The sequence below is a fragment of the Stutzerimonas kunmingensis genome (assembly GCF_002929225.1).
Taxonomy (GTDB): Bacteria; Pseudomonadota; Gammaproteobacteria; order Pseudomonadales; family Pseudomonadaceae; genus Stutzerimonas.
In genome coordinates this window covers 397038-509585 of the sequence record NZ_PISM01000014.1, presented here as the reverse complement: position 1 = coordinate 509585, position 112548 = coordinate 397038, and the positions used below count along the sequence as shown (strand labels likewise).

The 112548-nt window shown below is 62.0% G+C and carries 109 protein-coding genes and 3 tRNA genes (2 of these 112 running past the window's edge); 63 read left to right on the top strand and 49 right to left on the bottom strand.

What is annotated here, in order from left to right; all coding sequences use genetic code 11:
• From CW305_RS09035 to ligD (CW305_RS09020), 4 genes are all read left to right on the top strand, one after another.
• A protein-coding gene (locus CW305_RS09035; protein ID WP_104097689.1) for a zinc-dependent alcohol dehydrogenase family protein crosses the window boundary here: on the top strand, positions 1–519 show its 3' portion. Its footprint begins 498 nt before the window's first position; only the last 519 of its 1017 coding nucleotides appear in the window; its start codon lies beyond the left edge, outside the window; it ends in the stop codon at positions 517–519.
• 106 nt (positions 520–625) lie between these two features.
• Positions 626–1483 carry an SDR family oxidoreductase gene (locus CW305_RS09030; RefSeq protein ID WP_014820194.1) on the top strand — a complete coding sequence of 286 codons (858 nt, stop codon included), beginning with the start codon at positions 626–628 and terminating at the stop codon, positions 1481–1483.
• A 54-nt stretch (positions 1484–1537) separates the two neighbouring features.
• The gene (ku, locus tag CW305_RS09025) at positions 1538–2485 is read left to right on the top strand and encodes a non-homologous end joining protein Ku (RefSeq protein ID WP_104097688.1); all 948 of its coding nucleotides are present in this window, start codon (positions 1538–1540) and stop codon (positions 2483–2485) included.
• Between the two features lie 12 nt (positions 2486–2497).
• Positions 2498–3418 (top strand): non-homologous end-joining DNA ligase, encoded by a 921-nt coding sequence (gene ligD / locus CW305_RS09020; protein WP_104097687.1) that lies wholly within the window; start codon positions 2498–2500, stop codon positions 3416–3418.
• A gap of 23 nt (positions 3419–3441) precedes the next feature.
• Here ligD (CW305_RS09020) and CW305_RS23400 read toward each other — a convergent pair whose 3' ends face one another.
• Positions 3442–3606 (bottom strand): hypothetical protein, encoded by a 165-nt coding sequence (locus CW305_RS23400; RefSeq protein ID WP_003285031.1) that lies wholly within the window; start codon positions 3604–3606, stop codon positions 3442–3444.
• A 358-nt stretch (positions 3607–3964) separates the two neighbouring features.
• Between CW305_RS23400 and CW305_RS09015 the strand changes: the two genes are divergently transcribed.
• The 3 genes from CW305_RS09015 (at position 3965) to glgB (ending at position 11646) form a co-directional block, all read left to right on the top strand.
• Complete coding sequence (locus CW305_RS09015) at positions 3965–5977, top strand: alpha-1,4-glucan--maltose-1-phosphate maltosyltransferase (protein WP_104097686.1); 2013 nt, start codon at positions 3965–3967, stop codon at positions 5975–5977.
• 136 nt (positions 5978–6113) lie between these two features.
• Positions 6114–9440 carry a maltose alpha-D-glucosyltransferase gene (gene treS, locus CW305_RS09010; RefSeq protein WP_104097685.1) on the top strand — a complete coding sequence of 1109 codons (3327 nt, stop codon included), beginning with the start codon at positions 6114–6116 and terminating at the stop codon, positions 9438–9440.
• Positions 9433–11646, top strand: a complete 2214-nt coding sequence (gene glgB / locus CW305_RS09005; RefSeq protein WP_041013764.1) for a 1,4-alpha-glucan branching protein GlgB — start codon at positions 9433–9435, stop codon at positions 11644–11646. The genes treS and glgB overlap by 8 nt, the downstream gene beginning before the upstream one ends.
• Before the next feature lie 366 nt (positions 11647–12012).
• Here glgB and CW305_RS09000 read toward each other — a convergent pair whose 3' ends face one another.
• The 5 genes from CW305_RS09000 to CW305_RS08975 all read right to left on the bottom strand — a co-directional run bounded on the left by CW305_RS09000 (position 12013) and on the right by CW305_RS08975 (position 17164).
• Positions 12013–13020, bottom strand: coding sequence for a lysylphosphatidylglycerol synthase domain-containing protein (locus CW305_RS09000; RefSeq protein WP_041013765.1), 1008 nt, complete (start codon positions 13018–13020; stop codon positions 12013–12015).
• Positions 13017–14261 (bottom strand): cardiolipin synthase ClsB, encoded by a 1245-nt coding sequence (clsB, locus tag CW305_RS08995; protein WP_014820201.1) that lies wholly within the window; start codon positions 14259–14261, stop codon positions 13017–13019. Before clsB ends, CW305_RS09000 begins: the two co-directional genes overlap by 4 nt.
• Entirely contained in the window at positions 14258–15061 is an 804-nt protein-coding gene (locus CW305_RS08990; protein WP_014820202.1) for an endonuclease/exonuclease/phosphatase family protein, read from the bottom strand. The genes clsB and CW305_RS08990 overlap by 4 nt, the downstream gene beginning before the upstream one ends.
• Complete coding sequence (locus CW305_RS08985; RefSeq protein ID WP_041013769.1) at positions 15058–15975, bottom strand: DUF72 domain-containing protein; 918 nt, start codon at positions 15973–15975, stop codon at positions 15058–15060. Before CW305_RS08985 ends, CW305_RS08990 begins: the two co-directional genes overlap by 4 nt.
• 268 nt (positions 15976–16243) lie before the next feature.
• On the bottom strand, positions 16244–17164 hold the full coding sequence (locus CW305_RS08975) for a LysR family transcriptional regulator (protein ID WP_104097684.1): 921 nt from the start codon (positions 17162–17164) through the stop codon (positions 16244–16246).
• 103 nt (positions 17165–17267) lie between these two features.
• Between CW305_RS08975 and CW305_RS08970 the strand changes: the two genes are divergently transcribed.
• The 3 genes from CW305_RS08970 to CW305_RS08960 are packed head-to-tail and all read left to right on the top strand — an operon-like array spanning position 17268 to position 19756.
• The gene (locus tag CW305_RS08970; protein WP_104097683.1) at positions 17268–18101 is read left to right on the top strand and encodes a DODA-type extradiol aromatic ring-opening family dioxygenase; all 834 of its coding nucleotides are present in this window, start codon (positions 17268–17270) and stop codon (positions 18099–18101) included.
• A 10-nt stretch (positions 18102–18111) separates the two neighbouring features.
• Positions 18112–18906, top strand: coding sequence for an SDR family NAD(P)-dependent oxidoreductase (locus CW305_RS08965; protein ID WP_014820206.1), 795 nt, complete (start codon positions 18112–18114; stop codon positions 18904–18906).
• Positions 18890–19756 carry a DUF2218 domain-containing protein gene (locus CW305_RS08960; protein WP_014820207.1) on the top strand — a complete coding sequence of 289 codons (867 nt, stop codon included), beginning with the start codon at positions 18890–18892 and terminating at the stop codon, positions 19754–19756. Before CW305_RS08965 ends, CW305_RS08960 begins: the two co-directional genes overlap by 17 nt.
• Before the next feature lie 3 nt (positions 19757–19759).
• Here CW305_RS08960 and CW305_RS08955 read toward each other — a convergent pair whose 3' ends face one another.
• The 7 genes from CW305_RS08955 to glgA all read right to left on the bottom strand — a co-directional run bounded on the left by CW305_RS08955 (position 19760) and on the right by glgA (position 31633).
• The gene (locus CW305_RS08955) at positions 19760–20629 is read right to left on the bottom strand and encodes a M23 family metallopeptidase (RefSeq protein WP_014820208.1); all 870 of its coding nucleotides are present in this window, start codon (positions 20627–20629) and stop codon (positions 19760–19762) included.
• Between the two features lie 190 nt (positions 20630–20819).
• On the bottom strand, positions 20820–22970 hold the full coding sequence (glgX, locus tag CW305_RS08950; RefSeq protein WP_104097682.1) for a glycogen debranching protein GlgX: 2151 nt from the start codon (positions 22968–22970) through the stop codon (positions 20820–20822).
• Between the two features lie 98 nt (positions 22971–23068).
• Positions 23069–23422: a DUF2934 domain-containing protein gene (locus CW305_RS08945; protein WP_044313789.1), complete on the bottom strand. Its 354-nt coding sequence runs from the start codon at positions 23420–23422 to the stop codon at positions 23069–23071.
• Positions 23419–26229: a malto-oligosyltrehalose synthase gene (locus tag CW305_RS08940; protein ID WP_104097681.1), complete on the bottom strand. Its 2811-nt coding sequence runs from the start codon at positions 26227–26229 to the stop codon at positions 23419–23421. Before CW305_RS08940 ends, CW305_RS08945 begins: the two co-directional genes overlap by 4 nt.
• Positions 26226–28301 carry a 4-alpha-glucanotransferase gene (gene malQ, locus CW305_RS08935; RefSeq protein WP_104097680.1) on the bottom strand — a complete coding sequence of 692 codons (2076 nt, stop codon included), beginning with the start codon at positions 28299–28301 and terminating at the stop codon, positions 26226–26228. Before malQ ends, CW305_RS08940 begins: the two co-directional genes overlap by 4 nt.
• On the bottom strand, positions 28298–30070 hold the full coding sequence (treZ, locus tag CW305_RS08930) for a malto-oligosyltrehalose trehalohydrolase (protein ID WP_104097679.1): 1773 nt from the start codon (positions 30068–30070) through the stop codon (positions 28298–28300). The genes malQ and treZ overlap by 4 nt, the downstream gene beginning before the upstream one ends.
• Positions 30071–30082: 12 nt before the next feature.
• Complete coding sequence (glgA, locus tag CW305_RS08925; RefSeq protein WP_104097678.1) at positions 30083–31633, bottom strand: glycogen synthase GlgA; 1551 nt, start codon at positions 31631–31633, stop codon at positions 30083–30085.
• A 297-nt stretch (positions 31634–31930) separates the two neighbouring features.
• Between glgA and CW305_RS08920 the strand changes: the two genes are divergently transcribed.
• Complete coding sequence (locus tag CW305_RS08920) at positions 31931–32437, top strand: CinA family protein (RefSeq protein WP_104097677.1); 507 nt, start codon at positions 31931–31933, stop codon at positions 32435–32437.
• Here the strand turns inward: CW305_RS08920 and CW305_RS08915 are convergent, their stop codons facing one another.
• Positions 32438–33550 carry a mechanosensitive ion channel family protein gene (locus CW305_RS08915; protein WP_104097676.1) on the bottom strand — a complete coding sequence of 371 codons (1113 nt, stop codon included), beginning with the start codon at positions 33548–33550 and terminating at the stop codon, positions 32438–32440.
• 204 nt (positions 33551–33754) lie between these two features.
• Here CW305_RS08915 and CW305_RS08910 point away from each other — a divergent pair, with 204 nt between their 5' ends.
• Together CW305_RS08910 and CW305_RS08905 are read left to right on the top strand one after the other, a co-directional pair.
• Positions 33755–34285 (top strand): ferritin-like domain-containing protein, encoded by a 531-nt coding sequence (locus CW305_RS08910; protein ID WP_023445378.1) that lies wholly within the window; start codon positions 33755–33757, stop codon positions 34283–34285.
• A gap of 105 nt (positions 34286–34390) precedes the next feature.
• Positions 34391–34675, top strand: a complete 285-nt coding sequence (locus tag CW305_RS08905) for a DUF2061 domain-containing protein (protein ID WP_104097675.1) — start codon at positions 34391–34393, stop codon at positions 34673–34675.
• 7 nt (positions 34676–34682) lie between these two features.
• On the opposite strand, the gene CW305_RS08900 is transcribed toward CW305_RS08905, so the two are convergent.
• Positions 34683–34958 carry a DUF1652 domain-containing protein gene (locus CW305_RS08900; RefSeq protein WP_014820219.1) on the bottom strand — a complete coding sequence of 92 codons (276 nt, stop codon included), beginning with the start codon at positions 34956–34958 and terminating at the stop codon, positions 34683–34685.
• A 276-nt stretch (positions 34959–35234) separates the two neighbouring features.
• Between CW305_RS08900 and CW305_RS08895 the strand changes: the two genes are divergently transcribed.
• From CW305_RS08895 to CW305_RS08885, 3 genes are all read left to right on the top strand, one after another.
• Positions 35235–35531 (top strand): hypothetical protein, encoded by a 297-nt coding sequence (locus tag CW305_RS08895; protein ID WP_101275748.1) that lies wholly within the window; start codon positions 35235–35237, stop codon positions 35529–35531.
• A 26-nt stretch (positions 35532–35557) separates the two neighbouring features.
• A complete protein-coding gene (ligD, locus tag CW305_RS08890; protein WP_104097674.1) occupies positions 35558–38122 on the top strand; it encodes a DNA ligase D in 2565 nt (854 codons plus the stop codon).
• Positions 38123–38341: 219 nt separating this feature from the next.
• The gene (locus CW305_RS08885; protein WP_245890980.1) at positions 38342–39316 is read left to right on the top strand and encodes a hypothetical protein; all 975 of its coding nucleotides are present in this window, start codon (positions 38342–38344) and stop codon (positions 39314–39316) included.
• A 142-nt stretch (positions 39317–39458) separates the two neighbouring features.
• Here CW305_RS08885 and CW305_RS08880 read toward each other — a convergent pair whose 3' ends face one another.
• From CW305_RS08880 to CW305_RS08850, 7 genes are all read right to left on the bottom strand, one after another.
• Positions 39459–40619 carry a DUF1615 domain-containing protein gene (locus tag CW305_RS08880; protein WP_104097672.1) on the bottom strand — a complete coding sequence of 387 codons (1161 nt, stop codon included), beginning with the start codon at positions 40617–40619 and terminating at the stop codon, positions 39459–39461.
• A 191-nt stretch (positions 40620–40810) separates the two neighbouring features.
• Entirely contained in the window at positions 40811–41047 is a 237-nt protein-coding gene (locus CW305_RS08875) for a DUF2790 domain-containing protein (RefSeq protein WP_014820223.1), read from the bottom strand.
• Positions 41048–41329: 282 nt separating this feature from the next.
• The gene (locus CW305_RS08870) at positions 41330–42265 is read right to left on the bottom strand and encodes a LysR family transcriptional regulator (protein ID WP_104097671.1); all 936 of its coding nucleotides are present in this window, start codon (positions 42263–42265) and stop codon (positions 41330–41332) included.
• 19 nt (positions 42266–42284) lie between these two features.
• A complete protein-coding gene (locus CW305_RS08865) occupies positions 42285–43757 on the bottom strand; it encodes an efflux transporter outer membrane subunit (protein WP_104097670.1) in 1473 nt (490 codons plus the stop codon).
• The gene (locus CW305_RS08860) at positions 43754–44653 is read right to left on the bottom strand and encodes an efflux RND transporter periplasmic adaptor subunit (protein WP_102841094.1); all 900 of its coding nucleotides are present in this window, start codon (positions 44651–44653) and stop codon (positions 43754–43756) included. Before CW305_RS08860 ends, CW305_RS08865 begins: the two co-directional genes overlap by 4 nt.
• 3 nt (positions 44654–44656) lie before the next feature.
• Entirely contained in the window at positions 44657–44860 is a 204-nt protein-coding gene (locus CW305_RS08855; protein ID WP_014820227.1) for a DUF1656 domain-containing protein, read from the bottom strand.
• Entirely contained in the window at positions 44857–46923 is a 2067-nt protein-coding gene (locus CW305_RS08850) for an FUSC family protein (protein WP_104097669.1), read from the bottom strand. Before CW305_RS08850 ends, CW305_RS08855 begins: the two co-directional genes overlap by 4 nt.
• A 165-nt stretch (positions 46924–47088) precedes the next feature.
• On the opposite strand from CW305_RS08850, the gene CW305_RS08845 reads away from it, so the two are divergent.
• From CW305_RS08845 to CW305_RS08810, 4 genes are all read left to right on the top strand, one after another.
• Entirely contained in the window at positions 47089–48024 is a 936-nt protein-coding gene (locus tag CW305_RS08845) for a helix-turn-helix domain-containing protein (RefSeq protein WP_104097668.1), read from the top strand.
• A gap of 1133 nt (positions 48025–49157) precedes the next feature.
• Positions 49158–49502 (top strand): hypothetical protein, encoded by a 345-nt coding sequence (locus CW305_RS08830; protein ID WP_104097863.1) that lies wholly within the window; start codon positions 49158–49160, stop codon positions 49500–49502.
• Between the two features lie 1116 nt (positions 49503–50618).
• Positions 50619–50963, top strand: coding sequence for a hypothetical protein (locus CW305_RS08815; RefSeq protein ID WP_104097863.1), 345 nt, complete (start codon positions 50619–50621; stop codon positions 50961–50963).
• A gap of 141 nt (positions 50964–51104) precedes the next feature.
• Entirely contained in the window at positions 51105–51335 is a 231-nt protein-coding gene (locus CW305_RS08810; protein WP_104097665.1) for a DASH complex subunit Dad3, read from the top strand.
• Between the two features lie 372 nt (positions 51336–51707).
• Here CW305_RS08810 and CW305_RS08805 read toward each other — a convergent pair whose 3' ends face one another.
• Complete coding sequence (locus tag CW305_RS08805) at positions 51708–52073, bottom strand: helix-turn-helix domain-containing protein (RefSeq protein WP_245890979.1); 366 nt, start codon at positions 52071–52073, stop codon at positions 51708–51710.
• Positions 52074–52201: 128 nt separating this feature from the next.
• On the opposite strand from CW305_RS08805, the gene CW305_RS08800 reads away from it, so the two are divergent.
• The 3 genes from CW305_RS08800 to CW305_RS08790 all read left to right on the top strand — a co-directional run bounded on the left by CW305_RS08800 (position 52202) and on the right by CW305_RS08790 (position 54076).
• Positions 52202–53437 carry a phage/plasmid replication domain-containing protein gene (locus CW305_RS08800; RefSeq protein ID WP_245890978.1) on the top strand — a complete coding sequence of 412 codons (1236 nt, stop codon included), beginning with the start codon at positions 52202–52204 and terminating at the stop codon, positions 53435–53437.
• Positions 53438–53516: 79 nt separating this feature from the next.
• Positions 53517–53792: a hypothetical protein gene (locus CW305_RS08795; RefSeq protein WP_245890977.1), complete on the top strand. Its 276-nt coding sequence runs from the start codon at positions 53517–53519 to the stop codon at positions 53790–53792.
• A gap of 14 nt (positions 53793–53806) precedes the next feature.
• Positions 53807–54076, top strand: a complete 270-nt coding sequence (locus tag CW305_RS08790) for a hypothetical protein (RefSeq protein ID WP_181063873.1) — start codon at positions 53807–53809, stop codon at positions 54074–54076.
• On the opposite strand, the gene CW305_RS08785 is transcribed toward CW305_RS08790, so the two are convergent.
• On the bottom strand, positions 54052–54417 hold the full coding sequence (locus CW305_RS08785) for a helix-turn-helix domain-containing protein (protein WP_245890979.1): 366 nt from the start codon (positions 54415–54417) through the stop codon (positions 54052–54054). The genes CW305_RS08790 and CW305_RS08785 overlap by 25 nt on opposite strands.
• Positions 54418–54545: 128 nt before the next feature.
• Here CW305_RS08785 and CW305_RS08780 point away from each other — a divergent pair, with 128 nt between their 5' ends.
• The 10 genes from CW305_RS08780 to CW305_RS08740 all read left to right on the top strand — a co-directional run bounded on the left by CW305_RS08780 (position 54546) and on the right by CW305_RS08740 (position 60801).
• Entirely contained in the window at positions 54546–55781 is a 1236-nt protein-coding gene (locus CW305_RS08780; protein WP_245890978.1) for a phage/plasmid replication domain-containing protein, read from the top strand.
• Between the two features lie 79 nt (positions 55782–55860).
• Complete coding sequence (locus CW305_RS08775) at positions 55861–56136, top strand: hypothetical protein (protein ID WP_245890977.1); 276 nt, start codon at positions 55861–55863, stop codon at positions 56134–56136.
• A gap of 14 nt (positions 56137–56150) precedes the next feature.
• Positions 56151–56495, top strand: a complete 345-nt coding sequence (locus CW305_RS08770; protein ID WP_104097663.1) for a hypothetical protein — start codon at positions 56151–56153, stop codon at positions 56493–56495.
• Positions 56496–56498: 3 nt separating this feature from the next.
• Positions 56499–56714, top strand: coding sequence for a hypothetical protein (locus tag CW305_RS08765; protein WP_104097662.1), 216 nt, complete (start codon positions 56499–56501; stop codon positions 56712–56714).
• A 10-nt stretch (positions 56715–56724) separates the two neighbouring features.
• Positions 56725–56934: a major capsid protein gene (locus tag CW305_RS08760; RefSeq protein ID WP_090519130.1), complete on the top strand. Its 210-nt coding sequence runs from the start codon at positions 56725–56727 to the stop codon at positions 56932–56934.
• Between the two features lie 158 nt (positions 56935–57092).
• Positions 57093–58490, top strand: a complete 1398-nt coding sequence (locus tag CW305_RS23695) for a virulence factor TspB C-terminal domain-related protein (protein WP_245890976.1) — start codon at positions 57093–57095, stop codon at positions 58488–58490.
• Positions 58490–58816 carry a DUF2523 domain-containing protein gene (locus CW305_RS08750; RefSeq protein WP_104097661.1) on the top strand — a complete coding sequence of 109 codons (327 nt, stop codon included), beginning with the start codon at positions 58490–58492 and terminating at the stop codon, positions 58814–58816. Before CW305_RS23695 ends, CW305_RS08750 begins: the two co-directional genes overlap by 1 nt.
• Before the next feature lie 12 nt (positions 58817–58828).
• Positions 58829–60016, top strand: a complete 1188-nt coding sequence (locus CW305_RS08745; RefSeq protein ID WP_104097660.1) for a zonular occludens toxin domain-containing protein — start codon at positions 58829–58831, stop codon at positions 60014–60016.
• A gap of 107 nt (positions 60017–60123) precedes the next feature.
• Complete coding sequence (locus tag CW305_RS23395) at positions 60124–60282, top strand: hypothetical protein (protein WP_181063872.1); 159 nt, start codon at positions 60124–60126, stop codon at positions 60280–60282.
• Positions 60283–60483: 201 nt separating this feature from the next.
• Positions 60484–60801: a diacylglycerol kinase gene (locus tag CW305_RS08740; RefSeq protein WP_104097659.1), complete on the top strand. Its 318-nt coding sequence runs from the start codon at positions 60484–60486 to the stop codon at positions 60799–60801.
• A 98-nt stretch (positions 60802–60899) separates the two neighbouring features.
• Here CW305_RS08740 and CW305_RS08735 read toward each other — a convergent pair whose 3' ends face one another.
• From CW305_RS08735 to CW305_RS08725, 3 genes are all read right to left on the bottom strand, one after another.
• Positions 60900–62936, bottom strand: a complete 2037-nt coding sequence (locus tag CW305_RS08735; protein WP_104097658.1) for an LTA synthase family protein — start codon at positions 62934–62936, stop codon at positions 60900–60902.
• Positions 62937–63010: 74 nt separating this feature from the next.
• Complete coding sequence (locus CW305_RS08730; protein ID WP_104097657.1) at positions 63011–63598, bottom strand: hypothetical protein; 588 nt, start codon at positions 63596–63598, stop codon at positions 63011–63013.
• Positions 63598–64896 carry a sialidase family protein gene (locus tag CW305_RS08725; protein WP_181063880.1) on the bottom strand — a complete coding sequence of 433 codons (1299 nt, stop codon included), beginning with the start codon at positions 64894–64896 and terminating at the stop codon, positions 63598–63600. Before CW305_RS08725 ends, CW305_RS08730 begins: the two co-directional genes overlap by 1 nt.
• 450 nt (positions 64897–65346) lie before the next feature.
• Here CW305_RS08725 and CW305_RS08720 point away from each other — a divergent pair, with 450 nt between their 5' ends.
• Complete coding sequence (locus tag CW305_RS08720) at positions 65347–65853, top strand: copper chaperone PCu(A)C (protein ID WP_023445397.1); 507 nt, start codon at positions 65347–65349, stop codon at positions 65851–65853.
• Between the two features lie 40 nt (positions 65854–65893).
• Here CW305_RS08720 and gorA read toward each other — a convergent pair whose 3' ends face one another.
• Positions 65894–67252 (bottom strand): glutathione-disulfide reductase, encoded by a 1359-nt coding sequence (gorA, locus tag CW305_RS08715; protein ID WP_014820235.1) that lies wholly within the window; start codon positions 67250–67252, stop codon positions 65894–65896.
• A gap of 71 nt (positions 67253–67323) precedes the next feature.
• On the opposite strand from gorA, the gene CW305_RS08710 reads away from it, so the two are divergent.
• Positions 67324–67746, top strand: a complete 423-nt coding sequence (locus CW305_RS08710; protein ID WP_104097655.1) for a VOC family protein — start codon at positions 67324–67326, stop codon at positions 67744–67746.
• Positions 67747–67792: 46 nt separating this feature from the next.
• On the opposite strand, the gene galU is transcribed toward CW305_RS08710, so the two are convergent.
• Positions 67793–68632 carry a UTP--glucose-1-phosphate uridylyltransferase GalU gene (galU, locus tag CW305_RS08705; protein WP_014820237.1) on the bottom strand — a complete coding sequence of 280 codons (840 nt, stop codon included), beginning with the start codon at positions 68630–68632 and terminating at the stop codon, positions 67793–67795.
• 606 nt (positions 68633–69238) lie between these two features.
• On the opposite strand from galU, the gene CW305_RS08700 reads away from it, so the two are divergent.
• From CW305_RS08700 to CW305_RS08615, 18 genes are all read left to right on the top strand, one after another.
• Positions 69239–70861: a methyl-accepting chemotaxis protein gene (locus CW305_RS08700; RefSeq protein WP_014820238.1), complete on the top strand. Its 1623-nt coding sequence runs from the start codon at positions 69239–69241 to the stop codon at positions 70859–70861.
• A 221-nt stretch (positions 70862–71082) separates the two neighbouring features.
• A complete protein-coding gene (gene hemN, locus CW305_RS08695) occupies positions 71083–72471 on the top strand; it encodes an oxygen-independent coproporphyrinogen III oxidase (RefSeq protein WP_104097654.1) in 1389 nt (462 codons plus the stop codon).
• A gap of 155 nt (positions 72472–72626) precedes the next feature.
• Entirely contained in the window at positions 72627–74264 is a 1638-nt protein-coding gene (locus CW305_RS08690; RefSeq protein WP_104097653.1) for a VRR-NUC domain-containing protein, read from the top strand.
• Positions 74261–76540, top strand: coding sequence for an ATP-dependent DNA helicase (locus tag CW305_RS08685; protein ID WP_104097652.1), 2280 nt, complete (start codon positions 74261–74263; stop codon positions 76538–76540). The genes CW305_RS08690 and CW305_RS08685 overlap by 4 nt, the downstream gene beginning before the upstream one ends.
• Positions 76541–76637: 97 nt before the next feature.
• Positions 76638–76724: transfer RNA gene (locus CW305_RS08680), tRNA-Leu, on the top strand.
• 160 nt (positions 76725–76884) lie between these two features.
• Positions 76885–78195 carry a tyrosine-type recombinase/integrase gene (locus tag CW305_RS08675; RefSeq protein ID WP_104097651.1) on the top strand — a complete coding sequence of 437 codons (1311 nt, stop codon included), beginning with the start codon at positions 76885–76887 and terminating at the stop codon, positions 78193–78195.
• Entirely contained in the window at positions 78192–78704 is a 513-nt protein-coding gene (locus CW305_RS08670; RefSeq protein WP_104097650.1) for a hypothetical protein, read from the top strand. The genes CW305_RS08675 and CW305_RS08670 overlap by 4 nt, the downstream gene beginning before the upstream one ends.
• 81 nt (positions 78705–78785) lie before the next feature.
• A complete protein-coding gene (locus tag CW305_RS08665; protein WP_104097649.1) occupies positions 78786–79007 on the top strand; it encodes a helix-turn-helix transcriptional regulator in 222 nt (73 codons plus the stop codon).
• Positions 79004–79288 carry a hypothetical protein gene (locus CW305_RS08660; RefSeq protein ID WP_181063871.1) on the top strand — a complete coding sequence of 95 codons (285 nt, stop codon included), beginning with the start codon at positions 79004–79006 and terminating at the stop codon, positions 79286–79288. The genes CW305_RS08665 and CW305_RS08660 overlap by 4 nt, the downstream gene beginning before the upstream one ends.
• 269 nt (positions 79289–79557) lie before the next feature.
• Complete coding sequence (locus CW305_RS23390; RefSeq protein ID WP_181063870.1) at positions 79558–79725, top strand: hypothetical protein; 168 nt, start codon at positions 79558–79560, stop codon at positions 79723–79725.
• Entirely contained in the window at positions 79722–80039 is a 318-nt protein-coding gene (locus CW305_RS08655) for a hypothetical protein (protein ID WP_104097648.1), read from the top strand. Before CW305_RS23390 ends, CW305_RS08655 begins: the two co-directional genes overlap by 4 nt.
• Positions 80040–80042: 3 nt before the next feature.
• Positions 80043–80969 (top strand): toprim domain-containing protein, encoded by a 927-nt coding sequence (locus CW305_RS08650; RefSeq protein WP_104097647.1) that lies wholly within the window; start codon positions 80043–80045, stop codon positions 80967–80969.
• The gene (locus CW305_RS08645) at positions 80959–82476 is read left to right on the top strand and encodes a DUF3631 domain-containing protein (protein ID WP_104097646.1); all 1518 of its coding nucleotides are present in this window, start codon (positions 80959–80961) and stop codon (positions 82474–82476) included. The genes CW305_RS08650 and CW305_RS08645 overlap by 11 nt, the downstream gene beginning before the upstream one ends.
• On the top strand, positions 82476–82769 hold the full coding sequence (locus CW305_RS08640; protein WP_104097645.1) for a hypothetical protein: 294 nt from the start codon (positions 82476–82478) through the stop codon (positions 82767–82769). Before CW305_RS08645 ends, CW305_RS08640 begins: the two co-directional genes overlap by 1 nt.
• A gap of 133 nt (positions 82770–82902) precedes the next feature.
• Complete coding sequence (locus CW305_RS08635; protein WP_104097644.1) at positions 82903–83577, top strand: HK97 family phage prohead protease; 675 nt, start codon at positions 82903–82905, stop codon at positions 83575–83577.
• Between the two features lie 6 nt (positions 83578–83583).
• A complete protein-coding gene (locus CW305_RS08630; protein WP_104097643.1) occupies positions 83584–84699 on the top strand; it encodes a phage major capsid protein in 1116 nt (371 codons plus the stop codon).
• Between the two features lie 669 nt (positions 84700–85368).
• Complete coding sequence (locus tag CW305_RS08620) at positions 85369–85767, top strand: hypothetical protein (RefSeq protein WP_181063869.1); 399 nt, start codon at positions 85369–85371, stop codon at positions 85765–85767.
• Positions 85768–85798: 31 nt separating this feature from the next.
• A complete protein-coding gene (locus tag CW305_RS08615; RefSeq protein ID WP_104097642.1) occupies positions 85799–85996 on the top strand; it encodes a hypothetical protein in 198 nt (65 codons plus the stop codon).
• Positions 85997–86837: 841 nt separating this feature from the next.
• Here the strand turns inward: CW305_RS08615 and CW305_RS08610 are convergent.
• Positions 86838–87932, bottom strand: a complete 1095-nt coding sequence (locus CW305_RS08610) for a type I restriction endonuclease (RefSeq protein ID WP_014820242.1) — start codon at positions 87930–87932, stop codon at positions 86838–86840.
• Positions 87933–88209: 277 nt separating this feature from the next.
• Here CW305_RS08610 and CW305_RS08605 point away from each other — a divergent pair, with 277 nt between their 5' ends.
• The 4 genes from CW305_RS08605 (at position 88210) to CW305_RS08590 (ending at position 91019) form a co-directional block, all read left to right on the top strand.
• A complete protein-coding gene (locus CW305_RS08605; RefSeq protein WP_014820243.1) occupies positions 88210–88614 on the top strand; it encodes a hypothetical protein in 405 nt (134 codons plus the stop codon).
• Positions 88614–89300 carry an RES family NAD+ phosphorylase gene (locus tag CW305_RS08600; protein ID WP_014820244.1) on the top strand — a complete coding sequence of 229 codons (687 nt, stop codon included), beginning with the start codon at positions 88614–88616 and terminating at the stop codon, positions 89298–89300. The genes CW305_RS08605 and CW305_RS08600 overlap by 1 nt, the downstream gene beginning before the upstream one ends.
• A 152-nt stretch (positions 89301–89452) precedes the next feature.
• Complete coding sequence (locus CW305_RS08595) at positions 89453–89632, top strand: hypothetical protein (RefSeq protein WP_014820245.1); 180 nt, start codon at positions 89453–89455, stop codon at positions 89630–89632.
• Positions 89633–89765: 133 nt separating this feature from the next.
• Positions 89766–91019, top strand: a complete 1254-nt coding sequence (locus CW305_RS08590) for an alginate export family protein (RefSeq protein WP_014820246.1) — start codon at positions 89766–89768, stop codon at positions 91017–91019.
• Between the two features lie 41 nt (positions 91020–91060).
• On the opposite strand, the gene arsJ is transcribed toward CW305_RS08590, so the two are convergent.
• From arsJ to CW305_RS08550, 8 genes are all read right to left on the bottom strand, one after another.
• Positions 91061–92275 (bottom strand): organoarsenical effux MFS transporter ArsJ, encoded by a 1215-nt coding sequence (arsJ, locus tag CW305_RS08585; protein WP_104097641.1) that lies wholly within the window; start codon positions 92273–92275, stop codon positions 91061–91063.
• Positions 92276–92457: 182 nt separating this feature from the next.
• Complete coding sequence (locus CW305_RS08580; protein WP_023446604.1) at positions 92458–93462, bottom strand: ArsJ-associated glyceraldehyde-3-phosphate dehydrogenase; 1005 nt, start codon at positions 93460–93462, stop codon at positions 92458–92460.
• A 25-nt stretch (positions 93463–93487) separates the two neighbouring features.
• Positions 93488–93814 (bottom strand): YnfA family protein, encoded by a 327-nt coding sequence (locus CW305_RS08575; RefSeq protein WP_104097640.1) that lies wholly within the window; start codon positions 93812–93814, stop codon positions 93488–93490.
• A 10-nt stretch (positions 93815–93824) separates the two neighbouring features.
• Complete coding sequence (locus CW305_RS08570; protein WP_104097639.1) at positions 93825–94319, bottom strand: cyclin-dependent kinase inhibitor 3 family protein; 495 nt, start codon at positions 94317–94319, stop codon at positions 93825–93827.
• A gap of 18 nt (positions 94320–94337) precedes the next feature.
• Positions 94338–95051, bottom strand: coding sequence for an arsenical resistance protein ArsH (gene arsH, locus CW305_RS08565; RefSeq protein ID WP_014820250.1), 714 nt, complete (start codon positions 95049–95051; stop codon positions 94338–94340).
• A 19-nt stretch (positions 95052–95070) separates the two neighbouring features.
• Complete coding sequence (locus CW305_RS08560; RefSeq protein WP_014820251.1) at positions 95071–95541, bottom strand: arsenate reductase ArsC; 471 nt, start codon at positions 95539–95541, stop codon at positions 95071–95073.
• 13 nt (positions 95542–95554) lie between these two features.
• Positions 95555–95911 carry a metalloregulator ArsR/SmtB family transcription factor gene (locus tag CW305_RS08555; protein ID WP_014820252.1) on the bottom strand — a complete coding sequence of 119 codons (357 nt, stop codon included), beginning with the start codon at positions 95909–95911 and terminating at the stop codon, positions 95555–95557.
• A 10-nt stretch (positions 95912–95921) separates the two neighbouring features.
• Positions 95922–96335 carry an arsenate reductase ArsC gene (locus CW305_RS08550; protein WP_104097859.1) on the bottom strand — a complete coding sequence of 138 codons (414 nt, stop codon included), beginning with the start codon at positions 96333–96335 and terminating at the stop codon, positions 95922–95924.
• A gap of 194 nt (positions 96336–96529) precedes the next feature.
• Between CW305_RS08550 and CW305_RS08545 the strand changes: the two genes are divergently transcribed.
• The 5 genes from CW305_RS08545 to CW305_RS08525 all read left to right on the top strand — a co-directional run bounded on the left by CW305_RS08545 (position 96530) and on the right by CW305_RS08525 (position 100738).
• Positions 96530–97609 (top strand): ArsO family NAD(P)H-dependent flavin-containing monooxygenase, encoded by a 1080-nt coding sequence (locus CW305_RS08545; protein WP_104097638.1) that lies wholly within the window; start codon positions 96530–96532, stop codon positions 97607–97609.
• Positions 97610–97657: 48 nt separating this feature from the next.
• On the top strand, positions 97658–98737 hold the full coding sequence (gene arsB, locus CW305_RS08540; RefSeq protein ID WP_014820255.1) for an ACR3 family arsenite efflux transporter: 1080 nt from the start codon (positions 97658–97660) through the stop codon (positions 98735–98737).
• A gap of 157 nt (positions 98738–98894) precedes the next feature.
• A complete protein-coding gene (locus tag CW305_RS08535; protein ID WP_023446609.1) occupies positions 98895–100205 on the top strand; it encodes a permease in 1311 nt (436 codons plus the stop codon).
• Between the two features lie 8 nt (positions 100206–100213).
• Positions 100214–100444, top strand: coding sequence for a thioredoxin family protein (locus CW305_RS08530; protein ID WP_023446610.1), 231 nt, complete (start codon positions 100214–100216; stop codon positions 100442–100444).
• A gap of 111 nt (positions 100445–100555) precedes the next feature.
• A complete protein-coding gene (locus CW305_RS08525) occupies positions 100556–100738 on the top strand; it encodes a PLDc N-terminal domain-containing protein (RefSeq protein ID WP_181063879.1) in 183 nt (60 codons plus the stop codon).
• On the opposite strand, the gene CW305_RS08520 is transcribed toward CW305_RS08525, so the two are convergent.
• From CW305_RS08520 to gacA, 6 genes are all read right to left on the bottom strand, one after another.
• Positions 100739–100984 (bottom strand): hypothetical protein, encoded by a 246-nt coding sequence (locus tag CW305_RS08520; protein ID WP_014820259.1) that lies wholly within the window; start codon positions 100982–100984, stop codon positions 100739–100741. It abuts the gene before it with no gap.
• A 152-nt stretch (positions 100985–101136) separates the two neighbouring features.
• Positions 101137–101210 (bottom strand) — tRNA-Cys (locus CW305_RS08515).
• A 46-nt stretch (positions 101211–101256) separates the two neighbouring features.
• A tRNA-Gly gene (locus CW305_RS08510) sits at positions 101257–101332 on the bottom strand.
• Between the two features lie 69 nt (positions 101333–101401).
• A complete protein-coding gene (pgsA, locus tag CW305_RS08505) occupies positions 101402–101959 on the bottom strand; it encodes a CDP-diacylglycerol--glycerol-3-phosphate 3-phosphatidyltransferase (protein ID WP_003300236.1) in 558 nt (185 codons plus the stop codon).
• A 33-nt stretch (positions 101960–101992) separates the two neighbouring features.
• Positions 101993–103816, bottom strand: coding sequence for an excinuclease ABC subunit UvrC (uvrC, locus tag CW305_RS08500; RefSeq protein ID WP_104097636.1), 1824 nt, complete (start codon positions 103814–103816; stop codon positions 101993–101995).
• On the bottom strand, positions 103816–104460 hold the full coding sequence (gacA, locus tag CW305_RS08495; protein ID WP_003284948.1) for a response regulator transcription factor GacA: 645 nt from the start codon (positions 104458–104460) through the stop codon (positions 103816–103818). Before gacA ends, uvrC begins: the two co-directional genes overlap by 1 nt.
• Positions 104461–104667: 207 nt before the next feature.
• Here gacA and CW305_RS08490 point away from each other — a divergent pair, with 207 nt between their 5' ends.
• Positions 104668–105384: a hypothetical protein gene (locus CW305_RS08490; RefSeq protein ID WP_104097635.1), complete on the top strand. Its 717-nt coding sequence runs from the start codon at positions 104668–104670 to the stop codon at positions 105382–105384.
• A 6-nt stretch (positions 105385–105390) separates the two neighbouring features.
• Here the strand turns inward: CW305_RS08490 and CW305_RS08485 are convergent, their stop codons facing one another.
• The 5 genes from CW305_RS08485 to CW305_RS08465 all read right to left on the bottom strand — a co-directional run.
• On the bottom strand, positions 105391–108528 hold the full coding sequence (locus CW305_RS08485; protein ID WP_104097634.1) for an efflux RND transporter permease subunit: 3138 nt from the start codon (positions 108526–108528) through the stop codon (positions 105391–105393).
• Positions 108525–110006, bottom strand: coding sequence for an efflux RND transporter periplasmic adaptor subunit (locus CW305_RS08480; protein WP_104097633.1), 1482 nt, complete (start codon positions 110004–110006; stop codon positions 108525–108527). Before CW305_RS08480 ends, CW305_RS08485 begins: the two co-directional genes overlap by 4 nt.
• A complete protein-coding gene (locus CW305_RS08475; protein ID WP_104097632.1) occupies positions 110003–111256 on the bottom strand; it encodes a TolC family protein in 1254 nt (417 codons plus the stop codon). The genes CW305_RS08480 and CW305_RS08475 overlap by 4 nt, the downstream gene beginning before the upstream one ends.
• Positions 111257–111347: 91 nt before the next feature.
• On the bottom strand, positions 111348–111692 hold the full coding sequence (locus tag CW305_RS08470) for a hypothetical protein (protein WP_104097631.1): 345 nt from the start codon (positions 111690–111692) through the stop codon (positions 111348–111350).
• A gap of 51 nt (positions 111693–111743) precedes the next feature.
• Positions 111744–112548: the end of a PAS domain-containing hybrid sensor histidine kinase/response regulator gene (locus CW305_RS08465; protein ID WP_104097630.1), read on the bottom strand. It continues 914 nt past the right edge of the window; 805 of the gene's 1719 nt are visible here — the last part of the coding sequence; its start codon lies beyond the right edge, outside the window — the gene reads right to left on this strand; the stop codon is at positions 111744–111746.

Genomic DNA, 112548 nt, shown 5'->3' with positions numbered 1-112548 from the left:
AGGGCGCTGGGCGGCCGTGTGGTCGCCACCTGTGACACCAGCGAAGACCGCGACTACCTGCGTGAACTGGGTGCCGAGACGGTGATCGTCACCGAGGAAGAAGACTTGGTCGGCCGCCTGCAGAAGGTGACCGAAGGCCGCGGTGTCGAGGTTGTCCTGGACGCCTGTGGCGGTTCGCAGATGAAGCTGCTGGGCGATGTCATGGCGCCGCTGGGAAAGTTGATCCTGTACGGCATGAACGGCGGCAACGAAACCGCGCTGCCGGTCTGCGCGGCGTTCAAGAAGAACTTCAAGTTCTTTCTCCACTGCCTGTGCGACTTTACCGGCCAGCCGGAGCTGGGTATCGAGCAGAACCGTGAAGCCGTAGAGCGTGCGCTGGAGCATATCAACCAGCTCACCGTGGACCGGCTGATCTGGCCGCAGCTCGACCGCCAGTTCCCGTTCGAGCAGGCAGTCGAAGCCCACCAGTATGACGAAAGCGGCGTACCCCGCGGCCGCGTCGTGCTGACGCTGACCTGACGCTTCGAGGGCCCTGTACAGGGCCCTCTCATCGCCCCGCAGAAACTTTTCTCGCGCCGTTCAAGTCCTCCGAAGACAGGCTCATAACCTTGACGGAGGATTTTCCATGGCTGAAGACAATCAGACCCTACCGCCGCAGGAGCAGCCAGAGCCCGGCAAGGAAGGGCTGATGAACCCACGCCCAGAATACCGCGGCAAAGACTACAAGGCGGCGGGCAAGCTCGAAGGCAAGGTGGCGATCATCACCGGTGGTGACAGCGGCATCGGCCGCTCGGTGGCCGTGCTCTACGCCCGTGAGGGCGCCGACGTGGCAATTCTCTACCTCGACCAGCATCAGGACGCTGAGGAAACCCGCACTGTGGTCGAACAGTACGGCCGTCGCTGCCTGACCTTCGCCGGTGACGTGGCCGATCGCGAGGTCTGCCGCAAGGTCATCGACGAAACCCTCGCCGCGTTCGGCAAGCTCGACATCCTGGTCAACAACGCCGCCGAGCAGCACCCGCAGGAAAAGCTCGAAGACATCAGCGAAGAGCAGTGGGAGAAGACCTTTCGCACCAACATCTTCGGCATGTTTCAGATGACCAAGGCGGCGCTACCGCATCTCGGCAAGGGCGCTTCGATCATCAACACCACATCGGTGACCGCCTACAAGGGCAGCCCGCAACTGCTGGACTATTCGGCCACCAAGGGCGCAATCACGGCCTTCACCCGTTCGCTATCGATGAACCTCGCCGAGCGCGGCATTCGTGTCAACGGCGTCGCGCCCGGGCCGATCTGGACACCATTGATTCCGTCGACCTTCGATGCCGACGAGGTCGCCGAATTCGGCTCCAACACGCCGATGAAGCGCCCCGGCCAGCCCGATGAAGTGGCGCCGGCGTATGTCTACCTGGCCAGCAGCGATGCAGCCTACGTGAGCGGCCAGGTGATCCACGTCAACGGCGGCACCGTGGTCAACGGCTGACCCATTGCCGGGCCAATGAATTGGCTCGGCCACATCAACGCTTGGAGAACGACCATGCCACGCACGATCTGGAAAGGCGCAGTCAGTTTCGGACTGGTACACATCCCGGTGGCGCTGGTACCGGCCACCACCCGCCAGGGCATCGATTTCGACTGGCTGGACAAACGCAGCATGGACCGGGTCGGCTACAAGCGCATCAACAAGACCACCGGCGAAGACATCGACAGCGAGAACATCGTCAAGGGCGTCGAGTACGAGAAGGGGCATTACGTCGTGATCAGCGATGACGAGATCAAAGGCGCGCACCCCAAGGCGACCCAAACCGTGGATATCGTCGCTTTCGTCGATGCCAAGGACATTTCCTTTCTCTACATCGACACGCCGTACTACCTGACGCCGGACCGCCGCGGGGAAAAGGTCTACGCCTTGCTGCGCGAGACGCTGATCCAGACCGGCAAGGTCGGTATCGCCAACGTGGTGCTGCGCAACAAGCAGCACCTGGCAGTGGTAATGCCGCTGGGCAAGGCGCTGGTGATGAACACCCTGCGCTGGGCGGACGAGGTGCGCGGGGTCGAGTACCTGGAGCTGAAGGACGAAGCGCTCGATCCGGACCTGGCCGAGCGTGAGCTGGACATGGCCAAGCGGCTGGTCGAGGACATGACCGAAAAATGGAAGCCGGAGCAGTACAAGGACACCTTCCAGGACCAGATCATGGACCTGGTGGAGAAGAAGGCCCGCGAAGGCAAACTAGAAGCGGTCGGCGGGCCGGAGGAAGCGGTGGACCGTCGTTCGGCGGATGTCATCGATCTCACCGAACTGCTCAAGCGCAGCCTCGCTGCCAAGCCAGGCAAGGCCAGCAAAGAGGACGACCACGAGGAGGAAAAGGCGCCGGCCAAGCCCAAGACTGCGAGCAAGCCCAAAACGAGCAAATCCTCCTCGGCGGCTTCGCGCACGCGCAAGGCGCCAGCGGCGGGCAGCAAATCCAGCAAAAAGGCGAGCTGATCGGGGTAGCCCATGCCAGAGCAGCGCATGAGCGCCGGCCGCCCGCTGGTGGGTGGCGTCGGCATCAGTAATCCACAGCGAGTGATCGACAAGGTCAGCGGCGCGACCAAGCTTGCGCTGGCCGAGTACTACCAGGCGGTCGCCGACCGATTGGTGCCGCAACTGGCTGGCAGGCCACTGTCCATCGTTCGTGCACCTGAAGGCGTCGACGGCGAAAGCTTTTTCCAACGCCATTGCGGTCGGTTGAAGATGCCGCACATGCGCGCACTGCCGAAAAACCTCGATCCCGAGCATGCGCGGCTGATCCAGGCGGACAACATCACCGCGGTCATCGAGGCCGTGCAGATGGGTACCATCGAGTTCCACACCTGGAACGCGCGCAGTGACCGCGTCGAGCGGCCCGATCGAGTCATTTTCGATCTTGACCCCGATCCCGCGTTGCCCTGGTCGAGCATGGTGGAGGCGACCGAGCTGACGCTGCGGCTGCTGGACGACCTGGGATTGCAGGCCTTCCTCAAGACCAGCGGAGGCCGCGGCATGCATGTCGTGATGCCGCTCGATCGTCGGCACGACTGGGACCTGGCCCGGCAGTTCGCTCGCTCGGTCACCGAGCGGCTGGCGCGCGAGGCGCCGGAGCTGATCGTCGACAAGATGGGCCCGCAGAATCGGGTCGGGCGAATTTTCGTGGACTACCTGCGCAACCAGCGCGGGGCGAGCACCGTTGCCGCCTATTCGGTCAGGGCGCGTCCGGGGCTGGCGGTATCCGTGCCTATCGAGCGTGAGGAGCTGGCGCAGCTGGAGAGAGCCGATCGCTGGAACATCGGCAACCTGGATGAGCGTTTGCGGGCATTACGCAGCGACCCGTGGGCCCGCTACGGCGCCGTTCGACAGAGGCTGACGCAGGCACTGCTCAAGCGCCTGGAGAAGGGTTGAGACAACGGTGTGGCGGCGAGCGATCAGGTCGTCTGGGGATCGTCGGTATCCGCCACGGTCTGGTTTCCATATGGCGCGCCGGGCTTGTGTTCGTCCAGCTCCTCGGCACAAGGCACCTGCGGCACATCGCCCGGCTTGTCATGCACGATCGGGTCGGGTTGCGGCACATCGGGTCGCACGTGAGTCATCGTCGTTCTCCTGGTGTTAGCCAGCTCAGCCTTGGCGGCCGTTCTGCATTGATCGGCTTACATGGGCGAGGTTCCGGCCAATCGTCGCTGCTCGCGGCGCTGGCGACCGTCGGCGTGGTCGGGTTCGGCACCCACTCACGGGGGACTTAAAACCGGCAACTGCCGTATTGCGCTCCACCAGGCTCGACCGGTCGCCGGACGGGCTGGCTAACGGCCGCCCGGGGCTGAACTTTCCAGGGTCACTTGGCTCGGAAGAAAGAGCCGACGAAAACCGTACCGGTCGCCTCCCGAACCGCACGATGACGCGTCCAGAGGCGGCTCGGGCAACCCGAACCCATGCGCCCCAGGAGCCCGTTCGATGAGCGATGCACAGCCTACCGCGACGATTCACCCTCGACTCGAAGAAGCCCTGCAGATGCCGCGCATCGCCATCGAATCCACCTTGCCGGTGCTGGATGAGGGGCGCTTTGCCGCCAAGGCGGTCATCGGCCAGCCAGTGGTCGTGACCAGCAAGATTTTCGCCGACGGCCACGACCAGCTCGCCGCCGCCGTGTGCTGGCGTGAGAAAGGCGAAACCAGCTGGCGGCGGGCTCGGCTGAAGTTGCTCGGCAACGACGCCTGGCAAGGCCAGTTCACGCCCACCCAGGTCGCCGAGCATGAGTTCGTCATCGAGGCCTGGTGGGATGTGTTCGAGAGCTATCGCTACGAGCTGTCGAAGAAGCACGCGGCCGGCGTTCCGGTGCATCTGGAGCTGGAAGAAGGGCGTCTGCTGCTGGAGAAGGCCACCGCCCGCGCCCAGGGCGAGAACCGCGCGGTGCTTGACGATCTGATGCACCGCCTCGGCATGGCGCATACCGATGACGAGCGCGTGTCACTGCTGCTCGCACCGGAGACGGCCGTGGCGATGGCTGCCGCAGACCCACGCGAGCACTGCAGCCGCAGCCGTGTGTATCCGCTGGACGTGGAACGCCCGTTGGCGCAGTTCGCCAGCTGGTACGAACTGTTCCCGCGCTCGGAGACCGGCGATCCCAATCGCCACGGCACCTTCCGTGATGTGCATAAGCGTCTGCCGGCGATTCGCGACATGGGCTTCGACGTGCTGTATTTCCCGCCGATCCACCCGATCGGTCGGCAGCACCGCAAGGGTCCGAACAACAGCCTGCACGCCGGGCCGAACGATCCGGGCAGTCCCTATGCCATCGGCAGCGAAGAGGGCGGCCACGACGCCATCCATCCCGAGCTGGGCACGCTGGATGATTTCCGCGCGCTGGTCGCAGCGGCTCGCGAGCATGGCCTTGAGATCGCCCTGGATTTCGCCATCCAGTGCTCGCAGGACCATCCCTGGCTGAAAGAGCACCCGGGCTGGTTCTCCTGGCGCCCGGACGGCACGATCAAATACGCCGAGAACCCGCCGAAGAAGTATCAGGACATCGTCAACGTCGACTTCTATGCCGAAGATGCCATGCCAGACCTCTGGCTGGCACTGCGTGACGTGGTCTGGCACTGGGTGGAGCAGGGCGTGAAGGTGTTCCGGGTCGACAACCCGCACACCAAGCCGCTGCCGTTCTGGGAGTGGCTGATCGCCGATATCCGCGAACGCGACCGCGACGTGATGTTCCTCTCCGAGGCCTTCACTCGCCCCGGCATGATGGCGCGTCTGGGCAAGATCGGTTACAGCCAGAGCTACACCTACTTCACCTGGCGCAACACCAAGGCCGAACTGAGCGAGTACCTCACCGAACTGAACGAGCCGCCGCTGCGCGACTGCTACCGGCCCAACTTCTTCGTCAACACGCCGGACATCAATCCGTTCTTCCTGCAGGACTCCGGCCGCGCCGGGTTCCTGATCCGCGCCGCGCTGGCGACCATGGGCTCGGGGCTGTGGGGCATGTACTCGGGCTTCGAGCTATGCGAGTCGGCGGCGATTCCGGGCAAGGAAGAGTATCTGGACTCGGAGAAGTACCAGATTCGCGTCCGCGACTACCACGCACCGGGCAACATCATCGCCGAGATCGCCCAGCTCAACCGCATCCGACGGCAGAACCCGGCACTGCAGACGCACCTGGGCTTCAAGGCCTACATGGCCTGGAACGACAACATCCTCTACTTCGGCAAGCGCACACCAGACCTGTCGAACTTCATTCTGGTGGCCATCAGTCTCGATCCGCACAACGCCCAGGAAGCGAATTTCGAGTTGCCGCTGTGGGAGCTCGGCCTGCCGGATGACGCCCATACCCAGGGCGAGGACCTGATGAATGGCCATCGCTGGACTTGGTACGGCAAGACCCAGTGGATGCGCATCGAACCCTGGCATTTGCCGTTCGGCATCTGGCGCCTGACCGCACAGGAGCCGGACCCGGACCTCAAGTAATTTCTCGGGCGCAGCTGTTAATTCATTTGAATCATACGTTTATAACGCTTTGTTGATGTGAATTCAGCTGTTGCTCTGCCGTTGCCTAATGCGCCGATCCGGCCTGGGCCTTCACACCGCGACAGGAATGAAGAACATGGCAAAACCGCGCAAACCCGCCGCTTTCATCAAGGACCCGCTCTGGTACAAGGACGCGGTGGTGTATCAGGTGCACCTGAAGTCCTTCTACGACTCGAACAACGACGGCGTCGGTGACTTCACCGGCCTGATCGAGAAGCTGGATTACATCGCCGACCTTGGGGTGAACACCATCTGGCTGCTGCCGTTCTATCCGTCGCCGCGGCGTGACGATGGTTACGACATCGCCGATTACCGCGGCGTGCATCCGGAATACGGCAGCATGGCCGACGCCCGGCGCTTCATCGCCGAGGCGCACAAACGCGGGTTGCGGGTGATCACCGAACTGGTCATCAACCACACGTCCGACCAGCACCCCTGGTTCCAGCGCGCGCGCAAGGCGAAGAAGGGCTCAGCAGCGCGGGATTTCTACGTCTGGTCGGATACCGACAAGAAGTACGACGGCACACGGATCATCTTTCTCGACACCGAGAAATCCAACTGGACGTGGGATCCGGTGGCCAAGCAGTACTTCTGGCACCGCTTCTATTCGCACCAGCCGGACCTCAACTTCGACAACCCGCAGGTGATGAAGGCCGTGCTGGCGGTGATGCGCTACTGGCTGGACATGGGCATCGACGGTCTGCGCCTGGACGCGATTCCCTATCTGGTCGAGCGCGACGGCACCAACAACGAGAACCTGCCGGAAACCCATGCGGTGCTCAAGGCGATCCGCGCCGAGATCGATGCCAACTATCCCGACCGCATGCTGCTGGCCGAAGCCAACCAGTGGCCGGAAGACACCCAGCTGTATTTCGGCGGCGAAGACGGCGGCCCGGGTGACGAATGCCACATGGCCTTCCACTTCCCGCTGATGCCGCGCATGTACATGGCTATCGCCCAGGAAGACCGCTTTCCGATCACCGACATCCTGCGCCAGACCCCGGACATCCCGGAGAACTGCCAGTGGGCGATATTCCTGCGCAACCACGACGAGCTGACACTGGAAATGGTGACCGACAAGGAGCGTGACTACCTGTGGAACTACTACGCCTCGGACAAGCGCGCACGGATCAACCTCGGCATACGCCGTCGCCTGGCGCCACTGCTGGAGCGTGATCGCCGGCGTATCGAGTTGCTCAACAGCCTGCTGCTCTCCATGCCTGGTACGCCGGTGATCTACTACGGCGACGAAATCGGCATGGGCGACAACATCTTCCTTGGCGACCGCGACGGCGTGCGTACGCCGATGCAGTGGTCGGTGGACCGCAACGGCGGGTTTTCCCGTGCCGATCCGCCGAACCTGGTGCTGCCGCCGATCATGGACCCGCTCTACGGCTACTACACCGTCAATGTCGAGGCCCAGCAGCGCGATCCGCATTCGCTGCTCAACTGGACGCGGCGGATGCTGACCATCCGCAAGCAGTTCAAGGCCTTCGGCCGCGGCACCCTGAAGATGCTCGCGCCGAGCAACCGCCGCATCCTCGCCTACATGCGCGAATTCACCGGAGCGAACGGCGAAACCGAGATCATTTTCTGCGTCGCCAACGTCTCGCGCTCGGCCCAGGCCGCAGAACTGGAAATGTCGCAATATGCCGGCATGGTGCCGGTGGAGATGGTCGGCGGCAGTGCCTTCCCGCCCATCGGTCAGCTGCCGTATCTGCTGACCTTGCCGCCATACGGCTTCCACTGGTTCCAGCTCGCGCTGACCAACCAGATGCCGAGCTGGCACCAGGAGCCGGTAGACACCATGCCGGACTTCCAGACGCTGGTACTCAAGCGCCTGGATACCCTGACCGCCGCCAACCGGCGCATTCTGGAAACCGAAGCGCTACCGGCCTATCTGCCGAAACGGCGCTGGTTTGCCGCCAAGGACGTGGCAATCGAGTCGGTCCGCATCAGCTACTGCGTGCCATTCGGCGACCCGAATCGCCCGGTGCTGCTCAGCGAGCTTTGCGTGGAATCCGCCGGGCGCAGCGATCTGTACCAGCTGCCGCTGGGTTTTCTGGCCGAGACCGAATTCGAGGTCGCATTGCCGCAGCAACTGGCCCTGGCGCGGGTACGCCGCGGGCCGCAGGTCGGCCTGATGACCGATGCCTTCGCCCTCGAGCAGTTCAGCGCCGCGGTGATTCAGGGCCTGCGCGACGAGCTGGTGCTGCCTTGCAACGACGGTGAGATTCGCTTCGTGCCGATGCCGCAACTGGCCGACCTGCAATTGCCGGCGCACCCCGAGGTGCGCTTCATCTCTGCGGAGCAGTCGAACAGCTCGGCGATCATCGACAACAAGGTAATGATCAAATTGCTCCGTCGCGTGGCACCGGGCGTCCACCCTGAACTGGAAATGGGCGGTTTCCTCACTGAACGCGGTTTCGCCCATATCTCCGGCATGCTCGGTCAGGTCAGCCGCATCAACAAGCAGGGCGAGCCGGTTGCCCTGATGGTGATCCAGCACTTCCTCGACAGCCAGGGCGATGCCTGGGTGTGGACGCTGAACAACCTCGACCGCGCGGTGCGTGACGAAATCGCGGGTGGCGTGTCGATGCACGAGAACCAGTTCAGCGCCCTCGACGAACTACAGGCCTTCAACCGCCTGCTCGGCCAGCGGCTCGGCGAGATGCACATGGCGCTTGCCACGCAGACCGAAGATCCGGCCTTCGCCTACGAAAGCACCAGCAAGGCCGACGCCAAGCAGTGGGAGCAGAGCGTCAGCGCGCAGCTGGAACAGGCCCTGCAGCGCCTCGAGGAACATCGCTCGAGCTTCGATCGCAAGGAGGCTACCGCGCTCGGCCAACTGCTAGCGCGGCGCGACAAGCTGCTCGAACAAGTGCAACGTCTGGCTGCTAGAACCGTTGGTGGCGTGCGGACCCGTGTCCACGGCGACCTGCACCTCGGCCAGGTGCTGGTGGTGCAGGGTGATGCCTACTTCATCGACTTCGAAGGGGAGCCGGCCCGCTCGCTGGATGAGCGGCGCGCCAAACATAGTCCGTTCAAGGATGTCTCAGGCCTGCTGCGTTCGTTCGAGTACGCCGCGGCCATGACCATCCGCGGGGCGCAGATCAGCGACAGTACGCCCGAGGCCGATCAGGCGCGGCAGCGTATCGCGGCGGGTTACCAGAGCAGTGCGCAGGCGGCCTTCCTCGAAGCCTACCGCGAGGCCACCGCCGAGTTGCCGCACGACTGGCGCGACGCGGATGGCGCGAATGCTGCACTGCTGCTGTTCAGCCTGGAAAAATGCGCTTACGAGATCGTTTACGAAGCGGAGAACCGACCAACCTGGTTGCCCGTCCCGCTACAGGGATTGCTGGCCCTGGCACAACAGCTTTTCGATGGAGGCTCCAATGACTGATCGTCCGGTTCTGACCATGCCAGGGGAAACCCTGATGCCCAGCGACGCCGATGTAGACGCCCTGGTGCGAGCCGAGCATGGCAACCCGTTTTCCATTCTCGGGCCGCATCCTGACGGCGAGGGAATCGTGATTCGCGCCTACCTGCCCAATGCCCTGGGTGCCGAAGTGCTTGATCGCGATGAGCAACTGCTTGCCGTGATGGAGCAGGGGCAGGTGCCCGGATTCTTCTTTATCCGCCTGCCACATCAGCAACCCTACCTGCTGAAGATTCGCTGGGCCGGCGGCGAGCAGATCACTGAAGACCCCTACAGCTTCGGTCCGCAACTGGGCGAGCTGGACATGCACCTGTTTTCCGAAGGCAATCACCGGCAGATCGGCCGGGTATTCGGCTCGCAGGTGCTGGAAGTGGACGGTGTGCAGGGCGTGCGCTTCGCCGTGTGGGCGCCCAACGCGCGCCGAGTGTCGATAGTCGGCAGCTTCAATGGCTGGGACGGTCGCCGTCATCCGATGCGGCTGCGCTTTCCGTCCGGCGTGTGGGAGTTGTTCATCCCGCGACTGCAGCCGGGCGATACCTACAAGTACGAGATTCTCGGGCCGAACGGCATCCTGCCGCTCAAGGCCGACCCGATCGCCCTGGCAACCGAGCACCCGCCGGGCACCGCTTCGGTCATCGCCCGGCCGCTGGACTACCAGTGGAAGGACCATGGCTGGTTGCAGCAGCGCGCCGCGCGCCAGTCGGTCAAGGCGCCGATGAGCATCTACGAGCTGCATGCGGGCTCCTGGCGACGCGACGGTGGTGACGATGGTCGCCTGTACGATTGGCACGAGCTGGCCGAGCGGCTGATTCCCTACGTGGTGGACATGGGCTTCACCCACATTGAGCTGATGCCGATCATGGAGCATCCCTTCGGCGGCTCCTGGGGTTACCAGCTCCTCTCGCAGTTCGCGCCAAGTGCGCGCTACGGCAACGCCCATGATTTCGCCGAGTTCGTCGACGCCTGCCATAACGCCGGCATCGGTGTGATCCTCGACTGGGTGCCGGCGCACTTTCCCACCGATGCACATGGCCTGGGCGAATTCGACGGCACCGCGCTGTACGAATACGCACACCCGTTCGAGGGCTTCCATCAGGACTGGGATACCTACATCTACAACCTCGGCCGCACCGAGGTGCACGGCTTCATGCTCGCGTCGGCGCTGCACTGGCTGCGCGAATTCCACGTCGATGCCCTGCGTGTCGATGCGGTGGCTTCGATGCTCTATCGCGACTATTCGCGCAAGGACGGCGAGTGGATTCCCAACCGCCATGGCGGGCGCGAGAACCTCGAGGCGATCGACTTCCTGCGCCATCTGAACGACGTGGTGGCCACGGAAACCCCTGGCGCGCTGGTGATCGCCGAGGAATCGACAGCCTTTCCGGGCGTCAGCAAGCCTACCAGCGAAGGTGGCCTCGGCTTCTCCTACAAGTGGAACATGGGCTGGATGCACGACTCGCTGAAGTACATCCAGGAAGACCCGATCAATCGGCAGTACCACCACGACAAGATGACCTTCAGCATGGTCTACGCCTATTCCGAGCACTTCGTCCTGCCGATTTCCCACGACGAAGTGGTCCACGGCAAAGGCTCGCTGGTCGACAAGATGCCCGGGGATCGCTGGCAGAAGTTCGCCAACCTGCGCGCCTACTTGTCGTTCATGTGGACGCACCCGGGCAAGAAGCTGCTGTTCATGGGCAGCGAGTTCGGCCAGTGGCGCGAGTGGAACCATGACCGCGAGCTGGACTGGCATCTGCTCGAAGAGGCCGATCACCGTGGCGTGCAGAACCTGGTGCGCGATCTGAACCGGCTGTACAGCCAGGAACCGGCGTTGCACGAATTGGACAGCGACCCGCAGGGCTTTCAGTGGCTGATCGGCGATGATCGCGCCAACAGCGTGTTCGCCTGGCTGCGCAAGAGCTCGACCGGGCATCCGCTGCTGGTGGTTGCCAACTTCACGCCGGTGGTACGTGAGGCGTACCGCATCGGCGTTCCGGTGGAGGCCAAGTGGCTGGAGGTCTTCAACAGCGACGCGGCCTGCTACGGCGGCTCGAACACCGGCAATGGCGGCGGCATGCTCGCCGAGCCGATCGAGAGCCACGGCGAGAAGGTCTCGCTGTCACTGACCTTGCCGCCACTTGGCGTGCTGGTACTGCGGCCGCAGGTGTAAGGCTGCCGCGCTGAAGAGCGCCGCTCGGGGCAACCTGAGCGGCGTTTTTCTTTAGGGATGCGGCGCCGGGCAATCCGCTCTATGAGGGCTTGTGTGCTCTAATGCGGCGGCACCGCGATGGTCACGGTCAAGCACTCACTGCGGGAGCGACCTTGGCGGAAGCGCTGCGGACTCCTACTCGCGGTCAAGACCGCTCCCACGGACGCCGCGGTCGAGCATGTCGTGGATTGAGCTGCTGACAGAACCGACCGGTGAGGCAGTGCCACCGTGGCTCCGTTCAAGTATCCGCCTTTGTAGCAGCGGGCCCTGGCCGCGAACGGAGCACATCTCGAATCGCGGTCTTCCCGGAAATTGCTTCGCTGACCCTCAGCCCGTTTCCTGGGAGACGGTCTGCTGGTCGCCGGCCTGGTTGCTGCTGCGCAATTTCTTCGCCCGGGCTTCGAGCACCACATAGACGAGGGTGGCGAACAGCAGCGGGATCAGGAAGTAGATCACCCGGTAGCCGATCAGGCCGCCGACGATGGCGCCTTTGCTCATCTCGTCGGCGAGCATCGCCACGAATACCGCCTCGATGACACCGAGGCCGGCCGGGATGTGGGTGACCACGCCGGCAATGCTGCTGATCATCAGGATACCCAGCACTTCGGGGTAGGCGGCCTTCTGGGAGAGCATGAAGTACACCACCAGCGCCATGAGTGACCAGTTGGCCGCGCCCAGCACCAGCTGGATCAGCGCCAGGCGCAGCGAAGGCAGTTGAATCTCGTGGCCGCGTATGGTCCACGAGCGGCGCTTGGAGAAGCCGCACAGCCATAGATACACCATGCAGGCGACCAACAGCCCAGCGCCAAGTCCCCGCAGGGCGGTGAAGCCGATTTCCCAGCTGGCCGGCGGTTTGATCCAGCCCATGGCGAAGATCATTCCGGCCAGCCACATATAACCCAGCCAGTTGGTCAGGACGCTCATGGTGAACACCCGCGTGATCTGCGAGGGCTTCAGGCCCAAGCGCGAATACAGTCGGAAACGCAAGGCGATGCCGCCGACCCAGGCGCTCAGGTTGAGATTGAAGGCGTAGCAGACGAAGGTGACCGGCAGGATCTGTCGGATCGGCAGGTCATGCCGTGCATAGCCTTTACCGAGCACGTCGAAGAAGCAGTAGACAAGGTAGCTTCCAAACGCGGCCGCGCCGGCCATCCACAGCGTCTGCGCCTGGTAGTTGCGCAGGGTCTTGTAGACCTCTGCCCAGTCGAGGTTGCGCGCAAGGCCGATCAGCAGGCCGACGATCAGGGCGAAGAAGACGTAGGTGAGGATCTTCTTGATCAGTGGCCAGCGCCGGCGCCAGCCGCTTTTTGCCTCGGCCTGGTTGGTCTGGCTCATTGGTGGTCTCGCTGCAGGGGGGAGGGCACGGGATCGAGTGGGCGGGTGGTGTCCGGATCGATCAGCTCCAGGCGCGGCTTGTGCTCGGGGAACAGGCTGACCAGTCCCGGGAAGTGCCGCAGGAAGTGGAAGATCAGAAAGGCCAGCGGCGCACGCCACCAGAATCCGCGGACGATCCGCTCCAGCGGAATACGCCGGCAGTCGGTCTGCAGCAGGTGATCGAGGCGCTCGTGCAGGTGGCGGTTGAACACATGATCACGAATGATCAGGTTGGCCTCCAGATTGAGCGACAGGCTCAGCGGATCGAGGTTGCTCGAGCCGACTGTGGACCACTCGTAGTCGGCCAGCGCGACCTTGCCATGCAGCGGGCGGCGGCAGTACTCGTGGATCTCCACGCCGTCGCGCATCAGGTAGTTGTAGAGCATGCGCGCGCCGAACTTGGCGATGGGCATGTCCGGCTCGCCCTGGAGGATCAGCCGCACCCGCACCCCGCGCCGCGCGGCGTTGCGGATTTCCCGCAACACACGATAACCGGGGAAGAAATAGGCGTTTGCAATCAACAACCTGGAGCGAGCATCTCGAATCGCTTGCAGGTAGTGCTGCTCGATGTCGTTGCGGTGCTGGTCGTTGTCGCGGATGACGAACAACGCCCGCGCCTCGCCACGGCTGACGCCACCGTAACCCGGCGTCTGATGCCGCATGCGCCGCCGCCACCAGCGATGGGTCGGCTTGTCCGGTGCGATCTGCGCCAGTGCGAAGTGGTGGATATCACGCACCACGGGACCTTCCACCTGCAGGGCATAGTCCTGCTTGGCGGCCGGCCCGAAGTCACCCAGGTGATCGGCGGAGAAGTTGATGCCGCCGATGAAGGCGACCTCGCCATCGACCACGACGATCTTGCGATGCATGCGCCGGAACACGTTGAGCCGGCGGCCGAGTAGGCGCTTGCCGGGATCGAACATGTGAATACGCACGCCGACCCGGGTCATGGCGGTGACGAAATCACCGCACAGGTCCGCCGAGCCGTAGCCGTCCACAGTCACATCGACGCTGGCGCCGTTTTCCGCGGCGGCGATCAGCGCTTTCTGCAGCTCCGCGCCTACCTTGTCCTGGAACAGGATGAAGGTTTCCAGCAGCACTTCTTTCTTGGCCTGGGCGATGACCTCGAACACTCGAGGAAAGAACTCTTCGCCGTTTTCCAGTAACTGAAGGCGATTCCCGTCTCTCCAGTGGTAACTCATAGATGTATCTCCACCGCTAGGGGCAGATGATCTGACAAGTGCGTCCAGGGTTTGTTACCGAGGATTCGCGCATCGTGGCTGCTGGCATTGCGCACATAGATGCGGTCCAGGCGCAGCATCGGCCAGCGTGCCGGGAAGGTTTTCGCCACCTGACCCTGGGAAACGGCGAAGACCTCATGCAGGCCAGCACAGCGGTCCAGGGTCCTGGTGGCCTTGAGTCGCCAGTCGTTGAAGTCTCCCGCGACCACCACCGGCGCACCTTCGGGCAGCGAGTCGAGCAGGTTGCAGAGCAGTTCCAGTTGCTGCTGACGGTGCGACTCGCGCAGCCCAAGGTGTACGCAGATCGCGTGAAACTCGTCGTGCCCCGGCACCTGCAGCACGCTATGCAATAGGCCGCGGCGTTCCGGGCCGGCGATGGAAATGTCGAGGTTCTCGTAGCGGATGATCGGAAACTTCGACAGCACGGCATTGCCATGGTCGCCGTCCGGGTAAACCGCGTTGCGGCCGTAGGCGAAATCGGTCCAGATGCTATCGGCCAGGAACTCGTACTGCGGCGTGGAGGGCCAGTTGTGAAAGCGCATTGCGTGCTTGTCGTGGGTGCCGAGAACTTCTTGCAGGAACACCACATCCGCCGAGACACTGCGCACCGCTTCACGCAGCTCGGGAAGGATGAAGCGACGGTTGAGTGCGGTGAAGCCCTTGTGCGTATTGACCGTGAGAATGCGGATCGAATTGACCGCTGTCGCCATGTGGGCATCGAGGTCGGCGCTTTCGATCGGGTGATTTTTGTCCAGAGTCAAACCATTGCTCCTTCCAGTTGGCCAGGCGTGGCCTGCAGGTGTTCATCCAGGCCGAGCCGGCGCAGCAGTTGCCGCGCGTCATAGGGCGCGCGAACCTTCACGTCGTTGTCGAAATAGCAGTACACCGCGCGGGATTTGCGCGGCCGCGGCTTGCGCGGGCTGGTCAGTCGCGCGTCATCGGGCTGGTCGCCGTCGCTCCAGCGCTGGATGCGTTGGCACCAGTGGTCCAGCGCGGCATCGGTGTAACCGCTGGTATAGAGCTCCTCCGCGCCATGCAGGCGGATGTAGACGAAGTCGCTGGTGAGGTCTTCTAGGTGCGGCCACTTGCCGGCGGTGTCGGCCACCACCAGCGCGACCCGGTACTTGCGCAGCAGGTCGATGAATTCGGGCGCGGCGAAACTGGCGTTGCGGATTTCCACCGCATGCCGCATCGGCCGCTTGCGGTCGATGGACAGGTAGCTGCGCCCCTCCATGCGGGGCTCGCATCCTTTGGCGATGGCCAGCGCGGCTTCGGTGTCGTGGGGCAGCTGGCGAAGAAAAGTCTCGAACAGTTCCGCATCGAATTTGAACGAAGGCGGGAACTGCCAGAGGATCGGCCCGAGTTTTTCCTTGAGCTGGAAGATTCCCGAAGCGAAGAAGTTGGCGATCGGTTTCTCCACATCGTTAAGACGGCGCACGTGGGTTATGTAGCGCGGCCCCTTGATGCTGAAAACGAAGCCCTTTGGCGTATCGGCGTACCAGTCGGCATAGCGTTCCGGGGTCTGCAGCGAATAGAACGAGCCATTGATCTCGATGCTGCTCACCGCGCGCGAGGCGAACTGCAGTTCCTTCTTCTGCGTCAGCCCCTTGGGGTAGAAATCGCCGCGCCAGGGCGCATAACGCCAGCCGGATATACCGATATGAATGTTCGCCATGGACGGGCCCTACCGTGCAATCAGGACAGACGAGGCGCTTGCCGGATTACTGGCGGCGGTAGCTGCTACGCAGGGCGTTTCACCGGTGATGGGGTTGACCGCTTTCATAACCACTCCAATTCGCCCAGACAGGTGCGCAATCGCCGATGCGCACATCTGTTCCGACTTTTGCGCGCAGTAGCGGTTCACCTTTTCTATCGCGGTGGTGGCAGTTTTAGCGTGCGGGTTGCGCTCTGGACCGCGGTCTTGCGGCTGTACTGGACCGGATTCAGTCCGGCGACAGGCTCCACGGCAGGTCAGCGGAAAAGGCGTCGACCAGATAATCGATCATCACCCGGACCTTGGCCGGAGGACGTCTATCGGGCGGGTAGACGACGTGAATTCCACCAAGCTCGACGCACGGCTGATCCAGCTCGAGGGCGACCAGTTCACCGCTGCGCAACGCCTTGGCGACAATGAATTGCGGCTGGTAGATCACGCCCTGTCCACCGACCGCGGCGGCCACCAGGGCTTCCCCATTGTTGGCGACCAGGTCGCCGTTGACTGCGATCCGCACCTCGGCATTGCGACCGAACGGCCAGACCTTGCCCGCGGCGAGGCTCGCCAGGCTGTAGCCGAGACAGTTGTGCTGCCCCAGGTCGGCGACGCTGCGCGGCACGCCTCGCTCATCCAGGTAGCGCGGCGCGGCACAGACCAACAATGGGGAATCGGCAAGCTGGCGGGCCTGCATGGGACTGTCCTGCAGCCTGCCAATGCGAACGGCCATGTCCCAGCCGCCATCGATCAGGTCGATCCGGCTGTCGGTCAGGCCGAGTTCCACTTTCACCGCGGGATGGCGACGGCTGAACTCCGGAATGAGCGGGGCGATGAATTGCGTGCCGAACGTCAGCGGCACATTCATGCGCAACAGCCCGTTGGCCTCGATCCGCTGCGACGCAACGCTGGCCTCGGCTTCCTCTATCTCCGGGAGGATGCGCCGGCAGGCCTCCAGATAGTTGCTGCCGGCCTCGGTCAGGCTCAGGCGACGGGTGCTGCGGTGGAACAACTTGACCCCGAGACGGGCCTCCAGCGCATCGACATGCTTGCTGGCCATCGCTGGCGACATTTCCAGATGGCGCGCCGCCGCCGAGAGGCTGCCTGCCGTGGCAGCGCGGGCGAATATGCGCATGCCAGTGATTCTGTCGAGCATCGCGGCTCCTACTCTTGGTTAAAACTGTGTGTGCCTTTTAGCAGGTTCTCTCACTGCTGAGTGTAGGTCATGCTTTGTCGCACGTCCTTCACGGAGTCCGCTGATGATTGCCAGTGATCCTGCTACCGATCGAACCATGCCGACGCTGTTCGTGCCGCATGGCGCCGGGCCTTGCTTCTTCATGGAGTGGAACCCGCCGACCGCCTGGAACGCCATGGCTGATTTCCTCAGGGGCATCGCCGCGACACTGCCGGCGAAACCGACGGCCATCGTGCTGATTTCCGGGCACTGGCTGCAGCCGACGTTCAGCGTCACCAGCGCTGCGCGGCCGGCATTGGTCTACGACTATCACGGCTTTCCACCGCACACCTATGAGCTGCGCTATCCGGCTGCAGGTGAGCCGCGGCTGGCTGCGCGTATCGCCGGTCTGCTCGAAGACGCTTCGCTCGGTGGCCATGAGGACGTACAGCGCGGCTTCGACCACGGCATGTTCATCCCGCTGAAGCTGATGTTTCCCGACGCGGATATCCCGGTGGTGCAGCTTTCGTTGCGCAGCGACCTCGACCCGCAGGCACATATCGAGGCCGGTCGTGCCTTGCAGGGCTTGCGCAAGGACGGGGTGCTGATCGTCGGCAGTGGCATGAGTTTTCACAACATGCGTGGTTACGGTGATGCGCGCTTCACGCCGATTTCCGCCGAGTTCGATCACTGGCTGAGCGCTGCGGTCGAAGCCGCACCGGCACAGCGCGATCTCGCGTTGCAGCACTGGGAGCAGGCGCCATCGGCGCGGCTCTGCCATCCGGCGCGCGCCGAGGAGCATCTGCTGCCGCTGCTGGTCGCCGCCGGAGCGGCGGGGCAGTCGAGCGGGCGCAAGTTGTTCGGCGACCGGGTCATGGAGACCGAGCTATCCGCATACGGTTTTGGTTACGACGACTGAGGAGCAGGCAATGCATATCGATCTATCGGGCAAGAAGGCCATCGTCACCGGTTCAACCGACGGCATCGGCCTGGCCATCGCCATCGGCCTGGCCAAGGCGGGCGCCAGCGTGGTGCTGGTGGGCCGCGAGCAGGGGCGCCTGGATGCCGCGCTGGCACAGCTGCGTGAAAGCAGCGGTCGCGCCGATGCCGTCGGCGTGGTTGCCGATGCCGGCACCGCGGCGGGCTGCCAGACGCTGATCGCCGCCCAGCCGGAGGCGGACATTCTGGTCAACAACCTCGGCATCTACGGCGCCCGGCCGTTCTTCGAGATCGGCGACGAGGAGTGGCAGCAGATATTCGAGGTGAACGTGCTCAGCGGCGTGCGCCTGTCGCGGCATTACGCCCGCGGCATGCAGGCGCGCGGTTGGGGGCGCATCCAGTTCATCTCCAGCGAATCGGCGCTGAACATCCCGGCGGAAATGGTCCACTACGGCGTCAGCAAGGCCGCGCTGCAGGGCGTCTCGCGCGGGCTGGCCAAGGTACTGGCCGGCAGCGGCGTGACCGTCAACAGCATCCTGCCGGGGCCGACGCGCACCCATGGCGCGCTGGCGATGATGGCGGCGATGGCCGAGGAGCGCGGCGTGTCGGTGAGCGAGATGGAAGCGCTGTTCCTCAAGGAAAACCGCCCCTCGACGCTGCTCAAGCGCTTTGCCACGCCCGAGGAAGTGGCCAACCTGTGCGTCTATGCAGCCTCGCCGCAGGCGAGCGCGACGACCGGCGCGGCACTGCGTGTCGAAGGAGGCATCGTTGAAAGCATCGCCTGAGCTGCACTACCCGTGCAGCAGCGCCGCCACGGTGGCGACCGCCAATCCGTCGCGGCTGATCAACCGGCTGTGCAAGCACTGGGCGCACAAATTCCCGGTGCGCCACGACGAGCAGGGCGGCGAGATCACCCTCGGCATCGGCGAGTGTCGCTTGCGCGCCGCCGAGGCTGGCCTGGAGGTCCGCCTGCACGCCGCTAACCCCGCACAGCTGCGGCAACTGCAACAGGTGGTCGCCGAGCATCTTCTGCGCATGGCGTCCGGCGAGGCCCTGGTGTTCGCCTGGCATGCCGGCGCCGGCGCCGGCGCGGCACCGGCCGAGGAGCGAAACAGGCTGCATGACACGCGCGAACGCTACGGCAGGATCAGCCGTGGCTTCCATTGGCTGATGGCCGGACTGATCGTCTGGCAGTTCCTCAAGCTCGGCGACCGCATCGACGAAGGCGAGCACTGGATCGGTCAGACACTGGTGCCCTGGCACATCTCCATCGGCGCCTTGTTGCTGGTGCTGGTGGTGCTGCGTGTGGTCTGGGCGTCGGCTCAGCGCGGGCGACGTCCGTTGCCGGACCCAGCCACGGCCGTGCTGGTCAAGGGCGGCCATCTGGCGCTGTACGCCTGCATGCTGTTGCTGCCGGTCAGCGGCATCCTGTTCATGCTCGGCAATGGCTACGGGCTGGAGGTGTTCGGCGTGCAGCTGGCAGCGAAAGGGCCGGAAATCGCCTGGGCGGCGTCGCTGGGCAGCATCCATTCGCCGCTCGCCTGGCTGACCGTGCTGCTGGTGGTCGGCCACGCCGGCATCGCGCTGCTGCATCACCTCATTCGGCGTGACGGTGTGCTGCAACGCATGCTGTGAGCGTTACGGCTCGCTCATCGCGAAGTTCGGCAGCGAATCGACCGGCTGGGCGAAACGGAAGGGGATGGACGCCAGTTCGTCCCCGATTTTTTTCTGCACCACGAAGTGCAGGTGCGGCCCGGTGCTGCGCCCGGTGTTGCCGGAGTCGCCCAGGCGAGTGCCGACCTTGACCTGCTGACCGGGGCGCACCTGCAACGAGCCACGGCGCAGGTGCAGGTAGGCGCTGTGGGTGCCGTCGGCATGCTCGATGCGCACGTAGTTGCCGGCCGGATCGGGAAAACGTCCGCGCTGACCATCACGCACCTTCACCACCGTTCCGGCGCGCGCCGCTACGATCGGTGTGCCCACCGGCATGGCGATATCCACCGCGTAGCGGCCCTTGGTGGTGTTGTGGCTGTAGTCGCCGCCGGCGCCCTGGGAGATGCGGAACGGCCCGCCTTTCCAGGGCAGGGCATAGGCGTGCCCGCCGACGTGGCCGCCGGCCATGCGCCGCGCCGGATCGGGCGCATAGATCATTCCGTAGCTGAAACTGTGGCGGTACATCAGCGGATAGCCGACCTGGCGCTTGACCAGCGTCGCCACGCGCAACTGGCTGCGCGGCGGCACCGTCTTGCGGATCACACCGTCGCGCAGCCCGGCCACATTGACCAGCCGGCTCAGACGCAGCGTGGCTTCGACCGGCACGTCCAGCTCGTTGCGCACATCCAGCACCTTGCCGGAGCGTGTGGGGTTGACCAGCAGGCGCACCGTGGCGGCGCGATTGCTCGGAACTTCGATGGGTTTCGCCGCGCTGCTGGCCGTCGCGGCGCTCGGTGCGAGGGTGGTGCCCAGCGCGAGCAGCAGCGCCAGGGCAAAGGGTCGGATTGCGTACATGGGCCTGTGATCCGTCACGAAAAGGACTGTTCGCCTGCCTCTGGCAGGTGAATCGGGTGGTCGCCACGGCGTTCGAGGGTGCGAGGCGGCCACAGGTTCACTGCCATACGTCGTGAAGTCGGTTCAGCCAGTGACGCGCGGAACGTCGAGCGGGCTGACGAACCCGCTCATCCGCGCGCCCGGCGCCGGCTCATTCGTCTTCCTTGATCAGCTCCAGCAACAGCAGCGAACGTCCGGTCACCGCGTATTCGTCGTTGAAGTCGAAACGCTCCGGGCGCACCAGCGGCTGGTTGGTGTCGATCAGGCGATTCCAGAAGATCCCTTGCGGCACCTCCGGCAGGGTGAAGTTCACCAGGTCATGATGCGCGTTTACGATGATCAGCAGCGTTGCGTCGGAGCCTGCACGTCGGATGCCCGTGGGCTGGGCTCGACCGTCAAGCAGCATGCCCATGCAGCGGTTGTGTGCGTCCTCCCACTGCTCGATGGACATTTCCTCCGCATTCGGCGCCAGCCAGGTCACGTCCTTCACACCGAGCTCTTCGTGGTAGGCGCCGACCAGAAAGCGCCCACGGCGAAGCATGGGGAAGCGCTGGCGCAAGCGGATCAGCTTACGAGCGAAACCCAGCAGGCCGTAGCTGTCTTCGCTGATGTCCCAGTTGACCCAGCCGATCTCGCTGTCCTGGCAATAGGCATTGTTGTTGCCGTGCTGTGTTCGGGCGAACTCGTCACCGGCGACGATCATCGGCGTGCCCTGGGAGAACAGCAGCGTGGCGAGGAAATTGCGCATCTGCCGATAGCGCAGCTCGTTGATCTCCGGGTCGTCTGTATGGCCTTCGACGCCATGGTTCCACGACAGGTTGTTGTCGCTGCCGTCGCGGTTGTCTTCGTCGTTGTCCTCGTTGTGCTTGTGGTTGTAGGACACCAGGTCCTTCAACGTGAAGCCGTCATGGGCGGTGACGAAGTTGATCGAGCTGAACGGACGTCGCCCGCGCTGGTTGAACAGGTCGCCGGAGCCGGTGAGACGGCTGGCAAAATCAGCCAGCTGGCCGTCGTCGCCTTTCCAGAACGAGCGCACCGTATCGCGGAACTGGTCGTTCCACTCGGCCCAGCCCGGCGGGAAACCGCCAACTTGATAGCCGCCGGGGCCGCAGTCCCAGGGCTCGGATATCAATTTGGTCTTGGCCAGCACCGGGTCCTGGCGACAGGCGACGAGGAAGCCGTGGCGCTCGTCGAAACCGTCATGCTCGCGGCCGAGAATGGTCGCCAGATCGAAGCGGAAGCCATCCACGTGCATCTCGGTCGCCCAATAGCGCAGCGAGTCGGTGACCATCTGCAGTACGCACGGGTGGCTCATGTCCAGCGTGTTGCCTGTGCCGGAATCATTGATGTAGTAGCGCTTGTCGTCCGGCATCAGGCGGTAGTACGAGGCGTTGTCGATGCCGCGCATGGAGAGGGTCGGGCCGCGCTCGTTACCCTCGGCGGTGTGGTTGTAGACCACGTCGAGAATCACCTCGAGGTCGGCGTTGTGCAGGTGAGCGACCATCTCCTTGAATTCGGTGATCTTGCCGCTGGCCAGATACTTGGGGTGCGGCGCGAAGAAGGCGATGCTGTTGTAGCCCCAGTAGTTGGCCATGCCTTTTTCGAGCAGATGCTGGTCTTGCACGAAGGCATGGATCGGCAGCAGCTCGATCGAGGAGACGCCAAGCTTGCGGATGTAGTCGATCACTTCCGGCGTCTTGAAGCCGGCGAAGGTGCCGCGCACATCGTCCGCTACCGCCGGATGGCGCATGGTGTAACCGCGCACGTGGGTCTCGTAGATGATCGTCTTGTCCCAGGGCACCTGCACAGGGTGATCGCGGCCCCAGGTAAAGGCCGGATCGATGATCTTGCACTTGGGCACGAAGGGGGCGCTGTCGCGCTCGTCAAAGCTGAGATCGCCGTCAGGGTGGCCAATGGTGTAGCCGAACAGCGCTTCGGACCATTTCAGCTCGCCTACCAGTTGCTTGGCATAGGGGTCGATCAGCAGCTTGTTCGGGTTGAAACGATGGCCGTTCTCCGGGTCGTACGGACCGTACACGCGGTAGCCGTATATCTGCCCGGGATGCGCATCCGGCAGGTAGCCGTGCCAGATCTCATCGGTGTACTCGGGTAACTCGATACGCTCGAGTTCGACCTCACCGCTGGAGTCGAACAGACAAAGCTCAACCTTGGTGGCATGGGCGGAGAAAATGGCGAAATTGACCCCCAGGCCGTCCCAGGTTGCCCCGAGCGGGAAGGGCAAGCCCTCGCTGATCCTGGACGGGGTCGTAACCTGCGGCACGTAGGGCTTCTTCTTACTCATGAAATCTCCAAAGGCGGATTCCGGATGGCGTGCCGAGGCGGGTGTCGGCGCGAACGATCATTCGACCGATCCCACGCCGACAAGATGCCTGCCGCCGGTCAGCTTTCCTTCTTTGCCCGCGAGGTGCGTGTTTTCTTGATGGTTTCGGGGGTGCCGGCCTTGGCATCGGTGCCAGCCTTGGGTGCAGCACGGCTCGCGCGGGGCTTGGCCGCCGGTGCGTCCTTCGCATCCTTAACGTCCTTGGTCTTGCTCTTGGCTTTGGGTGTGGCATCGGTGGGTTTGGTGGCGGTCTTGCGTGGGCGGCTGGCAGGCTTGGCATCGGCAGCGCCGTATTCGGCCTCGACCAGCTTGCGCGCCATTGCCCAATGGCGCTCATCTTCCCCTTCCGGGCAACCCTCGGATTGCCAGATCTGATAAGCGAACTCGCGGATACGTTGCTCTTCTGAACTCATTGTTGGGATTCTCCATTTGCGGTCATAGACGTATGCAGGACGGCCGCCGATAGTCCGTCCAGAACGCGCGCAACCTCTAGGCTGGCTTGTTGGGATGAGACTGTCGTTCCGTCGAAAAGTCGCTCGAATTCACTACCGTTTAGCGCCTCGGGCAGTTCGATCCGGGTGTTGCCCCAGCGCTGCGCCGGAATGCTCGGTACTCCACGATCCCCCAGCAGATCCGCTGCCAGCCGCGGCACCACGACTACCACCCACTCGCCTTCCAGCTCGCGGGCGAATGCCAGCAGCTGCTCGGCCTGCTCGCCAGAAACCGCAAGCGGCAGATAGCGGCCTTCGCTGAACAGCCGCGGGTAGCGTCGACGCAGCTGCAGTGTGCGGCGGATCACAGCTTGCTTGATGCGACCGTCGTGCCAGCTTTGCAGCAGCTCATCGAGCGAGGCCGCGCTGGCGAGGCTGTGCTGCCGTGCAGTGAAGTCCACCGGCCGTCGGTTGTCGGGATCGACCAGGCTGAAGTCCCAGTACTCGGCGCCCTGATAGAGGTCGGGCACGCCGGGGGTGGTCATGCGCAGCAGACTTTGCACAAGGCTGTTCAACGCACCGGCAGGGGCCAGTTCGGCAGCGGCCGCAGCGATATCGTCCCGTAATGGTGCACCTTCGTCAGCGAGCAGCAGGTACTCGACGTGCTGGCGGCAGGCGCTTTCGTAATCGCTGTTGGGGTCGCTCCAGGTGGTGCGCAGCTTGGCCTCGCGCAGGGCTTTCTCCTGCCATTGCAGGATGCGTGTGCAGTACTGCTCCACCGCCGCCTGGTCGTCCACCCGAAGCTCCAGCGGCCAGCTGCCGAGCAGAATCTGGAACAGCATCAGCTCATCGCCGGGCGAGGGCGCCGCACCATCGCCAAGCTGCTGGATTCGGCTGGCGGTCATCTCGCGCCAGCGCCGCACCTTGCCGGCAAACCATTCGGCGCGCTCGCTGATTACCGCGATGCGCGCGCGGGTATCTTCGCCACGCTTATGGTCGTGGGTCGCGGTGGTCAGCATGTTGCGCGGGAAGTGCTCGGCGCGTTGTAGGCACTCGTCGTGGAATGCCTGCAATGGCGCGCTGAAGTGCTGTGGGTCGAAACCGACATCATTGCGCGACAGTAGAATGCCGGAGCGGTAGCAGGCGGTATCCTCGACGGCCTTTGCCGCAGCCGGTGAGGTTAGCTGCTGGAAGCGTGTGCAGGCGTAGCGACGAATCTTGCGCAGGCTACGCGGCAGTTGCCGCAGGCTTTCGCCGCCGAGCCAGCGCTGCAGATGCTCGAGCAACGGCCAGTCGGCCTCGCTCAAGGTCGTCTTCGCGCCGTCCAGCGCCTGCTGGAAGAACGGCTCATCGGCCTCGCGGCGGCCCGGTGCGGCAATGTAGGTGCGATACACCGGGAAGTGAATGATCAGCTCCAGCAGGGCGCGGCGAATCGCGCCGAGGGTGATGTCGCGGGTCATCACGTCGCCGCGGGCGACCTGCAAAAGCGACAGGGCGACGGTTTCGAAGTCGCCTGCCAGCGGGCCAGCCAGCACCAGCTGGCGAGCCTGGCGAGCCTCTTCCATGAAATCCGTGGTGCGTCCGCTGGTCTCGCTCCACAAGGAGCACAGAAGTGATTCGCCAGCCGGGTCATGTTGCAGCAGCGACACCTGATTCATGAATTCGTAACCGGTGGTGCCGTCAACACCCCAGTCGTCATGCAGCCGCTCGCCGCCGGCGAGAATTTTCTCGACGTAGATCGGCACGTGATCCTGCACCGCGTCCTGCGGGCGCCCGGCATTCAGCCGATCGACACGCCGGCGCAGGCGCCGGCAATAGCCGCGCGGGTCGGCCAGGCCGTCGATATGGTCGATGCGCAGGCCGTCGACCAGGCCATCGCCGATCAGCTCGAAAATCTTGGCGTGGGTTTCCTCGAACACCACCGGACGTTCGACGCGCAAGCCGCCCAGCTCATTGATGTCGAAGAAGCGCCGCCAGTTAATGTCGTCACCCGCAGTCCGCCAGCTGGCCAGCCGATAGTTCTGACGTTCCAGCAGGCTGTGCAGGCGGCGGAAGCCGTCATCGGTAGTGGAGTCGTAGCAATTGAGCGCCTGCTCCAGCGCCTGGCGGGTGCTGGCGTCCTGCAGCTGCTCGGCGAGCTCGGTGCGTAGCAAGCGAGCTGCCTGGTAAGGCGCGGGCTCGGTCTTCAGGGCATCGAAGTGCTGCGCCAGGGTACGCAGCTGCGGATGATCGGCGGCACGCAACACCTCGCCGTAGCTCGGCGGGGTGATCGGAAAACGGTGCTCGTAATGCTCGGCGTACAGCGAGCCGTTATCAACGTCCAGGCGCAGCTTCACGGTGCCCTGCTGCAGCGCCTCGCCGTAGTCGCTGCCAAGGAAGGGCACCAACAACTGGCCTTCGAGCAGGGGGTCCGGCGAATTCCATTCGATGTCGAAGAACTGCGCGTACGGGCTGCGGCGGCCCCACTCGAGTACGTCCAGCCACCAGGCGTTGCCCGAGCCACCGACCGCCATGTGGTTGGAGACGATGTCGAGGATGAGCCCCATGCCCTTGCCACGCAGGGCCTCCACCAGACGCTGCAACGCCGGCTCGCCACCCAGTTCAGGGTTGATGCGGGTCGGGTCGATCACGTCATAGCCGTGCATGGAGCCGGGGCGGGCGGTCAGCAATGGGGACGCATAGATGTGGCTGATGCCGAGTTCCGCGAAGTAGTCGACCAGCGCAGTAGCGTCGTCGAGAGTGAAGTCGCGGTGAAACTGCAATCTCAGGGTTGCGGTTAGGTCTTTCATCGATGCGCAGCTCCACGATGGTTACGACGGGCCTGCGCAAAGGACGCCAGCCGACGGCTACTGGCCGGGCTGTCGAGCAATGTTGCACTGTCGCCGGGATAACGGCGACGCCAGTTGGGATGGGTTTCGACGATGCCGGGCATGTTGGTCTGTTCTTCCAGACCGAGCGCATCCTCCACCGGAACCAGTACCAGCGGCGCGGGGGTGTGCGCCAGGAAGCAGATGGCGGCATCGACCGCCTCCTCGGCGTTCAGCAGCACGTCCGGGTTCTTGCCGCTGTACTCGCACAATGCGCGATTCAGCCCTGCGCGTTCTTTCTCACGCGCTTGCCACTGGGCATCACGGTCCGATTCGGGCACCTGGCCGACCTTGATGCGCCAGTCGATATCGTGACCGTGCCACCAGCCCGTCAGGGTCGGGATATCGTGGGTGGTACTGGTTGCCAGCGCCTGCGCCGGGTACTGGGCAGGCGTCTGGAAATGGCCGTCGTGCTGTTCGAACAGCAGCACCCGCATACCGAGGATCCCCCGTGCCGCGAGTACGTCACGCAGGCCGTGGGGAATGGTGCCGAGGTCTTCGCCGAGGATCACCGCCTGGTGGCGCCAGGCCTCGAGGCAGAGCAGGCGCAGCATGTCGTCGAAGGGAAAGTTGAGGTACACGCCGCGCTTCGGGTCGGCACCGGCGGGTACAACCCAGAGACGCTTCAGGCCCAGCACGTGGTCGATACGCATGCCGCCGGCATGGGCGAGGTTGGCGCGCAGCATTTCAATATAGGCACGGAAGCCGTTCTGCCGCAGGCCCCAAGGCGAGAAAGCGGAAATGCCCCAGTTCTGGCCATCGCGATTCATGATGTCCGGCGGCGCGCCAACACTCAGCGATGCCAACAGCTCGGCCTGGCGGCTCCAGGCCTGACTGCCGCCGCCATCGGCGCCGACGGCGAGATCGGAAATCAACCCGATGCGCATACCGGCGCTGCGCGCGGCGACCTGGGCACGTTCCAGGCCGCGGGCCATCAACCACTGGCCAAAGGCGTGGTAACTCACCTCATCGGCATGTTCCCGGGCAAAGGCCTCAACGGCCGGGCTGGAGGGATCGCGGTATTCGCTTGGCCAGTCGTTCCAGTGCTGCGTGTGGCCCTGTGCGTCCCGCAAATGAGTGTGCAGGGCTTCGAAGCGGCAGTGGTTTTCCAACGCCTCGCCACCGCTCGCGCGGAAGCTGTCGAAATCCACCTGCAGGGCGTTGCCGCCCTTGCTGAAGTCGTCGAACAGCTGCCGCAACAGGCGATGCCGCGATTGCGCCACGGCCGGCCAGTCGATCAGCTCCAGGCGCTCGAGCCGTTTCAATTCCTCACCTAACCCGCAAGTCTCGATCGCTTGGCGCAACGGCCGCTCACCAAGGATCGAACCCGGCGCGGCGTGCAGCACGTTGAAGAACAGCCGGCTCGACGGTGAGTAAGGGCTGTACTGATCGATATGCGCGCCGAACATGGCGTGCACTGGACTGATTCCAAGCGCATCGGCTCCGTGGGCAGCGGCGTTGCTGACCAGCGCCTCCAGTGCCTGGGTGTCGCCCAGGCCACCATCGTCCGCGCGGCGCAGCCCGTATAACTGCACCGTCAGGCCCCAGGCGTCCGCCCCGGCGATCTCGGCGACTGTGGGGCAGGAGAGCGGGGCGATAGCCACGGTCAGCTGATACTTGTCGATGGTCAGCCGGTAGTAGCCGGGCGTGTCGATGGCTGGCAGGCGCGCCTGGTTGTCGAGCGTGCCCTGCTGAACACCGCCATCTTCTGCCCGCAACTCGAAACGACTGGTTGCCGGAAAATAGGCGGAAAGGTCCAGTGCAGCGTGCTGATCGCAGGTCAGCAGCGGCGGCACGCCGCCGTGGTTGTTCTTGTGCGCGAGAATCTCGAGGCTGGCTTCGATATCTGCATCGGTTTCCGCCGCCAGCCCGAGGCAGGTCAGCACGTCGCGCAGTACGGCCGGCTCGACCCGTTGTTCGCGGTTGTCGGCATCGACCCAGTCGATGGAGAGCCCGGCGGCTTCCGCCAGGCGGATCAGGGATTCGTCGCTCATTTGGCTTTCTCCAGATACAGCTTGGCCATACGAGGCGGCAATTGGCCGGGCGTGGCATCCGACGCACGGCTGGCGAACAGCAGCTGCGCTGCGCTAGACGGGGCGGGCAATGGAGCGGCTTGTTCGCCTAGGTTCAGCTCAAGGCACAGCTGACTGCCATCACCCAGCTGCCAGCGTGCAAGCACAGCGGCATCGCCCAGCACGCTGCAACCGAGGAAGGCGCTACCGGGCAGGCGCGGCACGATCTCGGCATGGCGAATGCTCAGCAGCTGGCGGTACAGCGCATGCCACTCGGCGTGCCCAGGTTGTGTCTGCACAGCAAAGTCCGGCCGCGACTGCTCGAACGTGGATACGGCGTTGGGATCGGGAATGCGCTCGCGGGTGGCTTCGTCGGCGAACTCGGAAAACTCGGCGAATTCGTTGCGGCGGCCTTCACGCACTGCATCGGCCAGCTCGCCGTGATGGCTGGTGAAGAACAGGAAAGGCTGTCGCGAGCCCCATTCCTCGCCCATGAACAGCAGCGGGACCATGGGGGAAAGCAGCAGGACGACGGTGGCAGCCCTGAGCGCGTCGGCATCGGCCAGCGTAACCAGGCGATCGCCAAAGGCGCGGTTGCCGGTCTGGTCGTGGTTCTGCAGGAACAGCACGAACGAGGTTGGTGACAGGTGCGCGCTGGGTTCGCCGCGGGCTTCACCACGGCGGTTGTTCTGCCCCTGATAGACGAAGCCTTCGCCAAGAAAGCGCGCCAGTTTGCTGGTCGCGTCCTGGTGATAGTCGGCGTAATAGCCCTGGCTTTCGTCGGTGAGCAGTGCATGCAGCACATTGTGGCCGTCATCGTTCCACTGCGCGGTGAAGCCCTGGGTCAGCAGGCTGGAGCGATTGTCCTCGTTCTCCAACACCAGATGCACATGGCGACCGGGTTCTACGGTGGCGTGCACGCGCTCGGCCAGTTCGGTGAGGAAGCTGCGGTCGGGAATGGCATGCACGGCATCGAAGCGCAGCCCGTCGAAGCGGTAGTCCATCAGCCACATCAGCGCGTTGTCGATGAAGAAGTCGCGGACTTCGCGGCGGCGGAAATCGATGCCATCGCCCCAGGGCGTCTGCTGGTCGTGGCGGAAGAAGTGTTTGGCGTAGCGGCCGAGGTAATTGCCGTCCGGGCCGAAGTGGTTGTAGACCACATCGAGAAACACCATCAGGCCCAGACCGTGGGCGGTATCGATCAGATGCTTGAGCTCTTCCGGACTGCCATAGGCCGCTTCCGGCGCGTAGGGCAGAACGCCGTCGTAACCCCAGTTGCGGTCACCGGGAAACTCGGCGATCGGCATCAGTTCGATGGCCGTCACGCCGAGTTCGGCAAGCCCGGCGAGGTGCTTTTCCATCTCGACGAAACCGCCATACAGACCGACATGGGTTTCGTACAGCACCGTCTCGTGCCAGGGACGACCGAGCCAGCTGCTGTTGCGCCACAGATAATTGTTGTGGGTGTCGACCACCAGGCTCGGCGCATGCACGTCACCCGCCTGCGCCCGCGAGGCGGGGTCGGGGACATGCAGTTCGTCGTCGATGAGAAACCGGTAGAGCGTACCGGCCCCGTAAGGGGCATCGATGCTGTACCAGCCTTCTTCAGTGGCGGTCATCGGCAGCGTTTGTGCGCCTACAACGATCAGACTGACGTTTTGCGCATCGGGCGCCCAAAGTCGGAAGCGGGTGGTCCCGTCTTCCAGCAACTCCGGCCCGTGATGCCCAATATGGGCACGCTGCTTCTGCATTGAACGACCTCTTCAGATTAAAAGACGAACCTCGCGGCGCTCTCCGAGCAATTGCCGGTACAGCGCGTCATAGGGCTCGATGGCGTGACGCCAGAAAAAGCCGGCCCCCATGGCCCGGCAACGCATGGCGGCCAGCAGCTGAGGATGCTGATGGATCGCCAGCGCCCGCTGGACGGCCTGCCGGTAGCTGCTGACATTGGATTCGTTGAACAGGAACCCGGTAATGCCGTCATCGATGGAGTCGGCCAGCCCGCCGGTGCGACGTGCGACTGGCAACGAGGCATAGCGTTGGGCATACATCTGGCTGAGGCCGCACGGCTCGTAGCGCGACGGCATCAGCAGAAAATCGCTGCCGGCGAACAGGCGGCGCGCATCGGTTTCGTTGAAGCCGATGTGGGCCGCGACACGGCCGGGGTACTGGGCTGCGAGCTGGCGAACCTGATGCTCGATCTGGTGATCGCCCTGGCCAAGGATGGCCAGCTGGCCGCCGCCTTCGACGATGGCATGCGCCACGTCTAGGGTCAGGTCGACACCCTTCTGGTGCACCAGGCGCGAGACCACGGCGAACAGCGGTGCATGGCAATGCTCGAGACCGAACGAATCGCGGATATACGCGGCATTGGCCTTTTTGCCTTCCCAGTTGCGTGCGCTGAAACCCTTCACCAGATAGGGATCGCTTTCCGGCTCCCAGCTTTCGTCGATGCCGTTGAGCAGCCCACTGAGCAGTCCCTGCCGGGCTTTCATGCTGAGGAAGCCTTCCATGCCGCAGCCGAATTCCGGCGTGGTGATTTCCTCGGCGTAGGTAGCGCTCACCGTGGTCACGCGGTTGGCATAGGCGATCCCGGCCTTGAGCAGGGACAGCTTGCCGTAGAACTCCATGCGCTCCGGGTCGCAGGCCTCGGCGGGGATTCCCAGCAGGCGCCGCTGCGCCATATCGATGTTGCCCTGGTAGGCGAGGTTATGAATGGTGAAGACGCTCGGCGTGTTCAACCCGCGCCAGTGCATGTAGGCGGGCGCCAGACCGGCTGGCCAGTCGTGGGCGTGCACCAGCTCGGGCGCCCAGCGGATGCAGGCGGTACCGGCGGCGATTTCCGCAGCGGCCAGTCCGAGGCGAGCGAAACGCACCGGATTGTCCGGCCAGTCGTTGCCATCGGCGTCACCGTATGGCGAGCCTTCGCGCTCATAGAGTTCCGGGCAGATCAGCACATAGATGATCAGGCCGTCGGGCATGTCCATCCGGCCGATGCGGCAGCCGGGAATCTCGGCATAGCCGCCCAGCGAGCCAACCGTGCGGATGGCGTGACCGCTGTTGATTACCTGCGAATAGCCGGGGATCAGCACGCGCACATCGTGGCGTGCGCCCAATGCCCGGGGCAGTGCCGCCGACACGTCGGCGAGCCCGCCGGTCTTGACCAGATCGGTCAGTTCGGAGGTGACGAACAGGATCTTGCGTTTGTCATCGTGGCTACTGCGAATCTGCAGGGCAGGGCGAGTAACCAGGGGTATGGCGGGTTGCGCCTTCGGTAGTCCGACAGGCAGGGCGTTCACAGCGGCAATACTCATCACGATCTCCCCAGAGCCCCGGCGTTCCAGGTGCCGGCGCCAGCTACGAGCATATTTCTCCTATGCAACGATCTGATGACCGTCACATACCATGAACACGACCAGGCTGAAATCTAGTTCGGAGCTGCCGCGCAGGCAGGCGGGGCTTCACTGGCCCTACCAGAAACCAGACCCGGCGTCGCGGTAGAAGTTCTTGAAAACCCGATCAACTACCACTGCCGGAACTCGCAACCAGCCAACTTGCTCCGAATACAGAGTCGTGAAGGCGTTGAACCTGGAATGGTCGGAGCAAAAAACATGCAAGAGATCGAACGAGTCGTTGACTTTCTGCAACGCGAGGAACTGACGCTGACCACCGCGGAGTCCTGTACCTGCGGTTTGATGGCTTCGCTGATGGGCGATATTCCGGGGTGCGGCCAGGTGCTCGACAGCGGCTTCGTGGTCTATTCACCCAAGGCAAAGAACCGCCTGCTCAAGGTGGACTTCGAGACCATCGAGCGATTCGGCCTGACCAGCGAGGAGGTCGCGCGCGAGATGGCTATCGGCGCGCTGAACGCCAGCGTCGCCACCCTTGCCGTGTCGAATACCGGTGTTGCGGACGATGACCAGGAGGATGAAGGCGGCACCCAGTGCTACGCCTATGCACTGATGCGGGGCGAGCGGCAGGTGGTGGTGAGCGAAACGGTGCAGTTCGATGGCGACCGGGTCGCGATCCGCAAGCAGGCCGCGCGACACGGACTCACCCAGCTACCGGTTAAATACGCTGAGTTGCTGAAGAAGCTGGAGGGACTCGAGGGCGACTAGTCACACCGGTGGCTGGCGCTCCGGTTCGACATGCTCGGGCTGCGATGTATCGACGCGCTGCTTGTGGCCGACGCTGAGGTCAGCGCGGAGTTGCGGCAGCGAGTGCGGGTATTGCCGCTGGATGAAGCTCAGCAGGCTTTCGCGAATGTGGCAGCGCAGGTCCCAGTTGCGCGACGAATCCGGCGAACTCACCAGGGCCCGCAGCTGAATGGATTTCTCGCTGGTGTCGGTGACCTGCAGTACGCAGACCCGGCCGTCCCACAGCTCGGGCACTTCCTTGCACAGCCGGCGCAGCTCCTCGCGCAGCGGCTCCAGCGGCAGCGAATAATCGGCCCAGAGGAAAACCGTGCCGATCAGGCTGGAGCTGCGACGGGTCCAGTTCTGAAACGGTTTCTCGATGAAGTGCTGCAACGGCACGATCAGCCGCCGGTCATCCCAGATCCGCACGACGACGTAGGTGCCGGTGATTTCCTCGATGCGACCCCATTCGTTCTCGACGATGACCACGTCGTCCAGGCGGATCGGCTGGGTCATGGCGATCTGCACGCCGGCGATGAGGTTGGCCAGCACGGGCCGCGCGGCAAAGCCCACCGCCAGGCCCGCAAGGCCCGCCGAGGCAAGCAGGCTGGCACCGAACTGGCGGGCACCGGGAAAGGTCATCAGCATGGCCGCCGCGCCAATCAACAGCACAAAGAAGGTCAGGGTGCGTAGCAGCACACGTGATTGCGTCTGTATTTGCCGGGCGCGAAGGTTGTCGACCACATCCACCGGATTGCGCAGCTGAATGAACTGCTGCAGCCCACGCAGCAAGCGCATCACCAGCCACGTGAGGGTGGCGATTATCAGCAGCGTGGTGACATGCCGTGCCGCGTCGATGAAATGCAGATCGTTCGGCGCAGACGTCCATACACCCTGCACCCCTACCAGTGGCAACAGCAACCGGACGGGCTTTTCCAGTTGCTCGGACAGCTCCCGGGTAAACAGGAAGGCTCGCGCCAGGCGCAGCGTCAGGGCGGTCAGCAGCCGGCCGAAGAGACTCAGGACCAACGCCACGAATAGCGCCGCGGCTATGGTGCGCAGTGCCGGCTGGCTGATGTAGTGATCCCACTGCAGGAGAAAGGCTGGAAATTCGATAGCGGGCGTTCCGGTTGGCCAGAGGTCTGGGGCAGAGACAGACAGCCGGCGGCGAAAGTTCAGGGCGCGCAGCCGGGAAGTGCGCCGGACGGGTGGGCGGAACTCCTATGGGCGGGATGTTTCACAAATTCCAAGCGGGTTGCAGAGCACGACCCGATTTTCTGACCCGATTGGAGTTGAACCATGCAGAGTGCACAGACCGGCAATGACGTCCGTACCGAACGCCTGATCGAATGGCTGCGCGATGCGCACGCGATGGAGGCGCAGGCCGAAACCATGCTGAACAAGCAGGCCAGCCGCATCGAGCACTACCCCGAACTCAAGGCGCGGATCGAACAGCACATCACCGAAACCCAGAACCAGGCCAAGCTGATCGAAGGCTGCCTGCAGCGCTACGACAAGTCCTACTCCGGCCTCAAGGACCTGGGCGGCAAGATGATGGCGATGGGGCAGGCCATGGGCGGCATGATGGTCAACGACGAGATCGTCAAGGGCGCGCAGATGGGCTACGTGTTCGAGAACCTCGAGATCGCCTCTTACAAGATCCTCATCGCCGCCGCCGAAGCGGTCGGTGACATGCAGACCAAGGAAGTGTGCGAGCGCATCCTGGTGGAGGAGGTGGCCATGGCCGACTGGCTACGAGACCACCTGGCCGAGCTGACCCAGGCCTATCTCACCCGTGCGGCCGAGCCGCATGTCGAGGCCAAGCGCTGAGCGACTAGCCCGGGCGCCCGGCTGCCGCCGGCCGGGTGCATTACCCCTCCAACTTACTAGCCATGCCGTGACCACTCGCCGTCGCGCGCCTGGTGGAAGCTAGCAATGAGACAACGCCCGCTACTCAAGACCTTGACCTTCGCTGTGCTGCATTTCGCGACAGCGTTCATCGTCGTCTATGCCCTCACCGGGAGCCTGTTGATCGGCGGGGCGGTCGCGCTGATCGAGCCGCTGTGCAACACCCTGGTGTTCTATCTGCATGAACGCGCCTGGCAACGCTTCGGTCGCCAGAAGGCCACCCACAGCCACAGCTATGGCCACGACGTATTCCTGAAATACATGGCACGCGGCCAGACCGCCAGCGGCCGGATCGTCCGCACGCCTCGCTAAGCGAGGCTCATTCGACGTGACTGAGCTGTTTGCCTTCGGCGGGCAGCGAGCTACGCGTGACGCACATTTCAATGCGCAGTTCCTGCGCCAGACGCACCAGATTGGCGGCATCGCGGCACTGATCGTAGGAAATGCCGAGAACGGTCAGTTCTTCGTCTGGCGATTCCTGAAAGAGGCGCACGCGGAGTGAGTTGTCGGAATCGTCGCGGCATTCGCACTGGAATGGGCGAAGGTAGGTGTGCAGGATCGCTTCGATCTTGAACAGCGGAAGACGCGTATTCATAAATCCTCCCTATGTAGGAAGGTGACTTGAGCGCAGTAAAGCGATCGCTGCGCACCCCTGGTTTTCCCGACGTCATTCAACCGTAGCAGTGCTTGTCCGGTTGTAAATGCGGCGATCTGTCCACCCGGCGGATTAAGTCCGGCAACTGCTCTACATGACAGTTTCCGGCCAGTGCCGCTTGTCGGAACCCGTCGGACGGCTCGATCTGTCCCTGCTGAACTTCATACCAGTAGGGGATGACCAAATTAAGTACGTCGTCCTTAGCGGAGAACCGAGATGAAGAAAACGATGCTCACGGCGATCCTGAGCGGCCTGGTTGCGCTACCGGCCATGGCCCAGTTTCCCGCTGGTACTCCGCGGGACGACACCGGTTCGCGCCCCAGCACCATGGGTAATCCGACGCCGCAGGAGGAAGTCGAAACCCGCCAGGACGATCAGGGACGCACCGTGACCGAAGATGGCCGGCTGGTAGCGCCGCAGCCGGGAAGCGAGGAAAAATCCACTGACCCGAACCGGCATTCGACGCCCGGCGGGGCTGACGACAGTTCCACCGACGCTGGCAAGCTCGAGTAATCGCGGGACATTGCCGGAGGTCAGCCATGGCGCTCGACGAATACCAGCGCATGCGTGATTTTGCCGCCACGCCCGAGCCGTCGGGTAAGGCGCGCGGCAAGTCACGCAAGGTCCAGAGCCTGCAGTACTGCATCCAGAAACACGACGCCACGCGGTTGCATTACGACTTTCGCCTGGAGCTGGATGGCACGCTGAAGAGCTGGGCGATCCCCAAGGGCCCCAGCCTTGACCCGAGCGTTCGCCGGCTGGCAGTGCATGTGGAGGATCACCCGCTGGAATATGCCACGTTCGAGGGCTCCATTCCGGCCGGGCATTACGGCGCGGGTGATGTGATCGTCTGGGATCGCGGCGTGTGGATACCGCAAGGTGATCCGCAGGAGGGCTATCGCAAGGGCAAGCTCAAGTTCAGCCTCGAGGGCGAGAAGCTCGCCGGCAGCTGGAATCTGGTGCGCACGCACATGGATGGCAAGAAGGAGCAGTGGTTCCTGATCAAGTCCCGTGACGAGGCCGCGCGCGAGGAGGGTGAGTACGACGTCGTCTCCGCCGAGCCGAACAGCGTGCTCAGCGATCGCACGCTGGTCCCACGCAAACGCGGGCCGGCCAAGGCTCGCGTTGCGGAAGCGCCGGCCAAGCCTGTCAAGGCGCCGGCAAGAAAGCGAGCGTCACGCAAGAAGAGCGACGCGGTAAAGCTGGAAGGAGCCGTCCCGGCCGAATTGCCGGAGACCTTCAAGCCGCAGCTGGCGACGCTGGTGGACGCCGTGCCGAGCGGCGACTGGCGCTACGAGATCAAGTTCGACGGCTACCGCATGCTCGCCCGTATCGACGCCGGCAAGGTCGCGCTGTTCACCCGCAACGGCCATGACTGGACGGCGAAGATGCCGCAGCAGGCGGCCGCGCTTGCCGGACTCGGGCTTGAATCCGGCTGGCTCGACGGCGAAGTGGTGGTGCCGAACGAGGAGGGCGCTCCGGACTTCCAGGCATTGCAGAACGCGTTCGAAGCCGGACGCAGTGGAAGCATTCTTTATTACCTGTTCGACGTGCCCTATCTGAACGGCATGGACCTGCGGGATGTGCCGCTGGAACAGCGTCGCGCGGCGTTGCGTGAAGTGCTGGAAGGCAGCGACAGCGAATTGCTGCGTTTCTCCGAGGATTTCACCGAGCAGCCGGACAGCATTCTGGAAAGCGCCTGCCAGATGAAGCTCGAAGGCCTGATCGGCAAGCGAGCGGGCAGCTCCTATACCGCCAGGCGCAGCAGCAGCTGGGTCAAGATCAAGTGCAGCAACCGGCAGGAATTCATCATCGTCGGCTACACCGAGCCCAAGGGCACGCGCACCGGGTTCGGCGCGCTGTTACTTGGGCTGCATGACGACAGTGGAAAGCTGCTCTATGCAGGCAAGGTCGGCACTGGCTTCAATCAGGCCACGCTGAAAAGCCTGCACAAGCAGTTGAAGAAGCTGGAAGCCGACAAAAGCCCTTTGGCCAAGGCGGCACCTATTGCCGATGTGCGCGGCGCGCAATGGCTCAAACCCGAACTGATGTGCGAGGTTGCCTACGCGGAGATGACCCGCCAAGGCGTGGTCCGCCATTCGGTATTCCATGGCCTGCGCTCGGACAAGCCCGCCGACGCCATTACCCATGAACGAGCCAAGCCCGCCAGTCGTAGCAGCAAAGCCGAGCAGCGGCAGACCGACCCCATCGGCAGCGGCCGGATCAAAATCTCCAGTCCCGAGCGGATCATCGACCCCAGCAGCGGGATCACCAAGATCGAAGTGGCCCGCTTCTACGCGCAGATCGCGCCCTGGGCCCTGCCGCAGCTGCGAGCGCGCCCGCTGGCCCTGGTGCGCGCCCCGGAGGGCATCACCGGCGAGCTGTTCTTCCAGAAGCACGCCGACAAACTGGCCATCCCGCACATCACTCAACTCGACCCGGCGCTAGACCCGAAGCACGGTGCGTTACTGGTGATCGACAGCGCCGAAGCGCTGGTCGGCGCCGCGCAGATGGGCACCATCGAGCTGCACTGCTGGAACGCGGTAGCGCCCGAACTGGAGCATCCGGATCGCTTCGTGCTCGACCTCGACCCGGACCCGGCGCTGCCCTGGAAGAGCATGCTCGAAGCCACTCAGCTGACCCAGACGCTGCTGGACGAGATCGGCCTGACCTCGTTCCTCAAGACCAGCGGGGGCAAAGGCATCCACATCGTCGTACCGCTCGATCCGGTACACGGCTGGAGTGAGGTGAAGGCCTTCAGTCAGGCCATCGCCAAGTACCTGGCAAAGCTGCTGCCGTCGCATTTTTCCGCCGTAAGCGGGCCAAAGAACCGGGTTGGACGCATCTTCATCGACTACCTGCGCAACAGCCGTGGCGCCAGTACCGTCGCCCCTTATTCGGTGCGTGCCCGCGAGGGCCTGCCGGTCTCCGTGCCGATCCACCGCGAAGAACTGGCGGACCTCAAGGGCGCCAATCTCTGGACCGTACGCAATCTGCTGGAGCGCCTGCAGGAACTGGGCGACGACGATCCCTGGGCGGATATGACGCGGGTCAGGCAGACCATCACCGCGCAGATGCGCGAACGTCTGGCCATGCCGGCTTAAGTCGCCGTCCGTCTAAACGTAGTCGGTCTACACCGATAGGGCGATAGGCGGGTGGCACCACCGGGCAAACAATCGGCCCGTTCAGGGGAGCGGTAATGGTGAGGGAGGCGCCAGACAAAGCCAGCATGATGTCGGCCAACAACAATATTCAAAGGAGTGTCCCGCATGTTCGCGCATAAACCGCTTATCGCCTGTTTCCTGCTCGGCTCGTTGCCGGGCTTGGCCCTGGCACAGGTCGTAACCACCCAGGCCGGAAACGATAACGAGGTCATCCTCGAGCAGCGTGGGGGCTCGAATTCGGCCTTATTGCTGCAGCAAGGGGATGCGAACTTCTCGCGAGTAGAGCAGGGCGGCGGCGAAACCTCGCTGCAGCCCACGCAGTTGGAGCTCCACCAGCGGGGGATGGGCAACCAGGCGACGGTGTATCAGGCAAGCGATTATAACTTCGGGCATTCGGCGGCGGTCGTACAGCTTGGAGATGAGAATGTCGCCGAAGTCGAGCAGGCCGACGGTAACGGCTCCCAAGCGACCATCCACCAGCAGGGCGCACGCAACACTCATCGGGTCGAGCAGCTGTTCTATGCCAACGGGCTGGAAAGTCGCACATTCGGTACGAACAATCTCACCGAAGTCACTCAGAACGGTGCTGCGACCGCCACTACCCAGCAGATCGGCAGCGACAACCGGATCACCATCGACCAGAACGTGTTCGCCTACGGCGGGGGAGTCACCGTTGATCAGAACGGCGCCTTCAACGAAGCCGCGGTTACCCAAGTAGGCAGCCGGTACTACACAGGCGAGGTCGACCTGGCGCAGGTCGGCAGCGCTAACAGTGCGCAAGTGGTGCAATGGGCGGGGTTCAGCAACTTCAGCTTTACCCAGAACGGAATCGGCAACGAGCTGACGGCGAGGCAGGGCACGCGCACCGGAACGATTCGAGGGACCTCGGCCGGCAACGACAATCGCGTCAACGTTGACCAGAGTTTCGACGGCCCGGTGCTCGACATCGCGCAGAACGGTTCGGCCAACGAGATCGATGTGGTGCAACATGCCGCCTATGGCACCGCTTCGATCAGCCAGACCGGCGATGCCAACGTCGCCGTGCTCAATCAACTGACGGAATTCGCCGCGCCGCCGAGCGCCGCCATCATCCAGAACGGCACTGGCAACAGCACGTCCATAACCCAGCGCTGAGCCGCGCTGATGCGGCCGTCAGACGGCCGCGCTACGTTCCGCAAGATCGGTTGCCGTAGCGTTCGTTATGCGCGCTACGGCCTGGGCCAGTGACAATTTCAGTGTGGTGCCATGCAGCAGTCGCCGGCCATGCAGGCTTTCGCTAGTTGCGGGCGCGCTTCATGCACGCGAGGTGGCGGTCATTGACCCGGTTGGCGAACCAGGCGGTGGTCAGGTTGCGGGTGATCTTCGGGCTTTCCAGCCGGATTCCCGGCAGCACCGCCCGAGGCAGCGGCTTACCCGCGCGCTTTTCGGCCAGTGCGAAGACCTTTTCATACAGGTCGGTTTCCTCGAAACCGTGGCTGTCGCCGCGCTCCAGCGCGTTGCGAATCGCCGTCTCGCTCATGTCCAGCTTGCCTGCGAGCGCGCGAACCGCACGCTCGGTCTGGCCGGCCTTGCTGCTGCCGTGAATGATCAGGTCGCCGTCGAGGGCCAGCTTGATGCCACTGGCACGGCTGACTGCGGCCTGAAACGCGGCGTTGCGGCTGGCGTACCAGCCGGCATTGAAGTCGGCGAAGCGGTACAGCGGTTCGCGATAGCTGGTGGGGTAGTCGAGCAGGTGGGCGATGCCGAAGTACATGCCACCACGGCGCGTGAAGACTTCGTCGCGGATCGAGCCTTGCCGTTCATAGGGGTATGTCCATCTGCGGTCTTCGGCAAAGGCGATGCTGACCTGCATCGGGCCGCCGGTCTTGACCGGGTTGAGCGTGCCGAACAGTTGCTTGCCGAGCGGCATGATGCTGAGGAAGTCATCGAAGATCGCGCTCAGCTGCTCTTCGGTGCGCACGGCCGCGAGACGCTGGCTATAGGTCTTGCCGTTGGGTGACTTCACGTCCAGCGCCGCATCCACCACGAAACGCGGGACGTGCAGGCGGCCGGCACGATGGTAGATTTCCTCTCGCGCGATCTTCGCCAGGCCGGGCACGGGCGGGGTCGCCTGGAATGTCGACTCCTGCACCGTCACGGCCAGTACCGAGCAGATGTTCTCATCGTTCGGCGGGATATCCAGCGCATCGAAGGCTGTGTAGATGTCCTGAGCCCAACCCCGACGATCGGGGATGTTGGCGGGGATCAGGCGAGCGATCCTGGCCCGGACCTCTTCCGGCTTGGGCGCCGGAGTCGCCGGCTGCTGGATTCCACAACCGGCAAGACCGAGCAACGCCGCTGCGACGATTGCTGCCAGTAAAGGGCGAGTGTTGCCAGGAACTGGTCGGGTAGCGGCAGGGCTGCATGCCGAGCGGAAGGTTGAAATCGAAATAGTCATGCGGTCCTGAATGTAATGAGCGCCTGGGGCTCGGACAGTAAAACGGCCGAAACCGTTCTGCCTCTTTCAGAACTGCGATTCAAAACCGACTGGTTCGCTTGCCGAATCCCGGCGCGCATCTGACCTGCCGCGCACAGCCTGTGCCAATGCCGCAAGCGGCGTACGCTTAGCTGTGGCAGCTCGCGCCGGACTCAGAAATCGTGGCAATCCGGGCCCTGGCGCAGGTACGTGGTTTCGTGGGTTTCGCCCTTGGAATCCACATAGGTCATCCGGGCGGTCACGACCTCGCAGCCGCCAGCAGGCACGTCCATTGATATGACCTTGGCGATGTCCAGCTTGTCGCCATATTGATAGGCCTTGGGTTCATCGGCGGCATACGCCAGCTGGGCACTGAGTGCCAGGCCGGCAATCCAGATCAGTTTGTTCACAGGTAACCTCCAGAGTGCCTGCGGGCCCAGGTCGCTGCGACAGGGGCGAAGGCAGGCGTTTCTTGCGTGCAGCGCCTGCCGGATGGCATACGCCGGGAAATAAACGAGGCTGCCACGAGGGAAAGCAGCCAAAAGGTGGCGGGACGACCGATCGAAGGAGCGCTCGACCGGCGAAGGAGCGGACTGGCTTCTAGTGTCCGTTGCCACCCGGCAATTTTAGTGAGCGACCAGGAGGGGAAAAACCGCGCCAGCGGTGAAGCACCTTTACCCGCCGCGCAACAATCAGGCCCAATGGACCGGGTCCTGCAGGATGCGGTGATAGTTGGTGAATGCGCGCGGCAGCTCCAGCGCGAGAAAGTCGACCCAGGTCTTGATCTTCGCGTCGAGAAAACGCCGGGACGGGTAGAGCGCGTGGATCTGCTTTTCCTGCAGACGATAGCGGGGCAAGAGGCGCAGCAGTGCGCCGCGCTGCAGGGCCGGAGCCGCGACATAGTCGGGCAGCAGGCAGATGCCCATGCCGGCTTCTGCCGCGCTGGCCATGGCTTCAGCCACGTTGACCTTGAACGCTTCGCCAGGGCGAATCACGTCTTCGGCACCGTCTGCGATGAAGCGCCATTCATCCGCGAAGACCGGGTCCGCCAGGCGCAGACAGCGGTGCTGTTGCAGGTCACGCGGTTGCTGCGGTACGCCATGCTGCTCGAGATAGCCGGGCGCCGCGCAGACAACATTGCCAACCTCGCCCAGTCTCTGGGCGATCAACTCCGAATCCGGCAGCTCGCGGGAAAGCGTGATGATGACGTCGAGTCCGGCTTCCAGCAGGTCGGGCTGATGTTGCGAAAGGGTCAGGTCGAGGCTGACGTCGGGATAGCGCTCACCGTATCTACCCGCCAGTCCCGCCAGCAGCTGGATGCCCAGACCGGTCGTAGAGTGCACCCGCAGGCGCCCGCGCGGAGTCAGATGCGCCCCGCAGGCTTCTTCCTGCGCCTGCTCCAGTTGCGCCAGGATCTCGCGCGATCGTTCGAGAAAACGCGCACCGACCTCGGTCAGCGCCAGACGCCGCGTGGTGCGGTTGAGCAGGCGCGCGTGGAGGTGGTTCTCCAGCTCAGCCACCAGACGGGAAACCTGCGCGGTGGAAGTGTCAGTCAGCTTCGCCGCGGCGGTGAAGCTGCCGGCGTCGACTACCCGGACGAATACCCGCATCGCTTGCAGCATGTCCATCGAGTAAGGCCTCTCTGGGTTATTGGCCAGGCACGCCCGGCGATGGATTTCCAGCGTGCGCCGATGCGGTTGGCGTGCCTTGCCAGCCGCCGCCCAGCGCGAGGAACAGGTTCACCTGGTCTTGCGACAGTTGGGCTTGGGACGCCGCCAGGGCGGCTTCGGCCGTTGCGAGGGTGCGCTCGGCGTCGAGGCTGTCGAGATAGGCCAGTCGTCCTTCCTGGTACAACCGGCGCGAGTGGTCCGCGGCGTCTCGCGCGGCATCGCGCGCTTCGCGCAGCGCTTGGTCACGATGCAGGTCGTGAGCGTAGTGCGTGAGCAGGGTCTGGGTTTCCCGCAGTGCGTCGAGCACAACTCCGTCGAAGCGGGCGAGGGCGGCAGCGGCTCCGGCCTCGGTGGCGCGAACGCGCGCGCGATCGACCCGGGTCGGAAAATGCCAGCTGATCGACGGGCCAAATTCCCAGCGGCGGGTTACCGGATTACCGAGGTGTTCGAGCATTCCGGTGTAACCGGCCGCAGCGCCGAGACTGACCTGCGGATACATCATCGCCGTGGCGACGCCGATCTGTGCCGTAGCGGAGGCGAGTGCGCGCTCGGCCGCCCGGATGTCCGGGCGGCGCTTGAGCAGGGCTGTGCCATCACCCAACGGAATCGCCTGGCGCAGCTGAGGTGCGTGACTGCAGGCGGTAACCGTCTCGGGAAGGGCTCCGGGCGTGCGGCCGAGCAGGGCGGCGAGCTGATACAACGCGGCTGCCTTCTTCGCTTCGAATGGCGGCAACTCGGCACGCAGAGCCTCCAGCTGGGCGCGGGCGCGGGCCACATCGACTTCGTTGCCACGACCGCCCACGAACAGGCGCTCTGCGACATCCAGCTGTCGCTGCTGAATCGCCAGTGAATGCTCCGCTATCGTCAGCTCCTCACTGGCATGACAGGCCGTCATGTAGCTGCGTACCACCCCGGCCACGGCAGTTATGCGGGCCGTGTCGAGCAGCGCGGCACTGGCGTCGGCATCGGCTCCCGCTGCTTCCGCGGCGCGATGCAGCTGACCGAACAGATCGAGCTGGTAACCCACGCTGAGGCCGGCGTCGGCGAGGTTCATCACTGGAAGTTTTTCCTCCAGGGCCAGGGCTTCGCTGGACAGCTGGCCGCGTGCAACCGAGCCGTTGCCGCCGACCACGACCTCCTGCGCGTGGTGCGCCATCTGGAAGCCTTCATAGGCGCGACGCAGGTTGTGATACGCCTGGCGCACGTCGGCATTGCCGATCAGGGCTTCACTCACCAGCCGATCGAGCGTCGGGTCGTCATAGAGCTGCCACCAGTCGTCCGGCAGCGGCGCCTGTTCGACCCGCTCGTTGCCGGCCAGATCGAAGGGTTTCTGCGCAGCAGCCTGCAAGGCCAGGGCTTGGTCTGGCACGCGGTAGTCCGGGCCCACCGCGCTGCATGCGGCGAGCAGCGCAGTAAGAGCGAACGGCAGTGCGTATGCCGCGCGGCTCATTGGCTGACCGTCGCCGATGTGTCGCGCGACCACGGCAGCACGGACAGCGTCGCCGTACGGCCAACCACCAAGCGGATGTCGCTCTGCTGGCCGTCGTCCAGCACAACGCGAACCGGAATTCGCTGCGCCAGGCGCACCCAGTTGAAGCTCGGGTCGATATTGGGCAGCAGCGAGTTGCCGCGCACACGGTCGCGATCCTCGATGCCTGCGGCGATGCTCTGCACATGGCCACGCAGATGCTGCGCTTCGCCCATGATGTGGATGTCCACCGGCTGCCCGATCTCGATGGCGTGCAGCTTGGTTTCTTCGAAGTAGCCTTCGACGCGCAGTGAATTCGTATCGACGATCGACAGTACCGGCGTACCGGTTTTCACGTAATCGCCCACGCGCATCGTCTGGTCGCCGAGATAGCCATCCACCGGGCTGAGCACGGTGGTGCGTTCGAGATCCAGACGCGCCACGCCGAGGGCGGCCTCAGCCGTGGCCAGGGCGGCAGCGGCGCGCTTGACCTGGGTGTCGCCGATTTCCACGGTTTCCGCAGCGATCAGGTCTTTCAGCACCCGATTGCGCTTGGCTTCGCGTTGCGCCTGGTCCAGCTGCGCGCGGCGCTCGAGCACTGTGGCGCGGGCTTCGTCGACCGCCAGTTCGAAGCGTGCCCGGTCGATCACGAACAGTACCTGGCCGCGGCTGACCTTCTGGTTGTCGCGCACGTGCAGTTCGGTCACCAGCCCGGAAACATCCGGTGCGACCTGAATGATGTCGGCGTGCACGTGGCCGTCGCGGGTCCAGGGTGCCTCCATGTAGTAGTCCCACAGGTGCAGGCTGACGACGACGGCGATGACGACCGCCAGCAGGGTCAGCAGCACCGAGCCGGCGGCGGGTATCCATTTCTTCACGATTCACATCCGGGGAAGGAGATTGAACAGGGCCCCGAGCACGATGATGTACAGGGCGAGGTTGAACAGCGGCGGATGCCAGACCCAGCGGTAGAAGCCTGTACGCTGCAGCACGGTGGCGAGCAGGCTCTTGATGCCATAGGCGGCCAGCATGGCAACCAGCAGGACCGGCACATAGACGCCGTACACATCGAGGTGACCGGTCATGCGTGCGCTCCAGCGGGGGAGAGGCCGGCTGCGGGTGGCGGGCCTCCCGGTGCGGCACGCACGCTGGCCGATGCGTCGGCGAAAAGCGCCAGCCGCAAGCCGTGCACCACCTGGGCCGCCCGGTGTGCGCTGGGCGAAGCATCGCGCTGCAGATCCTGCAATGCGGCCTCGAGGGCGTCGTGTAAGGGCTCCGGTGTCGGCAGTTGGCTACGCGCGGTGGCGCAGGCAAGGAAATGCGCGCGGATCATGCCCAGCACCGGCTCCAGCTTCTGCTCGATGGCGGGTGCCGGCCGCAGTTCACGCAGTTCCAGCAGGCGAAAACCGACGCGCAGCTCGCGCGTGGCGTCATTCAGCGCCAGACGATCGTCATCCAGCTGAGCCAGGCGTGGTAGCAGCTGGGCGATACGGTCGATGAAACTCGAGGCATCATCGGCTTCGTTGCGCCAACGTCGCAGGTCTGCCAGCGCCGCCAGGCTCAGCCAGCCGTGGCGTACCAATCGCCGCGCAGCCCAGAGCGTACCGAACGGCCGGGTCAGGCGAGCCCAGACGAAGGCGAAGAGCACGCCCAGCGCAGTGGACAGAGCGATGTCGGCAAACAGCTGGAAATCGGCGCGGTAGCTGTCCTGAAGGGTGATGTTGGAGATCGTCTGCACCGCAATCACGATCACTGTCCCGGCGTGTTGCGGTCGACCGGCGAGGGTGCCGAGCAACAGCAGCGGCACGGCGAGCAGGATGGCCAGGCTGCCGAAATCGTGCACATTGGGCAGCAACGCGAAGAGGTAGATGCCGGCGGCCGTGGAGGAGATCAGCGTGGCGACCAGAAACGACTTGATGAACGGCGCCGGATTGTCCTGACTGGCGAAGAAACAGCCTGCCACCGCGGCGATGAAAACGCCGCTATAGCCGTGCTCCCAACCGGAAACGAACCACAGCATGCTCAGGCAGAACACCGACAGCGCTACCGAAGCCGCGGTGAATGCCAGTAGGCCGTAGTCATAGTGGCGTGGCCCGCCGACCAGTTGCTGTACGTGATAGCGCAGCGCCGGTGCCGCCTCGGGATGGCCCTCATGGAACTGCTGGTAGAGGTCGAGGCAGTCCTGCCACAGGTCGATCAACGCGCGTAGCTGGCGCAGGCCGCTGTCGATCGCCAGGGCGTGCGCCGGATGGCTGTCGCCCAGCCAGGCTGCCAGCTGCAGGCTGCGCTCGCGCAGATGCTCGCCGTGCCCAGCCTCGGCATCGGACTGAATCCAGCGATCCACCTCCTGCAGGTAATCCCCCAGTTCCGGCAGCAAGCCCTGTAGCTCAGCCTGAAGCCGGTGCAGCGAGTCCGCGGTGGAGATCAGCTGCGGCATCAACATCGCCATACGCGCGCGAAATTCGCGAGCATGGACGGTGGAGAGATGACTGCTGCTGTCGTGGCTCAGATGGCTGATCATTGCGTCCAACCCCATCACATCCACCAGCAGCGCATTCAGCGCACGTTGGTCGGCTTCGACCAGGTGCTGGGTATTGAGCATCCGGCTGACGGCACCGCGCCCATCGCGCAGCAGCAGGTGCATCTTCGCCGCGAGGGTCGGCGCGATGCGGCTGGGAAACAGCACGGCGTTTACCACGCTGGCGCAGACGATACCGAGCAGGATCTCCTCGGAACGCGCCAGGGCGACATCGAAGATGGTCGATGGGTGATTGACCTCAGCGAGACTGATCAGCGGCACCGTATAGGCGGCGAGTAGAAAGATGTAACTGCGTGGCGAGCGGTCCAGCAATGAGAGAAAGAGCAGGGCGCCGATCCACAGCGAGATCGTCAGGCTGAGCATCACCGGTTGCTGAGCGAACGTCGGCAGAAGCACGACCGATGCGGCTGCACCGAGCAGCGTGCCCAGCGCGCGATAGATCGCCTTCGAACGTGTCGTCCCGGACAACGGATGCGACACGACGTAAACCGAGGCCATGGCCCAGTAAGGGTTTTCCAGCGGTATCGCCAGAGCGATGTACAGCGCAAGCAGGGCGGCAATCAGCGCCTTGGCCGAAAACAGCCATTCGTGCCAGGTTGGCATATTCATAGAGTTCGTTTTTTGGGGCGTGGGCCAGAGGCGGGAGAGGGCGCGGCCGTCACGCTGCAACACAGATGGTTACATTTAACGTCAAAGACGTATGACAGACTGAACAACCACTAGGACGATTAGTGCATTTTTCCGCGCCGGACACCGGCACCACGACAGGAATTCATGAGCAAACGCATTCCCAACTACGCCTTGTATGGCCAGGCTGCATTGCCCGTATGGCAGGACCTGTTGCATCTGGAATGGATCAACGAACGCGGCGACATGCATCAGCGCGAAATCAAGCCGCATCAGCATGACTCACTGTTGCAGATCGTCTATGTACGAAGTGGCGAGGGCGAAGTTTCTCTGGAGAACAGCCGCATGGGCTTCCGTGCGCCGTGCCTGATCCTGCTGCCGCAGCGCACCGTGCATGCCTTTCGCTACAGTCCCGAGACCGACGGGCCGGTCATCACGGCAGCACAGCGACCGCTGGAGTCGATGGCGCGGATTTTGTCCAGCGACCTGCTGGCCTTGATGCAACGTCCGGCAGTGGTGCCGCTGCCGTGGGATGCAGACGGTGAAGAGCCGATATGGCCGATGATCCAGCTGATCCAGGCGGAAGCGCACAGTCAGGAACGCGGCAATGTCGCCGCGGGGCACGCATTGTTGCTCGCGTTACTCGTATATGTCGTCCGGCTGGAACAGCCAGTGCCGATAGCTCGCCCAGCCAATGGCAGGCGGTCCCAGCTGCTGATTCAGTTTCGCGAGTTGGTCGACACGCATTTCAGACAGCATTGGCCGCTTGGTCTGTACGCCGAAGCGCTGGGAATCACGCCAGCCACACTGGGCCGAGCCACCCGCGAAGGTCTGGGTGAATCACCGACTGCGATCATCAACGAGCGAGTCGTTCGCGAAGCACAACGTCAGCTGGCGTATACCACGCTCGACATCCAGCAGATCGCCCGCGACCTGGGGTTCGACGACGCGGCATACTTCAGCCGTTTCTTTCGGAAGCAGACCGGACTCAAACCCAGCGAATTTCGCTCGGCGTTTCGGAATGCGGAAACTAGTCAGCCGAACAGCCAGCATGCGCAGGCAAAGGATTCACCCGAAAGCTGAAGCGCTTTGGAGATATTGAGGCTAAAAGCTGGAGGTGATCTGGTGGTGGGTAACGTCTAAGGCGTAAGGTCGTGTTTCGCATAATCTCGCTGGCCTTATGTTGAGCGGCGCCCGGACAATTGCGCCTCCGGGCGCCGCGTAACATAGGGCCGATTATGCGCAAGCCTGTGCCCCTAGAAATTCCGTCACATCTTGTCGAGCTAGCGCAGCTCTATGCGCCTAGTCGGCATCCTCTCGACGCTGTGTGTTTCATCCTGGAGCAGCACCCGCAGTTGGTTGCTGATTTGCGGGAGCTTCGGCGTCGACTATCTGATTTCGACGCTGAGAGTTCGATGCTCGATGTGCGTCTTGAAGCCTTACAGGATGCGTGTAGGGCGATCCTTGAGCTTTGATTCAATCGGCCTGCCTGACGCCGGGGCAACTTGTTGCCCAGGGGGCGGGTAGGGGACAAGCGAAGCGCGTCAGGAAAATGAGCGAGCACGGCGGCACATGAAACACACGAGCGTAGCGAGCGTGTTCTTGCGCCGCCGTGCTCGCTGACGTCCCTGTAACACGTCAGATAAACCGACATCGAAATGCTCAATAATCTGTGGTTTGGCTTGAAAGCCAGTCGTAGCAGGGCTTCTAACGGCTATTCGTTCGGTTAGAAATGTTGCATTGCGGCCGCTAAATAGCTATAAGACCAATATTAAACATATATAGGTTTTATATGAACGCAGACAGCAAAGAACTCCTGCATCTTCTCCAGGTGATTCGTCGTCACTCCAAGAAGGATGCTTTGGCCATCATGCGAGGTCTTGCGCCTGAGGGACAGCGTTCGCTGCTGATCGAGCTGCGTAGGATTTCCCTTGAGTCGCAGGGACAACGGGCTTTGCCCTTGGCGTCTGCCCAACCACCAGTGACGCCAGTTCAGAAAGCCCCAGGAAAGGCCAAGAAGGTGCCGTATAGCCTCTTGTTACCCCCGGCCATGCTCGAAGATCTCAGATTGCTTTCTGAGCGTGACGGGGCACCTGTTTCGCACCATATCCGGTTAGCCATTAAGGCATATCTGGCTAGGGCGCGATAAGTCGTCACTGCCTGTCGGCGGCAACCGCCAGGCAATGACTAACCACACCGATCGGAGGATGATCGAAATGGCTGTTGAAAAGTCTACTGAAACCCCCGTGCCTGCTGGATTTCTTGCTTCTGCCTTGAAGCCTAGAAAGCGGGCCGAGAATGAAAAAATATCATGTCGGATAACAGCCTCTGAGGCGGTTTCGCTTCTGGGGAAAACCGTATTGGTTGAACTTATCTGGGACGATGACTGCGAGCCTCTCTGGTGTTGCGTTCAGATCGCCGGAATTGTCTTGGAACTCGAAGGCACCTATGCGCACCCGCATTTTATGGTCTTCAGTGTTTCGAATCCCCAATCCTATCCGGATGAGATGTTCTGGTCAGACATTCGAACGTTGTGTGTCCTGGAGCGACGTAAACACTAAGTGCTGACCGGCCACGTTGCCTGTCTGTGGGCAATGTGGCCTTATCTTCATGGGTGGCTTCGCATAATCTCGCTGGCCTTATGTTGAGCGGCGCCCGGACAATTGCGCCTCCGGGCGCCGCGTAACATAGGGCCGATTATGCGCAAGCCTGTGCCCCTAGAAATTCCGTCACATCTTGTCGAGCTAGCGCAGCTCTATGCGCCTAGTCGGCATCCTCTCGACGCTGTGTGTTTCATCCTGGAGCAGCACCCGCAGTTGGTTGCTGATTTGCGGGAGCTTCGGCGTCGACTATCTGATTTCGACGCTGAGAGTTCGATGCTCGATGTGCGTCTTGAAGCCTTACAGGATGCGTGTAGGGCGATCCTTGAGCTTTGATTCAATCGGCCTGCCTGACGCCGGGGCAACTTGTTGCCCAGGGGGCGGGTAGGGGACAAGCGAAGCGCGTCAGGAAAATGAGCGAGCACGGCGGCACATGAAACACACGAGCGTAGCGAGCGTGTTCTTGCGCCGCCGTGCTCGCTGACGTCCCTGTAACACGTCAGATAAACCGACATCGAAATGCTCAATAATCTGTGGTTTGGCTTGAAAGCCAGTCGTAGCAGGGCTTCTAACGGCTATTCGTTCGGTTAGAAATGTTGCATTGCGGCCGCTAAATAGCTATAAGACCAATATTAAACATATATAGGTTTTATATGAACGCAGACAGCAAAGAACTCCTGCATCTTCTCCAGGTGATTCGTCGTCACTCCAAGAAGGATGCTTTGGCCATCATGCGAGGTCTTGCGCCTGAGGGACAGCGTTCGCTGCTGATCGAGCTGCGTAGGATTTCCCTTGAGTCGCAGGGACAACGGGCTTTGCCCTTGGCGTCTGCCCAACCACCAGTGACGCCAGTTCAGAAAGCCCCAGGAAAGGCCAAGAAGGTGCCGTATAGCCTCTTGTTACCCCCGGCCATGCTCGAAGATCTCAGATTGCTTTCTGAGCGTGACGGGGCACCTGTTTCGCACCATATCCGGTTAGCCATTAAGGCATATCTGGCTAGGGCGCGATAAGTCGTCACTGCCTGTCGGCGGCAACCGCCAGGCAATGACTAACCACACCGATCGGAGGATGATCGAAATGGCTGTTGAAAAGTCTACTGAAACCCCCGTGCCTGCTGGATTTCTTGCTTCTGCCTTGAAGCCTAGAAAGCGGGCCGAGAATGAAAAAATATCATGTCGGATAACAGCCTCTGAGGCGGTTTCGCTTCTGGGGAAAACCGTATTGGTTGAACTTATCTGGGACGATGACTGCGAGCCTCTCTGGTGTTGCGTTCAGATCGCCGGAATTGTCTTGGAACTCGAAGGCACCTATGCGCACCCGCATTTTATGGTCTTCAGTGTTTCGAATCCCCAATCCTATCCGGATGAGATGTTCTGGTCAGACATTCGAACGTTGTGTGTCCTGGAGCGACGTAAACACTAAGTGCTGACCGGCCACGTTGCCTGTCTGTGGGCAATGTGGCCTTATCTTCATGGGTGGCTTCGCATAATGACACTGGCCTTATGTTGAGCGTCGTCTGGAAAATGCCCCCGGCTCCAGGCGGCGCGTAACATAGGGCCGATTATGCGATGCGCTATCGACCTCGAAACCCGCCTGATCAAAACCGCCGAGCTGTATGCGCCGGGCCGCAAGGGCTCCGACGCAATAACGTGGATCCTCGACGACTACCCGCGACTCGTCGCCGAGATCCGCGAACTGAGAAAGCGCGTCGCCCAGCTTGACGACGAAGGTGCCCAGCTCGATGCCGTCTTGCACGAGTTGCGGCAGATCGCTGAGCGAATCAACCTGCTTTGACCTGTCCTGCTGGCCTCGACCTCGCCGCTCGCGGCGATTAGTCGCCTGCACTGCCTCCTGTCGTGCTGCATAGCGCCTGCGACGATACCCCCGAAGGGGCCGCAACCATCGACCCACAAAAAAGCCCCCAGCGGCCTGTATGGCCCTCTGGAGGCTTCTCGCGATCTTCTTCCAGTTGTCCCGCCACTACCTCAACCCGCGCCTCGATCTGCCCAACTGGAACCGCTCCGGGCGTCTCTCTGCCGCTCTCCCAAGACCGTCAGCACCCCCTATGGTCAGGTCACGACAGTTGCTCTGTTTCAGCAGCGCTTTTCAGCTGGTCGGCGGTGGGGGTGCTGTAACACCCCCAATTTGGTATGGAATCCCATACTTTTACTCGGACAGCTCCTCCTGCTGAAACACCATCAGCAGCCCTTTAATTGCCCGCTTTACCTCCGCCTGATGTTGATCATCAAGCTCTGCTATCGCCCCGAATAGACGCCTCAGCTCTGCCTTTACAGACCGTTCGTCAGGTTCCATCAGGATTTCATCCGTTGAAACCCCAAGGCCTTTTGCTATTGCCCTGATCGGGACTGCGGTCGGTTGTGACTGTCCGTTCTCGTATTTCCGGTAACTGCCAATCGGAACACCACATATGGACGCTGCCTCTTCCACTGTTAAGCCCTTGTTTTCCCGCGCCTTTCGTATGTTGTTGGCGACTGACATGTCCGTCTGACTCTGAGTGTTTTCGGTGTCCATGGATGCTAACCCCTGCGTTTTTGGCGTCCGCCATATGTGGTCATTCTACAGACCGCATACGGCTTGACGTATTCAAACCATATGCGGTAGCTTTGCGACCCATATGTGGGCCTTGACGGATTTCGGGCATGTCTTCAGCAGATCAACAGTCACGGATGTTCATCGACTACCTATCGGTAGAGCAGGTGTATCCGTTCGATCTGCCGAAAGTCGCCGATATCACCATCGAGCGCTATTGCGCCCGAACTGGTGAACGTCTCAGCGTCACCCAGCCCAGCTGGAAGCACGAAGGGTCCTATACAACGTCGATCACTATCCGCGTCGATGGTCGCAAGTTGATCGTTCAGGGCAATCCAAGTGCTGTTGATCGTCTCGATAACCTGTTCGGTTTCCGCACCCTCGACCAGTGCGTGGCGGTCTATAACCGCATCCTGCTTGAGTACGGCCTCCCAGCGCTGACCAAGTGCACCCGTCTCGATTTCATGCAGGCTGAAACATCCCGCGTCATCAGCCGCCGCGTTTCCGGCAAACGATCCGATGTGAAAGCTGCTGAGCAGGAAGGTGATGCCGGGGCTTACATCAAGACCGTTGAGAAGGCGCACAAACACACTACCGTCGGCGACGGCATGCGTATCACCCGAATCGACTTGACCACGAACCGTGCTGTGGGGAAGGGCAACGGGCTGCAATACGTCTCTTCGCTCAGCACCCAGCGCGCCGGGTACAAGGTCGGCCACCTGTATGACGACGGTTGCACTGTCGATTGGAAGGCACGCGACCAGTACCGCAAGGCCTACATCAAGTCCGTTGCGATCACCAAATTCCTGCTACCGAAAGCCCGCCGAAACTTCGGCGATGACTCTGCTGAGGTGAAGTACCTGCGCGATCTGATCGCGTACTGCGAAGAACACGGCGTTGTTCGCATGGAGCAAGAGCTAAAGCGCGAATACCTGCTGCGAGAAGGCCTCGCGTGGTGGGGCATGTTCGATGAGGCCCGCTTCCAGACCATACATGACGCATTTTTGAAGATAGACGACCGACTGAAGGTAACGGCTATGGATTATGAAACCATCGCGGATCACCTCATTTCCGAGAAGATCGTGACCAGCACCAAGGCGGCATACACGACCGCCCAATACGCAATGCTCTGGATGACAGGCAAAGCCAAGTTCGACTTCGAGAAGTCGTCGGTCAAGACGCACCGCGCCCGCCTGCGCCGCATCGGCATCGACATTGCGAACCCGTGCGATGCGCTCAAAGTCCGCCCAATCGTTCACACCGCCAGCCGCGAAGTCATCCCGGTCGATGTGCTCCCGATGCCGACCTGGTACCGCCGCCCGAACCATCTGCAGGTGGCGGCATGATCGCCGCCACTGTTTCGCTCGTAGCAACCCTCGCTGTTGGCGCCATCGCGCTCTACTTCGTCCGCCTGGAGTTCCGCCCATGATCCAGATGGTCGATAGCAAGCCGGGGGAGGGCATGACCCTCCGCACCGTCAGCTTTCAAGGTGGCCAGCTCAGCCGCTGCCAGCGCGAACGCCTCGAGCAGTACCGCCGCACTCAGGCGACCGTTGACACGTCCGTCCTGCAACAGCAGGTCGCTGAAACCTTCGCTGCCCTTGAGCAGCGCAAAGACCAGGGCACCAAGCCCGAACGCCATTGGTTCCTCGAATTCGAGGCCAAAGGCACCCCCTGTGTAGCCGAGCTGTTCGGCTTCTGACTCTGGAGAACACCATGCACATCATCAAAGGCACCGTCCTCGGCGTAGTAGACAAAGGCGAACCGGACAAGCTCTGGGCCATCGTTGCGCTTCAAACCTCCGCCAAGGATCGCGACGGCTTCGACGTCACCACCACTGTCAAGGCGCGCGTGTTCGGTGACTCGATCAAGAACGGGCTACACAACGCCTACCGGCAGCAGGTCGGTGTTGAGGTTTACATGCCTGTAACACCCCCAATTTGGTATGGAATCCCATACTTTTACTCGGACAGCTCCTCCTGCTGAAACACCATCAGCAGCCCTTTAATTGCCCGCTTTACCTCCGCCTGATGTTGATCATCAAGCTCTGCTATCGCCCCGAATAGACGCCTCAGCTCTGCCTTTACAGACCGTTCGTCAGGTTCCATCAGGATTTCATCCGTTGAAACCCCAAGGCCTTTTGCTATTGCCCTGATCGGGACTGCGGTCGGTTGTGACTGTCCGTTCTCGTATTTCCGGTAACTGCCAATCGGAACACCACATATGGACGCTGCCTCTTCCACTGTTAAGCCCTTGTTTTCCCGCGCCTTTCGTATGTTGTTGGCGACTGACATGTCCGTCTGACTCTGAGTGTTTTCGGTGTCCATGGATGCTAACCCCTGCGTTTTTGGCGTCCGCCATATGTGGTCATTCTACAGACCGCATACGGCTTGACGTATTCAAACCATATGCGGTAGCTTTGCGACCCATATGTGGGCCTTGACGGATTTCGGGCATGTCTTCAGCAGATCAACAGTCACGGATGTTCATCGACTACCTATCGGTAGAGCAGGTGTATCCGTTCGATCTGCCGAAAGTCGCCGATATCACCATCGAGCGCTATTGCGCCCGAACTGGTGAACGTCTCAGCGTCACCCAGCCCAGCTGGAAGCACGAAGGGTCCTATACAACGTCGATCACTATCCGCGTCGATGGTCGCAAGTTGATCGTTCAGGGCAATCCAAGTGCTGTTGATCGTCTCGATAACCTGTTCGGTTTCCGCACCCTCGACCAGTGCGTGGCGGTCTATAACCGCATCCTGCTTGAGTACGGCCTCCCAGCGCTGACCAAGTGCACCCGTCTCGATTTCATGCAGGCTGAAACATCCCGCGTCATCAGCCGCCGCGTTTCCGGCAAACGATCCGATGTGAAAGCTGCTGAGCAGGAAGGTGATGCCGGGGCTTACATCAAGACCGTTGAGAAGGCGCACAAACACACTACCGTCGGCGACGGCATGCGTATCACCCGAATCGACTTGACCACGAACCGTGCTGTGGGGAAGGGCAACGGGCTGCAATACGTCTCTTCGCTCAGCACCCAGCGCGCCGGGTACAAGGTCGGCCACCTGTATGACGACGGTTGCACTGTCGATTGGAAGGCACGCGACCAGTACCGCAAGGCCTACATCAAGTCCGTTGCGATCACCAAATTCCTGCTACCGAAAGCCCGCCGAAACTTCGGCGATGACTCTGCTGAGGTGAAGTACCTGCGCGATCTGATCGCGTACTGCGAAGAACACGGCGTTGTTCGCATGGAGCAAGAGCTAAAGCGCGAATACCTGCTGCGAGAAGGCCTCGCGTGGTGGGGCATGTTCGATGAGGCCCGCTTCCAGACCATACATGACGCATTTTTGAAGATAGACGACCGACTGAAGGTAACGGCTATGGATTATGAAACCATCGCGGATCACCTCATTTCCGAGAAGATCGTGACCAGCACCAAGGCGGCATACACGACCGCCCAATACGCAATGCTCTGGATGACAGGCAAAGCCAAGTTCGACTTCGAGAAGTCGTCGGTCAAGACGCACCGCGCCCGCCTGCGCCGCATCGGCATCGACATTGCGAACCCGTGCGATGCGCTCAAAGTCCGCCCAATCGTTCACACCGCCAGCCGCGAAGTCATCCCGGTCGATGTGCTCCCGATGCCGACCTGGTACCGCCGCCCGAACCATCTGCAGGTGGCGGCATGATCGCCGCCACTGTTTCGCTCGTAGCAACCCTCGCTGTTGGCGCCATCGCGCTCTACTTCGTCCGCCTGGAGTTCCGCCCATGATCCAGATGGTCGATAGCAAGCCGGGGGAGGGCATGACCCTCCGCACCGTCAGCTTTCAAGGTGGCCAGCTCAGCCGCTGCCAGCGCGAACGCCTCGAGCAGTACCGCCGCACTCAGGCGACCGTTGACACGTCCGTCCTGCAACAGCAGGTCGCTGAAACCTTCGCTGCCCTTGAGCAGCGCAAAGACCAGGGCACCAAGCCCGAACGCCATTGGTTCCTCGAATTCGAGGCCAAAGGCACCCCCTGTGTAGCCGAGCTGTTCGGCTTCTGACTCTGGAGAACACCATGCACATCATCAAAGGCACCGTCCTCGGCGTAGTAGACAAAGGCGAACCGGACAAGCTCTGGGCCATCGTTGCGCTTCAAACCTCCGCCAAGGATCGCGACGGCTTCGACGTCACCACCACTGTCAAGGCGCGCGTGTTCGGTGACTCGATCAAGAACGGGCTACACAACGCCTACCGGCAGCAGGTCGGTGTTGAGGTTTACATGCCTGTCACCTGCGAGGTGAACGACCGCTATCACAACATCGATTATCTGCTGGCTGGCACACCGCTGCGCCTGCAAGAGGTTCGCCCTCAGTCTGCGCCGAACCCTGCTGCAACTGCTCAGGCAAAGGCGGCTAGCTGATAAATGAATTTTCTTGCCTGTGACGGTGACTGGCTGCAAGGCGTCGACGGCTCGCCCGTTTGTTCCGGCCAACTGGTCGCCCTCACGGTCGAGGAAATGCAGGGCCTCTACGGCGCTGCACTCACCTGGGACCAAGTCTCCGAGCTGCAAGGCGAAGCGATTGTTCTGTTCGCCACCGTGTTCGGCTTCCTGGTCCTGAAAAAAGCCCTGAAACAGTGAGGTATCACCCATGCAACTGAACAAGCACTTCATCAAGAAAATCGGCCTCGGCGCTGCCGTTGCTCTCTCGGCTGCTGCCGGCTCCGTCTACGCGGCAGTCCCGGCCGAAGCCACCACCGCGCTCGAAACCGCGGGCACCGATGTCGGGACCATCGGCTGGGCCGTCTTCGCCGTGATCATCGCCGCGATGGCGTTCAAGTACATGCGCCGCGCCCTGTAACCGGGAACCGTGCACTGCATGTGCCGAAGCAAACAAACCCCGCTCCGGCGGGGTTTTCTCTTCCAGGGAAACGCCAATGAGCTACGAACTGTACGTCCTGATCCTCACCACCCTGGCGTTTTATCTCGTGTTCTTTGGGCGGGTGTAGGGAGGTGGCATTGAATTTCTTTCGTCTTGTCAGCGCAGATCGCTTCGCACGTACTGCTTGTTTCTACCTGTTGCCCTCGGCGCTTTTGCTTATCTGTTCCCCGCGTGCCCATGCTGATTACTACAGCTGGCCCGGTTCCGGCGCTAACTTCTTCGCTGATCCTCAGCAGGCGTGTAATGATCGGCTTTCAGCTCTTTCATGGGTTCCTAATTCTGATAGTGCTAGCGCTGAGTTTGTTATGGAAAACCCTCCTGCTGCTGGTCGTTGTCGTTACATTCGAAATGGTGAGTTTTATCAGTCGGGAAATATTACTGGAAAACTTGTTACCGGCTGTCCTGGTGGTCAAGTAGAAGACCCTGTAACTAAAGAATGCTCGCCTCCGCCTGAGCCTGATCGGTGCGAGTCCACCAACGGCCAGACAGTGACTCATGAACACCTGATGAAGGCCGCAGTGGGCCAGCCGACCATCGACCCTCCGGGTTCGGTCTGCGGTAACGGTTGCCAGTACGCCTTCACCTACACGCCGGCCTCCAACGTCTACGTCTACAGCAGCGGCAGTCCGTCCGGCGTGTTTGGCGTGTACTCGTACAGCGGCAACGGCATGCAGTGCAACGAAGACTCGCTTCGTTCTCCTGGGAACCCGTCACCACCCAATACCCAGGACCCCGACGACACCCCGCCTCCTGATCCTGATAACAACTGCCCCAGCGGCTACACGTACAACGGCACATTCTGCTCGCCTAACACGCCGCCACCTGATCCAACGGACCCGACTGACCCCACCGATCCGACCGACCCAAGTGACCCCGACGATGGTTCGGGTGGCGGTGGCTCCAATGGTGGCGGCTCTGACGGCGGGGGCTCAAATGATGGCGGCTCGGGAGACGGAAACGGAAGCGGGGATGATGGCGACGGATCAGGCGGCGAGGGCTCCGGCAATGGCGAAGGCTCTGGCTCGGGTTCCGGCGAAGGAGAAGGTGAAGAAGAAACGGATGAAGATAAATCCAGCGTCGGTGGTGAACCTTGCGATGCAACCCTGAGCTGTGAAGGCGACGCGGTTCAATGCGCCATTCTTCGCCAGCAAAAGGAGCTTCGCTGCCACGCCGAAGAACAGGCCGACTTCGAGAAGCACGAATCCGCCATCGAAGCCGCCGTGCAGGGCGACCAATTCAAGCTCCAGGAAGGCGCCGATATCGAGCTGCCGTCCTTCATCAACCAAGGCACCCGCTTTCTTCCGTCCAGCTGTCCCGCTGCGGAAACCTTCAGCCTGCGCACCAGTGGCGGGCGTTCCTTCGAACTTAGCTATGAGCCGCTTTGCCGCGCCGCCAATGACTTGAGCGGCCTGTTCGTGGCTGTGGCTACCGTTCTTGCCGCCCTGTACGTGGGCCGCTCCGTAGGAGGTCAGTAATGCAGTTTCTCTTCATTGTGCAGATGCTCGTCATCATCCTCGGCCCACTGGTGAAGATGGTGCTGAAAATGATCGGTTTCGGCTTCGTCTCCTATGTCGGTTTCAACCTGATCATCGGCCAGGCGCAAAGCTATCTGTTCGGCCTCATGGGCGATGTTGGGCCGGTCATTCAGGGGATTCTCGGGCTGGCCAAGTTCGATGTGGTGGTGAACCTGTATTTCGCCGCCATCTCGACGCGCTTCATGCTCGCCGGGATCGACAAGGCCACCGACCGCAAACGCAATCAGGTCTGGCACAAGCCGGGCGGCACCTCCATCGAAGCCTAAGGAGGCGCCGTCATGCTCGTTATCCGCACCGGCAAGCCCGGCCATGGTAAGACCCTGAACACCATCCGCGAAGTCGACCAGAAGGCCCACGCCGAAGGCCGTGTCGTCTACTACCACAACATCAACGGCCTCAAGCCCGATCAGCTACAAGCGCAGTGGTTCGAGTTCGAAGATCCCGAAAAGTGGTTCGAGCTGCCGAACGACTCGATCATCGTCGTGGACGAAGCGCAGGGCTGGTTTGGCTCACGCGATCCACGGGCGCGGCCACCGGAGCACATCACCCGCTTCGAGACCATGCGCCACCAGGGCCACGAAGTGCACCTCGTCACCCAGGACCCGCGCTATCTCGATGTGCACCTGCGGCGCCTGTGCAACACGCACATCCACTACTGGCGCGTCTTCAAGTCCGCCCAGCTGCTGCGCTTCGAGTCTGAAGTGGTGGTGGAAAAGGTCGAGCTGAAAACCAGCTTCAAGGATGCCGACAAGAAATCGCTGCGCCTGGATAAGCGCTACTTCGGCGCCTACACCAGCACCAACGCCAAGCACCACTTCCAGGCCAAGGTGCCGACCAAGTTCATCCTGGCCATCTGCGTGCTGATTGGCGCGGGCATCCTCGTTTATCGCGCCTATGAGCGTTACAACGCTGAGAAAGTCGCGCTCGAAGCCACTAGCAGCGCGCCGGCCGGGAGCATGGTCGATCAGGTGCGAGATACGGTCGGGGCGTTTATCCGGCCTGCGACGAACGACTCGGAGCGATCCGCGCCGCTCACTGTTGAGCAGTACCTGGGCAAACGGGTTTCGAGGGTGCAGGACCTGCCAGCTTCGGCGCCGGTATATGACGCACTGACCGAGCCGCAGACCTTCCCCAAACCCGTATGCATCGCCACCACCGACCGCGAGCTGATTGCCCGCAACTACAAGCGCATGCAGGTCGGTGACAGCGATGAAGGGCTGACGGGGTGTAGATGCAACACCCAGCAAGGCACGCGCCTGGATGTGTCGTTCGGCTTCTGCATGTCGGTCGTGCAGAACGGCTACTTCGACGACACCAAGCCCGACCCAGAACCGCCACAAGCGCCGATGCACGCCAGCAGTCCGCCTCCGGCACTCGAACAGGCGGTCGCCAGCGGCCTGCAGTCAGCCCCTAAAGGCTCGTCCGTGGTCGTCGTGCCCTATGAGAAGGGGAAATTCCTCTGGTGATAAGCGGATTTGCACGCCGAGCGAGGTACGAGCCGGCGCGCAAACCGTCTTTCTGTCCTCTTTTCTGCATTTCTACTTGGTGCGCTTCGCATAATGGAGATTATGAAATGATCCTGACTTACGAGCTGGTCGATAACCCCGGCTACGAGTATGAAGACGAAGTTCAGACCCAATTCGATGCGTGTGTCAGGCTTCAGTCAATCGAACCGTTTTGTGTTTGGTGGCAACTGACGGATGGCTCTGGTGAGCTTGTCATGTCGTCTTAGGCGCTTCGCATAATCTATATTATGTTAAATTGCGTTTGTGGTAGGTAATGGCCGTGCTTTGCCATCGCCACCTTCTGGTCCTTTCCCTCTCTGGTATTCGTTTGCCACGATCAGCACGCGCTCTCTGCCGCGGGATGCTTATACTCGCCACAATTCTGCCAGGAAGTTGAACATGAGCAGCATCGAAGAACTCAACGCGCAATCGCTCAAGGGGCACTTGCAGGTATCCGTGCTGCGATTGCCGGCGAAGCTGCCTTCAGACAGCTGCTGCTGCTCAACGCTGTCCTGATACCACTGGCGTTCACGCTCGACGTCAGCCGAATCGAACGCTTGTTACTTGTGATCGTGCCGTTGTTGACACTGGTGGTCGAGCTCGTCAATTCGGCGATAGAGGCAGCAATCGACCGAATCTCGCTCGAACTGCACCCGCTTTCCAAGAACGCCAAGGACATGGGCAGCGCGGCGCAACTGCTGTCGCTGGTGATGGTAGCGGTCACCTGGGTGATGATTCTCTATTGAGCCTGGCGCTGTAACTTCACGCTCATGTTCGCCCGATCTGCCCAGCCGCGCGCTGTGTCAGACAGCTCGCGGATAGGCAGTCATGACCGCCCTGGAACTCAGTCCTTTCTGACGTTCTGATAGAGCATCAGACGCGATGCCTCGTGCAGTCCCCGTGTCAGGGCGACAAGTCGCTGGAATTCCTCGGGATACCGGTCGGCTACGTCGACCAGAGGCTCCGGTGATGCAATTTCGTGCAGGGTCGGCTGGCTGCCGTCGTGCTGCATCTGCAGAAGAAAGTCCTTGGTCACGCCACCAATCAGCGGGAACGTGCCTTCGCGGAGCACGAGTGGAACCACGCGCTCCCCTTCAGGAGCCGGCTGCTGGATGTCGCGTCCCATTGCACCGTTGCGAAACTCCATGCCGGCCAAGCCCAGTACGGTCGGTAGCAGATCGGCCAGACCCACGGCCTCCTCGATCACTCGTGGCTCCAGCAGCTTGGGCGCATGGATCAACAACGGAACGTTATTGCTCTCGAGCCCCAGCTTTTCGTATGCCGGCAGCATGTGCGGAATCTGGGCGATGCGCGTGTTGTGGTCGCCAAACATGACGAAGATGGTGTTGTCGTACCAGCCGCCTTCCTTCGCAATCTCCATCAGGCGGCCGATGTTGAAATCCAGAAGGCGGACCGCGTTGTACTGCGCCACGCTGCGGGAACCGGCGCCCTGCACCTTTTCCAAAGGTAGATCGAGGGCTTCGAAGCCGTCGTTCTGCTTGGGTATGGTAAACGGACGATGGTTGCCCGCCGTCTGGATATAGGCAAAGAAGGGCTTGCCCTCCCCCTGCTCTCGCAGCAGCCGGTCACTTTCCTTGAACAGGTCCAGATCGGAGATTCCCCACACATCCACCATCGGAGAGTTCCAGTGGCGCTCTTCATATAGCTGGATGTCGTCGATGCTCTGGCGGATCAGGGCATTCATATTGGCCCAGCCGGAATTGCCGCCAATCATGTAGTACTTGTCGTAGTCCTGCAGCGCGTTGACGAGGCTGTGTTGGCGGGTGATCAGCGGATTGCGCGTCGCGGTTTCCTGCCGGGAAACGTCTGGTACGCCGGATATGCTCGCCCAAACGGTCTTCGCGGTGCCGGTCACGGGCACGTAGAAGTTCTTGAAGAACCAGCTCTGCTTGGCCAGCCGGTCGATATTGGGAGTTGGATTGAGCGGATTGCCGTAGGCGCCCACCGCGGTGGTTCCCAGGGATTCGAGCATGACGAAGACGACATTCGGCCGCTTTCCGTCAATCGCATAGGGTTGAACGCCCTGCTCCCGGCTGAAATTAAGCGTTTTCGCATCAGGCTGGTCGACGCTTAGGTAATGGCTGACGACATCGTAATGGGCCTCGACTTGTTCCCGGTCATACGGCTGATTGGGCACCTTCAGCGTGTCGTAGAGGAATATCACCGGATTCAGGCCAAGGGCTGCAATCTGGTTGTCGCCCGAGAAAAAAGCATCACTCCAGCGCAGCGGCACGGGGTTTTCCAGGTTGATATTGTCGAAACGCCCGAGGATGGCGACGAAGACAGCCACCACCATCAGCGCACTACCCCAGATCAGTGAAAGCCGGCTGATTCGCTTTGCCGGGCGATCCAGCGTGACCCGCTCAAAGCGCAGCAGCAGCCACCAGACCAGAGCGGTTGCCGCCGCCCAGCCAAGGGTGATCCAGACCACGGGATAGGTTTGCCAGACCATATCGGTGGAGATCTGCGCGTCCTCCAGAAAGCGCAAGACGGTGGCATTGATGCGCACCCCGAGGTAGGCGTAGTGGCCAAAATCGATGATGTAGACCAGCAGCACTGCACCAAGCGCCAGAGCCAGATAGAGCCGCGCCACCCAGCGAAGGACGCGGGAGCGTGTCAGGTTCCAGACCGGCAGCCACGCCAACAGCGCGATCGGCAACATCAACAGGATCGCCAGGCGAAGGTCGAAGCGCAGGCCGATCCCGAGCGTTTCGGGTACGGCATCGACCGTGCCGAGCGCGCTGGGCTCCAGCCCGGAGAAACCGACGAAGAAGATCCCGCGCAATGCTGCGAGCGCAATGAACAGAATCCCGACTGCACCGAACCAGTAATGCAGGCGCCGCGACTGAAGCCAACCCATTGTCCCAACCTCGAATCTATCGAATCGTCAAATAGCGCAGCCGAGCCATCACAGGTCGGCTGGAGTAATTTTCGTCACGCGGGCATTGGCTTGCGCACGAGTGCCTTGCAGGCATAGACGAGCAACGCCCCGCAGCTGAACAAGGCGATGAAGGGGTCTAGCAAATAGTCCCAGTAATTGGGCGACGGCTTGATCCCCAGGCTGAACGCCAAGGTGGCAAGGCCGAGCATGGAAGCCCCCAACCAGTTCCTGAGCAGCAGCAATCCCAGGGCAAGCACGCCCACCACCGCGATCAGCGGGCGGGGGGCGTAACCGAGTTGATAGGGGTCCAGATAGGACAGGCCCATCGTTGCCGGGTAGAGAAAAAGCGCCAGCCCCGCCATCACGATCAACAATTGCACGCGCGCGTTCTGCGGCGGCATCGCCATCAGTCCCAAGCGCACCGCCGCGAAAAATGCCAGCGCCACCAGCGTCGTGATGGCCACGTCATCAGTGAAGCTGCGCATGTAGGCGGCCAGTGACAGGCCGTCCACGGGAATGAAGCTGATCCCTAGCAGGAGGAGAAGGCGAAGCCCTTGAAACCCTCGGCCGAGGCCAAATCCAGGCGTGACGATTAAAGCGAGTAACCCGAAGGTCAGATGCGCTTGCCAGAGTTCAGGCATCAGAGCTGCTCCAGTAGCCAGGCATCATTGAAGCTGACGTGTTTGATGAAGGTATTGTTCCAGGAATAGACCAGGTGATAGAGACCGTCGGCGCTCCTGATGAAGTAGGGATACTCGTACTCGAAATCGCAGCCATGGGTCTTGCAGACGCGCTTATCCAGGTTTGTCAGAAACTCGTCCACCAGCGATAGCCGCCGCGGCCCGCTGGAAAGGCGAAACTTGTCGCCGATGATTTCCCGATATACCTCCGGGGTGAACGGGTTGCCCTCCGGGTCAGGCGATTCGTCCAGGTCAATCACCGGCTTCCAGAGATCGAGGCTGGAGTCGGTTTCCATCAGGCGAAGCCGGAAACGCCCGTCCTCCAGATCATTCAGGGCAACCAGCAGGCCATGATTGGGCGTGGCCACCGCTGCGAGCGCCGAATTGGGGTTGGCCGGGTCGATCGGATAAGGCTTGCTCCAGGTTCTGCCGGCATCCGCGGTGCGGCTGGCGAGCACGCGATGATGGCTGGCACCTGCATAGCGCAGCATGGCAACGGCATGTTGCTCGTCCATCGGCACCACTGTTGGTTGCAGTGAATCGTTGCCTTTGCTGATTCGACTTTTACCGGTCACCTCGCCGTTCGGGCTGATGTACAAATACTCGGCGAACTTGCCGAGGAACTCGTGGTAGACGGGCAGTCCTATGGTGCCGTCCTGATGGAATACCGGGGCATTGCGCATCAGTGTGCTGATGTTCAAGAACGGGGTGGTGATCAGCTGCCTGGGAGTCGACCAGGTTTCTCCGAGATCATCCGAATACATGGCGTTGATGGCGCTGCCAGCCCAGCCACCGATTGATACCGACACATAGAACAGCCACAGCCTGTTGTCGGGAGCCAGCGCAATGACCGGATTGCCGAGCTTGCGTATGTGCTTCTGGGTCGCCTTCTCGGTCGACTCGCGAGTTGCCAGGACCAGTTCGTCGCCCCACTCCGCCGCAATCGCGTCGAATCGCGCGCCGCGCACCTGAACATCCGCAGCCCCTTCGCGTGAACCGGCAAACCAAACGGCCATCAGGCCACCATCCGGCAAGGAGGTCACCGACGAGGCATGGACAAATTCGTCGAGATCGGAGGATGCGAAGCGGGTGCTGTAAAACGGCCCCTTGCTGGCGAGCGGCAATGCATGGGGACTGCCAGCTACGGCGAAACCGGCAACCGCTCGCTCAGGATGAAGCCACCAGGCGGTAGTGAAAACAGCTGCAAGGGCGATGACAGACAGGCAGGTGGGAAGAAATCCGAACTTTCCAGAACTCATATAAATCATGTCCGTATAAACACATGACGCGTCCTGCGCTTTGCAAGAAACGACAAGCTCGTATGCCCCAAAAACCGTCGGGGCGTGAAAAAGAAAGTGTATTGATCGGTTTGCCCCGACTTCTGATGGCCGGGAGTACCGAGCTTGTCTGAGCGGCCGCCGATCATGGCCGAGCACCAGGGTAGGAGCAATCATTTGGTGCAGGAAGCCGATCAGCCGCGCTTGATAAGCGCTTCGTTCAGAAAAACCAGGTGCTACAGAAATCCTCGATGGCTGCAAGTGCAGGCGTCGCAATATAGTGTCACAAACACACCTGTGGCAAATTGCTGCACCCTCCTCTCCATCGCGCGGCACGCAGGCCATGGCCGGCCGATAAGTCGACTACCCAGACGTACCGCTGCAGGGCCGGCGGCGTAATATGGCGCATCTCAACAGAACGGGAGTTCTCTCATGCTGCTTCGCTTACTGGCCGCTGGTACTTTTGCGGCACTCTGCTTGCCTGCCCTTGCGCAGGAGCACCACCACGACCATCAGGCTTCGACTCAAGCGGCTACCAGTGAGCTGGCTGTCAGCCAGGCGTGGTCGCGGGCAATGCCGCCCAGCGCTCCGACTGGCGCGGTGTACTTCATACTGGAAAATCGTGGTCAGCAGCCACAGCGCCTGATCGGGGCGCAGACCTCACGTGCCGAAAAGACCGAGCTGCACACCCATGTGCATCAGGGCGACATGATGAAGATGCAGCAGGTCGAGGCGGTCGACGTGCCCGCGGCTGGCAAAGTGGAGTTCAAGCCGGGTGGCAATCACGTGATGCTGTTCGGGCTCAAGCAGCCGCTGGTGGCTGGGGAGAGCTTCCCGGTGACGCTGCAGTTCGAGGACGGCGGCGAAATCACCACCGAGGTGAGCATCGAGGTAGACGCCCCGGCTGCCGGCGGTGCTGCGCCAGGGCATCATCACTGAGTGATCTGGCGCGCCGCCGCAGGCGGCCGCCAGCATGCTTTCAGATCGCCGCCGGTGTGCGCATGGTGACGAACTCTTCGGCGGCCGTCGGGTGGATGCCCAGCGTGTCGTCGAACACCTGCTTGGTGGCCCCGGCCTTCAGCGCCACGCCCAGCCCCTGCATGATCTCGCCGGCATCCGGTCCCGCCATATGGCAGCCGAGCACACGGTCGGTCTCAGCATCCACCACCAGCTTCATCAGGCTGCGCTCGAGGCTATCGGTCATGGTTAGCTTCATCGGCCGGAAACGACTTTCGAAGATCGTTACCTTGTAGCCCTGCTCGCGCGCCTCCTCCTCGGTCAGCCCGACAGTTGCCATGTTCGGCAGACTGAACACGGCGGTCGGGATGGTCGTGTAATCGACCTTGCGATATTGCTCCGGCTTGAATAGCCGCCGCGCCACGGCCATGCCCTCAGCCAGTGCGACGGGTGTCAGCTGCACGCGACCGATCACGTCGCCAATCGCCAGAATCGAAGACACTGAGGTACGGTATTCATCGTCAACGGCAATGAAACCTCGGGCATCCAGCGCTACGCCGGCCTTTTCCAGCCCCAGGTTGTCTAGCATTGGACGGCGGCCTGTCGCGTAGAAGATGCAGTCCGCTTCCAGCGTGCGGCCGTCTTCCAGCGTCGCGAGCAGGCTGCCATCGGCCTGCTTGTCGATATGCACGATGTCGGCGTTGAACTGCAGATCCACGCCCTTCTTGATCATCTCGTCCTTCAGGTGATCGCGGAGCGAGCCATCGAAACCGCGCAGGAACAATTCACCGCGATAGAGCAGCTTGGTATCGGCACCGCAGCCATGGAAGATCGAGGCGAATTCGACGGCGATATAGCCACCACCGACCACCAGCACGCGTCGCGGCAAGGATTCGAGGTAGAAAGCTTCATTGGACGTGATGGCGTGCTCACGCCCCGGAATCGCCGGCACGTGGGGCCAGCCACCAGTAGCGATCAGGATGTGCTCGGCCGTGTACTGCTTGCCCTCGACTTCGACGGTATGTGCATCGACCAGGCGCGCATGCGCTTGCAGCAGGGTCACGCCGCTATCCACCAGGATGCTGCGGTAGATGCCGTTCAGTCGCTGGATTTCCCGGTCCTTGTTGGCAATCAGGGTCTTCCAGTCGAAGGTCGCGCCGTCGATGGTCCAGCCATAGCCCTGTGCCTGGCCAATGTCTTCGGCGTAATGCGCGCCGTAGACCAGTAGCTTCTTCGGCACACAGCCGACGTTGACACAGGTACCGCCCAGGTAACGGCTTTCCGCAACCGCCACCTTCGCGCCGAAACCTGCAGCGAAGCGCGCCGCACGCACGCCACCGGAACCTGCACCGATGACGAATAGATCGAAGTCGTAAGCCATGTAATGTTGTCTCCTTCAGTAGCGAACAGCATAACCCAGGCTTTCGGCCTGAATCACCGAAGGAGTGCCGCATGCGCCCTACCCTCACCCACCTGGCTCTGCACGTGCCCGATCTGGACGCCTGTATCGCGTTCTATGAGCGCTTCTGCAGCATGCACGTGTTTCACGAGCGCCCCGGAAAGGGCTCACGCATTGTCTGGATGGCGGAGCCTGGAAAAGAGCGCGAGTTCATCTTCGTGATGATGCCGGGCGGCAAGGATCGATCACTGGCGATGGACGACTACAGCCATTTCGGCTTCGCGCTGGCCAGTCGAGAGGAAGTGGATGCGGTTGCCGACCTGGCGCGCAGGGAAGGCTGTCTGATATGGGAGCCGCGCGACGAACCCTATCCGGTGGGCTACTACTGCGGTTTGCGCGATCCTGCGGGCAACTATGTCGAGTTCAGCTACGGGCAGCCGCTTGGACCGGGTGCCGAGGATATGCCGGAGCCTTGAAGCAGGCCCGGAAGTGACTGGGCCACCCTTAGGTGGCCCAATTGCTTCAGAACGCCTTGCCGGTCAGGTAGAAGTGCTCGTAGCAGAAGTTGGTCGCCGCGATGTAGCCCTCGGCGCTACCGCAGTCGAAGCGCTGGCCCTTGAACTTGTACGCCAGCACGCAACCATCCTGAGCCTGGCGCATCAGCGCGTCGGTGATCTGAATCTCACCGCCCTTGCCCGGCTCGGTCTGCTCGATCAGATCGAAGATGTCCGGAGTCAGGATGTAGCGACCGATGATCGCCATGTTGGACGGCGCATCTTCCGGCTTGGGCTTCTCGACCATGTGGCTGACGCGGTAGATGTCGTCGCGGATCATCTCGCCGGCGATCACACCGTATTTGCTGGTCTCTTCCGGCGGCACTTCCTGAATGGCAACGATCGAGCAGCGGAACTGGTTGTAGAGCTTGACCATCTGCGCCAGGACCGGATCGCCATTGAGGTTGATGCAAAGGTCGTCAGCCAGGACCACGGCGAACGGCTCATCGCCGATCAGCGGGCGGCCGCTGAGAATCGCATGCCCCAAGCCCTTCATCTCCACCTGGCGGGTGTAGGAGAAGCTGCATTCGTCGATCAGGCGGCGAATACCGACCAGGTACTTTTCCTTGTCGGTGTTGCGGATCTGGTGCTCCAACTCGTAGCTGATGTCGAAATGGTCTTCCAGCGAGCGCTTGCCACGCCCGGTGACGATCGCGATCTGGTTCAGCCCCGCCGCCAGCGCCTCTTCAACCCCGTACTGAATCAGGGGCTTGTTCACCACCGGCAGCATTTCCTTGGGCATGGCTTTGGTTGCAGGAAGAAAACGGGTGCCATATCCGGCAGCGGGAAAAAGGCATTTCTTGATCATGTGAGTCCTTGAAATAAAGGTTCCAGTCGATGCACTGCCATCGAGAACAGCAGCTGCCTTGCGGTGTTGCCCGGCCATGCCGGCGTAGAGCCTACGACCATCGTTTTGCAGCGGGGTTCGCAGCGACATTCACGCTCGATGCAGATTATGTGCCTGCCTCTCGGAGGCACTGGTTTCGCTGCTCCGGCGGGTCGCCACGCTAATGGCGGTCGGGGCGCTCTGTAAAGCCATCTGTCGGTGTTTTTTCACCGTGCCAGTGAGGCCGAATAAGCAGACGCGCAACCACGAATACCCATAGCCAACGATCATTACACCTTTGTCGCACCTTGCACCGAAAGAGAGCCGGTCGACCCATGACCTGAATCAGGGAAATGTGCAATTGCACTGTTGTCGGTCGCCCGAAGCACTTCTCTCGTGCCGAAAAGCAATACCATAGCGCCGCCCAATAATGGCGCATGGCTATCACCTGCGGTTGGTTTCAAGAATACGCACAGCACGCCGATATCAGCAGGTGACTGCCTGCTCAATGCTGCGCCGCAAGTATCGGCAGCGCAGCAGTGCTGCAATGGCAGCTGACCCCGCGTGGCAGTAGTACTAAGGAAAACCATGAACAACAGCTCCGCCTCCCGACAAATGTCCGTGCAGACAAAGATCAACCTGGCCCTGGTGCTGGTCCTGGTGGCGATCATGTCTGCCTCGTTGTTCTTCTCTGCCAGTACGGAGAAGCGGCTCGTGCTCCAGGTTGTGGAGCAGCAGACCAAGGATGCCGCCGACTCCTATTTCGATAGCATCAACACCATGATGCTGACCGGCACCATGGCTCAGCGAGAGGTGCTGCGGAACAAGATCCTCGCGCGCCCAGGCGTTATCGATGCGCGCATCATCCGCGGGGAAGAAGTCACCAAGGTGTTCGGCCCTGGCTATGACCACCAAGCCCCGGCCGACGCGCTGGATCGCCGCGCGCTGAGCGGCGAGGCGATCATCGAGGTCAACAAGCAGAACGGTGGCCGTGTGCTGACCGTCATCAATCCCATCCTGGCCCACGCGGACTACCGCGGTACCAACTGCCTGACCTGCCACCAGGTTGGCGAGAACACGGTAATGGGCGCTGTGCGCATCAGCTATGACCTCAAGGCGCTGGACCAGGAAGTCGACCGCAACATCATGATCAGCGGCGGGATTCAGTTGCTGCTGCTGTTCATCGGCGTGGTGGTCATGTGCCTGACCGTGCGCCACGTCATCATCCGCCGCATCACTGCCATGCGCCACACCATGAATACCATGGCCGAGGACGAAGACCTCAGCCTTAGCGTCGAGGTGGGTGCGAAGGACGAAATCGGCGCGATGGGCGATGCCTTCAACCGCATGATCGGCAAGTTCCGCCATAGCCTGGAGGCCGTCGCGGGCGTTACCCATCAGCTCAGTGATGTCTCCGAGCGGGTATCCCATGTTGCAGAGAAGACCCTGGCTGCCGTCAACGAGCAGCGCAGCGAGACCGACATGGTCGCCTCGGCGATGAACGAGATGAGCGCGACCGTGCAGGAAGTGGCACGCAATGCCAGCCAGACCGCCACGGCATCGACCGGCGCCGACAACGAATCAAAAGCCGGCGTGAAGGTCGCCACCGAGGCACTGGACGGTATCGAAGTGCTGATCGCCGAGATCGAGAAAGCCGCCCAGGTCATCCAGCGGGTCGAGAGCGACAGCGCCAGCATCGACATGGTGCTCGGCGTGATCAACGGCATCGCCGAGCAGACCAACCTGCTGGCGCTGAACGCAGCCATCGAAGCGGCACGCGCCGGCGAACAGGGCCGCGGCTTTGCCGTGGTGGCCGATGAGGTACGTACCCTGGCTTCGCGCACGCAGAAATCCACCGAAGAAATCCAGGCCATGATCGAACAGCTGCAAAGCGGCGTTCGCAATGCGGTGCAGGCCATGAGCGAAGCACAACTGCGTGCCCGGTCGGGTTCGCAATGCGTCGAGAAGGCTGCCCAGAGTCTCGCCGTGATCGCCGACGAAGTCGGCACCATCAACGAGATGAACACCCAGATCGCAACGGCTGCCGAACAGCAGAGTGCGGTTGCCGAAGAGATCAATCGCAACATCACGACCATCAGCCGTATTGCGGACACCACTTCGGCTGACGCATCCCAGACCTCGCAGATCAGCGACGAGCTGGTGCGTCTGGCAACCGAGCTGAACCGTCTGGTCGGCCAGTTCAAGCTCTGACCACTGCGGCGCGGCCTTCCCGGCCGCGCCCGGTACGCATTTCGAATCGCCCAACGGTGCGGTTCGGAGTGCCGCCGGGGCGCTATTCTTGATCTGAGACAGTCGGCGCGCCGGACCGAATCGTCCATAATCCGCGCCCATGACCTGCCTGAGCCGGACACACCCGAGGGTGACGCCGCGTTCCGCGCCCGACTCCGAATTCAACCTTAGGTAAAACGAACATGGACCAACTGCCGAGCTTCGACCGCGCCCTGGTCGAGAAATACGACCGTCCAGGTCCGCGCTACACCTCCTACCCCACGGCCCCCCAGTTTCACCAGGCCTTCGCCCAGGATGATTACCGTGCCGCCGCTGCACGCAGCAATCAGGCACAAACGCCCAAGCCGCTGTCGGTATACATCCACATTCCGTTCTGCAAGAGCCTTTGCTATTACTGCGCCTGCAACAAGATCATCACCCACAAGACCGAGCGCGCCGTCGAGTACCTCGAATACCTCAAGCGCGAGATCGCCATGCAGGGCGAACTGTTCGATCGTTCGCGCAAGCTCACTCAGCTGCACCTTGGCGGTGGCACACCCACCTATTTCACCAGCGAGCAGCTGGCCGACCTGATGGCGTGCCTGCATCAGGCATTCAACATGGATGACAGCGACAACCACGAGTTCTCGCTGGAGGTGGACCCGCGCACCGTCACGCCCGAGCAGATCCACGGCCTGCGCAAGTTGGGCTTCAACCGCCTGAGCTTCGGCGTGCAGGATTTCGACGAGCAGGTGCAGATCGCCGTCAATCGCATACAGACCGAGGAGCAGACTCGCGAGCTGGTCCAGGCCGCCCGCGACGCACAGTTCAAGTCCATCAGCGTCGACCTGATCTACGGCCTGCCGCTGCAGACGGTGGCCAGCTTCGACACCACGCTGGACAAGATCATCGACATTCGTCCGGACCGCATCGCCGCTTACAGCTATGCCCACCTGCCGGAGCTGGTACGCGCACAGAAGCTGATCCGCCCAGAGGACATGCCACCGCCGGAGCGCAAGCTCGAGCTGCTGGAACTGACCATCCAGCGCCTTACCGCCGCCGGCTACATCTATATCGGCATGGATCACTTCTCCCTGCCGGAAGACGAACTGGCCCTTGCCCGCGCCAATGGCACGCTGCAACGCAACTTCCAGGGTTATTCGACCCACGCCGATTGCGACCTGATCGGGCTGGGCATTTCCTCCATAGGCAAGGTCGCCGACAGCTACAGCCAGAACGTCAAGGAGCTATCGCAGTATTACGCGCGCCTCAACGAGGGCATGCTGCCGGTGCAGCGCGGCTACAAGCTGAGCGACGATGACTGCCTGCGCCGTGATGTCATCGTGTCGCTGATGTGCCATAGCCGCGTCGACTACCGCCAGATCGAACAGAAGCACAGCATCGATTTTCGGGAATACTTCGCCGATTCGCTGGCAAAGCTCGCCGAACCGGTGGCCGATGGCCTGGTCGAGCTGCACGACGATGCGCTGGTCCTCTTGCCGCAAGGGCAGCTGATGATGCGCAACGTCGCCATGGCCTTCGACGCCTATCTCGGCGGCGAGCAGCGCGGTCGTTTTTCGCGCACGGTCTGACCTCGCCAACGACGTCACAGCAGGCGGCGCCTAGCCGCCTGCTGTAGCTGGTGAGACTTCCGCTGATCACCGGGCAATTGCCAAACGCCGCTCAAACTGTATAAATAGCCAGTCTTTGAGCGGGCCGCGCGCGCCCCAGCTGCAGCGGATGTGCAATGCGTCAGGCCCTGGAAAATCCCTTCTACTACCTCGAAAACTTCCGACAGGTTCTGGCCTGGGTGAGCCGTCACCACAGTGATCTGCTGGATGAAACCGAGCTGGCATTTATCGAGCGTTTCGCCCTGTTGCCGCAGCCTTCCCAGGCGCTGCTGGTGCGCATGGTGATGCGCAAGGGCATGCTGTTTCGAGCAAGCAAGCTGCGTTATCTGGAGATTGGCTGCTCACGTCGCGCGGTGGGGCCATTGATCGATCAGGGGTGGGTCGATGCGTCTTCGGCCCTGACGCTCGAGCAGCTGTTCGCTTTGCTGACCAAAGGCGAGCTGCTGCAGGTGTTCGGGTCGTCTGCATCAGCCAGCCTGCGCAAGGCCGAGCTGCTGGATAAGCTGCGCGCCGACCACCAGATGGCCAAGCCGTTTCAGGCGTGGTGCGGCCAGATCGAAGACGCGGTATTTGCGTTATGCATCGACGAGCTCTGTGAGCGCCTGCGTTTGCTGTTCTTCGGCAACATCCATCAGGACTGGTCCGAGTTCGTTCTGGCCGACCTCGGCATCTACCGTTACGAGCAGGTCGTCTTCTCGCCCAGCTCCCGCGCCTTCAACTGCCGCACCGAGCTGGATGCCTATCTGCATCTGCATCGCTGCCGCGAGCGTTTCGATACCGGCGAGCCATTGAGCGACGTGCTGGCCGGCGTGCCCGATGAGCCCTATGCCAACGCCTGGCTGGAAAGCCGCCGCGGCAAGCTGCTGCTGCGTATCGGCCAGCAGTTCGAGCGCATCGGTGACCTGGCAGAAGCCCTGCGTCTGCATGCCTCCAATAGCTATCCCGGTGCCCGCGAGCGAGCGATTCGTGTGCTCGAACGCTGTGGCCAGCCTGCAGCAGCGTTGGAGCTGCTGAATCAGGCGCAGGCTGCGCCGCAGAGTGAGCACGAACTGCAGCAACTGCAGCGAATCAAGCCGCGCCTGCAGCGCAGCCTTGGCATTCCTACGCTGCGCTCACTCAACCGCAACCCGGAGCAGCTCGACCTGGTGCTGTTCCGGGCCGGCTGTAGCGTCGAGCATGCGGTGCGCGAGCACCTGTCGACACCAGACGCGCCGGTCTACTACGTCGAGAATGCCCTGGTCGGCTCATTGTTCGGCCTGCTTTGCTGGGACGCGATCTTCGCACCCTTGCCCGGTGCGTTCTTCCACCCTTTCCACTGGGCCCCGGCCGATCTGAATCGTGCGGATTTTCATCAACGGCGCGCCGACCTGTTTGCCGCCTGCTTGGCCTGTCTCGACAGTGACGACTACCGCGACTGCATCTGGCGCACCTTCCAGGCAAAGCTCGGCATTCATAACGCGTTCGTTGCCTGGGGGCTGCTCGACGAGAAGCTGTTGACCCATGCCCTAGCGTGCATTCCCGCCGCGCATCTGAAGCTGATGTTTCAGCGCATCCTCGCCGATGTTTGCGGCAATCGTACTGGCCTGCCGGACCTCATCCAGCTGTGGCCCGAAGAACGCCGCTACCGGATGATCGAGGTGAAAGGCCCAGGCGATCGCCTGCAGGACAACCAGAAGCGCTGGATCGATTACGCCCATCAGCACGGTCTGCCTATCGCGGTCTGCCATGTGCAATGGGCTGAGGTCATGGCGTGAGCTATCGGGTCGCGGTGCGCGCGCTCTGCGAATTCACCGCCAAGGTCGGCGATCTGGACCTGCGCTTCACACCCTCACCCACCGCGCTGGAAGGCATCGCCGGCCACGCCCAGGTCAGCGCCAGGCGCGGCGAGGGCTACGAACGTGAAGTTGCGCTTGAGGGCCAATACGGAAAGCTCTTGGTGCGCGGCCGTGCCGATGGCTACGACCCGGCGCGGAACCGCCTGGAGGAAATCAAGACCTTTCGTGGTGATCTGGAACGCCAGCCGGGCAACCATCGGCAGTTGCACTGGGCACAGGCGAGGATCTACGGCTGGCTATTGTGTCAGACACGCCAGCTCGAAGAGATCGAGCTGGCACTGGTCTATTTCGACATCGCCAGCCATAAGGAAACCCTCTTCGTCGAACGCCACGGAGCACAGAGCCTGCGCCTTTTTTTTGAAACCCAGTGTCAGGTGTTTCTCGACTGGGCCGAACAGGAACTGGCCCATCGCGACGCACGCAATCAGGCGCTCACCGCGCTGGGCTTTCCTCATGCCGATTTCCGCACCGGCCAGCGGCAACTCGCCGAGGCGGTGTACAAGGCAGCCTGTACCGGCACCACGCTCATGGCGCAAGCGCCGACCGGTATCGGCAAGACCCTGAGCACGCTGTTTCCGCAACTCAAGGCGTTTCCCGGCCAGCAGCTCGACAAGCTGTTCTTTCTCGCTGCCAAGACCTCCGGCCGCCGCCTGGCGCTGGATGCACTGCAAACGCTACAGCGCAACGGCGCGGGTGAATTGCGTGTGCTCGAGTTGATCGCACGTGACAAGGCCTGCGAGCACCCGGACAAGGCCTGTCACGGCGAATCCTGCCTGTTGGCGAAGGGCTTCTATGATCGTTTGCCTGCAGCCCGAGCAGCGGCACTGCAGCAAAGCATGCTCGACCAAGCGGCCCTGCGCGAGGTCGCCCTCGCCCATCAGGTCTGCCCCTATTACCTCAGCCAGGAGCTGGCGCGCTGGGCGGACGCAGTGGTCGGCGACTACAACTACTATTTCGACATCAGCGCCCTGCTCTACGGCCTGACGCTCAACAATGACTGGCGTATCAGCGTGCTGGTGGACGAAGCGCACAACCTGCTCGAACGCGCGCGCGGCATGTACAGCGCCGAGCTCGATCAGCGGGTCTTTGCCGGTCTCGGCGGCAAGGCGCCGGCGCCCTTGAAACGCCCGCTGGGTCGGGTACAGCGCTGCTGGAACGACCTGCATCGCGAGCAGCTGGCGAATTATCAGGTGCAACCCGAGCTGCCGCTCAAGCTGCTCGGCGCGCTGCAGCAGGCCGTCAGCGCCGTCACCGATTACCTTGGCGAACAGCCCGGCGGGCTGGATGCAGAGCTGCAACGGGCCTATTTCGATGCCATGCATTTCTGCCGGATCGCCGAGCTGTTCGGCGAGCATTCGTTGTTCGATATCAGCCTGTTACCCGCAACTGGCCGCAGCAAGACCAAGCGTTCGATGCTGTGCCTGCGCAATGTGGTTCCGGCGCCCTTCCTCGCGCCACGGTTAGAACAGGCTCGTTCGACGGTGCTGTTCTCGGCCACGCTGAACCCGCGCCGGTTCCATGCCGATATGTTGGGCCTGCCCACGGGTAGCGCCTGGATCGAGGTCGAATCGCCATTCCAGGCCGATCAGCTGCGGGTATGCCTGGCCGAGCATGTCTCGACCCGCTATCAGCACCGCCAGGCCTCGCTAGGTGCCGTGGTCGAGCTCATCGCCCAGCAATATCGCGAGCGCGCCGGCAACTACCTGGCGTTCTTCAGCAGCTTTGATTACCTGCAACAGGTGACCTCCCTGCTGCGCGAGCAGTATCCGGACGTGCCCTTCTGGGAGCAGACTCGCGGCATGCAGGAAGCGGCCCGCAGTGCATTTCTCGACCGATTCACCGAACACAGCAAGGGCGTCGGTTTTGCGGTGCTCGGCGGCGCATTCGCCGAAGGCATCGACCTGCCAGGCAACCGCTTGATTGGCGCTTTTATCGCCACCCTCGGCCTGCCACAGGTCAATCCGGTCAACGAGCAGTTCAAGGCACGCCTTGAGCAGCTATTCGGCCGCGGCCTGGGTTACGACTACACCTACCTCTACCCCGGGCTGCAGAAAGTCGTGCAGGCTGCGGGACGGGTTATTCGCACACAGAGCGATGAAGGCGTCGTGCACCTGATCGACGACCGTTTCGGCCGGTCGCAGATACGCCGCCTGCTGCCGAGCTGGTGGCAGCTTTCGCCAGTTTCCAGCGACTGAGGCCACGCAACGGCGCCGTTCGGGTTGCGTGGTGTCCGGAGGCTCGCTATAGTCCTGCGCCGCCGATTCCCCATCGGCGCACTGCTACGCAGCCTCCGCCCGGATGGCGAAATTGGTATACGCAAGAGACTTAAAATCTCTCATCCGAAAGGGTATGCGGGTTCGACCCCCGCTCCGGGCACCATGGACATGATTTCAGATGTTCCCATATGAACCTGAAGCCCAGTAAAACCGGCCCCTGAGCCGGTTTTTTTGTGCCCGTATGAATCCACATGCGTCTGTACATGCCCGTTCTTTAGGGGTACGTTTAGGGGTATGCCGGTTCGATTTAGGAGCGTACCCCTATGGCGCGCACAGTAACGCCCCTCACAGACTCCAAGTGCGATGCCGCACGCCCCCGCGACAAGGACTACAAGCTGTTCGACGGCAGCGGTCTGTTCCTGCTGGTGAAGGCGAACGGGAGCAAGGTATGGCGGTTCAAGTTCAAGCGCCCCAATGGCAGGGAAGGGCTTGCAACTTTCGGCGGCTATCCGGCGACCGGGTTGAAGGCAGCCAGGGGTAAGCGAGCCGAGGCGCTGGAGCTGCTGGCGAAGGGCGTAGACCCCATCGAGCACGAACACCGGAAAGTCATCGAGGCGGCGCAGTCGTCCTGCAATACCTTCAAGGCTGTCGCCCTAGAGTGGCACGCCAGCATGGCCGGCAAGTGGTCTAAGGGTCACGCTACCCGAGTGATGAATGAGTCCGAAGCGGATCTATTTCCGTTGCTGGGGCACCGACCTATTGCCGACCTGAAAACAAGCGACCTGCTGGCTGCGCTGAAACTGGTGGAGAAGCGCGGCGCTCTGGATCTTGCCGGCCGGTTGCGCCAACGTGTGGTGGGCATCATGCGAACTGGCGTCCAGCGCAACATGATCGACTACAACCCGGCGCTTGATCTGCTGGGAGGCACCGCCACGCCGAAGACAAGGCACAGGCCGGCATTACCCCTCGAACGGCTGTCCGAGCTGCTGGTGCGCATCGAGGCGGACACCGGCCGGCCTCTGACCCGTCTTGCCGTCCAGCTCACTCTGCTGGTATTCATCCGCTCAAGTGAACTCCGATTTGCCCGCTGGGATGAGTTCGACTTCGGCCGATCCATGTGGATCATCCCAGGCGAGCGCAAGCCCATCGAAGGCGTGAAGCACTCGCACCGTGGCGCCAAGATGGGCACGCCGCACATGGTCCCGCTGAGTCGCCAGGCGCTGGCCACCCTGGACGCAATCAAGCCGCTTACTGGCCGCTTCGATCTGGTATTTGCTGGCGACCACCACCACTGGAAGCCGCTTTCAGAAAACACCGTTAACAAGTCGCTGCGCCGTATGGGCTATGACACGAAGGTGGACGTTTGCGGGCACGGTTTCCGCACGATGGCGTGTTCTGCATTAGTGGAATCGGGCTTGTGGAGCCGCGACGCGGTTGAACGGCAGATGAGCCACCAAGAGCGCAACGGAGTCCGCGCTGCTTATATCCACAAGGCCGAGCACCTGGAAGAACGCCGGCTGATGATGACCTGGTGGGCTGACTACCTCGACGCCAACCGGCAACGGCACGTCACGCCATACGAGTTTGCGCATCGGGGCAAAAGTGCCAGCAACGTGGTGGAGCTGCGGGCATGACGGCTGGAAGGAACAGCATCACGCTCAAGACCTTCTACTTCGAGATGCTGGAAGGCAGAAAGGGACTAGAAGCGGTACTCGCTCAAGCGGAAGAGCTGGCAAACCGCCCGTACAACTCGGAGGACAATCTACCAGCCAATATTCACGGCATCGCACATGCCGTAGCTAGCCAGGCGCGAGAATGTTTGTGGCTTATCGAAGGCTCCGACGCGGAAGCTGCGATGACAGCTGGATTTAGGCTCGGTGTGCTTTGTGAAAACACTAACAAGCTGATCGCTACATGGTTCGGTTTGCAGCATAAGCAAGCGGAATACATGCGACGTGCCGCCGGGTCGGATCGCATACACCAAGAAAACCGATCGGCGAAGGACCAGGCTATCGACTATTTCACACTGCATCGAGACAAGTTCAAAGGAAACGTATCGGAAGCCGCGAGAGAGATTCAGCGAGTGGTTCCATATACCGAAAGAACAATCCGCCGGTGGCTGGCTGACCATATAAAGCAGTGATTGGCCTGTGCTAGCACGCGGTATTTTAGCCTAAGGTCTTCCCGCATAACTTAGCTTCCGTACCCATACGGAGGCGTTCAAATGCACCCACTTGCCGCTCCAAGCAAAGCCCTGATTCGTAAGCCCGCGCTCTGCATCTGGCTCGACCTGTCCCGCTCCGGGCTGGACAAGCTCAGCAAGAAAGATCCGACTTTTCCTAAGCCGATCAAAGATGGCGACTCCCGCCAGGCTGCCGCATTCTATGTGGTCGCTGAGGTTGAGAATTGGCTCCGGGCCAAGATCGAATCGAGGGACGCAGCATGAAAAAGGCCGCCCCGGCGAAGGATAGCGGCCTGCAAAACATGCCAGCCGATTATAGCCAGCACCACGTCGAAGATCATGAGCAGTTTATCCTCGAACAGCTTCTCCCGCTGATCGTCGGCTATGCCCGCGCCAGCGGCACGCCGAGCGAAGTAGTGGCGCTGTCTTCGTTTTTGAGCTTATCGACGGTCCTGCAAGCCAAAGGACTGAGCCGCGCCACGTTAATCACTGCGATTGATGCTTCACGTCTTCCGATTCATGCCGCGCCGGAGGGTCTGCAATGATTACGCTTGCCCCCGTATGCGTCCGCATGTATCGTTTGCCCGTCGCTGCAAATTCAGCGACCGGGACGCCAAGCCCGGAGAGCAAAAGGAGCACAAGCTCCCACCTACCAGCGCGGAGTTTTTTTTCGCCTGCGTTTTATGGTGGCGCTGTGCGGGAGGGTTTCGGCCCTATCGGGTTCCTTTTGCCCCGATCTTGGCGGCCCGTACAGTGCTACCGCCCATCATCGCCAAGTGATGCCGGTAGTTCCTCAGCAAAAGGAGCTACACCCATGCGCACCACCCTTACCCTCAATCCGTCCAAATCCCACGCCGCCGCGTGGAAGGCCCGCGCCTTCGCCGCTCTGCGCGCTGATTCGTCCCTATCCGTTCGCCTGCGCCGCTACAACGAAGCGATGACACGTGCCCGCGCTCTGGAAGTTGCAGGGGGTGCCCAATGAGCTCCGTCTGCTGGAGTCACCTGCTACCCGATCCTTTGCGCATGGGCCGTCTGTCCACTGATGATCTGGACGCCATCGAGCGCACCGCTGAATGCGAGGCGCTGACGGTGGCCCACGGCATTTCCGCCATTGGCGAGCTACTGGCGAACACTGCCGACGCTGGCGAGCTATCCAACGACGCCGCCCGCAATATCGGCTGGCTTATCAACTCGCTGGGCACGCTATCCGGCAGGCTCGTGGACGTTGCGAACGGCGCCGAGTACGAGCTGGAGCGCCGCAAGGCCACCGCACCGAACCCGACCGCAGAGGGCTAAACCATGACTATTCAAAACGGCGCCCATGCGCTGAACGGGATCGGCTTGCCTGAAAAAGCTGAACTGGCCTTCCGTGACGCGCTACAGACCACATTCGGGCAATTGGATTGGCTCCCTGTGCCAGACGGCGCAATCCATCGTTTCCGCGTACCGGAGGACAAGCCAGGTTCGCAAAACGGATGGTACGTCTTGTATCTGGACGGCATCGCATCTGGTGCGTTCGGCAGTTGGAAGGCTAACGGCTCGCAAACCTGGAGCAGCCGCAAGCCGGCCGACCCGATGGAAGCGCAGTTGATCGCACAGCGCATCGAGAAGGCGAGAGAGCAGCGCGAATCAGAGCAGCAGCAACGCCAGCAGAGCGCTGCTGAACGTGCCGCTCGCCTTTGGCGCGAAGCAAGCCGTGCCGACGCCGATCACCCATATCTGATACGAAAGCGAGCCAAGCCGCACAGCCTGCGCCAGTCTGGCGACGTGCTATTGGTGCCGTTGTTCGCTGATAGCCGTCTGGTGAATATTCAGCGCATTGAGTCGGACGGAGCGAAGCGTTTCCTGTTTGGTGGTCAAGTTCGTGGTGCCTATGCCGCGCTGGGTTGCATCGACTCTGGCCAGCCGCTGTACATCGTCGAAGGCTGGGCAACGGGCGCAACGATCCACGCTGAAACCGGCGCCGCCGTGGCCTGCGCCATGAATGCGGGCAACCTCAAGCCAGTGGCGCAAGCCCTGCGCGCCAAGTACGGCGATTCGCAGCAGATCATCATCGCCGGCGACGACGACCGCATGACCGCGGGCAATCCGGGGCGCACCGCAGCGACAGCCGCCGCGCTCGCCATCGGTGCGGAGGTGGCTTTCCCTGTATGGCCGACCGACGCCCCGCTGGAGCTAAGCGACTTCAACGACTTGCTGTGCTGGAGGGCTTCGCATGGGATCTGAAAAGGTTTTCGTCCTGGAGCCTAAAAGCCCGCTCCAAGAGGCCATCGACCAGCTGTCCGTCGATCCTGGTGCGCTGTATGTGCCGGCGATCCTCGACGAACTGAAGCGTACCCGCGACACCGACCCGGCCGCATGGGCGCGGCTCCGTCACCAAGTCAAAAAAGCCAACGTGCTGAGCATGGCCGACTTCGACCGGATCACCGCGCCAGCGGTTGAAGGCAAGGCATCGGCCAATGACGGGATCTTCGACGAGGTGGAGCCGTGGCCGGAAAAGGTAAACGGGGCTGACCTACTCGACGAGCTGGTGGAGGCCATCGGACGCCACGTCATCGCAGACCGGGAGACGATCCGCGCCGCCGCGCTATGGGCGACGTTCACCTGGTTAATCGACGCGGTACAAGTCGCGCCAATCGCCAACATCACGGCACCGGAAAAACGCTGCGGTAAGACCATCATGCTTTCGGTATTGAGCAAGCTGACCTATCGGCCAATGCAGGTTTCGGGCATCGCTAACGCCGCGCTGTTTCGCTCAATCGAACTATGGTCACCGACTTTGCATATCGATGAAGCAGATGCCTTCATGCGTGATAACGAGGAGGCACGCGGCATTCTAAATGCCGGGTTTACTCGCGACAGCGCATTCGTTGTTCGCTGTGTTGGTGATGACCACATGCCGACCAAATTTAACGTATGGGGGGCGAAGGCGCTCTGCGGTATCGGCAAGATCGCTGACACCCTGGCAGACCGCAGCATTCCGCTGCGACTGCGCCGGAAGAAGCCAGGCGAGAGCGTAGAACGTCTGCGCCATTCCGATCCGGCAATGTGGGATCGCTTGCGCAGCCGAGTCGCCCGTTTCGCTGATGACAACGCCATCACTATTGGAGCAGCACGGCCAGCGATCATCGAGGGATTGAACGACCGCGCCAACGACTGCTGGGAGCCGCTATTGGCAATCGCTGATGTTGCTGGCGGGGATTGGCCGCGCATCGCCAGGCAGTCCGCCATCGCCTTGCACGGTATCGAAGAGGAAACGCCAAGCATCGGTGCCGAGCTGCTGGCGGATATCAAGGCGGTATTCGACGAAAAACGCGCCAGCAAGATGTTCAGCTCGCATCTGCTTGACGCACTCAACGCGAACGACGAAGCCCCCTGGGCAACGTGGAATCGCGGCAAGCCAATCACTCCCCGCCAGCTGAAAACGAAGATCGAGGAGTTCGGCATAAAGTCGCACCAAGTCCGTATTGGTACCGAAACCGGGAAGATGGGATATGACCGGAGCGACTTTGTAGAGGCTTGGGATCGTTACCTTTCGGCTGACACCCCCCTGAAAACCTCTACACCTCTACAGCCCACGGCTGGCGCGGGTTACAGCGATTTTCAAACCTCTACAAGCAATGTCGGTGTAGAGAAAGAAAACGGCCTGAAACCCACGACTGGCGGGGCTTGTAGAAGTGTAGAGGATTTTTCACCCCTACAGTCGGAAGACGAAGACGGGGAGGAAATCTGATGGCTGCCGCAATTGATTTTCTACACCGTCATGGCCTGACCGCGAAGCGACGAGGCAACCGGGTTTTCGTCACGCCGAAGTCGGGCATCACCGAAGACGTGCGCCGGTACGTTCGATCACACCGCCTGGAATTGCTGGCCGAGCTGGCAGCGAATGACGGAGCCGAGCGCCGCCGATATTGGGATGTCACGGCGCCGGGATATCAGCCATTCAGGATGACCGGCGAACCGACAACTCATGCCGAGGCGCTGGCGAACGCACACCGTATTTGGCCGGACGCCAATATCAGTTAGCCACTTGCCGCTCTGGTGACATGTCATTAAACTGGACAGGTCAGCGCGTGATGCGCTGCGCCCCGTCCCAGTTGCGCGTGATGCGTTCCCTGAGCGGCAAATGATCCCTATTTGCTCAAGTGAGAACGTACTTATGCGCGCATTCCAAGCCGCCCCGATCCAATTCAAGTTTTCTGCTGGCGATGAAGCCGGCACCTTCTCCGGTATTGCCAGCCCATACGGCGGCGAACCTGATGCCCACGGCGACCTGATCGCACCTGGTGCGTACACCAAGACCCTTGCCCAGCACGAAGCCAACAAGACCCGCCCGGCCTTGCTCTGGCAGCACGACCAATCAAATCCGGTCGGCGTCTGGCTCAAGTTCGAGGACACCCCGGAAGGTTTGCTGGCTCACGGCAAACTGACCACCGACGTACCCCAAGCCAAAGCCGCCCATGCCCTGATGCGTGACGGCGCTCTGGCCCTGTCGATCGGCTACATGATCCCGGCCGGAGGCGCTGAGATTAAGAACGGCGCCCGACTGCTGAAGCAGATCGATCTGGTCGAAGTTTCCCTAGTGGCACTGCCGGCGAACACCAGCGCACGCATCACCAGCGTGAAGAGCTTCGACCCGGTAAACCCCAACCCCCGCGACTTTGAACGCTCAGTGCGTGATGCATTGGGATTAAGCGCCCGCGAAGCTAAACGGCTTATGGCGGGTGGCTGGAACGGACTTGTTCGAGACGAGCAGCCCGACGACAGCGCAGAACTAGCCGCAATCGCGGCAAAACTCCAAAGCATCACACAAGCCCTTCAAGGGCAGAGGTAATTCATTATGAGTTTTGAAATCGTAGCCAAGTCCCTGGAAGAACACGGTGCCGCCGTCCAATCCATGAAAAGCGATCTAACCAAGGAAGTTAAAGGCGTCACGGCACGCATCGAAGACCTTGAACAAAAGATGGCGCGCCGGGGTGGCGCTGAGGAGCCAGGCTACTTCGGCCGCAAGTCCAGCCCGGTCGCCTCGTTCATCGAATCGGCACAGCTTGAAAGCCTGATCGGCGGCGCTAACAGCACCGGCCGCGTAGTGCTGAAGAACGGCGATCTGCCCACGCTGCGCAAGTCATTGACCGGCGCTGACGTGGATGTGCAACCCCAGCGGGCTCAAGGACTGTTCAACAATCCCCAGGTGCGACTCTCGCTGCTGGATCTGCTGCCGGTTGTGCCGGTAAACAGCTCCTCGTTCGAGTTCATGAGCCTGACCACCGCTGCCAACGGTGCCGCAGTCCAGGTTGCAGAGGGCGACTTGAAAGCTGAGTCCGCCCCGGCGTTCGAGGTGAAGACCTCCAACATCATCACCATCGCGCACTGGGTACGAGCGTCAAACCAGATCCTGTCCGATGCGCCCGCGCTTCAGAACCAGCTGGACAACCTGCTGCGCTACGGTGTGCAGGCCAAGCTGGAAGCGGAGCTGATGAAGGGTGACGGCACCACCGGCCACATTCTCGGACTTGAGCTTCAGGCTACCGAGCACACCCCGACCGCAACGCACGCATCCGACCGGGTAGGCCAGGCAATGACCGCGCTTCAGTCTGCCGGGTGGAGCCCGTCCGTTATCGTCATGCACCCAAGCGACTGGTTCTCCATCGCCTCAGAGCGTGCCGAGACAGGCAATGGCCAGTATGTGCTGGGCTCACCTCGAGACCCGTCCGGCCAGAACCTTTGGGGCCTGCCTGTCGTGACCTCTCCGGGCATCACTGCTGGCGCCGCACTGGTCATGGATACCTCACAGGTTGCGCTGCTGGATCGCGAGCAGGTCACCGTGATGGCGAGCCGTGAAGACCGGGACAACTTCGTCACCAACCAAACCACGATCTTGGCTGAAGGACGTTTCGGCCTGGCTGTATTCGCCCCGGGCGCTGTGCTGCGCGTGGAGCTGAACCCTACCCCGTGAGTTGACGGGTTGGTTCCGTAGCCGGCGCGGCCCGCAAGGGAACGGCCGGACTGGGTACAGTCGTGAGTCACCAGACATTAAAGAACCTCGACAGCCTGCGCAGCAATTCCGAGCCGAATGCGAACGGCGCTGGTGGCAGGCACCAATTCCAAGGGGGGGGGGGCGGATCGAAAGCTCGAAGCCCCACTCAAGCGGAAACCGCCACCTCCCGCATCTGCGGATTATTTCTGGGTTAACGAAAGCTGTTAACTCGACGTTAACCACGATCTCAGAACGCAACGACCATGCTTAGACCCATTGAACACGGCCAGGTATTGCACAGAGCAATGCTTGGCCTTCCGCCGAAGTATCACACCCGACTGAAACAAGGCGGCAGAACACTTGCCATCCTGCAAGGCGACTCGCAGCAAGAGGCGGACGACCGAGCACAGCGATTGGCTGACGTACTGCTGCCTGACGGAAGCGGAGTCATCGAGCAGGCATAGGGGGCCATGTGAGAGCTCAAGGCCTTCGTTGCGGTAACCGGTCCCAAAACTCGGCAACCATAAACCGCCACAATTTTTGCGAAAAGCGAACCTCTCTGGAAGCACCTGCCGGGGGGGTGGACTCATTGTTCAGGCAAGACGAAAGCGGACACCGCCCATCCAGTAATTTTCCTGTCTCTCCGTAATGGAAGTTTTGAATATGGCCAGGCCAAGAACCCCAACCAACGTACTCGACGCCCGCGGTTCATTCCGTAAGCACCCCGAGCGCAAGCGTGTAGATCCAGACACCGCCGGCCCGCTATCCGCCGCGCCGGATCATTTGACTGAGCAGGCGCTTGAATGCTGGAACGATATAGCCGTCTCTGCGCCGCCTGGAGTACTGACAGACTCCGACCGAATCGCGCTGGAGATAGCGGCAAATCTTCTCGCCCAATTCCGGGCTGATCCGCTGGAATTTACTTCAATGCGCCTTGTTCGACTGGAGGTGCTGCTGGGCAAGTTCGGCATGACGCCATCCGACCGGTCAAAGGTCAGTATTGCGACCCGTGCAAAGCCGAGTGCGAACCCCTTCGCCGATCTCTAGCCGAAACAATCTTTCATCCTGGAGTAAACGCATGTCGATTAGCTATGGCCGACCGAAGCAGCAGAAAACCGAGTTTCCCCGCGAACTGGCTGTGCTGATCGTCCGCAAGGCTTGCCGAATGGCAGAGAGGTTCGAGAGCGAAGCAATCGACACCATGACCCGCGATGCCCGACGCGCATTACAGCGAGGCGCCGACCCTGCTGAGATTGTTCGGCAGATGGAGCTCTAAGATCACCAGCAACCGACAGCAGCACGACCGCTAGGAACCCTCCGTTTTATCGCTAAGCGCCGAAAACCTGAATTCGAGGCGTAGACCAGCACCGCACCGACGTCGGATGCTCACCGTTAGGCCATAGCCTCTGTTCGGCAGGGTACTTTTGTTTTTAGGGGTACGCTTAGGGGTACGGTCTATCTATAACCGGAGCGAAACGCCGTAATCAGTGGCCTGGAGGAGCTATATTCGATCCCCGCTCCGGCACCAGTCACCACGCGGGCTTAAGCGTCACCTAGTGCATTTTTCCATCTGCAAGCCAGAGTACGGTCAATCACCAGTCAATCACCTGATTGCAGTTTGAGCTCTGGGCTTGTGCAACTACGCGACCCGGATCGCGACCTCCCGCCGCCGTGAATCATCTGAAGCGAGAAGGCCATCGGTCCGGCTCCACAATCTGCTTTTACCAAGGCAAGCCTAGGTTCTTTCTGAAAAAGCTGTTTTCCCCACCTAAGAATCGCTCTCCGTTGTCCCAGTTAGGCATTATCTGCCTTAAGTAGGAATCGGCCCTCCGAGTATTCCGTAACGCTCAATATCTCGAACGCTCACTCCGAGGGTGCCCCGCACTATTTTGGCGCCCTCGCCGCTTTCGTTCGAGGCGGCCTCGACGTTGGAAATTATTCGCTGGCCAAGTGGTCTGGGTCATGAACACTCCTTGCGGCGGACATTATCCACCTTAAGTCAGTGTCCACTCAGCCCGGGACAGACCAAGGCTTCCTTGCGGATGTGTTGATATTGGGGGTGCCAATGCACCCAGCCTGAATTGCACTAGGCCGGGTGCGTGCCTCCTAGCGGGCGCTCAGCAGGCGTAGCTTTTGGCTGTGTCTTTCAAAATGTCTGCGAACTCGAAAATGTCGTCGAGCGCGTCGATCGGATGGCGGGTCTCGTTCTTGTCCGCGTCGAAGGTACCGAGGTACTTTTGCTGACGGTTGAAGTGCAGGCGGGCCAGCGGCTTACGATTGTTGTCATCGAGCAGTACGCCGAAATAGCTTTGCGTGTCGCGGGCGGCTATGCGCTTCACGTCGACTTCCGACCGTACGATCGCCTTGATGATGTTGAAACCCTCGATTTCTTCAACCGTGGTTTCGATCTTGGTCTTCTCAGCATCGCTATCGGGAGAGTTTTCGGCCGGCTCTTGTGTCTCAGGTGATACTTGGGCAGGGATCACAGGTCTTACGGCACCGGTCATCGCTGACTTCAGGCGCTCATTTATCTGATCCCCCAGAAACTGCGCCGTAGCCTTTCGAGTGAGCTGGGCGAACTGCTCGCGCACCTTCTGAGTGATGACACCGTCATACACGCGGGAAGCTACGAGCCGGACAAAGTCATCGTCGGGTTCGCTGAACTGGGCGGCGAGGACACGCTTAATCTGCCCTACATACTTCAGCTCGCCCGCGGCGCTGATGATCGAGTCGACATCGAATGCGCTCTTGGTCAGCTTCTGCAGCTCCGGCACGACGTGGTCATCGATGTCGAGAAGGTCGAATTCTAGGAACGGCTTTTCGTCCATCTTGTTTGGGGCGTCCAGGTCAGTGAAGAAGCGGTAGACCTGGCCATTGGTGAGGATCGAGATTCTGGCTGTCGTAACGTGGAAGTAGCGGAAGAGCTGGCTGGCGTGGTTGATATTCAGTGGCTCGCCGATCTTCTTGCTTTCGATCAGTATCTGGATCTGCCCATCCTTGAGGATGGCATAGTCGATCTTCTCGCCTTTCTTGGTTCCGACGTCACAAACGAACTCGGGAACCACTTCTGTAGGGTCGAAGACGTCGTAGCCGAGCACGCTCTGTATGAAGGGCATGACAAAGGCGTTCTTGGTAGCTTCTTCGGTCTGAATGACCGACTTTTGCTGACGGATCTTCGCAGCCAGACTGGCCAGTTTCTCTTGAAACTCCATAACCCCCTCCTTGATACCGCTGTTGGCAATCCTTTGATTCGATTCTGCCATCAGTGGTGAGCAGTTGCGATAGGCAAGAAGTCGCGGTAATCGGTCGCTTTGCTGGGCAAACGCCAAGCGGGCTGGGCCGGTACAGGTGACGGCCGCTCACAAGTAAAAGTGACTTGGAGACTCAGTTTCCTCAAACTGAGTGTCCAGAAAGATAGCGTGTGCATAATTGTGTCTAAAGACACATAAGATGCTATGCTGAGTCCATGGAATTAATCGAGCAATTGCCATGACTGCGACTCTTCAGGCACCCGCGTTTACCAAAGACCAGTGCGCCGCCGGCCTTCGTACTGCGGTGAACATTCTCGAAAAATGGCAGGCGTCTACCGAACAGGCCTGTCGGATATTGCGTATCTCCCGCAGTACTCACGCACGGGCCAAGCTCCGCAATGCAGATTGGTCGGTCAGCCTGGACCCCGACCAGATGCAGCGCGTCAGTTTCATTCTCAACATCCACGCAGCACTGCGGCTGATCTTCGATAACCCGGAAAACACTTACGGCTTTGCGGCAATGCCCAATCACAACGAATTCTTCAACGGGCGATCGCCGCTGGAGGTAATGGCTCAGGGGGACATGATTTCCCTGTACGAGTCGTTCCGCCGTATCGACAGCCTGCGAGGCGCGCAGTGGTAGTGCCGCAGCGACTGCCGATACGGGCAGATGCCCGGTGCCAGTCGTACCGGCTGGTGAACTCCAAGTATCCCCCCATCGATCTGTTCGATGACGTAGCCGACGCGGAGGAATTTGAAATCCTCTATCAGTTGCAGGCGCTGACAAACCCGAGATTGCACAACGAGACTGGCCGCCTCGAGCTGATTCCTCGGTCAGAAATACCATTCGGCATTCCGGGCTGCTCCTACGCTACGGCGCCGTTCACCCACGTGAATCCAGCCGGCTCTCGTTTCAGCGATGGCAGCTACGGCGTGTTGTATCTGGCCGACAGCATGGAAACGGCACTGGCCGAGGTGCGGTATCACCAAGAGCACTACTGGTCGAATGTCGTAGGCTTGAACTTCGAGCGGTTCGTTTTCCGCGGGTTGTCATGTCAATTCAACGAGGCCGGGCTGCTGGATGCCACGAGCGTGTCGATGTCGGATCCGATCTACGACGCGGATGATTACTTCCAGTCCCGCCAGTTCGGTCGCCTCGCCAGGCAAGAGGGATTCCCCGGGTTGCGGTATCACTCGGTACGTAGCCCAGGCCGGCACTGCTGGGCACTCATGACGCCGCGGCGCGTACTGTCCATCGTTCAGACCGCACACTACGAGATGATCTGGAACGCTGGCATCACCAGCGTCAGCGCGATCACCGAAGTCTGATGCTGGCGCGTTAGCCGTCTTCTCCTCCCTGCACCGGCCATCCGATTGCGCCGTGCTGCCAAACCGCTGTAACAATCATCGCGCATCGTCTGCTCATGGACTCCCCATGGCGCAAGGACGCTCCACCGAACTCACGACGTGAGGACGCGAACATGAGCAAGCGATCACTCGAAGAACTGGTTACCCGATCGGATATCAGTGCACTCCAGCCCATGGTGCATTGGCGCCGCGGGCGTCGTAACGGTCATGACAAGGCCGGGCCGAACGCTGCCGCACTGATTCAGCGCGCCGCACATGATATCGGCATGCTGAGAACCGCTGTACACAGCTGAGCTCGACTCCTGTCAGGCCTCGCGAACGGGTCGCAAGGCCTGTTCCAGAGCTTTTCTATGGCCTTGACGGCTGTCAATGGCAAAAATAGTAAGCAGCCTATCTTTCGCTCCGATGTCAACCAAGGAGCGGCACATGAAGAACCTGCATCCCCATCATCTGACCCCCTACCTGCTGAGCGCTGGGCTGTTATGCAGTCCGGCGGTTTTCGCTCAGGAAACCTTCAGCAGCTTGTTCACCGACGCGAAACCGATTCTGGATGTGCGCTATCGCTACGAGCACGTCGATCAGGACAACACACTTGAGCACGCCAACGCCCAGACGCTACGCACCCGCGTCGGCTTTCAGACCGGCAAGTGGTACGGCCTGTCGGCTCTGGTCGAGGCAGACAACGTAAGCCGCCTGGGTGATGCGGCCTACAACAGCACACGCAACGGCCAGACCGATTACTCCGTGGTAGCCGACCCCGACGGCAGCGAAATCAACCAGGCGCTGTTGCGCTACGACCACGCGTTCGGCAGCGCCATTGCCGGCCGTCAGCGCATCAATCTGGACAACCAGCGCTTCGTCGGTGGCGTCGGTTGGCGGCAGAACGAACAAACCTACGACGGCGTGCTGGGCCAGCTGCAACCGCTCGACAAGCTGACCCTGACTTACGCCTACATCAACAACATCAACACGATCTTCGGCCCGGGCGACAACCGTTTCGACAATCGCACCAACCCGGCCAATATCGAAGGCCACAGCCATCTGTTCAACGCCCGCTACGCTCACTCACCGGCGCTGACGGCCACCGCCTACAGCTATCTGCTGGGACTGGACAACATCGCCACTGCACCCGCCGCTGCGCTCGGCACCCTGTCCAGCAAGACCACAGGTCTGCGTCTGAACGGTGCCCTCCACGGCATCAGCTATGCGCTTGAATATGCACGCCAGCAGGACTACGCCGGCAATCCTCAGGAGCTGAGCAGCGAGTACTACCTGGCCGAGCTAGGCTATGCCCTCAAGGGCGCGACTCTGAAAGCGGGCGTGGAAGTACTGGACGGCGACTCGGGGCCGGGCAATCGCGCCTTCCAGACGCCGTTGGCCACCAAGCACGTTTTTCAGGGCTGGGCCGATACCTTCCTGCTGACGCCGGCAGACGGCGTTCAGGACGTCTATCTCGGCGGCACCCTGCCGCTCTTCGGCGGCACGCTGCAGGCCTGGTACCACGACTTCCGCGCCGAGCGTGGCAGCGAGCAGTACGGGGAAGAGATCAACATCGGTTACAGCCGCGCCATCCCGCTGGTCAAAGGGCTGGTCGCAACGGTCAAGTACGCCGGCTACGACGCGGACGACTATTCGGTGGACACCGAGAAACTTTGGGCACAGCTGCAGTACAGCTACTAAGCGATACGGGTCGGGCGTTCGCGCCCGACCTTCCTACTCAGCTATCGCGTGTGACGAGGCAGGCGCAGCGAGATAATCGCGGCGAGCAGCACGAAGAGTGACGAAACCCACAGGCAAGCCTGTAACCCATAGGCCTGGAACACCCAGCCGGAGAGCAGGGTACCGATCAACCGCCCCATGGCGTTGGACATGTAATAGAAGCCCACGTCCAGCGAAACGCCGTCTTCCTTGGCGTAGCTGACGATCAGATAGCTGTGCAGCGAGGAATTCACTGCGAACAGCGCAACGAATAGCAGCAGCCCGCCGATCAGCACCCATTGCGGCGAAGCATCAGTTGTCAGGCCCACAGCGATTGCCGCCGGTAGCGCCGCCAGCAGCGCGGCCCAGATGAAGGCCGCACGTCCATCCGGCACGTTGCCGCTGTGCTTGCCGGTAATGGCCGGCGCCATCGACTGGACGATGCCATAGCCGATGATCCAGCAGGCCAGAAAGCCACCGACCATCCAGAAATTCCAGCCGAAGACGGTGCTCAGGTACACCGGTAGCGCGATGACGAACCAGACATCACGAGCCCCGAAGAGAAATAGCCGCGCTGCCGACAGCACGTTGATTGCCTGGCTTTTGGAGAGGATGTCCTTGAACTTCGGTTTGGCCTTCGCCTTGCCAAGATCCTTTTTCAACAGCACCAGGCTGCCGATCCAGATCACGGCTAGCACCGCAGCCATCGCCAGGACCGCGCCGCCGAATCCCAGCAGCGTCAGCAGTGCGCCACCGAGGAAAAATCCCACGCCCTTGAGCGCATTCTTCGAGCCGGTGAGGATGGCCACCCACTTGTACAGCGTGCCCTGCTGGCTGTCGGGTACCAGGAGCTTGATCGAGCTCTTGGCCGACATCTTGTTCAGGTCCTTGGCGATACCGGACAACGCCTGCGCACCCATCACCCAAGGCACCGTTAGCCACACCGCTGGCACAGTGAGCATCAGCAGCGCCACCACCTGCATCGCCAGGCCAAGGTTCATCGTCCGGTTCAGGCCGAGTCGAGCGCCGAGATAGCCGCCAAGCAGATTGGTGACGACACCGAACACCTCGTAGAACAGGAACAGCGCCGCGATCTGCAGTGGCGTGTAGCCCAACGAATGGAAATGCAGCACCACCAGCATGCGCAGCGCGCCGTCGGTGAGCGTGAACCCCCAGTAGTTACCGGTGACGATCAGGTACTGGCGCACCTCGGGGGACAGTCTGGCAAAGGCTTGCATGGTCGGTTCCGGATTGATTGAGCAGGTGTACTGCGCAGCTAGATTGGCGATGGCGTGGCATGCCGAGAAACAAGAGTCGGGGATTCGAGTCACGGATTTGCCGTAGGGTGGGCTCCAGCCCACCCTCCCTGCCCTTCTTCCATAGCCCGCACCGCTCTCAGCGAACGCCTCTCAGCGGCATCTCACCCTGCCAGCCCCACCATGCGCGCCAGTTCCACGGTGCGGTTGGCGTAGCCCCATTCGTTGTCGTACCAGGCGTAGATCTTCACCTGAGTGCCGTTGACCACCATGGTCGACAGCGCATCGATGATCGACGAGCGCGGGTCGGTGCGGTAATCGATGGAAACCAGCGGCCGCTCCTCATACCCGAGGATGCCCTTCAGCTCGCCCTCTGCCGCGGCCTTGAGCAGCTGGTTCACCTCAGCGGCATCGGTAGCGCGCTCCACTTCGAACACGCAATCGGTCAGCGAGGCATTGGCCAGCGGCACGCGCACGGCATGGCCGTTCAGCTTGCCGCGCAGCTCCGGGAAGATTTCAGCGATCGCCGTGGCCGAGCCGGTAGTCGTGGGAATCAGGCTCATGCCCGAGGCCCGAGCGCGGCGCAGGTCCTTGTGCGGCTGATCGAGAATGCTCTGGGTATTGGTCAGGTCATGGATGGTGGTGATCGAACCGTGGCGGATGCCGAGCTGCTCATGGATCACCTTGACCACCGGCGCCAGGCAGTTGGTGGTGCAGGATGCCGCGGTGACGATGCGATGCTGCGCCGGATCGAACAGACTATCGTTGACGCCCATGACGATGTTCAGTGCACCCGGCTCCTTCACCGGCGCGCTGACCACGACGCGTTTGACGCCCTGCTCCAGATATTGCTGCAGCACGGCAACGGTCTTCATCTTGCCGCTGGCCTCGATGACCAGATCGCAGCCCGACCAGTCGGTTTCGCTGATCGCCTTGTTGGCGCTGACCTTTACCCGCTGGCCGTCGATCACCAGACAGTCGCCATCGGATCCCGCTTCGTGTTGCCAGCGACCGTGAATGGAGTCGAAGTTCAGCAGGTGCGCATGGGTCGCCGCGTCCCCTGCCGGATCGTTGATCTGCACGAAGTCCAGCTCCGGCCAATCCCATGCCGCGCGCAGTGCCAGACGTCCGATGCGGCCGAAGCCGTTGATGCCAACTTTGATGCTCATGGATGACTCGCTTTTAAAAGGTGAATCAGGAAGTTCGTGGCGCAAACATGATGATCGCCATGCCCAGCATCGCAACGGCGCAGCCAAGCAGGTCCCACAAGGTCGGGCGAACACCATCGACCAGCCACAGCCAGACCAGCGCCACGCCGACATACACGCCGCCGTACGCCGCATACACGCGCCCAGCGGCGGTGGGATGCAGCGACAGCAGCCAGGCGAACAGCGCCAGGGAAAGCGCAGCTGGCAGCAGCAACCAGATACTCTTGCCCTGTTTCAACCAGAGGTATGGCAGATAGCAGCCGACGATCTCCGCTATCGCGGTAATGACGAACAGGCCAAGCGTATTCAGCATGCGAAGCCCGTCATGCGCCGAAGCGTTCGATCCAGCCGACATGCGCCGGATGCTGGATAGCCTTGGGGCGCAACGCCTGGACGCTGGCGATGGCGGTTGCGCGCGGCACGTCGCGGTCTATCAGGATGCGCGCTGCGATCAGTCCCGTACGACCGGAGCCGCCCTTGCAGTGAATGGCGATGCGCTTGCCGGCATCCAGCAGCTCATTGATCCGATCCGCCGACTGTTCCCAGGCCTGGTCGAAGTCCGCCAGCGGCACCTGTTCGTCAGCCACCGGCAGGTGAAACCACTCGAGGCCGCGCTCGGCGCAGAGCTGCGCCAGCTGCGTCGCTTCGTTGCGCGCCAGCTCTTCAGCAGGCATCAGGGTGATCAGCGCGTCAGCGCCGGCCGCTTGCAGGGTAGCCAGCGCCTCATCGACGCTGGTGCCCTTGCTGCCGGGGCACGGTGTGAAGATCAGCTGACCGGCGCCGCCGGGTACATCGAGGATGTCGTAGGGATGGGACACGCGGACGATTCCTGAAAGTCAGATGGAGCGTTGATTAACGCGACGGGACAGCGCTTCGGCCGACTCCTTGCGTTCCGAATAGCGATCGACCAGGTAGTCGGCCCGACCGCGTACCAGCAGGGTGAACTTGATCAGCTCCTCCATCACATCCACCACGCGGTCGTAGTAGGCCGAGGGCTTCATCCGGCCGGCGTCGTCGAATTCGAGAAAGGCCTTGGCCACCGAGGACTGGTTGGGGATGGTGATCATGCGCATCCAGCGGCCCAGCACGCGCATCTGGTTCAGCGCGTTGAACGACTGAGAGCCGCCACTGACCTGCATGATCGCCAACGTCTTGCCCTGTGTCGGCCGCACCGCGCCCATGGCCAGCGGCACCCAGTCGATCTGCGCCTTGAACACCGCGCTCATCGAGCCGTGACGCTCCGGCGAACACCACACCTGACCTTCCGACCACTGCATCAGCTCGCGCAGCTCCTGCACCTTCGGATGGCTGTCCGGTGCATCGTCCGGCAGCGGCAATCCCGACGGATTGAAGATGCGCGTCTCGGCACCGAAACGCTCGAGCAGGCGCGCAGCTTCCTGTACCAGCAAGCGACTGTAGGAGCGCTCCCGGTTAGAGCCATAGAGCAGCAGGATGCGTGGCCTGTGTTCTGGACCTGCCGGCAGAGCAAGCTTGTCCAGGTCAGGCATATCCAGCAGATCTGGGTCGATATTGGGCAGATCGTCGTTCATTAGGCATGTCCTGCTAGGTTCAAAGTGTGCCGATGCGCGCCAGCTCGGTTCTCAGCGTAGCGGCATCCAGTTGAGCGAGCGGTAGCGCGAGAAACGCGGTGAAACGTAGCTTGAGCCTGAACAGCGTGGCATCGAACGCCGCTTTTACTTCCTCCGGACTACCGACGCTCTCGGAAGGATCGGCAAGCCCCCAGTGCGCCTTGGTGGCTGGACCGAAATGTACCGGGCACGCTTCGCCCGCGGCCTTGTCGCAGACGGTAATGACGAAGTCGGGATTCAGCGCCTGATGCGCATAGCTGCTCTTGCTATACAAGCCATCAGCCGCAATGCCGGCCCGCGCCAGCGCCTCAAGCGTCAGTGGATTGATTTCGCCTCTTGGCTCGCTGCCGGCGCTGAACGCGCGCATGCCGGCCGGCGCGAGATGGTTAAACAGCGCCTCGGCCAGAATGCTGCGGCAGCTGTTGGCGGTGCAGAGAAAGAGAATCTTCATGGTCGTTCTTGATTCAGGCGCATGAGCTGGCGCGTTCTGGGCGGTTGCGCATACTTTCGAGGCGCTGCACGTTATCGCCCAGCCAATTCTTGTTGGCGGCCAGGATCGGCTGCAGCATGTCGGTCACCCAGTCAGGCAGGTGCGGGTGGAGTCGGTAGTAAACCCATTGGCCCTGACGGCGGTCTTCCAGAATTCCGCATCCGCGCAGCAGCGCCAGATGCCGCGAGATCTTTGGCTGGCTTTCATCCAGCGCACAGGTCAGCTCGCAGACACACAATTCGCCTTCACGGGCGACGAGCAACGCGATCCGCACGCGAGTCTCGTCTGCCAGGCATTTGAATACAGTGGTAGGTGTCAGGTGCTCGACCATTGATATCTTCTCAGCGCTTGTTCTTGACCAACACGAATATCTTGATCCGCTCATGTATCTCGTGAAGCGTGTGCCGGTAGGCATCCGGCTGGTTGCTGGTGGCAGGGTCTTCGAAGTTCCAGGCGATGTACTCGCCCGCACCAGGCAGTGCAAGGCATTCCAATGACGACTTATCACACAGCGTGATCACGAAATCGAACGGTTGCCCTTCCACTTCCTCCAGCGATTTGCTGTGCAATCCCACTGTCGCAACGCCAAGCTGCTCGAGCGCTGCCAACGCTCGTAGATCGACCTGGGTGGGAGCGGTGCCTGCACTGAACGCCTCGAAGTGCTCCGAATCGGTATGCCGCAGCAACGCCTCGGCGAGCTGGGAGCGTGCCGAGTTGGCGACGCAGACGAACAGGACACGCGATTTGTAGGCCATGAAGCCGTTCCCCATAAGATATGCTTGGGCGAATATATTGCTTAGCGCATAAGCAAGTAAAGCTCTCTCTCGAGCTAGGCTGGCTATTTACTGGGCGCTGTCGAAGGCGAGTTTGTTGCGCCGGAACAAGAGGCGTATATTCCGCATCGCATATATTTATTCGAACGAATATCCGCCTTCACGGGAGCCGCTTGATGACAGCACCCAATGTTCTCGATGTCATCATCATTGGCGCAGGACAGTCCGCCCTGACGACTGCGTACTTTCTGCGCCGCGCGTCGCTGTCCTATCTGCTGTTGGATGAACAGCCCAGTCCCGGCGGCGCATGGCTGCACGCCTGGGAGTCGCTGAGACTGTTCTCACCCGCCGCCTGGAGCTCGATTGCCGGCTGGCCGATGCCTGCTCCGGTCGAGCCGGGCAATCCCACGCGCAGCGATGTTATCGATTATTTGCGACGCTACGAAGATCGCTACCGGTTTCCCATTCAGCGATCGGTTCGAGTCGATACGATCAGCCGCCTCGACGATCTCTGGCTTGTGCGAGCAGGCGATCAGCATTGGCTGGCTCGCGCAGTCATCAGTGCGACGGGCACCTGGAGCAAGCCTTTCATTCCGCCTTATGAAGGGCGCGAGCTTTTTCAGGGTACGCAGATTCACTCGGCTCACTACCGTGACCCTGGTCCCTTCGCAGGTAAACGGGTGATGGTGGTAGGCGGTGGAAACTCCGGCGCGCAGGTCCTCGCCGAGCTATCCAGAGTCAGCGAGACACGCTGGGTCACTCAGGAGCCACCTGCGTTTCTGCCCGACGATGTCGACGGCCGCGTGCTGTTCGAGCGCGCCACCGCGCGCTGGAAGGCGCAGCAGGAGGGGCGCAGCATCGACGAGCCGGCCGGCGGCTTCGGTGACATCGTCATGGTGCCGCCGGTGCGCGAAGCCCGCGAGCGTGGCGTTTTGGTGGCCGAGCGCCCCTTCGCGCGCTTCACCGAAACGGGAGTCGAGTGGGATGGGCGTCGTGAGGACCTGGACGCGGTGATCTGGTGCACAGGTTTCCGCCCGGCACTGGATCATCTTCGTGAACTCGGCATCATCGAGGCCGATGGCAAAGTACAGGTAGAAGGCACCCGTGTCGTGAAGCAACCCAATCTCTGGCTGGTGGGCTACGGCGACTGGACCGGCATGGCATCCGCCACGCTGATCGGCGTCACTCGCACGGCGCGAAGTACCGTCGATGAGGTCGTTCAGGCACTTGCCGCAACGTCCCTGCAGCGCCCCTAGCAACCTCCGATGCAATCCCGATCATCATGCGAAAAGGTGTAATTAGCGATGTCCAGTCAATGTGAAGTGGCCGGGAAGAAAGCGGCCGGCGTCCCGCTCGGATTCTTCGAGCGTTATCTGACGCTCTGGGTCTTTCTCTGCATCGTCGCCGGCACCCTCCTCGGTCTGGGACTGCCTGCTGCCGCACAAGCGGTCGGCGCGCTGGAAATCGCCCATGTGAACATTCCGGTCGGCCTGCTGATCTGGGTGATGATCATCCCGATGCTGATGAAGATTGATTTCTCGGCGCTGCGGGAGGTTTATGCACAACGGGCGAGCATGGGCATCACGCTGTTCGTCAACTGGGCGGTCAAGCCATTCACCATGGCCCTGCTCGGCTGGGTATTCATAAAGCATGTCTTCGCGCCGTGGCTCCCGGCTTCCGAGCTCGATAGCTACATGGCTGGCCTGATCCTCCTGGGCGCCGCACCCTGCACGGCGATGGTTTTCGTCTGGAGCAATCTCTGCAACGGCAACGCCAATTTCACGCTGACCCAGGTGGCGCTGAACGACGTTGTAATGGTATTTGCCTTTGCGCCAATCGTCGCCCTGCTGCTCGGCGTGTCGTCGATTCCAGTGCCCTGGGATACCCTGTTGCTCTCGGTAGTGATGTACATCGTCATTCCGCTGGCCATCGCCCAGTTCATTCGCGGCAGGCTGATGAAGCGCGGTGAGCCGGCCTTTCAGGCGGCACTGGCGAAGGTGCAGCCATTTTCCATCGTGGCGTTGCTGGCGACCCTCGTCCTGCTGTTCTCCTTCCAGGGCGAAGCGATCGTGGCCCAGCCGTTGATCATCGCCATGCTCGCAGTACCGATCCTGCTGCAAACACTATTCATCGCCGGGCTCGGCTACTGGCTCAACCGTCGCTTCCTGGTTCGCCATGATGTTGCCGGCCCATCTGCAATGATCGGTGCTTCGAATTTCTTCGAACTAGCGGTTGCCGTTGCAATCGTGCTCTATGGTTTCAATTCCGGTGCGGCCCTTGCGACTGTTGTGGGCGTGTTGATCGAGGTGCCGGTTATGCTCTGGCTGGTGCGCAGCATCAACCGCAGCCGTGACTGGTACAACCGGGCGTTGCCGGCTGATTGAGCTGGAACCACTCACCTTCGCTTGACCCTGATCAGCAGGGCGGCGCGCAGGCTGACTACCATCGATGCAGACGCCTGAGAGGACCACAGACATGGACAGCCCCGCACAAGAGCAGCCTGCCTCGACCAGTGACACACCAATTTCGCTGAGAGCGCACTTGGGTAATTTCTGGCGGCGCCATCCCACCGAAGCCAAAGTGCTGCTCGGAATGTGCGCGGCGTTCCTGCTGATCTTCTTCCTGCCGATGGGCCAGCCCCGTTTCGAAAACGCAGTACTGGAAGGCCTGCGCCTGACGCAGTGGTACGCCCGTGAACATGTGATCCTCTGCCTGCTGCCAGCCTTCGTCATCGCGGGCGCAATGGCCGTCTACATCAGCCAGGGCGCAGTGATGAAGCACCTGGGCCCGGCTTCGCCGAAGCCCGTGGCGTTCGGTGTGGCATCCATCGCCGGCACGCTGCTGGCGGTGTGCTCCTGCACCGTATTGCCGCTGTTTGGCGGCATCTACAGGCGCGGTGCCGGCTTGGGTGCAGCAATCGCCTTTCTCTATTCGGGGCCGGCGATCAACGTCATGGCCATCGTGGTCACCGCCAAGGTGCTTGGCGCCGAGCTCGGGATCGCTCGAGCCGTTGGTGCCATCGTGTTCGCCTTGGTAATCGGCGCCATCATGCACCTGCTCTACCGCCGCGAGGAGGCTGCACGTGCGGCCAAAAGTGCCCGCGGTTTCGCCGGTGACGACGACGGGCACCCGCTCGGCGACATCGTCGCCTTGTTCAGCTTGATGATCGGCATTCTGGTATTCGCCAACTGGGCCAGCGCGGAGAACTCGGCCTGGATGGCCGTGCATGCCTGGAAGTGGCCGATCACCGCAACCCTCGCCATCTTGCTGGCGTCATTGCTGGTGCGTCGCTGGAACTGGTCGGTACGACCGTTGTTCATGATTGGCGCGCTGGTCGCTGCGAGCGCTCTGCTTGCGCCTCAATGGCCAGAGCTTGCCATGGTCATAGGCATCGCGGGGTTGATGCTACAGGCCAGTCGCCAGAACGCAGCAAGCCAGGAATGGGTCGGTCAGAGCTGGGACTTCACCAAACAGATCATGCCGTTACTGCTTGGCGGGGTGCTGATCGCCGGCATGCTGCTCGGCCGCCCCGGCCACGAAGGGCTGATTCCCAGCGAGTGGGTCGTCTGGGCTGTGGGCGACAACAGCTTCACGTCCACCCTCCTCGCCTCGGTCCTCGGCGCCTTCATGTATTTTTCTACCCTGACCGAAGTGCCCATCGTGGAAGGTCTGTTGGGCGCAGGAATGGGCAAGGGCCCGGCACTGGCAATCCTGTTGGCGGGGCCTGCATTGTCGCTACCGAACATGCTGGTGATTCGTACCGTGCTCGGCACGCAGAAAACGATCGTGTACTGCTCGCTGGTAGTGGTCATGGCCACGCTCAGCGGCTATCTCTATGGCCAACTGATGTGAGGACGACAATGAAACTGACTGTTTATGGGTCTGGCTGCGCCAAGTGCCAACAGCTTTGCGCCAACGCCGAAGCTGCCGCGCGGCGACTCGGCCTGGAGTTCGAGGTCGAGAAAGTCACCGACGTAAACGCCATCATCGACGCGGGCGTCATGCGCACCCCTGCGCTCGCAGTTGATGAGGAGATTGTCGTGGAGGGCAAGGTGCCGAGCAGCGATGAGCTTGAGCAGCTGCTGGGCTGAGTGATCTCGTCGCAATGCTGCAAATGCGGCGCGACTGTCGAACGGAACCGTCCTGTGCAGTTCACGGCCTCATAGTTGAACTGTCAGGAGGAGCGAGAAGTGTCCGATTCGATGACGTACCTGGCCATAGCGGCCGCGGTAGCGCTGATAGCCGCGAATCTGCTTGCGATCATCAGCGTCTTCAAAAGTGAGCGAACCGTAAGCGCAAAGGCGCTTTGGGCAATCGGTATTGCCGTCTTCCCGATACTGGGACTGCTGTTCTGGCTGCTGGTCGGCTTGCGCCGGGCGCGCTGATCAGGGCTTCAGCCCCAACAGATACAGCGCTTTGCCCAGCACCCTTACCGAATCGGCATGTTTGCCAGCCTGATGCAGCTGCTCGCCCTCAGCACGCAACTCACGAACTTGCTGCAGCGTAGCGGCATCCTTGGGCGGATTGGTTTCGAGCTGCTCATCAATCTTGGCCATGTCCATGGGACAGTGCATCGCCAGCAGCGGCGTGCTGAACAGGACGGCAAGGGTAAAAGCTGTGAGGCGTCGCATGGCTGTTCTCCTCGCGCGAAAGGCGCTCTCGAAGTATAGATAGCCTTTACGGAGTCGCTCGTTGCCAAACTAATTGGGGTATCAAGATGCTTGGCTTTTAGCCGCGCAAAAGAAAAAGCCCCGAGCAACTAGTTGCTTGGGGCTTTTCAATATGGAGGCCGATGTCGGAATCGAACCGGCGTACACGGATTTGCAATCCGCTGCATAACCACTCTGCCAACCGGCCTCAAAACGAAGGCGCCGCATTATTACTGCGGCGCGATCTTACAAACTGGAGCGGGAAACGAGACTCGAACTCGCGACCCCGACCTTGGCAAGGTCGTGCTCTACCAACTGAGCTATTCCCGCGTTGTCTTGGTGACGGGCGCCATTCTATACGATCGAATGCTGCCGTCAACCCCTTGATTAAAAAAGTTTTTATTTCTTTTCTGAGGTGCTCAGGTGCGGCCAGGCAGCCATCAGGTAATTGATCATCGACCAAAGCGTCAGCCCCGCCGCCACGATCAACAGCGCATAACCCAGCCCGACCCAGATTGTTGGCTGCGGCGGATTGGCCAGCAGGATCACCAACGCGACCATCTGCGCAGCGGTCTTCCACTTGCCCAGGTTCGACACCGCCACCTGCGCGCGAGCGCCCAGCTCGGCCATCCATTCGCGCAAGGCCGAGACGACGATCTCCCGACCGATGATGATTGCTGCCGGCAATGTCAGCCAGAGGTTCGAATGCTCTTCGACCAGTAACACCAGCGCTACAGCGACCATCAGCTTGTCGGCCACCGGATCGAGAAAGGCACCGAACGGCGTGCTTTGCTCGAGACGGCGCGCCAGGTAGCCATCGAGCCAGTCGGTCAGCGCCGCAACGGTGAATACTGCACTCGCGGCCAGGTAGCTCCAGTAGAACGGGAGATAGAACAGCAGAATGAAGATGGGTATCAGCAGCACGCGTAGAACGGTGAGCAAGTTCGGGATATTCATCGGTACCACTGATCGGCGGAATTCGGGGACAGTTTACTCACTGTGCAGGGCGGCATAAATCGACTCGGCAAGCTTTTTACTGATGCCGGGAGCCTTGGCGATCTCGTCGAGGCTGGCTCTGCACAGTTCCTGAAGACCGCCGAAATGCGTAAGCAGTTCGCGACGGCGCTTCGGTCCGATGCCAGGGACACCTTCGAGCGTCGAGGTTCGCCGCGCTTTTCCGCGTCTGGCACGGTGGCCGGTAATGGCGAAACGGTGCGCCTCGTCGCGCACCTGCTGGATCAGGTGCAGCGCCGGCGAGTCTGCGGGAAGCGTGAACTCGTGAGCCGCATCGTTGAGGTAAAGGGTTTCCAGCCCCGGCTTGCGCGTCACACCCTTGGCCACGCCGAGCAGGATCAGATCCGGCACGGCCAGTTCTTCGAGCACCTCACGCGCCATGTTCAGCTGGCCCTTGCCGCCATCGACCAGCAGGATGTCCGGTAGCTTGCCCTCGCCCTCCGCTGCCTTGCGGAAACGCCGGGACAGCGCCTGGTGCATCGCCGCATAGTCATCGCCCGCGGTAACACCCTCGATATTGTAGCGTCGATAGTCCGACTTCAGCGGCCCCTCCGGCCCGAAGACCACGCAGGACGCCACCGTCGCCTCGCCGCTGGAGTGACTGATGTCGAAGCATTCCAGGCGCATCGGCGGCTCGTCGAGTTCCAGCGCTTCGGCCAGCGCGTCGAACCGCGCGGACAGATGCTGACGATTGGCCAGGCGTGCAGCCATCGCCTGTTCCGCGTTGGTCAGCGCCAGCTGCTGCCAGCGCGCACGCGTGCCACGTACGCGATGGGTAATGGTCAGATCGAAGCTGCGCAGCTCGGCGATGGCACTGATCAGCGTCGGAAAGTCCTCGTGCACGACGTTGACGATCAGCTCTCCCGGCAGATCGCGTTCGGCGGCGCCCAGGTAGTACTGTTCGAGAAACGCCTGCAGCACCTCGGCGACACTTTCCTCGATAGCCACCTGCGGGAAGAAATTCTTGCTCCCCAGCACTCGGCCGCCACGCACGGTGATCAGGTGAACGCAGGCGCCGCCCGGGCTGACCACCGCGGCGACGATATCCACGTCGCCAGTGCCGCCCTCCATGCTTTGCTGATCCTGCACGCGACGCAGGATGCCGATCTGATCGCGAATCTCGGCGGCACGCTCGAAATCGAGGTTCATCGCCGCCTTTTCCATATTGCGTGACAGCTCTTCGGCCAGCGCATTGCTACGGCCTTCGAGGAACATGACCGAATGTCGTACGTCCTCGGCGTATTCCTCCGGCTCGACCAGATTCACGCAAGGCGCCTTGCAGCGCTTGATCTGGTACTGCAGGCAGGGACGTGTGCGGTTGCGGTAGTAGCTGTCTTCGCATTGGCGTACGAAGAAGGCCTTCTGCAGCAGGCTCAGGCTTTCGCGGATCGCGCCGGCGCTCGGATAGGGGCCGAAGTAGCGTCCCGGCTCCTTCTTCGCACCCCGGTGAATACTCAGTCGTGGAAACTCACCGGCCGAGAGGAACACATAGGGATAGGACTTATCGTCCCGCAGCAGGATGTTGTAAGGCGGTCGCCATTGCTTGATCAGGGTCTGCTCGAGCAGCAGCGCCTCGGTCTCGTTGGCGGTGATGGTGGTTTCGACCTGCGCGATCTTGGCCACCAGGGCGGCGGTCTTCGGCGCCTGGCCCGTCTTGCGGAAATAGCTGGCCAGACGCTTCTTGAGATTCTTGGCCTTGCCGACGTAGAGCAGTTTGGCCTGTGCGTCGAACATGCGGTAGACGCCCGGCCGGCCGCTGCAGGCGGCCAGGAACGCCGATGGGTCGAAGGTTTCGCTCATCAGTTGACGGTGTCGACCATCCCGTGGCGAACCGCCAGCAGGGCAAGCTCGACATCACTGGTAATCGACAGCTTTTCGAAGATGCGATAACGGTAGGTGTTGACTGTTTTCGGCGAGAGACAGAGCTTGTCGGAGATGCTCTGCACCTTCTGGCAGTTGGCGATCATCAATGCGATCTGGATTTCCCGCTCCGAGAGCAGATCGAATGGCGATTCGCTGAGCTGCGGCTGGAAGGATTTGAGCGCCAGTTGCTGGGCGATCTGCGGGCTGATGTAGCGCTGACCACCAAATACCATGCGAATGGCCTGCACCATTTCTTCCAGTGCCGCACCTTTGGTCAGATAACCCGCCGCGCCAGCCTGCAGGAGGCGCGTCGGGAAAGGGTCTTCTTCACATATCGTCACAGCGATGACCTTCAGATCGGGGTAGCTGCGCAGCAGCTTGCGGGTCGCCTCGAGGCCACCGATGCCCGGCATCTTGACGTCCATCAGCACCACATCAGGCTTCAGTTCCCGCGCCTTGCGGATGGCGTCTTCGCCGGAATCCGCCTGGCCTATCACCTGAAGACCGGAGATGTCCGCCAGCATGCGACTGATGCCCGTGCGAACCAGATCGTGGTCATCGACCACCAGCACCCTAATCAAGCAGACACCTCATTGACCGTACTAAAAGCTGGCTGGCTGCTCGCTTTTTCAGGAGCGAACTCTATCAAAAAAATCATCGGCCTGGCCGATCACGACGCAGGTAACTGATCGAGATCATAAGTCCATCCCCTCTGCCGACGAATTGCATGCTGAACGCCGATGAACGGCCAAAGTCACAAACCAGATGGCCATTTACCTGGATTTCCCATGCTTACCCTGATCGCCGCACTGGTGCTGACGGCCACTCACATGCTGGCCGGCAGACTGAGCAAACTCCACCAGTTACCGCGTAGCCGCTGGCTATCCGCAGCCGGCGGCGTCGCCGTTGCTTACGTCTTCGTCCACCTGCTCCCCGAGCTGGCCGACGGGCAGAGGGTGATGGAGGATAGCGGGTTTCACCCGCTGCGCTACCTGGAGCACCATGCCTATCTGCTGGCACTGGTCGGCCTGGTCTGCTTCTACGGGCTCGAGCGGCTGATCAAGCAGCACCGCGACGAGCGGCCTGAAGGTGCACCCTCCCACGCGGGCGTGTTCTGGCTGCACATAGGTGCGTTTGCCGGCTACAACGCACTGATCGGCCATATCCTCGCCAACCGTGATTCCGGTCAGGCGCTGGAACTGGTCTGGTACACCGTGGCCATGTCGCTGCACTTCATGGTCAACGATGTGGCCCTTCAGCATGATCACCAGGACCTGTTTGCCCGACGCGGCCGCTGGATCCTGGCGGGGGCAACCCTGATCGGCTGGGCGTTCGGCTCGGTCATCGAACTCTCGGAGCTGGGTGTGTCGGCCGTAACCGCCTTCATTGCCGGCGCGATCATCCTCAACGTCCTGAAGGAGGAGCTGCCGACGGAAAGGAACAGCCGATTCGGGGCATTCCTGCTCGGGTCGCTCGGCTACTCCTTCCTCCTATTGTTGATGTAGCCGAGCCTACCGCGCCTGTGTTCCTCTCCTGGGCCTGCGCATCAAACGATAGGCGGCCGGGATGACGAACAGCGACAGCAGCGGCGCACTCAGCATGCCGCCGACCATCGGTGCCGCGATGCGGCTCATCACTTCGCTGCCGGTGCCCGCTCCCAGCAGGATCGGCAAAAGACCGGCGACAATCACTGCAACGGTCATCGCCTTCGGGCGTACCCGCTGCACCGCACCTTCGCGGATTGCTTCGCACAGCGCGGCCTCGCCGGTCAGCCCGTCGCGCTGCTGATCGACCCAGGCGTTCTTCAGATATAGCAGCATGATCACGCCGAATTCCGCAGCGACTCCCGCCAGTGCGATGAAGCCGACGCCGGTGGCCACCGACAGGTTGTAATCCATCAGATAGAGAAACCAGACGCCGCCAGTCAGCGCGAACGGCAGGGTCAGCATGATCAGCACCGCCTCATCCATCCGGCCAAAGGTCAGGTACAACAGGAAGAAAATGATCAGCAACGTCGCGGGCACCACCAGCTTGAGGCGCTCGTTGGCGCGCTCGAGAAACTCGAACTGTCCCGAGTAGGCCAGGCTCATGCCGGGCAGCAGACTGACTTCGCTGCTGACCGCATCGCGCAGATCGGCGACGACCGACGCGATATCCCGGCCGCGCACGTCGACGTAAACCCAACCCGCCAGCCGCGCATTCTCGCTGCGCAGCATCGGCGGACCGTCGCTTATGCGCACTCGCGCCACACTGCCCAGGGTGATCTGGCTGCCCCGCGGCGTGAGGATCGGTAGCTGCTCCAGCCGCTGGGGGGTATCGCGCCATTCACGAGGATAGCGAACGCTGATCGGATATCGCGCAAGGCCCTCAATGGTCTCACCGACGGTTTCGCCACCGATGGCGCTGGAAACGATGGACTGCACATCGGCGATGTTCAGCCCATAGCGGGCGGCATCCTGACGATCGATATCGATATCGACGTAACGCCCGCCGACCAGGCGCTCGGCCAGCGCCGAACTGACACCCGGCACCTTTCTGGCAACGGCCTCGACCTGCTGGCTGACACGGTCGATCTCCTCCAGATTGGCGCCGGCGATCTTCACGCCGATCGGGCTCTTGATGCCGGTGGCAAGCATGTCGATGCGATTGCGGATCGGCGGGATCCAGATATTGGTCAGGCCTGGCACCTGCACAGCCCGGTCCAGCTCGTCGATCAGCTTTTCCGGCGTCATGCCGGCACGCCACTCCCGACGCGGTTTGAAGCGGATGGTGGTTTCGAACATCTCCAGCGGTGCCGGATCGGTCGCCGACTCGGCGCGGCCGGCCTTGCCGAACACGGTTTCGACTTCCGGAACCGTGCGGATCATGCGGTCAGTCTGTTGCAACAGCTGCGCGGCTTTCTGTGCTGACAGCCCTGGCAGTGCCGAAGGCATATAGAGCAGATCACCCTCGTCCATCGGTGGCAGGAACTCCCCACCCAAGCGTGACATCGGCCACAGCGTGGTAGCCAGGATCAACACGGCTACGCCAATGGTCGATTTCGGGTGATCCAGCACCGCATTCAGCGCAGGGCGGTAGACCCGTATCAACCCGCGGTTGAGCGGATTGCGCGACTCGTCCGGCAGCTTGCCGCGAATCCAGTAGCCCATCAGCACCGGCACAAGGGTCACCGAAAGCCCCGCCGCTGCGGCCATGGCATAGGTCTTGGTAAAGGCCAGCGGGCCGAACAAACGGCCTTCCTGCGCTTCGAGGGTGAACACCGGAATGAACGACAGGGTGATGATCAGCAGACAGAAGAACAGCGCCGGGCCGACCTCCTGCGCTGCGCTGGTCATGACCTGCCAGTGCTCTTCACCCTCCAGCTCCTTGCCCGGATTGGCGTGGCGCCAGGCCTCGGCCTTCTTGTGCGCGTTCTCGATCATCACCACCGCCGCGTCGACCATCGCACCGATGGCGATGGCAATGCCGCCCAGCGACATGATGTTGGCATTGATGCCCTGGTAACGCATCACGGCGAAGGCGATCAATATGCCGATGGGCAGCGAGACGATCGCCACCAGCGACGAGCGCAGGTGCCAGAGGAAGATGCCGCACACCAGTGCGACGACGACGAATTCCTCCAGCAGCTTGAAGCTGAGGTTGTCCACCGCGCGGTCGATCAGCTCGCTGCGGTCGTAAGTGGTGACGATTTCGACACCCTCGGGCAGGCTGCTTTTCAGCTCTTCGAGCTTGGCGTGCACGGCGGCCAGGGTTTCCCGCGCGTTCTTGCCGCTGCGCAGGATCACCACCCCGCCGACCGTTTCCCCATCCCCGTCGAGCTCAGCAATGCCCCGACGCATTTCCGGGCCGAGCTGGATATGCGCCACATCGCCCAGCGTGACCGGCACGCCCCTGGCGCTCAGCTGCAGTGGAATCTGGCGAAAATCCTCGAGCGTCTGCAGGTAGCCGGAGGCGCGGACCATGTATTCGGTTTCGGCCAATTCGAGTACTGCGCCGCCAGTTTCCTGGTTGGCCATGCCGATGGCCTCGATGACCTGCGCCTGAGTGACGGCAAGGCTGGCCATCTTCAGTGGGTCGAGCACGACCTGGTACTGCTTGACCATGCCACCGATGGTCGCCACCTCGGCCACGTTGGGCAGCGTGATGAGTTCGTACTTGAGGAACCAGTCCTGCAGACTGCGTAGTTGCGCGAGATCGTGCGTGCCGCTGCGGTCGACCAGCGCGTACTGGTAGATCCAGCCCACACCGGTGGCATCCGGCCCAAGGGATGGCTTGGCACCGGCCGGCAGCCGGCTCTGCACCTGACTCAGGTACTCCAGCACCCGCGAACGCGCCCAGTAGAGATCGGTACCGTCCTCGAACAGCACATAGACGAAGCTGTCGCCGAAGAACGAATAGCCGCGCACCGTCTTTGCCCCAGGCACCGAAAGCATGGTGGTGGTCAGTGGATAGGTCACCTGGTTCTCGACGATCTGCGGCGCCTGCCCCGGATAGGGCGTGCGGATGATCACCTGCACGTCCGACAGGTCAGGCAGCGCGTCGATCGGCGTGGTACGCACTGCCCAGATGCCCACGGCAGTCATCAGCAATGTCGCCATCAGCACCAGGAACCGATTGAGGACGGACCAGCGAATCAGCGCGGCGATCATGGCTGCTTCTCCAGCGGTTGAATTCGCTCGACCAGCAGGCCCGCATCGGTTTCCCGAACGGCGAAACGGACCCGGTCTTCGACCTCGATGTCCTGCAGCAATGCCGCATCGGCCACCGCGAACGCCATGGTCATGCCGGGCATGCCAAGCGTGTGGAATGGGCCGTGTGCGATCTTCACGCGGGCATCGGCGAGCGCCATGACGCGGCCTTCGGATTCATGCAGCACCGGTGCCGGCTGAGCATGGTCGTGCTGCACATCCCTGGCCGCGGGCGTCGCGACGATGCCGCGCAGGCTGGCTTCGGAGTCCAGCAGGAACTGGCCGGACGCAACCACCTGCTGGCCTTCCTCCAGGCCGCGGAGGATGACAGTCTGGCTGCCGCTCTCCCGCCCGGTCTCGACTTCCACCGGGCGATAGCGGCCGCCGGGCTCGGCCAGCATCACCAGGCTGCGACGCCCGGTTCGAATGACCGCCTCGCCGGGAATCAGCAGAACCGACGCATCGTCGCCACCGGCCAGGCTGGCCTGAGCCGTCAGCCCGGGCCGCAGCAGTCCGTCCGGATTGGGCAGCTCTACCCGCACACGCAGGGTACGGCTTGCAGCATTGGCTTCCGGCAGCACCGCGGTGATCTCACCCTCGATGAGCTGGCCCGGCAGCGCCGGCAGCCGCGCAGTGGCGCGCTGGCCGACGCGGACACCCTGGCTCTGCGCCTCTGGCACCGCCACTTCCAGCCAGACGCTGTCCAGCCCATTGATCCGCGCGAGCGGCGCACCGGCCGCAAGCGTCATCCCTTCGCGAACATCCAGCTCCTGCAGTACGCCGCCGATCGGGGTGGAAATGGTAATGGACGCGTTGACCTTGCCACTGCGCTCGAGCTGGCTGATGGTCGATGCCGGCATGCCGGCCAGACGCAGGCGCTGCCGTGCGGCCGCCAGCAGCGCTGGTTCGCCGATTCGCCGCAGGGCCAGGTATTCCTCCTGAGCGGCCGACCACTCGGGAATCAGCAGGTCGGCCAGCGCTGCGCCCTTGTCCAGCACATCGCCTGGCGCATGCCGATAGACGCGCTCGACGAACCCGCCGGCTCGAGCCTGAACCAGCGCGACATCACGCGCGTTGTATTCGAGCACGCCGACCGCTTCGATCACATTCACCAGCTGTCCGCGGCTGACGGTTGTCAGGCGAATACCAAGGTTCTGCGTGATGCCGGCATCGATACTGATGGTGGCGACATCGCCGTCCTCATTGGCGTAGCGCGGCACCAGGTCCATATCCATGAACGGTGACTTGCCGGGCTTTTCGAAACGGTGCTGCGGCACCATCGGGTCGTACCAGTACAGCACCTGGGCGTCACTCTCGACCGCGGATGCGACTGGTTCGGAAACCTGGTCATCAGAGCTGGCCAGCCAGTAGCCGGCACCCGCGCCGATCAGCGCCGTCACCCCGGCCAGGGTGACGCTTACGAGAACATTCCGGCTCATCTGGCTTCTCCGTAAGCGAAGTGCAGGCGCGCAGCCGCGACGGCTACCAGACCTTGCAGCTCGATGTGTTCAAGGCGGGTCTCGATCAGCTCGTTGCGCGCTGCCAGCACCGTTTCAAGCTCGCTGGTCCCGGCGCGATAGCCGGCCATGGCCAGCCCCACCTTTTCCTCTCCCAGCGGCAGCAGCACGTCGGCGTTACGTTCAAGAGCGCGCTGCAAACGGTCCAGCTCGGCCAGCTCGACGTCCAGCCGCTCCACGAATTCGCGCGTCATGGCTTCGCGTTCGGCTTCCAGTTGTTCAAGCTCGGCGTAGCGGGCGGCGATCCGCGGGTTCTGCCGCGAGCGCTGAAACACCGGCAGGTCGAAACTGAACTGCAGGTTGACCATGTCGCCGTACTCGCGACCGCGCTTGAGGTAACTGACCTCCCAGCTCCAGTCGACCTGTTTCTCGGCGGTCGCCTCACGGATGCGTGCCTGCGCCACCTGGGTCATCGGCGCATAGGCGGTCAGTTGCGGGTGCTGGCCGACCCGCTGCGCCAGTTGTTCAGGGGCAATCGCCCAGCGCGGCGGTTCGCCGAACAGCGGTCGATTGCCATCGCTGCCAACCCAGCGCACCAGCGCCGCGCGTGCCTGGCGGCGCTGCTGCTCCAGTTCGTCCTGGCGATCAGCCAATAACGCCGCCTGTTGCTTCGCCGCGACGCTGTCGGTCAGCTGCCCTCGCCCGCCGGCGATACGCGCCCGAATTGCTTCGGCGAGCAGGCGGTTCTCCTCGAACAACTGGTCGAACAGCCGAATCTTGCGTTCCACCGCGTGGGTGGCGATCCACGCCTGGGCAGTCGCCAGACGCACCCTGAGGGCTTCCACCTCGCGAGAGGCACCTGCGCGCTGGACAGACGCCTGTGCCGCATCGCTGCGTGCCTTGCGCTTGTCGCGGTTCGGAACTTCCTGCATGAGGCCAACCATGCGCATGGTCATGCCGTCCTCATCGAGGCTCCAGCGCTCGGCGCCTTCAATCGGCACGTTCTGCAGGCCCAGCAGCAGTTTCGGGTCGGGCAGCTCGCCCGCAGCGACGGCTTCGCTACGCGCGGCTTGCAGCCTCAATGCCTCGGCACGTAGCGACGGCGCCTGCTGTTGCGCGAGGTTCAGGGCATCGTCGAATGTCAGCCCGGTGGCTGCGCCGGGCAGGCCGAACGCGGCGACAAAAACCACGCCCGCGAACGGCCGGTATTTCCCTATCAATCGGGAGATCATGGATTGGATTCCTCGGTTTCCTGCATACCGCAACGGCATGCCTACAGCGCCTCAACGCATGAGCGTGGGGCGAGTCAGGTCAGCGATGGAATCAGTAACGCGGAGGGCGCCAGACGTCGGCGTTGGAGCGGGCGGGAAAGAACTCGGGGTAATGAACTGCGAGTTGCGGCAGCGAGGCGGTCAGATGCGGCTGCGCTATGCCCGCCTGCAACATGCTGCCGGTCTTGCACTGGTGGCCGCTTTCACACAGTGGATTGCCCTCGTGCGAATGCGCATCCTCTTCCTGAGCTTCAGCCTGGTGTGCGAGATGCCCCGAGCTCTCCATGTCGCTTTGCATCTGGCACGATTCTGCGCTCTGTTCGAGCGCAGCCATGCTGCTCACGGGGAGCGCGAGGCTGATCAACAGGACGAGTAGCAGACGCAGATGGGCTTTCATGGAGAGGAGTCTAGCCGAGCCGGCGCCCGGTAAAACTTGATCCAGATCGTGTCAGCCCGAATCCTGTCCGCCGCCATTGCCATTGCCATTGCCGTTGGCGTTGGCGGCGAGCAGATGGCTGAGCACCGAACGCATCTTGCCGGGCTTGACCGGTTTGTTCAGCACCGGCACGCCGCAGCCCTGCAGCTGCTGGCGGCACTGGTCGCTGCGATCGGCAGTGATCATCACCACCGGAAGCGCCTGGTTGAAGCGTCCGCGCACCGCGAGCACGACATCCCAGCCGGTCAGCCCGTGATCCAGATGGTAATCGGCGAGGATCGCGTCCGGCGCGACTCCATCCAGCGCCGTCAATGCGCTTTGCTCGTCGGTGGCAGTCACCACCGTGCAGCCCCACTGTTCGAGCAAGGCAGCCATGCTCAGCAGGATGCTCTCCTCATTGTCGATTACCAGCAGGCGCCGCCCAGGCAACGGATCGCCCAGCTGCGGCACGACTGCCGGAGCCGCAACCCGCTCGCGGGGCATCGCTTCGGCCAGCGGCACGTCGATGCTGAACACCGAACCACGCCCCGGTTTCGAGCGCACCAGCACCTGGTAGCCGAGCATGCTGGCGATACGGTCGACGATGGCCAGTCCCAGCCCTACTCCACTGCGTTTCGCGGATCGACCGATCCCGAGCTGGTTGAATTCGAGAAAGATCGACTGCAGCTCCTCCTCAGGGATGCCCCGGCCGGTGTCCCAGACCTCGATACGCAGCGCCCCGGCGCGCATGCGCGCCCCTACCAGCACGCAGCCCTGATCGGTATAACGGCAGGCATTGCTGAGGAAATTTCGCAGAATTCGCGTCAACAGGCGGAAA

What these genes read in the sequence shown, in the direction of transcription:
- CW305_RS09030 (WP_014820194.1), top strand. Translation starts at nt 626, where the DNA reads ATGGCTGAAGACAATCAGACCCTACCGCCGCAGGAGCAGCCAGAGCCC.
- ku (WP_104097688.1), top strand. Translation starts at nt 1,538, where the DNA reads ATGCCACGCACGATCTGGAAAGGCGCAGTCAGTTTCGGACTGGTACAC.
- ligD (WP_104097687.1), top strand. Translation starts at nt 2,498, where the DNA reads ATGCCAGAGCAGCGCATGAGCGCCGGCCGCCCGCTGGTGGGTGGCGTC.
- CW305_RS23400 (WP_003285031.1), bottom strand. Translation starts at nt 3,606, where the DNA reads ATGACTCACGTGCGACCCGATGTGCCGCAACCCGACCCGATCGTGCAT.
- CW305_RS09015 (WP_104097686.1), top strand. Translation starts at nt 3,965, where the DNA reads ATGAGCGATGCACAGCCTACCGCGACGATTCACCCTCGACTCGAAGAA.
- treS (WP_104097685.1), top strand. Translation starts at nt 6,114, where the DNA reads ATGGCAAAACCGCGCAAACCCGCCGCTTTCATCAAGGACCCGCTCTGG.
- glgB (WP_041013764.1), top strand. Translation starts at nt 9,433, where the DNA reads ATGACTGATCGTCCGGTTCTGACCATGCCAGGGGAAACCCTGATGCCC.
- CW305_RS09000 (WP_041013765.1), bottom strand. Translation starts at nt 13,020, where the DNA reads ATGAGCCAGACCAACCAGGCCGAGGCAAAAAGCGGCTGGCGCCGGCGC.
- clsB (WP_014820201.1), bottom strand. Translation starts at nt 14,261, where the DNA reads ATGAGTTACCACTGGAGAGACGGGAATCGCCTTCAGTTACTGGAAAAC.
- CW305_RS08985 (WP_041013769.1), bottom strand. Translation starts at nt 15,975, where the DNA reads ATGGCGAACATTCATATCGGTATATCCGGCTGGCGTTATGCGCCCTGG.
- CW305_RS08975 (WP_104097684.1), bottom strand. Translation starts at nt 17,164, where the DNA reads ATGCTCGACAGAATCACTGGCATGCGCATATTCGCCCGCGCTGCCACG.
- CW305_RS08970 (WP_104097683.1), top strand. Translation starts at nt 17,268, where the DNA reads ATGATTGCCAGTGATCCTGCTACCGATCGAACCATGCCGACGCTGTTC.
- CW305_RS08965 (WP_014820206.1), top strand. Translation starts at nt 18,112, where the DNA reads ATGCATATCGATCTATCGGGCAAGAAGGCCATCGTCACCGGTTCAACC.
- CW305_RS08955 (WP_014820208.1), bottom strand. Translation starts at nt 20,629, where the DNA reads ATGTACGCAATCCGACCCTTTGCCCTGGCGCTGCTGCTCGCGCTGGGC.
- glgX (WP_104097682.1), bottom strand. Translation starts at nt 22,970, where the DNA reads ATGAGTAAGAAGAAGCCCTACGTGCCGCAGGTTACGACCCCGTCCAGG.
- CW305_RS08945 (WP_044313789.1), bottom strand. Translation starts at nt 23,422, where the DNA reads ATGAGTTCAGAAGAGCAACGTATCCGCGAGTTCGCTTATCAGATCTGG.
- CW305_RS08940 (WP_104097681.1), bottom strand. Translation starts at nt 26,229, where the DNA reads ATGAAAGACCTAACCGCAACCCTGAGATTGCAGTTTCACCGCGACTTC.
- malQ (WP_104097680.1), bottom strand. Translation starts at nt 28,301, where the DNA reads ATGAGCGACGAATCCCTGATCCGCCTGGCGGAAGCCGCCGGGCTCTCC.
- treZ (WP_104097679.1), bottom strand. Translation starts at nt 30,070, where the DNA reads ATGCAGAAGCAGCGTGCCCATATTGGGCATCACGGGCCGGAGTTGCTG.
- glgA (WP_104097678.1), bottom strand. Translation starts at nt 31,633, where the DNA reads ATGAGTATTGCCGCTGTGAACGCCCTGCCTGTCGGACTACCGAAGGCG.
- CW305_RS08920 (WP_104097677.1), top strand. Translation starts at nt 31,931, where the DNA reads ATGCAAGAGATCGAACGAGTCGTTGACTTTCTGCAACGCGAGGAACTG.
- CW305_RS08910 (WP_023445378.1), top strand. Translation starts at nt 33,755, where the DNA reads ATGCAGAGTGCACAGACCGGCAATGACGTCCGTACCGAACGCCTGATC.
- CW305_RS08905 (WP_104097675.1), top strand. Translation starts at nt 34,391, where the DNA reads ATGAGACAACGCCCGCTACTCAAGACCTTGACCTTCGCTGTGCTGCAT.
- CW305_RS08900 (WP_014820219.1), bottom strand. Translation starts at nt 34,958, where the DNA reads ATGAATACGCGTCTTCCGCTGTTCAAGATCGAAGCGATCCTGCACACC.
- CW305_RS08895 (WP_101275748.1), top strand. Translation starts at nt 35,235, where the DNA reads ATGAAGAAAACGATGCTCACGGCGATCCTGAGCGGCCTGGTTGCGCTA.
- ligD (WP_104097674.1), top strand. Translation starts at nt 35,558, where the DNA reads ATGGCGCTCGACGAATACCAGCGCATGCGTGATTTTGCCGCCACGCCC.
- CW305_RS08880 (WP_104097672.1), bottom strand. Translation starts at nt 40,619, where the DNA reads ATGACTATTTCGATTTCAACCTTCCGCTCGGCATGCAGCCCTGCCGCT.
- CW305_RS08870 (WP_104097671.1), bottom strand. Translation starts at nt 42,265, where the DNA reads ATGGACATGCTGCAAGCGATGCGGGTATTCGTCCGGGTAGTCGACGCC.
- CW305_RS08865 (WP_104097670.1), bottom strand. Translation starts at nt 43,757, where the DNA reads ATGAGCCGCGCGGCATACGCACTGCCGTTCGCTCTTACTGCGCTGCTC.
- CW305_RS08855 (WP_014820227.1), bottom strand. Translation starts at nt 44,860, where the DNA reads ATGACCGGTCACCTCGATGTGTACGGCGTCTATGTGCCGGTCCTGCTG.
- CW305_RS08850 (WP_104097669.1), bottom strand. Translation starts at nt 46,923, where the DNA reads ATGAATATGCCAACCTGGCACGAATGGCTGTTTTCGGCCAAGGCGCTG.
- CW305_RS08845 (WP_104097668.1), top strand. Translation starts at nt 47,089, where the DNA reads ATGAGCAAACGCATTCCCAACTACGCCTTGTATGGCCAGGCTGCATTG.
- CW305_RS08830 (WP_104097863.1), top strand. Translation starts at nt 49,158, where the DNA reads ATGGCTGTTGAAAAGTCTACTGAAACCCCCGTGCCTGCTGGATTTCTT.
- CW305_RS08815 (WP_104097863.1), top strand. Translation starts at nt 50,619, where the DNA reads ATGGCTGTTGAAAAGTCTACTGAAACCCCCGTGCCTGCTGGATTTCTT.
- CW305_RS08810 (WP_104097665.1), top strand. Translation starts at nt 51,105, where the DNA reads ATGCGATGCGCTATCGACCTCGAAACCCGCCTGATCAAAACCGCCGAG.
- CW305_RS08805 (WP_245890979.1), bottom strand. Translation starts at nt 52,073, where the DNA reads ATGGACACCGAAAACACTCAGAGTCAGACGGACATGTCAGTCGCCAAC.
- CW305_RS08800 (WP_245890978.1), top strand. Translation starts at nt 52,202, where the DNA reads ATGTCTTCAGCAGATCAACAGTCACGGATGTTCATCGACTACCTATCG.
- CW305_RS08795 (WP_245890977.1), top strand. Translation starts at nt 53,517, where the DNA reads ATGATCCAGATGGTCGATAGCAAGCCGGGGGAGGGCATGACCCTCCGC.
- CW305_RS08790 (WP_181063873.1), top strand. Translation starts at nt 53,807, where the DNA reads ATGCACATCATCAAAGGCACCGTCCTCGGCGTAGTAGACAAAGGCGAA.
- CW305_RS08785 (WP_245890979.1), bottom strand. Translation starts at nt 54,417, where the DNA reads ATGGACACCGAAAACACTCAGAGTCAGACGGACATGTCAGTCGCCAAC.
- CW305_RS08780 (WP_245890978.1), top strand. Translation starts at nt 54,546, where the DNA reads ATGTCTTCAGCAGATCAACAGTCACGGATGTTCATCGACTACCTATCG.
- CW305_RS08775 (WP_245890977.1), top strand. Translation starts at nt 55,861, where the DNA reads ATGATCCAGATGGTCGATAGCAAGCCGGGGGAGGGCATGACCCTCCGC.
- CW305_RS08770 (WP_104097663.1), top strand. Translation starts at nt 56,151, where the DNA reads ATGCACATCATCAAAGGCACCGTCCTCGGCGTAGTAGACAAAGGCGAA.
- CW305_RS08765 (WP_104097662.1), top strand. Translation starts at nt 56,499, where the DNA reads ATGAATTTTCTTGCCTGTGACGGTGACTGGCTGCAAGGCGTCGACGGC.
- CW305_RS08760 (WP_090519130.1), top strand. Translation starts at nt 56,725, where the DNA reads ATGCAACTGAACAAGCACTTCATCAAGAAAATCGGCCTCGGCGCTGCC.
- CW305_RS08750 (WP_104097661.1), top strand. Translation starts at nt 58,490, where the DNA reads ATGCAGTTTCTCTTCATTGTGCAGATGCTCGTCATCATCCTCGGCCCA.
- CW305_RS08745 (WP_104097660.1), top strand. Translation starts at nt 58,829, where the DNA reads ATGCTCGTTATCCGCACCGGCAAGCCCGGCCATGGTAAGACCCTGAAC.
- CW305_RS23395 (WP_181063872.1), top strand. Translation starts at nt 60,124, where the DNA reads ATGATCCTGACTTACGAGCTGGTCGATAACCCCGGCTACGAGTATGAA.
- CW305_RS08735 (WP_104097658.1), bottom strand. Translation starts at nt 62,936, where the DNA reads ATGGGTTGGCTTCAGTCGCGGCGCCTGCATTACTGGTTCGGTGCAGTC.
- CW305_RS08730 (WP_104097657.1), bottom strand. Translation starts at nt 63,598, where the DNA reads ATGCCTGAACTCTGGCAAGCGCATCTGACCTTCGGGTTACTCGCTTTA.
- CW305_RS08725 (WP_181063880.1), bottom strand. Translation starts at nt 64,896, where the DNA reads ATGAGTTCTGGAAAGTTCGGATTTCTTCCCACCTGCCTGTCTGTCATC.
- CW305_RS08720 (WP_023445397.1), top strand. Translation starts at nt 65,347, where the DNA reads ATGCTGCTTCGCTTACTGGCCGCTGGTACTTTTGCGGCACTCTGCTTG.
- gorA (WP_014820235.1), bottom strand. Translation starts at nt 67,252, where the DNA reads ATGGCTTACGACTTCGATCTATTCGTCATCGGTGCAGGTTCCGGTGGC.
- CW305_RS08710 (WP_104097655.1), top strand. Translation starts at nt 67,324, where the DNA reads ATGCGCCCTACCCTCACCCACCTGGCTCTGCACGTGCCCGATCTGGAC.
- galU (WP_014820237.1), bottom strand. Translation starts at nt 68,632, where the DNA reads ATGATCAAGAAATGCCTTTTTCCCGCTGCCGGATATGGCACCCGTTTT.
- CW305_RS08700 (WP_014820238.1), top strand. Translation starts at nt 69,239, where the DNA reads ATGAACAACAGCTCCGCCTCCCGACAAATGTCCGTGCAGACAAAGATC.
- hemN (WP_104097654.1), top strand. Translation starts at nt 71,083, where the DNA reads ATGGACCAACTGCCGAGCTTCGACCGCGCCCTGGTCGAGAAATACGAC.
- CW305_RS08690 (WP_104097653.1), top strand. Translation starts at nt 72,627, where the DNA reads ATGCGTCAGGCCCTGGAAAATCCCTTCTACTACCTCGAAAACTTCCGA.
- CW305_RS08675 (WP_104097651.1), top strand. Translation starts at nt 76,885, where the DNA reads ATGGCGCGCACAGTAACGCCCCTCACAGACTCCAAGTGCGATGCCGCA.
- CW305_RS08670 (WP_104097650.1), top strand. Translation starts at nt 78,192, where the DNA reads ATGACGGCTGGAAGGAACAGCATCACGCTCAAGACCTTCTACTTCGAG.
- CW305_RS08665 (WP_104097649.1), top strand. Translation starts at nt 78,786, where the DNA reads ATGCACCCACTTGCCGCTCCAAGCAAAGCCCTGATTCGTAAGCCCGCG.
- CW305_RS08660 (WP_181063871.1), top strand. Translation starts at nt 79,004, where the DNA reads ATGAAAAAGGCCGCCCCGGCGAAGGATAGCGGCCTGCAAAACATGCCA.
- CW305_RS23390 (WP_181063870.1), top strand. Translation starts at nt 79,558, where the DNA reads ATGCGCACCACCCTTACCCTCAATCCGTCCAAATCCCACGCCGCCGCG.
- CW305_RS08655 (WP_104097648.1), top strand. Translation starts at nt 79,722, where the DNA reads ATGAGCTCCGTCTGCTGGAGTCACCTGCTACCCGATCCTTTGCGCATG.
- CW305_RS08650 (WP_104097647.1), top strand. Translation starts at nt 80,043, where the DNA reads ATGACTATTCAAAACGGCGCCCATGCGCTGAACGGGATCGGCTTGCCT.
- CW305_RS08645 (WP_104097646.1), top strand. Translation starts at nt 80,959, where the DNA reads ATGGGATCTGAAAAGGTTTTCGTCCTGGAGCCTAAAAGCCCGCTCCAA.
- CW305_RS08640 (WP_104097645.1), top strand. Translation starts at nt 82,476, where the DNA reads ATGGCTGCCGCAATTGATTTTCTACACCGTCATGGCCTGACCGCGAAG.
- CW305_RS08635 (WP_104097644.1), top strand. Translation starts at nt 82,903, where the DNA reads ATGCGCGCATTCCAAGCCGCCCCGATCCAATTCAAGTTTTCTGCTGGC.
- CW305_RS08630 (WP_104097643.1), top strand. Translation starts at nt 83,584, where the DNA reads ATGAGTTTTGAAATCGTAGCCAAGTCCCTGGAAGAACACGGTGCCGCC.
- CW305_RS08620 (WP_181063869.1), top strand. Translation starts at nt 85,369, where the DNA reads ATGGAAGTTTTGAATATGGCCAGGCCAAGAACCCCAACCAACGTACTC.
- CW305_RS08615 (WP_104097642.1), top strand. Translation starts at nt 85,799, where the DNA reads ATGTCGATTAGCTATGGCCGACCGAAGCAGCAGAAAACCGAGTTTCCC.
- CW305_RS08610 (WP_014820242.1), bottom strand. Translation starts at nt 87,932, where the DNA reads ATGGAGTTTCAAGAGAAACTGGCCAGTCTGGCTGCGAAGATCCGTCAG.
- CW305_RS08605 (WP_014820243.1), top strand. Translation starts at nt 88,210, where the DNA reads ATGACTGCGACTCTTCAGGCACCCGCGTTTACCAAAGACCAGTGCGCC.
- CW305_RS08595 (WP_014820245.1), top strand. Translation starts at nt 89,453, where the DNA reads ATGAGCAAGCGATCACTCGAAGAACTGGTTACCCGATCGGATATCAGT.
- CW305_RS08590 (WP_014820246.1), top strand. Translation starts at nt 89,766, where the DNA reads ATGAAGAACCTGCATCCCCATCATCTGACCCCCTACCTGCTGAGCGCT.
- arsJ (WP_104097641.1), bottom strand. Translation starts at nt 92,275, where the DNA reads ATGCAAGCCTTTGCCAGACTGTCCCCCGAGGTGCGCCAGTACCTGATC.
- CW305_RS08580 (WP_023446604.1), bottom strand. Translation starts at nt 93,462, where the DNA reads ATGAGCATCAAAGTTGGCATCAACGGCTTCGGCCGCATCGGACGTCTG.
- CW305_RS08575 (WP_104097640.1), bottom strand. Translation starts at nt 93,814, where the DNA reads ATGCTGAATACGCTTGGCCTGTTCGTCATTACCGCGATAGCGGAGATC.
- arsH (WP_014820250.1), bottom strand. Translation starts at nt 95,051, where the DNA reads ATGAACGACGATCTGCCCAATATCGACCCAGATCTGCTGGATATGCCT.
- CW305_RS08560 (WP_014820251.1), bottom strand. Translation starts at nt 95,541, where the DNA reads ATGAAGATTCTCTTTCTCTGCACCGCCAACAGCTGCCGCAGCATTCTG.
- CW305_RS08555 (WP_014820252.1), bottom strand. Translation starts at nt 95,911, where the DNA reads ATGGTCGAGCACCTGACACCTACCACTGTATTCAAATGCCTGGCAGAC.
- CW305_RS08550 (WP_104097859.1), bottom strand. Translation starts at nt 96,335, where the DNA reads ATGGCCTACAAATCGCGTGTCCTGTTCGTCTGCGTCGCCAACTCGGCA.
- CW305_RS08545 (WP_104097638.1), top strand. Translation starts at nt 96,530, where the DNA reads ATGACAGCACCCAATGTTCTCGATGTCATCATCATTGGCGCAGGACAG.
- arsB (WP_014820255.1), top strand. Translation starts at nt 97,658, where the DNA reads ATGTCCAGTCAATGTGAAGTGGCCGGGAAGAAAGCGGCCGGCGTCCCG.
- CW305_RS08530 (WP_023446610.1), top strand. Translation starts at nt 100,214, where the DNA reads ATGAAACTGACTGTTTATGGGTCTGGCTGCGCCAAGTGCCAACAGCTT.
- CW305_RS08525 (WP_181063879.1), top strand. Translation starts at nt 100,556, where the DNA reads ATGACGTACCTGGCCATAGCGGCCGCGGTAGCGCTGATAGCCGCGAAT.
- CW305_RS08520 (WP_014820259.1), bottom strand. Translation starts at nt 100,984, where the DNA reads ATGCGACGCCTCACAGCTTTTACCCTTGCCGTCCTGTTCAGCACGCCG.
- pgsA (WP_003300236.1), bottom strand. Translation starts at nt 101,959, where the DNA reads ATGAATATCCCGAACTTGCTCACCGTTCTACGCGTGCTGCTGATACCC.
- uvrC (WP_104097636.1), bottom strand. Translation starts at nt 103,816, where the DNA reads ATGAGCGAAACCTTCGACCCATCGGCGTTCCTGGCCGCCTGCAGCGGC.
- CW305_RS08490 (WP_104097635.1), top strand. Translation starts at nt 104,668, where the DNA reads ATGCTTACCCTGATCGCCGCACTGGTGCTGACGGCCACTCACATGCTG.
- CW305_RS08485 (WP_104097634.1), bottom strand. Translation starts at nt 108,528, where the DNA reads ATGATCGCCGCGCTGATTCGCTGGTCCGTCCTCAATCGGTTCCTGGTG.
- CW305_RS08480 (WP_104097633.1), bottom strand. Translation starts at nt 110,006, where the DNA reads ATGAGCCGGAATGTTCTCGTAAGCGTCACCCTGGCCGGGGTGACGGCG.
- CW305_RS08475 (WP_104097632.1), bottom strand. Translation starts at nt 111,256, where the DNA reads ATGATCTCCCGATTGATAGGGAAATACCGGCCGTTCGCGGGCGTGGTT.
- CW305_RS08470 (WP_104097631.1), bottom strand. Translation starts at nt 111,692, where the DNA reads ATGAAAGCCCATCTGCGTCTGCTACTCGTCCTGTTGATCAGCCTCGCG.